Below are 111,192 nucleotides of genomic sequence, written 5' to 3'. Positions count from 1 at the left end.
CAGGGATTGAAAATTGCGTGCCCGGAAGAAATTGCTTGGCGGCAGGGGTTTATTTCCGACGAAGATCTTGAGCGCATTGCCGAGCCGCTGCGCAAATCCGGCTATGGAGAGTATCTGCTCAATTTACTCGATAGGCCTGTGTTTTGACGCCTCCCTCCATCAAAAGGGGCGAGGCTTCATGAAGGTAGTGGACACTGCCATACCCGGGCCGAAGATCCTCGAGCCCCGCGTTTTCGGCGATGATCGCGGCTTTTTCATGGAGACATGGAATGAAGCCACCTTTGCCGAGGCAGGCCTCAATCTATCGTGGGTGCAGGACAACCATAGCCACTCGCAAAAAGGGGTGCTGCGCGGCCTTCACTTTCAGAACCCCGGGCCCCAGGGCAAGCTGGTTCGAGTTGCCAGCGGGGCGGTGTTTGACGTGGCTGTCGATTTGCGACAGTCCTCCCCACACTTTGGCCAGTGGATCGGTGTCGAGCTCTCAGCAAAGAACAAGAAGATGCTGTGGGTGCCCGAAGGGTTCGCGCATGGATTTCTGACGCTGACCGACGATACGGATTTCTTGTACAAGTGCACCGCTCCCTACGCGCCGGAATGCGAACACACCTTGGCATGGGATGATCCAAGCGTGGCCGTGGAATGGCCGATCGTTGGGCTGGACCCCATCATTTCGGATAAAGACGCCGTCGGGCTGGCGCTCGCCGATGTTCCAGCCTTCGACTAAGAGATTGGGTGGGTCCATGAAGGTTCTTATCACCGGGGCGAACGGCCAATTGGGCGGGGCGCTTCAGCGCACGATCCCCGAGGGTCTGGATTTCAACGCCATCGATGTCGAGGATGTCGACTTTACCGAACCCGCGATGCTCGCTGCGCGATTGGTGGTTGAAGCGCCGGATACCTTGATCAACACCGCCGCCTACACCGCGGTCGACAAGGCCGAAGACAACGAAGAAACCGCGCATGAAATCAACGCGGAGGCGGTGGCAGTCATGGCTGAAGCGATGCGCGATCAAGGCGGCAAACTCGTGCAAATATCGACCGACTTTGTCTTCGATGGGACGTCGCCGCGCGCGTATCGGCCGGATGACCCACGCGCGCCTCTGTCCGCCTATGGCCGCACAAAGGCTGCGGGCGAGGATTATGTGGGAGCGTCCGACCTCCTGGTGCGGACCGCCTGGGTTTACGAAGCTGGTGGCGCCAATTTCGTGCGGACGATGATCCGGTTGATGAAAGAGCGGGACGAAGTCAGCGTGGTCGCCGATCAGATTGGTTCACCGACATGGGCGACGGGGCTGGCTCGCGCGATTTGGGGCCTGATTGAGAAGGGCGCCGTGGGGACGTACCATCACAGCGACGCAGGGGTGGCCAGCTGGTACGATTTCGCGGTGGCGATCGCTGAGGAAGCGCACGCTGTCGGCTTGTTACAACGCCTCCCGAACGTAAGGCCGATTACCACCGCCGAATATCCGACGCGGGCGCCTCGGCCGGCTTTCTCCCTGCTCGATTCCCGGGCAACTCGCGAGGTTCTGGGTTCACGTGCGGTCCACTGGCGGGATAATTTGCGCCTGATGCTGAAGGAGGAGGCCCTTGGCTAACCTGCTCGTAACGGGTGGTGCCGGCTTCATCGGCGGCAATTTCGTCCACTACTGGAATGCGCAACATCCCGATGACCACGTCGTCGTCCTTGATGCTCTGACTTACGCTGGAAACCGTTCGACACTGGCCGGAGCCAATCGAACCGAACTGATCGAAGGGGACATTCGCGATCAGAATCTGGTCGAGGATCTGCTGCGCGACCACGAGATATCGACGATTGTACACTTTGCAGCCGAAAGCCATGTCGATCGATCGATCACCGGCCCGGATGCGTTTATCGAGACCAACATTCTCGGTACGAACGCGCTGTTGAAGGCGGCGCGCGCGGTTTGGTTATCGGGTGACGGTGTGGATCACCGGTTTCACCACATCTCGACCGATGAGGTATTCGGCTCGCTTGGCGAGGAGGATCCCGCTTTCAGCGAGACCACACCATACGCGCCCAATTCTCCTTACTCGGCGTCAAAGGCGGCCTCGGACCATCTGGTGCGCGCGTATCATCACACCTATGGTCTGGACGTCACGACTTCCAATTGCTCGAACAATTACGGCCCCTACCAGTATCCGGAGAAGCTGATTCCGCTGTTTCTGCTCAACGCTTTGTCGGGGAAGGGCTTGCCGATCTACGGCGACGGCATGAATGTGCGCGACTGGCTGCACGTCGAGGACCATTGCCGAGGTATCGAGGCCTGCCTTGCCAAAGGAAAGCCCGGCGAAACCTATAACATTGGCGGGGGGGCTGAGCTCGCGAACATGACCGTGATCGATACGATCTGCGCGGAAGTCGACCGCGCGTTCGAGGAGGTTGAGGATCTCGCTGATCGCTATGCCGATGCGCCCGCAGCGCAGGGACGCAGAAGCGCGACACTCAAGACGTTTGTTGCGGATCGCGCGGGCCATGATCGCCGATACGCGATCGATGAGAGCAAGGCCCGAACGCAGATAGGCTACGCGCCGCAGCGCGGCTTCGATGAAGGGCTGCGCCAGACTTTGCGCTGGTACCTTGATCGCGAAGATTGGTGGCGCCCATTGCTGCGTGGGTGATATTCGGCGCCAGATTGGGATTGGGCGAAGGCATCTCGCGCAAAGCAAGAAATGGCGACGCTGCCTTACTGGCTAAGCTCGGATCGACCGTGCGACGAGCCTAACCCTTTGGGGCCCCGTGGGTTGCCAGCCGATCAGCAAGCTTTCGCGCAATCCATTCGCCAAGGCATCGATGGCCGTCGGCGTTCATATGCAGCGCATCCAACACCAGAACGGGTTGGCCCGCCTCGCATCGGTCAAAGGCGTCGACCGGATCGATTACCGGGACATTGTGGATTTTGCCGAGCGAAGCGACCGCCCGGCGGTAAGGGGCGAGTCGGCGGGCAGTCGCCGCGCTTCCACCCGGAGGCGGCGCAAGCAGAAGGACCTGGCTTCCAGACCGCTGCCATCCCTCGATATGCCGGGTTAGAGAGGCTTTGAATTGAGCAATTTCCAAGGGTTTTCGCGCGCGCAGCCAGCCGCGCGGCGCCGCATCGTTTGTTCCGTAGGCCAAGATCACGATGTCGGCGCGGCGCTCGATATCCGCCCATCGGTCTTCGCCCATTGGGGCCGTGTCGCCGCCCCGAGCGTAGAGCTTCACTGTCGTTTGGTTCCCGAGCGCCTCGTCCAGAACCCGGCCAAAGGGAAGCGAGCCTTTTTCGCTGAGCGACCCGGAAACGTGGCTGTCGCCGAGAACGGAAACGAGTGTCGCGGCTTCCGGATCGAGAGCGATCTGCCCATCATACGAGACTGATCGAGTCTTGACGCTGTTGGTTCCGCCCGACGTCCATGCTGGTACCTCTGGCCAAAGCGCCGCCATCGCCGCAAGGGCGAGCACGAAGCAAACTGTGATCCATTTGCGACGTTTCATCGGGTCATTGCGCTCGATTCGGTGAATGGCGTGGCGATGCTGCGCAGATGAATCTAATGGCGAGGCAAGACAATGCGCAATCCGGTTTAAGGTCGCCTTCATGGCATTCACGCTCAACAGGCTATCGTCCCTGCGCCGGGTGCTCACGGCATCACGCCTCTGGGTGTTCCGCTCGGTAATGGGAATGGACATCCATCCCAGTGTCGAGATGTCGCTCACCGCCAAGTCCGACTTGACCTTTCCGCGCGGAGTTCATGTCGGAGAGCACACTTATATCGCAATTGGCGCGTGGATTTTGACGCATGGCCGGACGCGTGGCCTCTATTCTCACACCCATGTCGGGCGAAACTGCTTCATTGGCGGAGAGAGCCTCATTCTTCCCGGTGCAAAGGTGGGGGACAATTGCGTCGTCGGGGCCGGCAGCGTGGTGACGAAGGATGTCCCCGCGCACTGTATCGTGGGCGGGAACCCCGCCAGGATTATTCGCAAGTATATCAAGTTCGGTACCTACGGTCGCTTCATCGACGCCGACGAGACGGAACGACGCATTCGCAGCGCCCATCCCGATGCAGCCGATCTGCCTAATCGCATGAAGAGCTAGCTTTCAATCGTGGCTGGCTTCAGCGATTGAAGAAAGGCGTTCCCATGCAATGTCTGGTCTACCTACCCTATTCGTATACAGGCCGCGGTCCGGCCGAGAGTTGCATGCGGATAATCGACAGCTTCCCCTCGCAAGGTATTGAGACACATGTATTTGTGCACAGGACGCGAGCGTCAGTTCCTGACGAAGTCTCGGTCCATGAAGCGGCAATCGCTCCGATGCGCCACATGCCCTTCAGGCTTATCGCGCGGACCTCTCAAGTCCTGCTCGACCGAGCTTTTCGTCGCGCGATTAGAACGGCGCCACCGGGATCAATAGCGTATTTCTGGCCAAACGCGTCGCCAGAGCTCGTTCGCGAAGCCAGCGCTGCGGGGCTTTGTTGTGTGCGTGAGATGATCAACAGCCCGCTTGCGAAGGCCAAGCCGATCCTCGATGCCGCCTACCAACAGGTCCGTTTGCCTCCGGCCCATGGCATCGGACACGAACGCGTAAAAGCCGAGAACGCCGAACTTGGCCTGTACGACTACATTTTTTCCTCGAACGATGAGGTTGATGCCGCGCTTCTAGATCTCGGCATTCCTGAATGTCGTATCTTGAAGACCAGCTTTGGCTGGACACGGTCTCGATTTGCCAGCGCGCCGGTCGAGCGCGCGCCCGGCGATGGTCTGCGGTTCGTGTTCGTCGGTTCGATAGACGTCCGCAAAGGGGCCCCGAACTTGGTTGAAGCCTGGACGAAAGCGGCTGTTGACGGGCAGTTGCTCTTTGCGGGGTCCGTTGAGGCCGGCTTGCGGCCCATTATGGAAAGCGCTTTTGCAAAAAGCGATATCACTCACCTCGGACATGTCGCCGACGTAGCGGAGCTGTACCGGGCCTGTGACGTATTCGTCTTTCCGACGCATGAAGAAGGCGGGCCGCAGGTGACTTACGAGGCTGCGGCGTGCGGTCTGCCCGTCATCACGACGCCGATGGGGGCGGCGCGACTGATAGAGGATGGTGTGACAGGGCTGATTGCGCCAGCTGGCGACGTCGACGCCCTCGCGATCTCAATGCAATGTCTCGCAAGTGAGCCCGACCTGCGAGCAAGGCTTGCCGCTAATGCTCACAGCGCTGTCGATAGGTTCGAATACGAGAATGTCGGCCATAACAGGGCGGCTCTTCTTGCTCGCGTCGTGTCCCGCTACGCCGCAGCATCATCACGCAACGACTGATCCCTTTTTGCCAGTGACCGACCTTGAGAACAGTTCATAGCGCTGCTAGCGCGCCGGGCATGAACTGGCTGCTTTCGTGGCCGCGTGGTGACATCTGTGTCGTCAAACTTGAATTCGGAGTCCCGCAGACAGTGGCGGATGGGCGCGACAAGACAGCAAGCCACAATAAGAGTGTTCTGCCAATTCACGTCGGCTTGCTTTGGCATTCAATTGACAATCCTAATCTAGGTGTCGGCGCGCTTTCGATTGCCAACGCCGGGCTTATAACCGGAGCTGCGGAGAAACTCGGTCTTCCCGTGACCCTGCATGTCATCGGACCAGCGGGCACTTTCGACTATGGTCATGAAATTCCCGGCGATTGGGACAACGCGGAATTGAGTCGAACGCGATTGGCAAATCCGTTTTCGTCCTTTCACCAACGTTTGCGCCAATGCGATGTCGTTTTTGATATCGGTGCAGGGGACAGCTTCTCGGACATTTATGCCGGAAAACGTTTTCCGCTGATGATCCTCTCGAAGTTTGCGGCGAAACTGGCCGGTGCGCGCCTCGTGCTTAGCCCCCAGACGATTGGCCCGTTCTTTGGCTGGCAGGCCAAGATCGCCGCAAGAGCAGCGTTGAGTGTGTGTGACCACACATTCGCACGCGACCAATTGTCTCGAGATTACCTCAGTGAGCTTGGCTTTGACGCGAAATCTTCGCTGACCACCGACGTGGCCTTTGCCTTGCCATACACGGTGCAGGAAACCGCAAATCGTGCCCTGCCGGGGGAGCCCGAGCCCGTTCGTGTGGGGTTGAATGTTTCGGGTCTGTTGTATCGTGCGCATCGCTCGCCGCATGCGAATGTGCGTCTGCGCGCAGATTATCCCAAGCTCATTTATCGGATCGTGGAGCGGCTGAGTGCAGACGAGGCTTACGAGGTCCATCTGATCGCGCATGTCATCAATTCTGAGGACGCGCCGATCCCGGAGGAGGGACACTTTGAAGACGATTATTCGACAGCTCAAGAAATACAGGCTCGTTTCCCAGGATGTGTGGTGGCGCCGAAGTTCGAAACCCCGATCGAGGCTAAATCCTATATAGCCGGAATGGACGTGTTCGCGGGAAGTCGCATGCACTCGACGATCGCCGCGATTTCCTCGGATACGGCCGTGATCCCCTTAGGATACAGTCGCAAGTTCAACGGACTGTTCGATTCCATCGGCTATAACTGGAACATCGATTTGACCCAGATTGGTGAGGATGACGCGTTAGTGTCTTTCTTCGAGGCAATGGGCAGGATCGACGCGCTAAAGCGTGATGCTATCGCTGCAAACGCGCAGGCGCGTGAGCGGTTGCGCGGCTATGTTGCGTTCATCGAAAGCGCGCTTCTAGAGGCCGCTGCGCGCCGTGCTTGATATCGAGACGATCAAGTCGAACGGTCTTTGCTCCGGCTGCGGTCTGTGTGCCGGAATTCGAGGCCACCATAAGTCAGCCATTTGCATGGAAGTATCGGATAAGGGGTTTCATCGCCCGGTGGCGACTGACCGTATTTGTGAGACCGATTTGCGTCTGATCAACCAGGTTTGTCCGGGGCTGAACATTGAGCACGACAGCCCTCGGCAGGCCGAGGACTATGACCCCATCTGGGGGCCGCTTCTCAAGGCCCGGCTAGGTTGGAGCACAGATCAAGCTTTGCGGCGCAACGCGTCCTCTGGTGGAGCCCTATCCGCGATCCTGCTTCATCTTCTGGAGAGTGGAGAGATCGATTACGTCTTGCAAACGGCCGCGTCGTCGCAATTGCCGCTGCGCAACGCTCTCGTCACGAGCACCGGGCGAGAGGATGTGTATGAGGCTGCCGGCTCGCGCTACGCGCCATCATCTCCCCTGGAAGACATTGAAGCATGCCTCAGCGCGCCGGGGCGGTTCGCCTTCGTCGGCAAACCTTGCGATGTTGCGGGACTGCGTCGGCTGTCGAAATTTGTCCCCTCGGTCGACCAGAAAATTCCGATCATGATCGCTTTCATGTGCGCTGGAGTGCCGAGCTATCGGGGTACCTCTGCGGTGCTTAAGCAGATGGGGGTAGCCGACGAAAGCGATGTGGTTTCCTTTCGCTTTCGCGGAGACGGCTGGCCCGGATTTGCAACAGCGGTGCTTTCCGACGGTTCGGAGCGTCGATTGGATTACAACAGCAGTTGGGGTGCCATCCTGAATCGCCATCTCCAGTTTCGCTGCAAGATATGCCCCGACGGCACCGGCGAATTCGCCGACATCACCTGCGCGGATGGCTGGTATCTGGATGAGGCGGGAAGGCCCGTCTTCGATGAGAGGGAGGGGCGAAGTGTCATCTTGACCCGGACGGAGAAAGGGGAAGCATGCGTGCTTCGCGCAATCTCGTCCGGGCATGTACAAGCTGAACAAGTTGATCTTGCGACGCTCAAGGCCATGCAACCCTTCCAGGCGCGACGCAAAGGCCATGTGTTGCCGCGGTTGGCAGCGATGGCTCTCGTGGGCAGGAAGCTTCCAAGGTTTCGAGGACTGGCGTTGCGGTACAGTCTGAAAGGCCTGAGAGCGAAGGAGATCGTGCGAAGCTTTGGCGGGACTCTTCGCAGGCTCCTTACAAATAGAAGTGAGCAGGTCTGAGACCGAGCCCGCTGTTCGCCAATCTGCTCAATCCGCCCCGGTGAAATCGCCACCATTATGCCACGCATCGGCGTTCGCCACGCTGGCGTCGTTGCTGATGGTTTTGCTACGAAGCAGATTGCCATCTACGTCGAACAGTTGCAGACTCATATCGGCGATGAGCGTTCCTGTCGCCACCGGTGCCTGGCCATCGGTTGCGCGGGCGAGGAAAGAGAATTTCTCGAACGTCGAGAACGCACCGCTGCTGGCCGCGTCGAAGGGGACATCCTGGGACACCCCATCGACAGTGCGAGTGATCCGATTATTCGCGTGGTCGATTTCCGTTCGAAGTGTCTGCCACTGATCCGGAACCATAGTGCCGTTCGGGGCGACAACCCCTCGGTTGAGCAGTTTGGCGCCTGTGTCGTCTTCAACGGTCGCGGCAAGACTTCCCGCAGGGAACATCTCAATATCGCTGCCCGTGCTGCGCGAGGAGAACAGGCGAGTAGCACCACCGGGAATGGCTCCGGGGAAGAAGATCTTCATCTCCTGGACCAGGCGAACCGTTCCCGGATCGATGAAGTCCGGATCGGCAAACCACCCGGTCGTCGCGCCCTGAACAAGCCACTGCGTCGGAATAGACGAACTGGTCAATCGCACGCTTTGCGCCATAAGGTTAAGAGACAAGTCCAAAGTCACGTTAGCTCCTGACGCACCGGTAGTGCCTCTGATTTGAATGAACTGTCCCGGCTCGATTGTGCCATCGGCGCTTGTCCACGCCTGCACCTCTGTAACGCCGTCCACATCCACGCTGCGCCATTCCACGCCCGCCCCAACGCTCACGGGCTGCGAGGGACGTTGGTTAAGCACCTTCTGCAAGGGAAGCTCGGTGAGTGTGTCGGGGGTCAGGTTCGAACGATCCCGCCACTCTACCCCGCTCGGCACGTTCTCCCACACGATCACCGCTTCGGGATCATCGGTCGTCCAGTCGATAGCATCGCGAGTTGCCGCCATCCCTAAGCCCGCGCCTTCAGCGGAAGAAAACATCGCCAATTCGATCTTGCTCCGCGTCAAGGCTGCGGGAAGCTGTTGGATGAGCGGGAACACCGCCGCCGCGCTTGCCACTTTGCTGCTGAGTTCCAGCGTGTCGCTGCCGCGACCCGGGTTGCCACCTCCCAAGAAGATGCGCGGTGCGATGCTGCTTCCGATGTAGCAGCTTTCGCCGTCATCGGTGGCAATCGCGATCCATGGCGACGCGTTGTCTACGTCGCTCCAATCGACCACACTCGCTCCGTAGATCAGCAGGTTGCGCGCTGGTCCAACGGTTTCCTCGCCAATGGCGATCTGCGCGGTTGAGCCGCCCACAAGCATCTCGGACACAAGAACAAAGTCCTCATAACCCGGTACAAAGTCGTTGTCGGAAATGAAGTAGCCCTGCGACGTCGCGCCCGCACGCAAATTCCCGATACGTTGACGGTTGCCGCCTGCCCACACATTGCGCATCGTGTGCGTTCCCGGACCGAACATCTGCACGGTGTCACCATGCGGATCGCCCGCATCGCCATTGAGGTTTTCAGCAATGCCCGAACGCGAGAAGGGCAGCGTGTACAGGTTGCGGAAGACGCGCGCCTTGCCACCATCGCCCAACGCAAACGCGGCGATATCCTGATAGACGCGGTCGAAGTCGTTATCCATGACAACAAGGCTCTGCGTGGAGCCGGGTATGCCCTTCACCGCGTTGCTGAGATCGCGGAACAGGCAGTTGCGGACTTCAAGCGTGCCCATATTCGCCGCGCCGGAAGACTGGAACGCGTTGGCAAGGTAGTAACCCAGACCGATCTCGGCGCGCGCATTCACCTCACTGGTGCCGCTGGCGGCGATTACAGCAAAGTGCGTGTCGATCGTGGGATCGAGGCCAAGGCGTTGCCGCTTTCCGGGCAACACCTCCCTGTCCGCCGCGCTGGCCGTGACGCCCGCACCGCCGGTCGCCACATAGACGGTCTCGGTCCCGCGATTGAAGAACTCGATAATCCCGCCGGTGGCCGCCGCGTCCAACCAGCTCAGCGGATAGGCGGCGCTGGTCGTGGTCGCGGTCTGCACATGATCGACCCGGGTGTACTCCGGAAGCTGCGCGGCGGTGTCGATATCCGCAAGGCTCGCTTCATAACCATGGCGGAAAGTGGTGCCATCGAGGAAACGGATTTGATCGTAGACGCCGGTGTCGAAGAACAGGCACGCATCGTGTGTCTTCGGCCAGTCCGTCATCTGGAAATTGAAGCCCGCGAAGTCGATCCCCGTCACCGTGCCGCGCAGGCGCAGGCGAGGGATGTGAGCGTTCGCGTCCTCGCATCGCAGCGTGAGCGGCGCGGCCTCAGCCGCAATGTCGAGCCCGGTGATTTGGCGTGCGGTGAAGCCGCTGCCTTGCACCTCCACGATCTTGCCGGACAGCGTGGCCGCATCGTTGGCAAACACCGCATCCCATTCCGCGTCGTTGGTCACGATGAAATCGGCGGGAATCGCAGGAGGTCCATAGGTCAGGTTGACCTGCGAACTGAAGATCATACGGTTCAGCATCAGGCACACGCAACAATTGCTGACGCGGTTGTACCAGTTGCGCGAACATGACTGGCCCTCACGAACAGGTGGGCACCCGCAGGCACATTCTTGAAGATCACGTCGACCTCGGAGTTCATTGAGCGCAAAACCACATCGCCCGCGCCTCCGACGTAAAGAAACTTTGGAACGACAGGCAGCGTCTCAGTATCGTTCGGTACGATAGCAAAGGCTTCTTCGCTTGGTGTCACGGTTGAACTTGCGAATCGTTCGTACTTGTCCAGCATTGCGTTCCCTTCCATTCATTTCGCGACGGAACATAGACAGAACAAAGCGCTGTAGGAAAGAGGTCGACTGAGCGTTTTTTATGACGGTGCTAGAATGTGAACACTTGAATGGATCATCTCTCAGACGGAACTGCGGGACCAATATCTGAGGTTCGCGCGTCGATCACTGCCTGCACCGGGCGCCACAATTGCCTGCGGATACTCGAACGTGCCGGGAGCCTTGCGATCTCCATGAATAAGAGACCTTAGGTAAGTGCCTGTCAAACAGTATCCGGAAGATGCCGCTCAAGACGCAAGCTTGGCAAGATCGGAAAACTTACTTCTCAATTCCTAAGCCGAAATATTTACGGAGCCAGTCTGTGACTTCCCCGTCCAGATGTTTATTCCTATTATTCTTATAACGAGAAAATAGGCGACGATATTTCGCATTATCACTATTGCCGAAAATCCGGCGGCCGCACCCACTATTCCCCAGTGACTAGCCATAACCGGTATCGCCGCAAGGAGCGATAGTGTTCCTCCGATTGAAATGAACAGATTCATGCGCTCATTTCCGGACATGGCCAACACGGTACCGCTCGCCCCCGTGAACGCGAAGACGAACTGCCCGATTACCAGAATCAACAAGACGGGAAAAGCACTCACAAATTCTGGGCCAACTAGCGCCAAGATGGGTTGCCCTGCGGCGACAAGTACGATCACCAAAGGAGCGGTCAGTATCAGGGTGATGAGAACCGAAGTGCGAGCCAGACGCGCGACACCGTCGAGGTCATGGTCATGAAAGGCACTGCTTATTCGGGGTGTATAAACCGAGCTGATTGTGCTGGACACAACCATCGGAATGCTCGCGAACTGCATGGCGACGCGATATATTCCCACCTCCTGCGAGCCCAGCGTGCGTCCGATCACAGCCAGAACGTACCAATCAGCGAGAATGAGACTGAAGCTTGCCCCCCATAGTGGAAGGGACGACCCAATTAGAGTGCGCATGGTAACGCCTATAGCGTCTGGCTTGGCCGATACGTTTGGAGCCAAAAGCGCAAGGCCGACTATCAGGGCAAGAGTCGCTCCAAGCAGGGCGGCGATCAAGGCGGAGTAGACTGAAGCCGCCAAGCCCGTCGCGATTGCGATTGCAACGAAACCGGGAATAAGGACGATGGAAATAGTGATGCCGAGCATGTAGCGGTGTTGACATCGCAGGAACGCGGATACGACCTGCACAATGGCTCTCAAAATCAGCAGAACGCAGAATGGCGCTGCAAGTCCGACGCCGATGTCATCGCCGAAAAGTGCAGTCCAGAGGCTCGTTCCTCCCACCCAAAGCACGAGCGCTAGCGTCGTAATAGATGCCGCGACGATCGCGAATACCCTAGTCGCGAGCGCTCTTGATATCGTGGTCATCGAGGACTGGCTTCTCGAAAGGTGCCTCACAAGGCTTAGATCCAGCCCGAATAACCCCAAGGCAGCCAAGAAGACCGACGTCTGCATTAAGAGAGCGTATTGTCCGGTGACCGACGCTCCGTAGAAGCGCCCAAGCATGAACGTGACCGCTAGGCCTGCCATGATACCGGTCGCTCGTAGCACTAGAACTCGAAGCACTGTGCCGCGCAAAAGCTGACGGAGGAGAAATGCACACTGAGCCAAGATCGCTTGCTGTGAGCTGCTCTGATGGTCTTCACGCTCGGGCATCGTCGCGGACATATGGCGTTACGGTGGCATTGAGTAGCCAAAATCTTGCTTCGCTTCGATTTCGACTAAGGCTGTGCACTGGGCTGTGCACTGGGCTGTGCACTGGGCTGTGCGTTGCCCGCAAATGGAGTCGCACTTGGAAATCAAAGAGCCGGTGATTTGCGTCTCATTGGCTGCAAGCTGTTCCCTGTCGCTTGTGTCTGGGATATGCAGGCTCGAACCAATGCGTTTTCTTAGGATATCTCGGGATTCAAGGGCGACATGAGATTAGCAAGCAAGCCAGCGAAGTCGACCGATATGGCTTCTATTGCCGGATCGTTCGCCAGCGGAATAAGTCGCCCTATATTTGCTTTGGCCTTCTTGTTCTACCTTCTTTTTATACCTGAACAATTCAACACCACGATATTCGGAATGTATATTTCTCCATATCGTATATTTCTGATCGGATCATCGGTTTTTGTTATCAGGCATGCTTTGCAGAGCCGGATTGTTTGGGCATGGCCTGATCTGCTCATAGTCGTAGGAGTATTCTGGATTTGGCTGAGTTCCTACTTCATCAGTGGCGAAGTGTCGGTGATGTTCGCCCGGGGGGGCGCGCACTTCATTGATATTGCCCTTGGATACTTCCTTGTCCGCGCTTCGATCTCGACGTCGCGAGACTTTCGCCACTTTCTCGTGCTGATCGCTCCAGCGGTTGCGACGATTGGTCTGATCGTCGCGATAGAATCAGTCTCGCATAGGCTGTTCGTAAGTGAGATCGCCTCGGCAATAACCGGAGTTTCTGCCAAGGTCCGATATGATGTGAGAATGGGGCTTGCGCGCGGTGTTGGGCCATTCCCACATCCCATCCTGTGCGGGATATTCCTTGCGAGTTTCTTGCCGATCTACCTCATTTCGGGCCTGCGAGGCTGGCCGAAGGTGGCTGGGGCGCTCGGATCCGTCGGGGCAGTGTTCACAATGAGCACTGCGGCGGCCCTTGGCCTCAACCTTGGTGTCTTGCTGTTGGGCTATGACTGGTTCACCGAGCGGTTTCGAAACGTGACGTGGTCGCTCTTTGTTAGTTTCGGTGGCATGCTCTATCTCGCAGTCGAGATAGCCAGCAATAGCGGCGCCTACGGCCTGATGGTCCGTTATGTCGCGCTCAATGCCGGGTCAGCGTACAACAGAGTCCTGATCTGGCGTTTTGGCACCGAAAGCATCCTCCAAAATCCATGGCTAGGGATAGGATATGATGACTGGGATCGCCCGATGTGGATGCACTCGGGCTCTTTCGATCACTTTTGGCTTATTCTGGCCCTACGATTTGGGATTCCGGCCTTGGTCTGCTTTCTTTTGGCCTCTTTGCTTGCGCTCGCGATGATCATGCGTCGCTCGACCAAGTCAACGCAAGTGGACGCTCGCCTGATGCGCGGTGTGGCCATTTCGCTAGCCATCTTTGTGATTGGCGTGTGTTCGGTCTCCCTCTGGCTCGCGCCCCTTGTATGGTTTTTCATGCTTGTTGGTGTCGGGGTGAGCCTTGCCGTCTCGCCTGAGGCAAGGACAGCTTTGGCTCCGCCTCAGCCTCCAGCTATCCATCTCAACCGCCGCCCCCGGCGGTCTAGATCATCGCCGGCGCGGGCCTAGAAAGACTAGCTCGCCTCACCTCCCTCTAGTCTGGCCATCAGTCCTTTCTTCGGGTCGTAGCCGTGGCGCCATAAGCCTGGGCGCGTGACAAGAATTCGGTGGCTCTCTCCGACAACCTTTAAACGCGGACTGGTTCTTCCCAGAAGGATGCCGACGATGAAACGAATGGCGGCGCCTAGCCAGATCAGAACGAACGCAAGACATCGCCTCGGCATACTCCAGTGGATCCGCGCAAACTGCATGGTCCCCGCTGCTCGATACAGCATTCTGGAAGGGGAGAACGCCCGGCCGTGACCGATGTCATGGTAGCCGCGCGCTTGCGCAATCCGCCAGAAACTGTGACCGGCGCGCCCAAGACGATAAAACAGGTCGACCTCTTCACAGTATAGGAAATATCGCTCGTCAAGGCCGCCTGCCTCCTCCCAGGCTGCGCGGCTGAACATCGCAAAACTTCCACTGAGGACGTCGACTCTCGAATCTTTATCAAAGACAGCCGGGTCACGCGCTTGCGCTTTCGAATTGCCAAACGTTCGCGAGAGCATCTCGGACAAGGAAGGAATATGGACGGTGTTGCCCATGTCGGGTTTTCCGTCGCGGCCTAGTGTCACTCCGCCCCAACCCGAGGCCTCGGGGTATTCAGTGGTAGCTTTGATCAAGCTGTCGAGCGCATGGGGCCTAAGCTCAAAATCGGGGTTGAGCAGCAAGAGATAGCGTCCACGGGCATTCGCTGCGATTAGATTGTTGCCGCTCGCGAAGCCGACGTTCCCCTTGCTTGGAACGACTTTGACCGACGGGTAAAATCCCTTGACGAGGTTTGCTGTGGAGCCGTCGCCATTATCGATCAGCAAAACCTCGTAGGCGTGATTCTGGCACGCTGGTCCGATAGAGCCAATGCAGCGTTCGATAAAGCCCGCCGAGTTGTATGCGACAATCATGACGCTTACGATTGGAGACGACGACGCATCGTCCGATTGATGATCACCGATCGAGAGCGCTGCGCGAGCCATACGGTTCAGGTCTCCCTCGCCCTGGTGTCACGTTCCCATACAATCGTCTTACCGCTCAGGTCGGCCAGCGACGCCCTCACACCCGCCGCTGCCTTGACGGCCAGGTAGATTGCGATGTCCGCAAGTGTTGCTCCTGCTTTGAGAGCGTCTCTCAGATCACCGGGTCTGTTTGAGCCAGCGTAATTCAAACCCGGAAACGCCGAGCGCAGCTGCTCATTTCCCCGACGTCGACGGGTTTCCACCCGGATCTGATCGACCACTCGTCTGGGAGGTGAAACGACGAATTTCACAGGTCGGCCTGCAAGATCCTGGCAAACGCTTCGACGCTCAGCCCTTTCGAATTGCGAATGAACCCAGATATCGTCGCCGATGATATCGGGGAAATCGCCGATCCGGCGATATGCGGCTTCCGAAAGGCCGAAACATCCGGAACCGACGATCGCGTCAGTTGCGTAGGGTTGCGAGAGCCAAACCCGGTAATAGGACTTCACCAGCGAGTTCGACCGGGAAAGGTCCATCTTGAGCGCCGGTGCCGCAACGAGGACGCCGGGTTCCCGCAGGGCTTGTGCGACCGCGGCCAGGGAGATGAAGTCGCACTGAATATCGGCATCAAGGAAGATAAGAGGATAATGCAGAGCCTTGCGATGGGCCGCGTTCATGGCGCGCGTTTTAGAGCCTTCCGGTAGATCTAGCACAAGGGCTTGTGGAGCGGTCGCACGGGCGATTTCCACGGTGCGATCTGAGCAGCCGTTCGCGGCGACAATTATCTGAAACTCGAAACCTTCACGGGCGTTTGAGAGTATTGTTGTAAGGCAACGCCCTATCACCGCTTCCTCGTTGTGCGCGGGGATAATGACGGTGAACGGAGCGGGGTCAGCCATGGCTTGGACTTAAGCGAACAAGACGCATTCGAAGCTCTCTCTCAACTCAACATGAGTGGAGTTGCGTCGATTAATCCGCGTACTGATAATACCCATATTGATAGTCGTAACCTTCACCCGCCTCGAGCGCGCGGTACTTGGTCACGACCACGCCAGCGACGCGTCCGCCAGCTCTTGCGAGACGGCGAAGCGCTTTGCGCGCATGGCCGACGGGTACCTTGTTCGCTTCAACAACGAAAAGCGTGGCGTCGACAAGCTGTGCAAGAAGCGGCGCGTCTGCCAGGCCAAGGACAGGGCTGGAGTCAAAGATGACCAGATCGTATTCTTCACTCACGCGCTCAACGAAGTTCCGGAACTGCTCCGAAGATAGGAAGTCGGCGGGGTTGGGTGGGACTTCGGCGATCGGCAATACGTCGAGATTCTCGTGACCATCCTTTATGACGGCCTCAGACAGAGACACATGCCCTAAAACCGTTTCTACGAGCCCCACCTTGGGCTTTTCGCAATCAAGCACCTTTGCAATTGTTGGTCGCCGCAAGTCAGTGTCGATCAGTAGCGTGCGACGACCAATTTTCGCAAATAACTCTGCGATGATAACAGCGGTGGTCGACTTTCCTTCAGCCGCCTGAGAGCTGGTAAACTGGATAAGGTTCTGGCTTCGGGGGAAGGCAAAATCGATAGACGTGCGTACCGAATTATAAGCCTCAAGCAGCGCGTTGTACCGATAGTCGTTTATGTCTTCCATGTCGCTTTGATCGACAAAAGGCGTGTGGCCGAACAGCGGGAGGCCTAGCTTCTCTTCAATATGGTCGATGGATCGAATGCGATCGTCGATCGTCTCGCGCAGGACCGCGAGCGCGCCGGCCAGCGCTAGGCCGAACACCAAGGCCAGACTCATATTCTTCGTGAGGCTGGGCGCATAAGGGGAGCTCGGAACAAGCGCCGGATCGACCTTGATCACGCGCCCGCGATTGACCGTCGCGGCGCTCGCCAATTCATTATAGCGAACGAGCAGTTTGCCCAACTGATCGCGAAGCGCTGCCGCTTGCCCGAGAAACTCCTGGTACTCGACTTCCTTGTCCTGCTCCACCAGTTTCTCGCCCGTCACGCTTGAAAGCTCGCGTTCCAAAGCGGTCTCTTGCCTTTGGGCAACGAGGTATTCGTTGCGCAGGGCCGCCTTAATCTCGTTTCCAGTGCGCTCGATTTGCTCATTCAGGACCGCTAGTTCGGCCTGGAGGCTTTGGATGCGCGGAAACTCATCGTTGTAGCGTTGCTGCAGTTCGACCAGTTCGCCGAGTTTGGTAGTTCTCTCGGCGATCAGCGACTGGAGGACGGGGTTACTCTGCGCCTCGGGAAGCTGGCCTGCGGGCGTATCTTTCACTGCAAGCCAGTGTTGCTCCGCCTCAATCCGAGCCACGCGGGCTGATGCTACACGAGAATTGATGCCCGAGAGGTTAGCCGCCGTCAGGGTCGTGGGTACAAGGCCGTCATCGCCCCCGCGGATTCCCGTTATCAGACCATTGGCGCTGGCGTATTCATTCGCGGCGAGTTCGGCTTGCTGCAGATCGACGCGCATTTCCTCAATCTGCTCTCGTATGTAGTTTCGCGCGTACTGGTTTCGCTCGATGATGTCCTGGACGTCGGAATCGACGAAAGCGTCTGCGTACGCGTTGGACAGCTCGGCTGCGAGAACAGGGTCTGCTGAACTGACACTGATAGGAATGATCCAATGTCTACGCTGAACTGCGGCCGAGACCATGTCCTGAATGATCCCCGCCGCCCGGGCCGTCTTCTGCTCCAGCCATTCCTCGTCCGATAGGTTCGGGGGACGGCTGGCGTCGATGTCTTCCCCAACCAGGCTGTATCGCTCACCCAGGTTTAGTGACTCGGCCACCTTCATCGCCATCCGGCGGCTGCCAATGATCTCGACCTTGGTTGCAAGATAATCGGATATCTGGTTGCCGCTGACGCCCTGATCGACGTCTTGACCGCTCACGATGTACGAACCTTGGGGAACAACCTCGACGCGCGATGTGGCCGAGAACATCGGTGTCTCAAGAGCCGTTGCCACCAATCCGCAGGTGAGCGCCAACAAAAGAACCGCTGCGATCAGCCAGCGTTGCCGGAACAAGATGCCTCTGATCATCGCCAGATTGATGAACTGGGCACGCGGCTGGACCTGGTCCATATGCGGATCGGGCATGTAAGCGTCGATCATGCCACCTGTAGCGGGCGCGACCGGAGCGGGTATGGGGGTACGATCATTCATCGCGTTTACTCGTCAATGCGCGCAGCGTTCAGCGCAAACACGCCGAGTACGGGCACGGTTTGAAGGAAGTCCTGCCAGAACACAGCCAGGCCATCGGTTCCCACAAACACCCTGTCGCCGGGTTGGAGGACGGGATCGAGCATCGTGCCCTGACTGATCTGCCCATAGTCAAACTTGGCGACCATGGTTCCTTCCGGGCTCTCCCGGAAAACCGCGATCTCATCCCCTTTTGCGGTGCGCGCGGGCCCGTCTGCCAACGCAATAGCGGCTGAAAGGCGCGCGCCGGGTTGAAAATTGTAGACGCCGGGATCGTTTACGGCCCCGTCAACCGTGACCTGATGTGATGCGTACTCCCCAATGTTTACATTCACCATTGGCGATTTGAGGCCCATCGCCAAAAGTCGCCCCTCTACATCTTTTTCAAATTGAGCGGCGGTCATGCCAGCGGCCGGGATCGAGCCCAGCATGGGCAAGGACACATTGCCCTCAACGCCGATGCGGACATCTGGGATGGAGAAATCAGGTTCGCGAAACACGTTGACCGATATTCTGTCGGACGGACGCAAAAGATAAATCGGGGACCGCGCGTTCGAGTAGATTTCCTGGCCCAGGTCAGCTCGTGGTTGGGTCACAGCCGGGCCGATCACGGGTTCGGGCGTTGATGCGCATCCTGACAGGGCAATCGCGGTCGCCGCAAGCAGACTGAATTTGAAACGCTTGCGAAAAGTTCTTACGTCCACATGAGCCTCCACAAAACTTGCTTTGCGCTTATACATTCGAGTTCCGCAACGCAACACGGTTGGGCTGCGCTGCCTGTTTTGCGCGATGCGATCTTATCGCTTGCGCCGAGATCGCGAGTGAGGCTCGTCAGAACGACTTGGCACCACGAGTGTGAGTGGCCTCGCCGGTCGCGAAAGTTATCGGTCAATGGGGTCTGTACATCCCCGGATGAAAGCGCGATTGGGCGCGTCTGAACGCGATTGATGGAAAGCATTTAACCGCCAGTGCCCTCAGGAGTATCGAGCTTAACTCTCGCAGCTTGCGGCCTTTACGGGCTTGTCGCGATCGCGTGCACTTTTGCGGCCACGGTCTCGGGCCGCGCGCGGCAGGCGCCTTGGCAAACCCGCACTTGGTCAGCTCTCGCGGTGCTTTTCGCGGTCCTGATTGCGCTACGGCTGTTTGACGTCGAGGACACGGTCCGTTCCTCACTTCGAGAGTTCATGCGTGCCGAGAGTTTGTATGCTGGCCGACGCGAATACCAGCGTCCGCTCGCAGCTGTCGGGGCTGGCCTGCTAGCGCTTGGCGGCCTCGCGTGTGTTTTCCTGATCAGTAAGCGAGTTCGTGGTCGACGCGACATCGCGACATTTCTTGCAGCGGGAGCCGCTTGCGCCATGATCGGGCTGATTATCGTCCGGCTTGTTTCATGGCATTTTATCGACGGATTTCTGTATGGCGCCTTCAAGCTCAATTGGGTGATTGATCTGGGGACCAGCTGGATAGTGCTCGCGAGCGCTCTATATTACATCAAGGTCGTCCTCACATTGGGTGCGCGCGCGCGATGATGTCGAGAATGCGCCGACTGGCTCGGCCATCGCCATAGGGGTTATGCGCCTTAGCCATCGAATCATACGCTTCCTTATCGTCCAGGAGGCGCGCCACGTGCTTCACGATTGTCTCCGCTTTTGTACCGACCAATCTGGCTGTTCCAGCGGCCACGCCTTCGGGGCGTTCGGTTGTGTCGCGCATGACAAGAACCGGCTTGCCAAGGCTGGGAGCTTCTTCCTGGACTCCTCCAGAATCCGTGAGGACGATGTCGCTCGCCTCCAGCAGGGCGACAAAGCTGAGATAGTCTAGCGGGTCGAGCAACGCGATGTTGTCGAAGCGTGCGAGCGCTGAGCGCATGGGCTCTGCCACGTTTGGATTGGGGTGCAGAGAATAAAGGATCGAGAGATCGTCTCGCTTGGCCAACTGGCCCAAAGCGTGCGCGATCTGAGACATTCCTTCGCCGAGATTTTCACGGCGATGTGCTGTCACGACGAGCATCCGCTTGCTTTCGAAACGGCGCTTCAGCTCCGCTATGGTTGGCACGAGCTCGGGCATTGCCTTGATCTTGTTGCGCGCGGCGAAGAGAGCATCGATCACGGTGTTGCCGGTCACATGGATTGATGCTGGCCAGACATTCTCGGCGAGCAATGCGTCGGCGGCGGCCCGTGTCGGAGCGAAATGGAGGTCGGCGACGGCTCCCGTCACCTTACGGTTTATTTCTTCGGGCCAGGGCGCGTAGATGTTGCCGCTGCGAAGCCCCGCTTCGACATGACCGACCGGAATGCGGCGAAAGTAGCAGGCGAGCGTTGCCATCATTGTCGTGAGGGTATCGCCATGGACAAGAACCCGGTCAGGCTTCTCAGCGTCGAGGACCTCCCCGAAGCGGGTGATTATCCTGGCAGCCAGGCTGTCGAGGCTCTGTCCGGGCTCCATGAGGTTGAGGTCGATATCCGGCTCAATCTCGGCGATCTGGAGCACTTGATCGAGCATTTCGCGGTGCTGCGCCGTCACTACGAGCCGCACGTCAAACCGGTCGGCCTCGCGCAACGCGCTGACGACCGGGAACATCTTGATGGCTTCGGGCCTCGTCCCGAACGTGACTAGAATTCGGGGGCGCGAGCGAGGGGCTGTCATCTCTTCATCATGCCGCGCGTATCGAAGACGAGCTTTCCTTTAAGCGCTTCGGGCGTGAGATGTTTGAAGGCGGTGTGGTCGACAAGCACGACCACAATCTCAGCTTGTTCAAGGCCTTCGTCAAGACTAGCCAGACGGGCGCCCGTGCCTGCAAAGCCGTCCGGTAACTTTTTGGCGAAGGGTTCGACCAGGATAAGACGCTGCCCACGCGTGCGCGCAAGCTTCAGAGCGATTTCGAGCGCAGGGCTCTCCCGAAAATCGTCTATGTCGGGCTTGAAGGCCAGACCGAGTAACGCGACCTTTCCTCCGGGCGCAGCGTCGAGCAACGCTCGAATGCGACGTTCGGTGTAAGTCGCCTTGAAATCGTTGACTTCGCGCGCTGTGCGTATGAGCCGGGCGACGTCGGGTGAACTCGAGATCAGGAACCAGGGATCGACCGCTATGCAATGCCCTCCCACGCCCGGACCAGGCTGAAGTATATTCACACGTGGATGCCGATTGGCGAGTTTGATCACGTCCCAAACGTCCACTCCGAGATCGTCGGCGATTACGCTCAACTCATTCGCGAAGGCGATATTCACATCGCGAAAGCTGTTTTCGACCAGCTTGACCGCCTCGGCAGCGCGAGCGGTCGTCGTTAGGCAGTCTCCCTCGACGAAGCTCGTGTAAAGCCCCTTGGCGCGCGCCGCGCATTCGGGCGTAATTCCGCCGATCACCCGGTCGTTCTTGACCAGCTCATGCACGATTTTGCCTGGCAGGACTCGCTCAGGGCAATATGCCAGCCCGATATCCCCACCGCTCTGCTCGCCAAGGACAGGCACGGTGAGGTCGGGGCGCTGCTCGGCGATGATGTGGCCCACTCTTTCCGTGGTCCCGACGGGAGACGTGCTCTCCAAGATGACGCAGGCGCCCTTCGAGACGGCCGGAGCAATCGCGCGCGCGGCGCTCTCGACCAGGCTTATGTCCGGTCGGTTGTCGTGTGTGAGTGGGGTGGGGACGGCAATGATATAGAATTGCGCGGTCGGCACCGAGGTCGACGCTTTCAGCCGACCGCTTTCGATCGCATCGCTGACGAGGCGGTCAAGGTCGCGTTCCTTAATGTGAACGCCGCCAGCGTTGACCGTTTCGACGACGCTTTCGGACACATCCACACCGCACACCTCCCACCCATAGGAGGCCAGAACGGCCGCTGTCGGAAGGCCGATATAGCCAAGCCCGATCACGGCGACCTGAACCGGGTGATCGGCGTCACGCGCGCCAGCCAGCTTGGCAGCGGAGGAAGTGTCAAAAGGCGCGTTCATGGACCTCAAACCCTGAATTTTCGGGGCCTGGCCATGGCACGGCGACACTTAAGATCGCGTTAGGGTTACCCTTTTTCCATCGTCCATGGAGCGAGGAACAGCAACTGCTTTCATGACACAGATCCAGTGTCGATAAATTTCGCAACCGCCTTGTGAAGCGTGGCTGCCTGAGCAGCACCGGTGTGGGCAACCGTTCCCAGTTGCAGTCCTTGCGCAACGATGCGGGGGAGGTCGCTCACCTCGGTCGCGACCAGAATTCCCGGTCGTCCCTTCAGGTTCTCCGCTGTCGCCAGTTGATGGTCGTTACGGTGTTCGTTGAGATCGGCGCGTCGCGCTAACAAGGCGATCGGCTTGGACCACCGGGCGGCTGTCAGGATCGTGCCAATCCCTGCGTGGCTGACAATGAGCCTCGCCTGCTGCACATGACTATCGAATTCGGCGGGCGTCATGCTTTCCTGTGCGCGCATATGGAGCGGCGCGTAGCGCCCCTTGCCCGTCTGCGCGACTACCGGCTCGGACAGTGATGGCGCTAACTCGTCCATCGCCTTGATCAACCGGTCAAACCCGAGTTGCATGCCAACGGTTACAAGGATCACAAGACCGATCCGCGATATTTGGGCTGCGGGTCGGCAGCCAGGTTTTCCCACTGTGTCAGGCACTCATGGGCGAAGGTCTTTGAAAGCTTGCCGCACATCGACAGGTCTTCGCCATTGGCCACGCTGTCGATCCACAGCGTCTTCGCTCCCAGCAGGCGGCCCCAGAAAATGCAAAAGAATCCGGGCGCTGCGCCGGTCGAGAGCACGGTGTCCGGTCGGATTTTCAGAACGATCCACAAAGCGACCAGAGCGCACCACAAGGAGCGTACAGGCCGGTTCTGATTGCAGTCAGGCAGGGTTTCCGCAGCATTCACGCCGTGGTGCGCCGTCACACCATCATCGGTGCTCGCGTATCGCACCTTGTAGCGATCGAGCGTCGTGCGCAGAAGCATCAATTGCTCCCAATGCCCGCCTCCCGATGCCACCGCGAGCACCGTCTTTTCGGAGCGTTTCAACGCGCGTTACTCCAGCCAGTTTTCAGCGCGGCGGGTATCGGTGGCCTTGCCCGCTTGTCAAGCGCGCCCGGGGTGTTCAAGAGACGCCCAGGGAGAGCGTGCGATGAATTCTCAAAACGGCCCGCTGACGGGTCTCAAGGTTGTCGAATTTGCCGGGATCGGTCCAGGGCCGCATGTCGCGATGCTGCTGGCGGATCTGGGGGCTGAGGTGGTGACGATCGCGCGCCCGGGGAGCGGGGTCTCCAACCCCGTGGTCGAACGCGCGCGGCACCGCGCCGAAGTCAATATGAAGACCGAAGAGGGCCTGGCCTTCGCGAAGGACGCCTGCGCCAAGGCCGATGTCGTGCTGGAAGGGTTTCGACCCGGCGTGATGGAACGCCTTGGCCTTGGTCCCGATGAGCTGCTCGAGACCAATCCAAGACTTGTCTACGCGCGAATGACCGGTTGGGGGCAGGATGGCCCGCTCGCGCACGCAGCCGGACACGATATCAACTACATCGCCATCACCGGCGCCTTGTCCGCCATCGGGAAAGCGGGCGAGCCAGCGGTTCCTCCGCAAAACCTGATCGGTGATTTTGGCGGAGGCTCGATGTATTGCGCTTTCGGCATTCTCGCGGCTCTTTACGAACGCGAGCGCTCTGGACACGGACAGGTCGTTGACGCGGCGATTGTCGATGGCGCGACCAGCTTGATGAGCTTCTTCTTCGGCGTGCGCGAGCGACCGTTCATCACCACCGAGCGCGGGAAGGGTATGCTGGGCGGTGGGGCGCATTTCTACCGCTGCTTCGCATGCGCGGATGGTCGCGAAATCTCGGTCGGCGCGATCGAACCGCAGTTTTACGCTGAACTGATTGAGAAAACCGGCGCCCAGGATCTGGCAGAAGGCCAGATGAACCCGGCGAACTGGGAGGATTACGCGGACAAGCTCGCGGCGCTTTTCAAGACAAAGACTCAAGCGCAATGGGTAGAGCTGCTTGAAGGAACCGATGCCTGTTTTGCGCCTGTCCTGGACCTCGAAGAAGCGCGCGACCACCCGCATATGAAAGCCCGTGAAACCTATGTGCAGCACGAGGGGGAGTGGCACACAGCCCCCGCCCCGCGCTTTAGCCGAACCCCGGGCGCGGTCCGCTCGAGCGCCGATGACGGCGCCGAGATCGTGGCCCGTTGGCAGAGTGCGAGCTGATGTCTGGCAAGCGCTTCGATGAATGGCGCCTTGGCGAGCGCATCGCTCACGATATCCGCCGCACCGTAACCGAGACCGACAATCTGCTGTTTTCGACCATGACACATAACCCACAGCCGCTGCACCTCGACATCGAGGCGGCAAAAGAAAGCGGGTTCGGTCAAATTCTGGTGAACTCAACCTTCACTTTTGCCCTGCTGGTGGGGCTATCGGTCGGGGACACGACGCTGGGCACACTGGTCGCCAATCTTGGTTTCAACAACGTCGTAACGCCTAAGCCCGTCTTCATCGGGGACACGCTGCGCGCTGAGACCGAGGTCAAGGAATTGCGGGAAAGCAAGTCGCGGCCCGAGGCCGGTATCGTGACCTTCACCCACGAACTGTTCAATCAGCGCGATGAGGTGGTGTGCCGTTGCGAGCGCACAGCTCTGGTCCAGCGTTCAGCCTGACGTCTCCGCCGGTTGCGTTGGCTCGCCTCCCAGAGCCTGCCATAGCAGAATTCTCGCGCGGTTTGCCCGTCCGACGCTGGCGGCGGCGCGTTCACCGCTCTCATCCGCCGCCCGGCGCGCCTCCAGCACCTCGCTGAAGTTGACAAGGCCAGCGCGATAACGCGTGTCGGCCAGACGAGCGGCGCGCTCAAGCTCACGATTCTCTTTGAGGGCGAGCTCGGCCTCACTGTCGCTAGCGGCGATCAAGCCATAGGCCTCTTCGGCCTCTCCCAAGGCTTGAAAGACTGCGCCGCGATAAGCCTCAAAGGCTGCGCGCTTGTTCGCGGCGGCGGTGTCGATTTCCGCTTCGATCCGCCCGAAGTCGAGCAAGGGGCCGGCCACTCCCGCCGTTAACGTGCCGACGATCGAATCGTTGTTAAAGATGTCTCCCGGGTCAAAGGCGAGCAGGCCGATGACGCCGGAGAGCGTGAAGCGTGGGAACCGCGCGCGCGACGCAGCGGCGAGGTCGGCGTCTGTCGCCGCGAGCTCGGCGGCGGCGGCGAGCACATCGGGCCGGTTGGTGAGCAACTCTGAAGGGAGCGCGACGGGCGCGGCCCCGCGTGTCAGTGAGGCGCCCGACCCGGACAGCGCCTCACTGACTTCCTTTGCTCCGAGCCCGGTCAGAGCGACCAGTCGCCCGATAATACCGACCCGTTCGCTTTCGAGCGCTGCAAGGCGCGAGCGCGACGCGCTGGCCTGCGCTTCGGCGCGCACCCGATCAAAGCCCGGAGCGATCCCGGCGTCCTCTCGCGTCTGCGCAAGGGCGGCCAGCCGCTGTGCTGCGGCGACATCGCTTTCAAGGGCGGCTGTTCGAGCGGCCAGGGTGCGCCAATCGATAACGCTCCCAGCGATCTCGGCCAGCAGAGCGTTTCGCACGGCCACAGCCGAAGCGCTTGCGGAATCAAGACGGGCAAGGGCGGCGCGCTCCTGCGCGCGCAATTGACCGAAGATATCAGGGTCCCAGCTTGCCGTCAGATTGGCACCATAAGAGGTCTGGTTGCGCGGGATCAGGCCTCCCTCTCCAGCCTCGCCAAACTGGGCCGGGTTGATGCGGTTCTCAACGACGCTCGCGTCTGCGCCGATGTTCGGCAGGCGTTCGGCTCCGGCGCGCGCCGCTCCTCCGCGCGCCGCTTCGACCCGGGCAAGAGCCTCGGCAAGGCCGGGAGCGGTTTCCAGCGCCTTGTCTGCCAGTGTCGCGAACGCGTCGTCCTCGCGTGGAAGAAGGGCATCTACCCCGGCGCTCGTCTCGCGACCTGGCGTAAAGAAGAAGCTCGGGGCCAAATCGGGTGGCGGTGTGGCGACTTGCGGCGTGGGTTTCAGTCCGCACGCGCCGAGCGCAGCCGTGAACGAAAGCGCAAGAACGAGGCGAGATGCACGTTTCATCGAGATCACTCTTCGTCTGACTGGGCGGGAATAAAGGCATCGACCTGCTGGCCGACCCGGAACAGATCGCTTTCCGGAAGCGCGTAGATGAGCTGCAGAACGCGCACATCAACCCGCTCGGCCGCGCTGTTGGTGAGCTGGCGCTTCGGAACGACCTGGGGTTCGGCGCGAACGAAGGTCGCCTTGACCTGGCGGTCGGACGCACCGCGCGGGCTGACTATGGCCGGTGCTCCTTCCTTTACCCTTGGCGCTTCGTTTTCGTCGACATCGATGCGCACATGCAGTGGGTTGGTCTCTCCCATCTGGATAAAGGGAGCGGAGTTATTGCCGCCCTGGGTGAAGACGTACTCACCCGGGCGAATGTTTACAGCGAGGATTTCCCCTGCGATTGGCGCGCGCACGGTCAGCCGTCCCAGTTCTGTGCGCGCCGAAGTGGCTCGCGCGCGAGCGGCAGCGAGGCTCGCCTTGGCGACGGACAGGCGGCTCTTAGCGGCGTCGTAGTCGCCTTGGGCGCGAATGACTTCCGATCGGCTGACTGCGGCGGGGTCGTCGAGGCTATCGTAAAGATCAAGCTGCTGCTTGGCGGTCGCCTGCGCGGTCTGAGCTTCGCTGATCGCTGCGCGGGCCTCACCGATCGCGGCGGTCGCTTCGGTGAGTTGCGCGCGCGCCGAGCGGTCATCGACCAGAAACAGGACCTCGGCTTTCTTCACCCTGTCTCCCGGTGCAACCCGAAGGTCTGTGATGAGCCCGGGAAGAGCGGTTCCGATATCTATGATCTCGCTGGCGGGTTCGACCAGGCCTGCGCCGGCTACGCGGGGAGCGTTGGCGAGTTCACCGGTCGCTTTGGGAGGCTGTTTCTTGGGATCGGTAACTTCGCGATCGGGAAGCTCGCTGATCACATACCAAGTGCCAGCGGCAAGCCCGATCAAAGCGAGGATCGGCAGGACCTGACGCGAGAAACTGAGAGTGCTTGGGAGAAGAGCCATGGTGTGCCTTTAGGGAATGGGTCTTTGGAGAGGGATGGCCACGATCAATGACCGTCGGGCATTTCAACGCCGTCATGAGTGACCCGGCCATCCTCGAGCACGAGGATACGGTCGGCGAGGTCAAAGATGCGATTGTCGTGGGTAACGATGATGCACGCGCGGTCTTCGGCAACCGCGACGTCTCGCAGCAGGTCCATGACGCGCCGACCTGACCGCGCATCAAGCGCGGCTGTTGGCTCGTCGCAGACCACGAGGCGCGGCTCATGCACCAGCGCGCGGGCGATGGCGACGCGCTGCTGTTGGCCACCGGAAAGCTGGTTTGGAAGTTTTTCCGCCTGATCGCCAATGTTGAGCGCGTCCAGCAGTTCCATCGCCTTGCGGCGCGCGCTCTCGATCGCCATGCCCTGGGCGATCAATGGTACGGCGGCGTTGGCGGCGGCGTCGATCGAGGGGATGAGGTTGTACTGCTGGAAAATGAAACCGATGTTTTCCAGCCTGAAGTTGACAAGCTCTGTGTCCGAGAGCGCGTAGATGTCGGTGCCAAACACCTTCACCTCGCCGTCTGTGGGCCAGAGAATGCCGCACATGATCGAGATCAGCGTTGTCTTGCCCGAGCCGCTTTCTCCCACGACATAGGTCATTTCGCCTGATCGGATATCGGAATCGATGCCGTGCAGCACGCGGATCGTCGACTGCCCTGCCTGAAAGTCGCGAACAATGCCGCGCGCGCAAATCGCTGTCTCGCCATCGAGGCGCGCATCGATGTTTTCGGGAGTGTCCATCTTCTTGGCCATGGCCTTTTCCACGCTCACCGGAACACCGCCGCTGGCTCGGTGCGCATAACACTGCGCAGGGAAATCCAGCCAGTGAGAGCGAGGATGGCGATCACCGCGACAAGGCTGACGAACGGGATCTGCCAGGGGATGTAGAAGCCCTTGAAGGTCGGATTGCCCGAAAAGCCCCAGATGAACAGAACGGTTCCGATGACACCCAGAGCGTAACCAACAGAGCCCACAAGCGTCGCTTGCGCGACCACCATCTGCCCGATCTTGAAGTTGGTAACGCCAATCGCCTTGAGCGCGCCGAACTGTTTAATATTGTCGCGGATGAAGAGGCTGAAGGTCAGCCCCACGATCGCAACGCCGACGATAAAGCCGAGGGCGACGGTGATGCCGAAGTTGAGCGGAATGCCGGTGTTCTCGACAATGAAGTCGATCCCGGACTGGGCCAGTTCTTCGCGTGGCAGCGCCTTGAGGCCGGTTTCTTCCGTGATGCGCTGGGCAACCGCTTCGACCGTTTCGCCGTCTCTGACGCCGGCAAGCACGAATGTCAGCCGGTTGCGGGTGCCGGGCACATAGTTCAGCGCCTGGCTGTACTTCGTGTAAAGCGTGACCTGGCTGGTAAAACTGGGGATGGCGTCGGCGATGCCGCGGATCACCGCACGCTGATCATTGAGTTCGAGCCGTTCGCCGATCGGGTTTTCCCCGGGGGCAAACATCTTGGTCAAGCCGACATCGTCGATCAGTACGCTGTCGGGTTGGAGCAGGATCGATTTGTCTCCTTCAACCATGCGTTCAGGAAGTCCGATCAGCGTCGCGTCGTCGACGCCGACGATCGTGACGCCCTCCAGGTCGCCTTCGCTGTTGCGGACCGAGGCGACGGCTCGCAGGTGCGGCACCGCCCATTCGACCCCTTGCACAGAGCGCACTTCATCCAGCGCGGTCGGCGGCATGGCGTAATTGACCTCGGTGGTGCGCGTCACGGGGTCCATGACCCAGATTTCCGCCTCCGGTGCGCTGTAAACTCCGCTCGCGCCGCGCTCGATAAGGTTGACGAAAATGGTCAGTTGCTGCGTGATCAGCAGAGTGGAAAACGCAATGCCGAACAGCAGGCCGTAGAACTTCTGCTTGTCGCCCGTGAGCATGCGGATCGCGATCCAGAGCATGTTGGTTTGGAACCTTTGATGAGAGCTGGGGTTGCTTTTGAGAGGGCTGCGCCGCATTATTGAACGACACCGTTTAATTGAACGCAAGCGTTCAGTTAGTCAAGCGTCGTTTCGAGTTCAGGTTCCCAGGAATTGAAAAAAAAGCCCGGCCGCCCATCCGATCAGGTCAAACGCAACGCGATTGTCGAAGCCGCTTCGCGGCGTTTCTTCGACGAAGGCTTTGCGGCGACTTCGATCGAGCAGGTGGCCGCCGACGCCGGGGTCTCCAAGGTCACGATCTACAATCACTTCGGCGATAAACGCGGGCTCTTCACAGCCGCGGTCGAGCTCGAATGCGAAAAGATGCGCGGCTATTTCAGCATCGACGATACGCCGGAAGGCACGATCCGCGAGCGGCTGGAGACGATTGGCGAGGGCATGATCGCGTTTCTCTCAAGGCCGGAAATGATCCAGTTCGAACGCCGCATCGCAGCGGAAACGGAACTGGAACCGGCGATCGGTCACGCCTTCCTGGTCGCAGGGCCTTGGAGGATGAAACAGGCGTTTTCCGAATTTCTGTCGCACGCGAACGATGTTGGCGAACTTGCGGTGGACGATCCGATGCTCGCGGCGGAGCAGTTCGTCGCTCTGTGCAAGGGAATGGGGGATCTCAACCAGCGCTTCGGTCGAAACGTTACCAGCAAAGAAAGGGCGCTTCGCATAAACGGGGCGCTCGATGTGTTCCTGGCGGCCTACAGGGCGAAATAGACGCCCTTGCGCGATTGAGATTTTGCATGACTGAGTTCGAAAGTTAGCGTTCTACGCGGCATGCCGCATTATCTTGCCATTCATGCACGCATTCCTACATTGCTTTGCGAACAGGAAGGAATCAGCCGATGAGCGACCAGAACGATCCCAACCAGCCGCCGCCTGAGGGGCAGAACCCGTGGGTCAAGCAACTCATGATCTGGGGTGGGATCTTTCTTGCGCTTCTCTTGGTGGTTTCGCTTTTCAGCAATGCGGGCCAGCCTCAAGGCACCGAGATCCGGTATTCCGACTTCCGCGAACAAGTGCAGGAAGGCAAAATTGAATCGGTCCAGCTGGGCGAAGATATCATCACCGGGACTTACAAGAATGGGAAGGCCTTCACGGCTATTCCCGTAGGCTCGGACACCGAAATCACGGGCCTGCTCGAAGATAACGATGTGAAGTTCACGGGCAAGCCGCGCGAGCAGCCCAACATGCTGCTTTACATCCTTCTCAACTCGCTTCCGTTTCTGCTGATTCTTGGCATCGCCTTCTTCGCTCTTCGTCAGGTTCAAAAAGGCGGCGGCGGCGGCGCAATGGGCTTTGGCAAGTCCAAGGCGAAATTGCTCACCGAGCGGCAGGGCCGCGTTACGTTTGAAGACGTGGCGGGTATCGACGAGGCGCGCGAAGAGCTTCAGGAAATCGTCGAATTTCTGAAAGATCCGCAACGCTTCTCCAAGCTGGGTGGGCAGATTCCCAAAGGCGCTCTGCTGGTTGGTTCGCCTGGGACCGGCAAGACCTTGCTCGCCCGTGCGATCGCGGGCGAGGCGGGGGTGCCGTTCTTCACGATTTCCGGTTCGGACTTCGTTGAAATGTTCGTCGGCGTGGGTGCGAGCCGCGTGCGCGACATGTTCGAGCAGGCGAAGAAGAACTCTCCTTGCATTGTCTTTATCGATGAAATCGACGCGGTCGGGCGTTCGCGCGGACACGGCCTGGGCAACTCGAACGATGAGCGTGAGCAGACGCTCAACCAATTGCTGGTCGAGATGGATGGGTTTGAGGCCAATGAGGGCATCATCATCATCGCTGCGACCAACCGACCCGATGTGCTCGATCCGGCGCTCCTTCGCCCTGGCCGGTTTGACCGTCAGGTCGTCGTACCGGTGCCCGACATCGATGGGCGTGAAAAGATCCTCGGTGTGCACATGAAGAAAGTGCCGCTTGCTCCAGACGTGAACCCGCGCACGATTGCGCGCGGGACGCCGGGCTTTTCGGGCGCGGACCTCGCTAACCTCGTCAACGAAGCCGCTTTGCTGGCTGCGCGCCGCAACAAGCGGCTGGTGGCGATGCAGGAATTCGAGGACGCCAAGGACAAGGTCATGATGGGCGCGGAACGTCGCTCCATGGTGATGACCGAAGACGAGAAGAAGATGACCGCCTATCACGAGGCCGGCCACGCGCTCGTTTCGCTCAATGAGCCGGCGTCCGATCCGATCCACAAGGCGACGATTATTCCGCGCGGCCGCGCGCTCGGTATGGTGATGCGCCTGCCTGAGCGGGACAGTTATTCCTACCATCGTGACAAGATGCACGCCAACCTTGCCGTCGCGATGGGCGGACGGGTGGCTGAAGACATCATCTTTGGCCACGACAAGGTGTCCTCGGGCGCGAGCGGCGATATTCAGTACGCAACCGATCTCGCCAAGAACATGGTCACCAAGTGGGGCATGTCCGAAAAGCTCGGGCCGCTCCAGTATGAACAACAACAAGAAGGCTATCTCGGGATGGGCCAGTCGGCTCGCACCATGGCCGGCGCGGAGACCAACAAGCTGATCGATTCAGAGATCAAGCGTTTGGTGGAAGAGGGCCTGAAGCGGGCGACCGACATTCTCACTGAACAGGAGGACAAGCTCCACCTGCTTGCTCAAGCGCTGCTCGAGTATGAGACGCTGACCGGTGATGAGATCAACACGCTGATGGAAGGCGGTTCGATCGACCGGCCCGACACGCCCAGCGGACCGACAGCCGCACGTCCTACGCACGGATCGGCCATTCCCAAAGCTGGCAAGCGTTTTGGTCCCAAGGGTGGCGAAGCTCCGCAGGGCGCCTGATCCACTTGACTTGAGATATGAAAGGCGTCGGAGCGATCCGGCGCCTTTCTTCGTTCGGGGTGCTTCCCTTGATCAGAACGCGCCGAGCAGCACCAGCGCCTGGAGGAACAAGACCAGCACAATCACGATGAAGATGAGCAGCGCAAAGAAACGCCAGATCGTCGAGAAGCGCGAAAGACCGTAGGCGCCGCGCAAGTGCTTGTAGAGATGCAGTGGCGCCAGGGCGGCGAAGCCCGCCACGATCCAGCCCAAACTCAATCCGCCAGCGTTTGCTAATGAAAGCGTGATGAAAAGCAACGACATGAAGCCGAGCGAGTACGTTACAAAGATGGCATGATCATAAGCTTTGAACCTGCGCCGCCACACGAACAGAAGCCACACGAAGGGTATCGACAGCGGTATGAGCAGCCAGCTGAACTTGTAGGCGTTTGCTTGCAGCTTGTAGAGCATAAGCCCGGGGTTATCGCGCCATTTCTTCGCTAGTCCCTTGTCAAGTAAATCAACGCCGGTCTCGGCGAACGTCATCTGGGCGTTGCCGCTATTGCCGATCGGAACGACGGTTTCTCCGTCTTCGTTGACCTCAAGGCTTGCATCGCTCGCGTTTATGAAAGGCAGATCTGCGACCTGCTCCAATTCCATCAGATCGGCCTCGAGCTCGGACTTCCGCCGTGCAAGATCGCTTCGGGTGCTCGGAGCGAGATTGTTGTCGGCGAGCTGACCATTCACATCGGCCAGTTCGGCTTGCGTCTTCGCCCTGGCATCAACCAGCCGCGCTTCGATGGCGTCGATACCGTTCTCCATCTCGAAGGACGTCGGTGTGCTAATCCCCAGGAGCTGGAATACAGCGAACATGGCAAAGACGCTGAAAAGAAACATCGCCATGGGGCTGACAAAGCGGGCGCGTTCGCCCTCGATATAACGCCGCGTCAGTTGGCCCGGCTTGAACACGAGAAGCGGAAGAGTGTGCGCAAGTTTGCCATCCAGATGCAGCACGCCGTGCATCAGGTCGTGGCCTATCGCCGTCAGCGTCCGGTGAACGTGCGCCTTCTGGCCGCACTGGTTGCAATAGGGGCCGGTGAGCGGCGCTCCGCAATTGGCGCATTCGGTTTCGGCGTGGTCTTGAGCGATGCTTTCACCAGAACGCGGTTCCACAGCTCTCGCCGCGAGCGTGCCCTCAACCGCAGCTCCCAGCCCTTCGGCGATGTCAGACATACACGAACGCCCCTTTCCCGGATCGCCATTCTAGTGCTGGCGTCGCGAAAGGAAACTGTTTGAGCGGCCCGTTGTCGGAGATTCGGCCCCAGGACAAACCCAAGGTCTTATTTTTCAGCGAGTTTTCGTTCGATCGCGGTCCATAATTGCGCAAAGGCGCGGGTGGCTGGCGCGCGCGGGGCGAAGGCTCCGACCGGCTTGCGCTGCACAGCGCACTGCTCAATAGCGCTGGCGAGCGGGACGACCGGCCATGTGGGATTGGTCTCGCGCGCGTCGCGGTGAAGGGTTCGCCGCATATCGACCATCGAAAGGACGGGGAGGATGGGCGGGTGGTGTTTGCCCGATCCGCGCACGGCCGTGACAACTGTGTCGAAAGCGCGGGCGGAAAGCGGTGACGGTGGCAGCGGAACAATGATGACATCGGCGGCGCGCATTACCTGCGCGCTGATTTCGTTGAGGACCGGAGGGCAATCGAACACGATCCGGTCGAAATTCTTCGCGAGCGCAGCCGAAAGCTTGGCCAGCCTCTTTTTCTTGCCAAGCCTGTCAAACTGTCGATCAAGTCCGCGAATGCTCTCATCCGCGGGCAGAATGTCGAGATTGTCGTAGTCGGTTGAGCGTATCAGCTTGGAAGGATCCAGCGCGTTCGCAAAGACGCTGTCCGCTGTGCGTTTCTTCTTGGGGCCAACCCCCAAGAGGAAGCCGGACCCGTTGGCGGGATCAAGATCCCATAGGAGCGTTTTGCGCCTCGAAATCTGCGCCGAACACCAGGCTAGATTGACTGAGAACGTTGTCTTTCCGACGCCACCTTTGACGCTGTAGACCGCAATCGAAGCCATTGTGTCGTTTCTCCCGTTCTTCCCAAGGCCCCCGGTCCGCATGGATGTTACAATTTTGTGACGTTCATTGTTTTCGCATGTTGCAGATGCGAAAACAAGTCAAGCGCGTGCAGGGCGCCTGACCAGTGTCGATCTTGTGCGGACTTCGTGCACAAAAAAGGCTGCCATAAAGGCAGCCTTGGTTTCAGGGCCGGAATTTTGACCTCCGGTCCCAAATGAAACACTTGTCACCCTTCGTAATCGGCCCCGATCGAAGTGGAGCGGGTCGGAGCGGAAGCGGTGATCCGCAGCGCTTCGGCCGATTGGCTGAGCGAACCGATCTCGTCGGCGTCATCCTCATCGTCGGGAAGGATTTTCTGAAGACCGGTCACGAGCGCTTCGCTCAGATCGCGCGGCTTGATCGTCTGTTCGGCGATTTCGCGCAGAGCAACGACCGGGTTCTTGTCGCGATCGCGGTCAATAGTAAGCTCGCTGCCGCCCGAGATTTCACGCGCGCGCTGCGCGGCGAGCAGGACAAGATCGAAACGGTTGGGAACCTTGTCGACGCAATCTTCAACGGTAACGCGTGCCATCTGCGGGCCTCTTTCTCGGAACTGGTAATGTAAGAAGGGGAGGAGCGCCAGTTAGGGTCGGCGGGTTCTTGAGTCAAGAATGCGCCCGAATTCGCGCCCTCCGCTTAACGAAACTCGTTCTCGTCATACTTCCAGTTTGGCGACGAGAATTTCGTGATCTCGCTCTGGAAGTGCAGCGGTACGTTTCCGGTCGAACCGTGTCGCTGTTTCGCGACGATCAGCGTGGCCCGGTTGCGCAGTTCTTCGTACTTCTCTTCCCAGGCGCGGTATTTTTCGACCACTTCAGCGGAACTGGTCCCATCCATTTTCGGATCATCGGGTTTGATCGCGAGATGGTAGTAGTCCGCTCGGTAAATGAACCAGACCATGTCCGCGTCCTGCTCGATCGAACCGGACTCCCTGAGATCGGACAGCATCGGGCGCTTATCATCGCGCTGCTCAACGGCGCGGCTCAATTGCGACAGCGCGATCACCGGCACGCTGAGCTCCTTCGCGAGGGTCTTGAGCCCACGGCTGATTTCGGAGATTTCGTTGACGCGGTTGTCGTTCGCCCGGCCCGAACCCTGCAGCAGTTGAAGATAGTCAACGACGATCAGGCCGATGTCATGACGTCGCTTCAAGCGGCGGGCGCGGTTGCGAAGCGCCGCAATAGTAAGAGCGGGCGTGTCATCGATGTAAAGCGGCAATTCGGCGAGCCTCTGGCTGGCAAAACTCAGCTTCTGAAAATCATCGCGGCTGAGCGTTCCCGACCTGAGGCTTTCCGAGCTGATCTCGGCCTGCTCGGCGAGAACACGCGTCGCCAGCTGGTCCGCGCTCATTTCCAAGCTGAAGAAGGCGGCGGGCGCGCCGTAATTATGCTCCCCGCCATCCTTCTGCCAGCGCAAGTGCTCCGCAGCGCAATTGTACGCGATGTTCATGGCGAGCGAGCTTTTCCCCATGCCCGGACGTCCGGCAAGGATGACGAGGTCGGAATTGTGCAGGCCAGAGGTCTTTGCATCGATGACAGAGATGCCGGTGGTCTTGCCCGAAAGGCCTCCGCCCGAATTCATCGCAGCCTCGGCCATCTTGATGGCCATTAGCGAGGCGTCTCGGAAAGTTGACGCCTCGTTGCCCGTCTCCGCACCTTCCGCGACCTTAAACAGATCCGCTTCCGCTTCCGCAATGCGGTCCATGGGCTGCACGCTGTCAGAGGTGTCCAGCGCGCCTTCGACGAGGCCGCGGCCAACGCTGACCAGCTCGCGCAACAACGCAAGGTCGTATATTTGCTGCGCCAGTTCATGGGGTGCCAACAGTCCCGAACCGTTGGCCGTAAGCTTGGCAAGGTAGGCCGGACCGCCCAATTCCTGCAAAGCCGGATCGCCTTCAAACTGCGGCTTCAGCGTCACCGGGGACGCGGTGCGGTTGGCGTCAACGGCCTTAATAATCTTCTCGTAGATCCTTTCATGCAAGGGCTCGAAGAAGTGATGCGGCCTGATAGGCGTGCGCAGTTCTTCGATCACGCGGTTGTCAATCAGCACAGCCCCCAGGAACGCGGCTTCGGCCTCAAGGTTCGACGGAAGCTTGCGTCCAGCGCCATCGGCGTTGAGCGCGTCATCGCTTGGGAATAGCAGGGTGTCTGTATCTTCCATTCCGGTGTAGTGCGCTCACATGGCCGGTGTTCGCAAGGCCAAAAGACATCAATAAATTTCGGACAATCGGGCTTGCGCTGTGGATAGCGGGGAAGGTCATCGACCAGTGCGCGAGTCGAAACGCTTGAAGTCGCCCCCACCGATCTGCGAAGGCGGTCGAGCAATGGATGGCCGTTCGCCCGATTCACCCGTGACCTCGCAGAGGATTGCGCATATCTCGCTCGATGAAGCGACCATTTTGTGGCGCAACGCGGATGTTGAGCAAGAGCGCCGGGTCGCGATCTATGACCTGATCGAGGAGAACACGTTCAAGCCCGTCAAGAGCGCGGAGAAGGGCGCAAAGGGACCGTATCACCTTTTCCTTGGCGTACGCGATGGGCGTCTTGCGATGGATGTAAGCGATCAGGACGAGAATCTGCTGGAGACGCTGCTGATCGGGTTGGCCCGTTTCCGTCGCCCCATTCGCGAATATTTTGCCGTTTGCGACAGTTACTATCAGGCGATCCGCAAGGCGACGCCAGCCGAGATCGAAACGATCGACATGGCGCGGCGGGCGATCCACAACGATGCCGCTGAGCTTCTACTCGAGCGGCTTGAGGGCAAGGTGGAAACGGATTTTGCGACAGCGCGCCGCTTGTTTACTCTCATCTGCGTGCTGCATATCAAGGGTTGAGTGCTTTGCTCAGCGCTTCTTCGAGACGTGACGCCATGGCCAGTTCCACACGCAAGAGAAAGAGCAGGCAATCTGGCCACGGCCTCGCTCGCAGACTGGCGCAACTCGCCGCCCTTGCAGGTCTGGTTGCGCTCGTCTTTGCGGGTTGGTTTTGGTTCGAGATGCGCACATGGCGGCCCGACCCGGAACTGTACCCGGAGCAAGGCGCGGTTGTCGATAGCGGCGTTTCGGGCGTCCGGTTCGAGACCCTGAAGGCAACCGGAGCGGCCTTTGTATATCTTGAGCTGGGCTCGGCACGCATGCCCCCGGACCCAGGTTTTCGGGCGCGTTTGCGCGCTGCAAGGGATTCCGGCCTCAAAGTCGGCATTCTTCAGGTCTTCGATCCGTGCCAAAGAGCCGATCCGCAATCGGCGCTGTTCACCCGCATGGTTGCGCGTGATCTTGACTTGCTCCCGCCAGCGGTGGCGCTGGAACGATTGCCGAAGGACTGCACGCCGCGCGTTAGTCAAGCGGCCGCCAAGAGCGAAGTGCTGACGCTCGTCAATCAGATCGAGATGCATTCTGGTCAGCCCGTCATCCTGAAGCTGGGAGAGGCGTTCGAGAAGCGCTTTCAGATCGCAGGCGCCTTGGATCGCGACTTGTGGCTCGCACGCGATCGCTTGCGCCCGCGCTACGCCCAGCGCCCATGGCTGCTTTGGAGCGCGAACCGCCAGATGGTAAGCCAGGCTTTGGCCGAGCCGATCGAGTGGGTAGTAGTGCAAAGATGAGGATACCGGACGAACAGAAGGAAGCGCTAATCGCCTCGGCCCGTGCGGCCGGTGAAAAGGCCTATGCGCCGTATTCTGACTATCAGGTGGGGGCCGCTCTACTGTTTGACGATGGCGCGGTTATCACCGGAAGCAACGTCGAAAACGCAAGCTATGGCTTGTCGCTATGCGCGGAGACAAACGCGGTTGCCAAAGCCATGAACGAGGGACGCCGGGGCGGATTGGTGGCCGTCGCGGTCACGGGGCCGCTAAATAAGGGCGACGGAGCGCCGATCACCCCGTGCGGACGTTGCCGGCAGATGCTCAACGAAATCGCTCAGTTGGGAAATACGGACCCGATCATATTCTGCGTGGGCAAGAACGAAGTGCGGTCGGTGCCGCTGTCAGAACTGCTGCCCCATGCATTTGGCCCCGCGCATCTCAATCCAAGTTGATTGACGTATCAGCGTTTTTAATTGCCAAAGATATCGCCCAGGGCTCCCTTGACGCCGCCCAGGGGATTCTTTCGAAACGCCCGTTCCTCTTTGCCGACATAAGTGAAGATGCCGTCGAGACCCTGGTCGGTGACCGTCTTGTTTATAGTCTCGCGATTGAGTCCGGCCTGACTGATAAGGCTGTTTGATCTCGACAGGCTTTCGACGGTTTTGTAAACGCCCAGCTCGCCAAGTGCGTCGTCGACCAGCGGCGTGAGCTTTTCATGCAGCGCATCGTTGGAAGAGCGGCGCAGATATTGCGTGCCCCCGTCGCTTTCCTGGATGATATCGGGCGCGTCGCTGAAGGACAGGCCGTCGATTGCATCGCGGAAGATCGGCTTGGCTTCCCCTGCCGCCATTCCGGCGGCATCGTTGATCTGGCGCACGACATCGTCAAGCAGCCCCGTCTTTGCGCCCAGATCCATCACCGATCCGAGCAATCCGCTCCTGCTTTTTCCGCCAATGGGAAGCCCGATGCGCACCTCTTCATCATTGTAGAATGCGCCTGGCTCAGCAAGCTGGTCAAGCGCGCTGTCGGTTGCCTTTCCGAGTATGGAGGAGAGATTCAAGCCGGTGCCACCAAACTGCGCGCGCGCGGTGCTCGGCACACAGACGAGGCCCGAGAAAACGGTCAGCCCAGCAAGCACGCCCCGTCTGTGAATGGTGCTCATTTCATGTCCCCTCTGCGTTTGACGCGCCAGTGTTCGACTCTGCCTTTTTGCTTACCATGATGACCGCCTTGCGTCATGCGACCGTGTCAGCCGTCTGATGTTTCAATCCATTCAAGCAGCGCGGCGAGGCAATCGCGCGCGAGCAGTTTGCAGCGTTCGGGCGACCAGCCTTGTTCGGGCTCTGGGAACGCGGCCAAATCCTTGAACGGCATCTCCAAGGTCATTGCACAAGCACCATAGCGCTCTGCCACCTGATTGGTGCTGATGCCCAGGTTCGCGCGACCGGCGGATGTCTTGGGGTAGCCGAGTTCGATCTGGAAATCGGGTGAACGTCGATCAAGGATGCGTTGGTAGCGATAGAACTGGTCGCCCAGCGCGTCGGTCCAGCTTGGTATGCCTTCAAATCCCGCGAGGAAGTTTGCCGGGATGGCCTCATCACCATGCACATCCATCGCAAAATCGACGCCGGTTTCATCCATCCTGTTTCGGATCGCGAGGACTTCCGGCGAGGTCTCCGCGCTCGGTTGAGTCCATTCCCGATTGAGATTGGTGCCGACCGCGTTCGTCCGCAAGTGCCCCCTCGCCGAGCCATCCGGATTGCAATTGGGCACAATGTGCAAACGGCAGTGATGACGGAGGCTCCGTGCGACCGGATCGATAGGATCGGAGAGGCATTCGAGGGCGCCCTCCATCCACCATTCGGCCATGCTCTCGCCGGGATGTTGGCGCGCGTAGAGCCAGGCCTTCAGCGGTCCTTCGCCCATTTCGAGGGAATCAAGCGGACGTCCGTCAAGCGTCTGTGTGAGGCGTACGAGGTCAACGCCTTCGCTTGCCGCCGCTTCGGCAATCAGATCGTGATGGCGCTCGATCGAATAGGGCGCGAAATACGCAAAGTAGCAGATCTGGCTGGCGGGCGTGTAGCGGATTGTGAGCGTTCCGTTCTCCTCACCCTTGTCAAACGCGCTCGCAGCGCGGGTCCAGTACTCCCGATCCTCCGATACACAGGCGTCATAGCCCGGCCACCCGCCAGGATAGGCGCTGGCGTTTAGCCCCGTGATCTTGAGCTCGACTTCGCGTCCAGCCGCGCCCGAGACGCGGAAGTGAAACCATTGGGCGAAGTCCGAATTGTGGTCCTTGCGAATGGCGAGGCGCGCTTTGTCGCCGGCGATCTCGAGCACCTCGATATTGCCGCTGTCGAAAGCGGCGTCGATGCAAAGGCTCATGGCTGCTCCACTAATTCATCCACATCGATGCTGACTGTGTCACCGCTGCCTGCAGGAAAATCCTTGAAGACCGCCGCTGCGAGCGTGCGCGCGTTGACGGCAACGGGGGCGTAGGGCGAATTCACGCTGGTCGGGAACTGGGCGCGCGCTTCCCAGAGGTTCTGGCGGTTTGTGTCGTTCGTGTTGGAAGCGATGGCGACGCTCAGCTCCGAGATGACGCGGGGCGAGCGATCGCGGTTGCCGCCCAGATTGATTCCGACGCCAACGCCAACCCCGCTTCCGAAACTGCCGGTTGAGCCGCCAACGCCGACATTGACCGGGTCGCTGCCCTCGGCAGCCGGAATGGAGGTGCGGCTGGTGCTGATCGTGGCTATTTGATCGGCAATTTCTTCGTTGGCGATGACGGTGTAGCCCAGCAATGAGAGCTCATCGCTAATGGCACCGCGGAAGGCATCGAGCGCGGCTTCGTTCTCCAGCTCTTCGGAGAAACGCAGGGCGATAGTGCCTTGGCCAAGCCCTGCCGGCTGCGAACCGATGAACCGCGTCACTTCGACTGGCCCCGTGTAGGTGTTGGCAGCGCATGCGGAAAGGCCGAAGACCGCTAGCGCCGAAAGCGCAAATCGTAATGGTGCAATGTGCGACATGAGGAGCTCCTAGTTCGAGCTGCGCAATAGGCGCAATTGCGCTCGTGCAAAACCCCGTCGCTAAACGCGGTGGCTTTACGCTTTTGCAGCAGAAAGCTGGTAAAGGCCGCATTCATGACAGACACGAGCAAACCAAGCGTTCTTGTAACGGGCGGCGCAGGCTACATCGGAAGCCATGCGGTCCTGGCGTTGGCCGATGCGGGCTGGGATGTCGCGGTGGTGGACAACCTTTCGACGGGCTTTCGCTTCACGATCCCCGAGAATGTCGCCTTTTACGAAGGCGATATCGAAGATGTGGAGCTTTTGAACCGGATCTTCGACGAGCAGGGAATCGGCGCGATCATGCACTTCGCGGGCTCGATCCTCGTGCCCGAAAGCGTCGAGAACCCGCTCAAGTACTATCATAACAACACCGCAAAGAGCCGGGTGCTTATCGAGGCGGCGGTTGCCGCGGGCGTGGCGCATTTTATCTTCTCGAGCACCGCGGCGACTTACGGGGTTCCCGAAATCTCTCCGGTGGCCGAGGATTCCCTGAAGAAGCCGATAAACCCCTATGGCTGGTCCAAGCTCATGACCGAGCAAATGCTGTCGGACACAACATCGGCGCATCCCATGAATTATTGCGCGCTGCGTTACTTCAACGTTGCTGGCGCCGATCCGCAAGTGCGTTCGGGTCAGTCCACAGCGGGAGCGACGCATCTCATCAAGGTCGCAGTCGAAGCCGTGTTGGGCAAGCGCAGCCATGTCAGCGTCTTTGGTACCGATTACGACACTCCAGACGGAACCGGAGTGCGCGATTACATTCATGTTAGCGACCTGGCAGCGGCTCACGTGCTGGCGCTCGAAGCGCTGATCGCCCAGCCCAGGCGTTCGCTCACCATGAATTGCGGTTACGGGCGGGGCTATTCGGTCCTCGAAGTGCTCGACGCGGTGGATCGAGTGACGAACAGGAAGATTGATCGCCGGATCGAAGGGCGCAGAGCGGGCGATCCCGATCAGCTGATCTCGGATCCGGGCCGAATTCGCAAGGAACTGCCCTGGGTTCCGCAATACGAGAAGCTCGATACGATCATCGCGCACGCATTGGCATGGGAGCGTAAGCTTTCCGAGATCCGGCGTTGAGCATTGACGAAATCCACGCACCAAGGTAACGGCGCCTACGAAATTTCGCGCGTCGGCCGATTCCGACGCGTTTTGCTTTTGAGAGACCGACAATGAAAATCCGCAACAGCCTTAAGTCGCTGAAGAACCGTCACCGCGATTGCCGCGTCATCCGCCGTCGTGGACGCACCTATGTCATCAACAAGACCAACCGCCGCTTCAAGGCTCGCCAAGGCTGAGTGATGCGCTGATCGCCGGTTGCGGCGATGGTTTGGTTGTGCAGCGGCCCGCCTCCGATCAGGAGCGCGGGCCGCGCGCTTTTGGAGAACGTGTTCTGTGGCTAAAGCGGAAAAAGCCGTGGTGTTCGATGTCGGGCGTGTACTTTTCCAGTGGCAACTGCGCGCGCTGTTTGAAAAGCTGATCGATGACGCTGAGGAGCTGGATTGGTTTCTGGCCAATGTGGTTACCGAGGAATGGCACTTTGAGCATGATCGTGGGCGCCCCTTGGCGGAAATGGTGCCCGAGCGTGTGGCTCTCTTTCCGGCCTATCAGGCGCATATCAAAGCGTACGCGACCCGTTTCAATGAGACCGTGCCCGGCCCGGTTCAAGGAACCCATGACCTGGTTAGGCAATTGCACGCCAGGAATGTGCCGCTCTATTGCCTGACCAACTTTGGCGATGAATTCTGGGCAATGTTTCGTCCGACAGAACCGATCTTCGATCTGTTCGACGACATCATCGTATCGGGCACCGAGAAGGTCGCAAAGCCGGACCCGCGCATTTACCGGATCGTTGAGGAACGCAGCGATCGTTCGCGCGGTTCCCTGTTCTTCACCGATGACAACCCGGCGAATATCGAAGCGGCCCGAGCGCGGGGCTGGGATGCGCACCTGTTCATCGATGCGCCCGCGCTGGAAGCGCAATTGCACGAAGCCGGGCTTCTCTGATTGCAAGGAAAGTCCCCCGGTCGCAGCTGTTGGGGACACGCTGCGCCGGGGGTCTTGAGGTGCCGCTCGTTTGGAGAGTTACGAGCGGATGGGGAAGTGTAAAGGCTGTGCTGCTTGGCTTACTTGCCGTTGCATTTGGCCAGCTTGTCAGCGTCCAGTTCTTTACCCTTGGCTGTGAAGCTGGTGATCTCACCGAACTCACGCGCGAGGCCACGGCAAATGCGCATCGGGCGACTGGTGCCCTTGGCCGCTACGCACGTGCTGTCTTTGCAAGCCCACGCGACACCGCCGGCAACCGCGCGATCGTCGTCGGCCGGAGCGGCGAGGGTCGCCGTGTAATAAGGTGCAGCGGCTTGGCTCGCGATCGGGGCAACGGTGGTGCCCAGCGCCAGAGCGGCGGTGGCGACGAGAGAGAGGCGGCTTGCGGCGTTGAGGGAGAGGGTCATCGCTTTGGTCCTTTTGTTCGTGGTGCAATTATCATTGTGCGGTGCAACGTTTCGAATTAAAACCGGTTGCTGATTGCTACCTATGTGATTCGGTTTTCAGTTGCAACCTAAAACTGAAAATTTTTTGGAGCGGATTTTGTTCCCGTACAGATTTGCGCTAACAAGGTTGCACTGAGAGGACTGAATTATGGGCGAAGTTAGAGAGTCACTGCGCGAACTTATCGATTGCGGTCTGCCGCAAGCGCTGGAAGTCATGGGCGAACGTTGGTCCTTCATGATTCTGCGGGCGAGCTTTAACGGCCTGAAGCATTTTGAAGAGTTTCTCTCTGAGCTCGGGATCGCGCGTAATATTCTTTCTAATCGCTTGGCGAAGCTTGTTGAGCACGGCATCCTGAAACGGGAGCCGTGTGAGGACGATCGACGCAAAATCGAGTATCGCCTGACCGAGAAAGGCTTCGACCTTCTTCCGGCAATGATCGCTTTGCGCCAGTGGGGTCAGAAATATGGCAGCGAATTCGTGGCCGAAGATCCCGTTCTCGTCGATGAGCGTGATCGTCTGCCAATTGGCCCCGTCTCAGTGCTCTCGCATGATGGGCGCATCCTCAATCACACAGGGCTCAACCTGATCAAACGAGCCGATGTAGGCCGCCGCGTCGACGGAACGGTCGCTGAACCCTCGCAGCCTTTGATGGCGGGCGACATCATCGATATTGACGAGGCACGCAAGATCGCCTCGAACTGAGCGGCCCAGCAGCCCTCCGTCCTGCTCCCAAGAAATCGCTGGAAACTGGCGGGGCTTTGCCTTGACCCAGATGTGCGTCGGTGGCCTTGATGACCGCTGAAATGCTCGAAGCGCCCGCTCCAGACCCCGAACTCCAAGATTCCAGTGAGCCCGCCTCTGTCGGACGCGCAGCTGAAGAGATCTTGCGCAGCACTTTTGGCTATTCCGGATTTCGCGGCACGCAGGAAAAGGTGATCGCACGCGTTCTTCGGGGCGAACACACGCTGGCGCTTATGCCGACCGGAGCGGGCAAGTCCTTATGCTACCAACTCCCGGCGCTGGCTCGATCCGGCACGGCGATCGTGGTCTCGCCCTTGATCGCCTTGATGCACGATCAGATACGTTCGGCGCGCGCCGTTGGCATTCGCGCCGCTTCGATGACCAGCGCCGATACCGATAACGCGGCAACGGCTGAAGCGCTGCTGAGCGGAGAGCTCGATCTTCTCTATATCGCGCCCGAGCGGGCCAACACGCAAGGTTTCCGCAGGCTTTTGAGCCAAGCGCGTCTTTCGCTGTTCGCGATTGACGAGGCGCACTGTGTCTCCGAATGGGGCCATGATTTTCGCCCCGACTATCGCGCCTTGCGCCCGCTCCTTGACGCATTCGGCCATGTTCCCCGGCTTGCGCTGACTGCGACGGCAGACAGGGCGACGCGCGCCGACATCCTTGTGCAGCTGGGCTTGCCCGACGACGGGCTGATCGTTGCCGGTTTCGACCGCGCCAATATCCGTTACACGATCAGCGCCAGGGAGGGCGGGGCACGCCAAATCGCCGACTACGTCAGCCGCAGGCCCGGTGCGGGCATTGTTTACGCGTCCAGCCGCAAAGGCTGCGAACAGTTGGCCGCGAGACTCCAAGCCACAGGGCGACGCGTTGGCGTCTATCACGCGGGACTTGCGCCGGACCAGCGCGCCGCGGTGCAAGCGGGGTTTGTGGCGAGCGAAGACATGGTGATGGTCGCGACCATCGCCTTTGGCATGGGTATCGACAAGCCGGATGTGCGTTTTGTCGTGCACGCCTCGCTGCCCAAGTCGATCGAGGCCTATTATCAGGAGACCGGGCGGGCGGGCCGCGATGGCGATCCGGCCGAAGCGCGCCTGTTCTGGAGCGCTTCGGACTTTGCAAAAGCGCGCCAATGGCTTGGCGATGTCGACGACGAACGCCGGGCAAGCGAGCGCGCGCGGCTGAACGCCCTCGCCGGTCTGGTCGAAGCGTCAACCTGCCGCCGGGCGATCCTGTTGCGGCATTTCGGTGAGACCCCGCCCGAGGCCTGCGGCAATTGCGATATCTGTCTTGATCCTCCGACCGTTCTCGACGCGACTCAGATCGCCAAGAAGCTGCTTTCAGCGGTGTACCGCACCGGACAAAGCTTTGGCATCGGACATGTCGAGAAGGTGTTGCTCGGACAGCCGGATGAGCGCGTTCGCCAGCGCGGGCACGACGCGCTGTCGGTTTTCGGGATCCTTACACCTGAAGAGGCGCCCCTGTTGCGCGCTGTGATGCGCGCCGCCTTGGCTCGTGAGTTGCTCATCTCCACCGACCACGCGGGCCTGGCGCTTGGTCCGGACGCCCGCGCTTTTTTGAAGGGAGATCGATCCTTCTCCATCGCCAAGCCCCGTCCCAAGGCGCCTCGGCGCCGGGCGAGCAGAAGCGCCAATCCATCAGGCGACCCGTTGTTCGAAGCCCTCCGCGCCAAGCGCGCCGAACTCGCCCGCGCTAACGGGATTCCAGCTTACATCATCTTTCACGACAGCGTGCTGCGAGAGATCGCCTCGATCAGGCCGACCGGTCTTGAGGCCATGGCCAAGGTTTCGGGAATCGGCGTCAAGAAGCTTGAAACCTATGGCGAGGACTTTTGCGCGGTCGTGCGCGGCTTCGCCTGACGGCTCAGCGCTGGACGGTGCGTGTGTAGTCAATCCGGATGCGCACCCATGAGCCGACCTGCGATTGCCCGCGGATAATTGCGGGGCGCACACGAAACTGCCAGGCGGCGGCCAGCACGGCGCGTCCGATCTTTGAGCCGCGCGGTGACTCTCCAAGCAACTGGCAGTCTTCGACACGAAAGTCGGATACGGTTCGGCACACAATCAAAGCGCTCGCCGGCGCTATCGCAGTGGAAAGGTATCCGGCAAGCTCTTGGCGGGTCGGTTCACGATACCAGCGCGCGGCGTACATCGGCTCACCGTTGGGAGCGGTGCCGACGCGGCGGCTGTCCGAGCGTCGGCTGGACGATCCGGAATCCGGCGGGCCGTAGACCCTCGCCGGCGGTCCCTGGGGCTTGGCTTCGGGAGGCTTTGGACGGGGCGGCGGTGGCGGCGGCGGCGGCGGAAGTGGGGGAGCGTTCGGCAGGATAAGCGGCGGCGTCTCCGTCGGGGTTGGGAGTGGCGGTTCGGGCGTTTCGATTTCCTGCGGCTCTGGCGGTCGAGGCTCCGGTTCGGCCCGCGGCTCGGGTTCGACTTGCTGGGGTTGCTCTTCCGCCGCGGGCGGCGAATCGTCCGAGGCGTTGCGCGCTTCCAGTCTTGTCACAACAGGCGCCTCGGGTTCCTCTTGGGAAAGATTCCAACCGAGCGTCAGCAAAAGGGCGATGATGAGAAGCTCAACAACGATGGTCGCAGCAAGCCCGGCGAAACGGAGCTTAAGCGACCCCTCGCCCCCGCGACCGATATAGCTCGACGCGGGCTCCACGGCATGGGTTAGAGTGTCGTCGCTCAAGAGGGCTTGCGCTTCTAGATTTTCGTTCGGGGAGCGGGTTGATAGACGCATGCGACCTTGCACTGCAATGAACAGCGCCAGCCCCGCGACGCCATGTTACAAACCGCGACGCGATGCGGCCCCGGTTACCGCATTCCCACAAATGCCCGATAGCTTAGCGCTTCGGCGATGTGGCTGCGGCCAACCTCGCCATCACCGGCCAGATCCGCGATGGTGCGAGCGACGCGAAGAACGCGTGTGTAGCCGCGCGCGGACAGCCGCAGCTTCTCGGCAGCCCTGGCAAGCAGAGCGCGGCCTTCCTCGTCCGGAGCGGCGTGCACCTCCAGCGCGTCGCCCTGCAACTCGGCGTTCGCGCGAACGCCGCGCTCTGTGCACCGTTGGCGGGCGGCCGCGACCCGTTCGGCAACATCCGCGCTGCCCTCGCTGGCAGGCGGAAGCGACAGATCCATCGCGCTCACGGCGGGCACTTCAACGTGCAGATCGATGCGATCCAGGAGAGGCCCGGAAAGCCGCCCCTGATATTCTCCGACGCAGCGCGGGTGGCGCGCGCAGATATTGTCCGCTTCGCCCGCATGGCCGCAGCGGCAAGGGTTCATCGCGGCCACCAGCTGAACGTTGGCGGGAAAGGTTACATGCGCGTTGGCGCGCGCGACATCGACACAGCCCGTCTCGAGAGGTTGGCGCAGCGAGTCGAGAACCTGGCGCTGAAACTCGGGCAGCTCGTCCAGAAACAGCACGCCAAGGTGGGCAAGGCTGACTTCGCCGGGGCGCACTTTGAGACCGCCGCCCGTGAGCGCCGCCATGCTTGCAGAATGGTGGGGCGCGCGAAACGGTCGTGCCCGGCTGATCCGGCCCGCTTCAAGTGTTCCGGCCACCGACTGGACCATGGAAACTTCCAACGCTTCGCTCGGTGTCAGTTCGGGTAGAATGCCCGGCAGGCAGGAGGCCAGCAGGCTCTTGCCAGAGCCGGGCGGTCCAACCATCAAAAGGTTATGTCCCCCGGCCGCCGCGATTTCGAGGGCGCGTTTGGCCGTTTCCTGTCCTTTGACTTGCCGTAGATCGGTTACCTGGGTGCTTTCGGCGACTTCGCCGCGAACCGGATCAGCGAGAACGCTTGTGCCCTTCAGATGCGAAAGAAGATCGCTCAGCGTGCGCGGTGCCAGAACCGGTACGCCGCTCGCCCATTTGGCTTCCGACCCCTGATCGACCGGGCAGATCAGCCCGCATTGCGCTTCGCTGGCGTGCAGCGCGGCTATCAACACGCCGGGTGAGGCGACCACCCGCCCATCGAGCGAAAGTTCGCCCACTACGATCCAGTCGCCCAGTTGTTCGGCATCGGTGACACCCATGGCGGCCAGTAAAGCAAGCGCGATCGGCAGGTCAAAATGCGATCCGTCCTTGGGTAGATCGGCGGGCGAGAGGTTGATCGTGATCCGTTTTGGGGGGAGCGCCAGCCCCATAGCGGCCAGCGCGGCCTGAACCCTTTCGCGGCTTTCGCTCACCGCCTTGTCGGGCAGGCCTACGATCGAAAAGCGCGGAAGGCCACTGGCGACCTGACACTGCACCTCGACAGGCTTCGCCTCCAGACCAAGATACGCCACCGTGCGAACAAGTGCGACCATTCGCGCGACCCCCTTTAGCGCCAAGGATCCAGCCTCAGCTATTCTTCCCCCGGAGACGGTTTTTGCAGCGTTAATCGAAGATTGTCGAGCGTTTCCGTACGAATACGAAAGGCTTCCGCAAGTATAATGCTTTGCGAAATACTCAGCAAAGCGGGGCCATTCAGCGGTTTATGCGCTGGATCCTGGCCTTCGGACTGCTTTTACAAGCGCTCGCCCTTTCGGCTCCTGCGCACGCGCAGCATTCGGCGGGTCATCGCAGCTTTGTAGCCGAAAGCTGGGTCGAGGAGTGGGATCCAAGCCAGCGCCGCTGGGTGCGCCTTGACGAAGCGCGCCTTGACAACGCTGGTCTCGCCAAGGGCGACCCGATCGGGCCGTCGTCGACCACACAATCCACACCGCGCTTTGCGCCCCCGGAACACGCCTCTGGATCGTCCGATATTGCGCGGCGCTATGGCCCTTTCCTTGTCTTGAGCGATTCCCGGGCGGCTCTGATCGGTTCGACAGACAGCGCAAGCCCGAGGCAGTTCGAAGCGCTAATGCGGGATTATCCCGGGCTTCAGGTGCTGGAAATGATCGAGGCGCCGGGCACCTATGACGACATCGCCAATCTGGCGCTCGGACGCCGCCTGCGAGCCGCCGGGATTACGACTTATGTTCCGCGAGGCGGTTCGGTGCGGTCAGGGGCTGTTGAGCTGTTTCTGGCCGGAGCCAGCCGCCGGATTGAGAACGGAGCTCGGTTTGCGGTGCATTCCTGGCTCGACAGCTATGGACGCGAGCCGAGCGATTTCGCAGCGGACGCGCCAGCCAATCGGCTCTACATCGACTACTATATTGAGATGGGGATGAGCGAAAAGCGCGCCCGTGCCTTTTACGCCATGACCAATTCCGTGCCGCATCACAGCGCCAAATGGCTTGGCGCGAAAGCGATGCGGCGCTGGCTTGAGCCTGAGAAGGCTCTTGCGGCGTTCGATCCTGGCAAAGCCGAAGGGACGCTGGCGATGAGCGCTTCCCAAGCGCCGGAAACCCGATACGGCGATGGCTCACAGCCGGGAGCGTCGGCGCAGGCCGCGCGCCCTCGAAAAGGCGCGACCGCGACCCACGCTTTTCTTGACTCGTAATGCGCATTCTCATAATGGCGCGTGTCTGATTGCCCCTCGATCACACCTTTGCGTGGCCGAGTGCGCGTTTTCCCGGTCGTTAGGCGGAGCCGCAGTGCGGATCGCCTGCTGGCTCGGACCAGACTATTCGAGGACGAAATGAAGCGGACTTTCCAGCCCAGCAATCTTGTGCGCAAGCGTCGCCACGGCTTTTTCGCACGCAAGGCCACCGTGGGTGGTCGCAAGCTCCTTCGCGCGCGACGTCGCCGCGGTCGTAAGAAGCTCACCGCCTGAACTGCTGGCGCTCCCAGTGTGGGCGCCAACTGTTGTGTTTGACACGCTAACGGGCTCCTATCTGGGGCCCGTTTGTCGTATCTAGCCTGATCATGATTATCACGCTCACCAAGCGAGCTGACTTTGTCGCGGCCAATAACGGCCTGCGAAACGCGAAGCCTGGCTTCGTCCTGCTCACCCGGCCGAATGACGGGCAGGGGACACGTTTCGGTGTGACGGTGACCAAAAAGATCGGCAACGCCGTGGTACGCAACCGGATGAAACGGCGCTTTCGCGAATTGCTCCGCACGGCGCTGGCGAATCAAGGCCTAACTCACCACGATCACGTGCTGATCGGTCGGGCGGGCGGGGTTGAGCGTGATTTTCACACCATGGCCGATGAGTTGGAGCAGGCGCTGGCGCGCGCGCGCCAGGGGGTTGGTGATCCGGCGCGGGGTCGGCGCCCACGCCGCGGTCGGCGGTCTCCCACAAAGGGCGCATCATGAAACACCTTTTCATTCTCCTTGTACGCGGATGGCAACTTGGTCCCTCACTCATCCTTCCGCCGACATGCCGTTACACCCCCTCATGCAGCGAGTACGCGATAGAAGCGCTTCGGAAATATGGCGCGCTCAAGGGTGGATGGCTCGCGATAAAGCGGCTAGGGCGCTGCCATCCGTGGGGAGGGCATGGGCACGATCCGGTGCCCTAAGCCTGGACCTGCGGGCTGGGAAAACCCGGCCACGATGCTTAACTAGCCTCAAACCACAGCCATATTGACGTCAGGGATCGTTAGACTTGAACAATTCGCGCAACTTGTTGCTCGCCTTCGTGCTTTCGGGCCTGCTGATCCTGGGCTGGGACGTGGGCATGAGGTATTTCTACCCTCAGCCAGAGACGCAGGCAGCGCAGAGGAAGACACCGCCGGGCGGTGTTGTTGCTTCCGGGGAAGAACCGGGCGCGGTGGAAGGCACCAGTGTCGTCGCCGGCGATCTGACAAATGGCACCCCGGCGACCGGGCCTGTGGACCTGAGCGCCGCCTTGGCCGATCCGCAGCGCGTGGTGATCGAGGCTCCACGTATCGCGGGGTCGATCAATCTGGTCGGCGCGCGGATCGATGATATCGTACTCAAGGACCATCGCGAGACGACCGATAAGGACTCAGGCCCGGTGCGTCTGTTCGCGCCCGAACGTACTTTCGATGAGTATTTCGCAGAGTTTGGCTTTCTCGTGAACGCCAAGCGCAGTTCATCGCAGGCTGTTTGGAGCGCCGATGGCGACAAGCTGACCCCGGACAGACCAGTCACGCTGACCCGGCGCGAGAATGATCTCACCTACTCGATCAAACTAACGGTCGATGAAGACTACATGATCACCGCAGAGCAAAGCGTGACCAACGCCGCCGAAGAGGCCGCCGCGGTCGTTCAGCCGTTTGCTCTGATCAAGCGCAGCGCGATCCCCGGAGCAAACGCGGATGCCGATCCCCGATATAACGCTTCCCCCGATGAGTTTCTAAGCCACGCTGGCCCGGTCGGAGTGTTCGACGATGTGCTCAACGATCCGCACGCCTATCATGAGCTTGCCGAACTGAAGACCTGGTCTCCGACTGGTTCACCCGATTGGCTCGGCTTCTCGGACCGCTACTGGTTGGGCGCTCTTGTTCCGGGAGAAAGCGCAGAAAGCGCAACCTTTCGCTCGCTCAAGAGCGATCTGTTCCGCGCCGATGTGCTTTACACCGCGCAGACGCTCGCCCCTGGCGCGACTCTCACTCAGTCCACGCGCCTCTACGCAGGCGCGAAGGATAGCGTCATCCTAGACCGGTATGAGGACGGCGGCATCTCGCAATTCGGCAAGGCCATCTCCTGGGGCTGGTTCGAGATCATCGAAAAGCCGCTTCTGTGGCTGCTGCGCACCCTCAACGGCCTGATCGGCAACTTCGGTGTCGCGATCATCGGCATGACGCTGGTCATTCGCGGCCTGCTTTTCCCGATTGCGCAAAAGCAGTTTTCCTCGATGGCGCAGATGAAAGCGGTCCAGCCGAAGATGAAGGCGATCCAGGAGCGCTACAAGGACGACAAGCAGACCCAGCAACAAAAGATCATGGAGCTGTACAAGGAGGAGAAGGTCAATCCGCTGGCCGGGTGCCTGCCGCTTGTCATTCAGATCCCGATCTTCTTTGCGCTTTACAAGGTGCTCATCCTTGCGATCGAGATGCGGCACGAGCCATTCCTCTACATCCGCGATCTTACCGCGCCGGACCCCGCGACGATCCTCAACCTGTTTGGGGTGCTACCCTATGAGGTGCCCGGCTTCCTTGGTATCGGCGTTCTGGCCGTTCTGCTGGGTGTTACCATGTGGCTGACCTTCAAGCTCAATCCGTCCACGATGGACCCGATGCAGCAGCAGATCTTCAATCTGATGCCGTGGTTCCTGATGTTCGTGATGGCGCCGTTTGCCGCAGGGCTTCTGCTGTACTGGGTGACATCGAACATCCTGACGCTGGCGCAGCAGAAGTATCTCTATTCGCGCCACCCGCAGTTGAAGGCGGCGGCTGAAAAGGAAAAGGCTGAAATGGCCCAGAAGGCGGAACGCGAGAAGGCGGAAAAGAGCAAGGCTTGAGCTTGGGGCTGACACCCGAAGAGGAACGCGCGCAGCAGCGGCGCGAGGAAGCGGCTTCTCGGTTGTTTTCCGGGCGAGTGGAGTTTCTGCTGTCCGCGCCGCAGCTGAAGTTTCTGCCCGAACCCACCGTGCCCGAGATCGCCTTTGCGGGCCGATCCAACGTCGGCAAATCGAGCCTGCTCAACGCGCTGACCGGTCGCAAGGCCATTGCCCGCGCTTCAGTGACACCGGGCCGCACGCAGGAATTGAATTTCTTCGAAGTCGGCGAGCCGACGCAATTCCGGCTGGTCGACATGCCCGGATACGGCTTCGCCAAAGCGCCGGTAAAGGTTGTCGAGCGCTGGAAAACCCTTGTGAAGAGCTATCTGCGCGGGCGGCAGGTGCTGGCGCGCAATCTGGTGCTGGTCGACAGTCGCCATGGGCTCAAAGACGTTGACCGCGAGATGATGAAGATGCTCGACGAGGCGGCGGTCGGCTATCGCATCGTGCTCACCAAGGCCGACAAGGTGAAAGCGAGCAAGCTTGAGCGTGTGGCGAGCAAGGTCGCCGACGAAGCGCGCAAGCACCCGGCGGCCTTTCCCGAACTGCACTTAACCAGCGCGGAAAAAGGCATGGGCATCGCGGCGTTACGAGCGGCGGTGGTCGCTGATGCGCTTGGAGAGAGTTACTTCGCAAACAGCTGATCCCGATCCGCAAACGCCTTGAATTCCAGCGCGTTGCCGGCGGGGTCGCGCAGGAACATCGTTGCCTGTTCGCCCGGCTTGCCTGCGAACCGCACGGTGGGCTCGATCACGAAATGGGTGTCTGCCTTCGTGAGCTTCTCGGCCAGGGCGCGCCAGTCTTCCATCTCCAGCACGAGGCCAAAATGGGGCACCGGCACGTCGTGGCCGTCCACCGCATTGCTCGCCCGATCGCCAGCGTGTGCGGACAGATGCGCGACGATCTGGTGCCCGTGGAAATCGAAGTCGATCCATTCGTTGCTGCTGCGCCCTTCCGCGCATCCCAGAAGCTCGCCGTAGAAAGCGCGCGCAGCGGACAGATCATCGACGGGAAAAGCCAGGTGAAACGGCGGCAGGTTCATTGCGAGCGTCCTGTGATACAAACGGGTGCATTCTGCGAGCCCGTTCAGCCTCGACAGCCTAAGGCTGAATACCTACGCAAGAGGCTATAGCAAAGCGCAAAGGTGGAGGGCGCCCCCATGAAACTCATCCTTGGCAACAAGAACTATTCCAGCTGGTCGCTTCGAGGCTGGCTGGCGGCGAAGCAATCGGGGCTTGCATTTGAGGAGCTGACGGTTCCGATCAACGGCGCCGAGTGGGACGAGACCAAGCGGCAAATGGGCGAGATACAGCCTTCCAGCGGAAAGGTCCCTATTCTGTGGGATGGCGATGCGGTGATCTGGGATAGCCTTGCGATCCTTGAGTATCTCGCGGACAAGGTCGGGCGCGATCGCTTCTGGCCCAAGGATGAAACGGCCCGAGGCATGGCCCGCTCCATGGTGGCGGAGATGCATTCCTCCTATGCAAGCCTGCGCAGCGAGATGCCGATGAACATTCGTCGCCGAACGCCGCTTCAGAACGTGAGTGAAGAGACCAAGGGCGATATTGTGCGCATCCTGCAATTGTGGGCCGAAGCGCGCGCCCGGCACGGTTCGGCGGGGCCCTTCCTGTTCGGAACATTTGGCGCGGCGGACGTCTTTTACGCGCCTGTTGTCTCTCGCTTCCTCACCTACGGCATCGGGGTTCCGGGCTTTGCACAAAGCTATATGCAAGCGATCTGGGAGCACGACTGGATGCACGAATGGATCGGCGCGGCTCAAGCCGAAGAATGGGTGATCGAGCAGTATGAAGCGGTTGCGTGAAGCAAAGCCTGTCAGGGCAGTCGTGTGACCGGATAGCGCGTGCCGTCCTTGCGAGCGTATCCCTCCGCGTCGAACACCATATCAATGTCCGAGTACTCACCGCTGTCCGCGTCATAGTCGCCCGCGCTGGCGACGACGTACACGCACGGTTTGTCGCTGCGGTTTTGCAGGTGGTGCCCGTTCTTCGCTCCAGCGGCCCAGGCCACGACGTCACCTGCAAGCACAAGCGTTTCGCCATCGTCTTCAACCAGCACCGCCTCGCCCGAGATCATCACCAGCATCTCATCCAGATCGCGATGCCAGTGGCGCTGCGATGACCACGCACCCGGTTCCAGTACGACATGACTGGCGCGCAGCTGAGCCAGGCTCGCCGCCGGGGCAAGGCGGCGGTAATGGCGTCCCTCGACCTGCGTATCGAACGGCGCGGGATAGCCCGTCGCGTTGGTCTGGGGAATGGCGTCGAGATCAAGCTTGGGCATTCGCGGCAACTCCTGCTAGCCAAGGCACTCTAAAAGCGCTTCTTGGCGCCGCCAAGACGACGCGCAACTCTTCGTGAAGGCCCATACATGAAATCTTGGTTTGCAATTCCGCTGTGGCAGCGGGTTATCGGCGCGCTCATCCTCGGAGTTCTCGTTGGCTCTGTATGGGGGCCGGGCGCTGCGAGCATCAAGATCATCGGCGATATCTTCATTGCCTTCATCAAGATGCTGGTCGTGCCGCTCATCTTCTTCAGCCTTGTGGCCGGGGTGGCCAGTATCGGCGATCTCAAGAAGCTGGGGAGCGTGGGCTGGCGCGCGCTGCTTCTGTTCGTCGTCACCGGGCAGATGGCAGTGTGGCTGGGCCTTGCCATCGGGACATTCGTCCAGCCCGGAGCGGGGCTGGATGCGAGCGGAATGGACCTCGATGCCGCCGCGCTCGAACGCGCTCAGGCGCGTCAGGAAACGGGCGTCACGATCGAGCAGATGGTGCTCGAAATGGTGCCGTCGAGCCCGGTGCAGGTGATGGCGGATGTCAATGTGCTGCCGCTGATCGTCTTCTCGCTGCTGATCGGGATCGGCATCCTGATGGCCAAGGAAGACGGCGAGCCGGTTCTCAAGATCTTCGAGTCGGGCAGCGTCGTCATGCAGAAGGTGACGATGATCGTCATGGAACTGACCCCGTTCGGCGTGTTCGCGCTGATGGCGTGGGTTGCAGGGACGCTGGGTCTGGAGGCGCTACAGGCGCTCGGTATCGTCGTGATCCTCAACTATCTCGGCTGCTTCCTCATCATCGCGCTGATTTATGGGGGCATGATCAAGTTCCTGGCGCGGCTGCCGGTCATCGACTTCTTTCGCGGCATTATCGACGCGATTGCGGTGAGCTATTCGACCGCGAGTTCCAACGCGACGCTTCCGGTGACGCTGCGCTGCGCGCGCCGGAACCTGGGCGTCTCGAACTCGGTTGCGAGCTTCGTCATCAGCCTGGGTGCGACGATCAACATGAACGGGACCGCGATGTATCTTGGGCTCGCGACGCTTTTCGGCGCGCAGGTTTTCGGGATCGATCTGACCTGGGGCGACTATTTCCTGATCTCGATCCTCGGCACGCTGGGCGCGATCGGCGCGGCGGGCATTCCGGGCGCAGGCCTGATCATGATGGTGCTGGTGTTCGGTGCGGTCGGCGTGCCGCTGGAGACCATCGCGCTGGTGGCTGGGATCGACCGGATCATGGACATGATGCGCACCACCACCAATGTGAGCGGAGACGCGGCGGTTGCGACGACGGTGGCTGCATTGACGGGCGAGATTGACGAGGCTGAGTTGGTTAGCGCGGATGATGTTTAGTTTTGAGCCTCAAACACATTGGCAGAATCCTGTTATTAGGTGGGCACTGGCAGCGCTAGGTGCGACTGTGCTGCCTCCTGCAGTCCTCAGCGTGTATCTGCTGTTTACACGACTAATCCTCGACCGCGTGATGGAATTTGACGTGATCGCCTTAGCGCTCAGCGCCGTATTAGGCGCAGCGAGCTTGCTGATCGCACCCATAAGAAGGCCGTGGCGAACCGCGCTCGCAATTGTGTACGTTCCGCTCGCTGTAATAGCCTGCTTTTGGTTCGTTCTTGGTTTCGTCTGCGCGACCTTCGGAGATTGCTTGTGAGCATCTAACGCCCCCTAGGCTTCTCCAGCACCTTCTTCCTGAAGCTGCACAAATCCACCACTTTGCAGCGCCAGCACTCGGGGGTCCGCGCCTTGCACACATAACGCCCGTGCAGAATCAGCCAGTGATGCGCGCCTAGCCGAAACGGTTCGGGTACGCGCTTTTCCAGCTTTTCCTCGACCTTTTCGGGCGTTTTACCTTTGGCCAGTCCGGTGCGGTTGCCGACGCGCAGGATGTGGGTGTCGACCGCGAAGGTTTCCTGCCCGAACCAGCAATTGAGCACGACATTGGCCGTCTTGCGCCCCACGCCGGGCAGACGCACGAGGTCTTCGCGCGTGTCCGGTACTTCGCCGCCATATTCGTCGATCAGCAGCTGCGAGAGCGCGATCACGTTCTTCGCCTTGGAGTTGAACAGACCGATCGTCTTGATGTGCTCGATCAGGCCTTGAAGCCCCAGATCGAGCATCGCGCGCGGATTATCGACCTTCGCAAACAGCGCCCGCGTGGCCTTGTTGACGCCGACATCGGTCGCCTGCGCCGACAGCGCGACCGCGACGACGAGCTGGTAAGCGTTGCCGTACTCCAGCTCGGTCTCAGGGTTCGGATTGTCTTCGGCCAAACGCCGGAAGAACTCGAAGATCTGGTCTTTGGTCATGCTTTGATGTTTCGCGCGCCCGTTCCCCCAGCGCTACAGGCCCAACACATCGTTCATCGTATAGCGTCCGGCAGGCTGGCCGATCAGCCACGCGGCGCCTTTGACCGCTCCGCGCGCGAAGATCATCCGGTCCTCAGCGCTGTGTGACAGGGTGATGCGCTCCTCATCGCCTGCGAAAATCACGCTGTGATCGCCCGCCACGGTCCCGCCGCGCAGGCTCGCAAAGCCGATCGCGCCTTGAGCCCGCGCCCCGGTTGCGCTGTCGCGGCCCGCTTCGCTGTGCGCGGCGAGCTCGATCCCGCGTCCCTCAGCCGCCGCTTCGCCCAAGAGCTTGGCGGTGCCCGAGGGCGCATCGACCTTGCTGCGGTGGTGCATTTCGAGGATCTCAATGTCCCAGTCTGCCGCCAGCTTCGCCGCCGCCTCGCGCACCAGCGCCGCCAGCAGCGTGACGCCCAGCGAGGTGTTGCCTGTCTGGAGCACCGGGATCGCCGCCGCCGCCTCCTCAATCGCTGCGAAATGCGCATCCTCCAGCCCCGTCGTCCCGATCAGGATCGGGATGCCCGCCGTCTGCGCCGCGCCGAGATTGGCCGCCAGCGCGCTCGGCGCGGAAAAGTCCACCGCCACCTCGCACTGCCCGATGATCGGCGCCGGATCGCCGCCCCGATCGACGCCGACGCAAAATTCGTGACCCGCCTCCTCGATCGCGACGCCCAGCGCGCGCCCCATCCGGCCCTTGTGTCCCAGCACCGCAAACCTTGCCATGGCGCGTTTCTCCCGTTGATGCGCGCACCGCTCTAAAAGTATGGACGGTCCCAAGACAAGGCTGCGATGGACAGAGTCCCGTGTCCAAGCCGAACGGAGGGTGATGTGAGCGCTGGTATTGAGAGCATCGTGGTCCTGACCGGAGCCGGCATCAGCGCGGAAAGCGGTATCGACACGTTTCGCGACGCAGGCGGCCTATGGGAGCAGCATTCGATCTACGATGTGGCGACGCCCGAGGGCTTTGCGCGCGATCCCGATCTGGTGCTGCGCTTTTACGATGAGCGGCGCGCGGGGTTGGCGAGGGTTGAGCCAAACGCGGCTCACATCGCGCTCGCCAGGCTGGAAGCGGAATTTGCAGGCGAATTGTTGCTCGTCACCCAGAACGTGGATGATCTGCACGAACGCGGCGGTTCAAGGAATGTTTGCCACATGCACGGCGAGCTCAAGAGCGCGCTGTGCACGTCTTGTGGCACGCGCTCACGCTGGGAGACAACGATGATCGATCGGCCTGCGTGCCCCGTGTGCCGAGCGCCGACCCTGCGCCCGGACGTCGTGTGGTTCGGAGAGATGCCGTATCAGATGCAAAGGATCGAAGAGGCGCTTGCCCGGTGCGATCTGTTCGTCAGCGTTGGCACAAGCGGTGCGGTGTACCCCGCCGCCGGCTTTGTCGCGCAGGCCAAGGCCATGGGAGCGCAGACCCTGGAACTCAATCTGGAACCAAGCGAAGGCACGGCGATCTTTCACGAAGCGCGCCACGGGCCAGCGAGCCAACTGGTGCCAGAGTGGACCCGCGCGCTGCTCAACGTCTCGTGACGAGCGCAGAAAGGCCCGACAGCGCGCCCGCTCGCTCAGTTTCTGGTCGGACCCAACCGGATTGAGCGGGGCGTTACCTTCAGGCGCTTCGGCTCCGTTTCGATCTGGTCATGACGGTAGTTGCGTGGCGCGCCGACACGCATCTGTCGGCCTGCCAACTCGTTCCACGCCTGCTCCGACAGGCTGCGATTGAAGCGGATGCCGATCCGTGATCCCGCGCGCCATACGATCCGGCCCTTGCGGGAATCGCCCATTAGGGTGAGCTTTACATCGACGTCGCACAAGGTCCGCTCGCGCACCTCGATGAGCGCCCCGCGCTTCGACAGATCGCGCACCCGAACATCGATCTGCCCCACTGGGGTTTCAAGCGAGCCCTCGATCAGCAGCCGGATTCGCCGTGGTTTCCGCTTCGGGGTCGTGACAAGCATACACAATCCTCAAATCCACCGACCCGAGAACAGCTTGGCACCGAAGGATTAAGGATAGCTTACGCGTTTTCCGAGACTGATCCGCAACCCTTGCAGGCCGGGTCCTTTGCGATGGTGAGCGAGCGCATTTCCGGTTGCAGCCCGTCAAGCACGAACAGCCGACCCCACAGGGGATCGTCTCCGAACGCGGCGACGCCGCCCAACAGCGCGCGCACCGCCTGCATTGCAGCGAAGCTGCCGGTCCAGCCCGCCATCGCGCCGAGCATGCCGTCCTCCGCGCAGGTGTCACAATCCTCCGCATCGAACGCGTCGCCGACAAAGCACCGATAGCACGGCTGGTTTACAAGGTGGCCAGCGAACGCTCCGACTTGCCCTTGAAAGCGACCGACGGCGGCCGACAGCAGCGGTACGCGCTCGGCCACGCAAGCGTCCGAGACCGCAAGTCGGGTTGCAAAGTTGTCCGTTCCATCGAGCACCAGGTCAACGCCCGCTATGCGGTCGGCGGCGTTCTCGGGCGTGATGCGGCTGTCGGAGATTTCGACGCTGAGTGTCTCGTCGAAGTTCGCCATCCAGCGCCGTGCGGAGGTTGCCTTGCCATGGCCGACATCGCGAGCGGTGAAGATCGTCTGGCGCTGCAGGTTGGAGACATCGACGGCGTCGTCATCGATGAGCGTGAATGTCCCGATACCGCTCGCCGCAAGATATTGCAGCGCGGGTGAGGCGATGCCTCCAAGCCCGATTACCGCGACGTGTTTGGACGCCAGGGCGACCTGCCCGGCCCCGCCAATCTCAGGGATGACGATGTGGCGTTGAAACCGCTCAAGCCGCGCCGGGCTGAGCGCCGGGGCGGGCGAGCCGGTGGAGGGGCCTGTGGACGGGCCAGTGGATGGATCTGTGGGTGAGCCTATGAACAACCTGTCGACCATGACGGTCCTGTTGGCAGGCTGGGGACCACTTGTGAACAGGTTGTGGGTAGCCGGTGGGCGAGTCTGTGCGCGGTTATGTGCACAACCCGGTGCATACCGTGTAGTCTGCGTGGGGGATGAATGTGGGCCCCGTGTTCACATCCCGACGGATGGAACTGGGGGCCCACACACGTTCAATCAGCTCTCCAGCTGTCTCAAAAGACTGCGCACATCGCCGTCCATGTCGGCGTCGCGCTCGCGCAGGTCCTCGATCAGGCGCACCGCATGGATGACCGTCGAGTGGTCGCGCCCGCCAAACTTGCGCCCGATCTCAGGGTAGGAACGCGGCGTGAGCACCTTGGAGAGATACATGGCCACCTGGCGGGGGCGGACCACCGCGCGGGCGCGGCGCTTCGAGCTCATTTCGGACCGATCGATCCGGTAGAACTGGCAGACGGTCCGCTGGATTTCGTCAATCGTGATCCGGCGGCGATTGGCGCTGAGAATATCGGTGAGCTGTTCCTCCGCGAGTTGCAGGGAAACGTCCTGCCCCGTCAGCTGCGCGTAAGCGATCAGTTTGTTGAGACCGCCGACCAGCTCGCGGACGTTTCGTGTGATCGTCCGGGCGAGGAAATCGACGACATCATCCGGCACGCTCAACGGCGCAAAACGAGAGAGTTTGGACTCCAGGATCGACTTGCGAAGCTCAATGTCGGCGGCCGCGATATCGGCGACGAGGCCCATCGACAGGCGGCTCAAGAGGCGCGGTTCGACACCGTCCAGGGCCTGCGGCGCGCGGTCGGCGGCAAAGACGAGGCGCTTGCCCTCGGCCAGCAGCGCATCAATCGTGTAAAGCAGCTCTTCCTGCGCCGACGCCTTGCCGATGATGAACTGAATATCGTCGACCAGCAACAGATCGAAACTGCGCAGGCGCGCCTTGAATTCGATCATCTGGTTGGCTTTGAGCGCCTGAACGAACTCCACCATGAAACGCTCTGCGGAGCAGTAGAAGATGCGGGCGCGCGGATGGGCCTGAAGGAAGCCGTGCCCGATCCCGTGCAGCAGGTGCGTCTTGCCCTGGCCGGTCGCAGCCTTGAGATAAAGCGGCGAAAACTGCGGCTGCTCGGTCGCCGCCATGCGCTGCGCCGCGTTGAAGGCGAGGACGTTGGCTTCGCCGGTTACAAAAGCTGCAAAAGTCAGCGAGGGGTCAAGACCCACGCTTGAGGTGAAGCCCGCGTCGCCGATCGTGCCCGCGGCGACCGCTATCGCGCTTGCCCCGTCATTGGCTGGACGACGCCCATCATCGAGGCGCAATTCGGGCAGCTGGCGACGACCGGGATGAACTTGGATGTTGACCTGGCGCACTTCAGGCCGCGCGATCGTCCAGGCCAGCTGCAAACGATCTTCGAAGCGATCCTTGACCCAGTTGGCGGAAAACTCCGTGGGAAGGAAAAGATTGAGGACCCCTGTCTCTTTGTCGAGATCACCCAACTGGATCGGCTTGATCCACTGGCTGTGGAGTTGGTGTCCGAGATCTTTGCGAAGCCCCGTACTGATATCCGCCCAGTCTGCTGCGAGGTTCACGGCTTCTGCATCTTCCATCAAGTCTTCGTCAGCGTTGCGGCGCGTGATCCGCGCCTTGTCTGTTCCTTGCACCTTGCTATTCCCCAATACTCTCCCGCTTTCGGAAGCGACGTCCGAAACGGTCAACCAACACTGCGTAAGGCAGAGCTTGCCCCCTCTCGGAATCGCGAGAACTCCAAAAGAAATCTGCCGTTTTGCTTTGCAACGACCGGACTGTCCCGTCCCGGTTGAAGCAGTAATAAACGCCTGTTCGGCTGCTTTCGCAACGGAGAAATTTTCATTTTTCTGAAATATATTCGTTGACAGCGTGAACACCGCACAACTGCGTTCAAGTGCCTTATTTTTCTGCCTTTTCGAAAAAAGGGCCATGCGAATCGCCGAAAATCCTACGGTTAGGGACGATCACGCTCGGTATTATTACCATAAACCAAGAAAGGCCGCACCCAATGGATGCGACCTCAAGCTGTGTTCGGGCTCGAACTGGGCGCGCTGAAGAGGCGAATCGATCCGCCTCGCGTTCCTCAAATGCTCAAAGAGCGGCGACTCGCTTGGTGAGTCGGGACATCTTCCGCGCGACCGTGTTCTTGTGCATCACGCCACGCGCGGCGCCGCGGGCCATTTCCGGCTGGGCAGCCTTGAGAGCGGCGGAGGCGGCGTCCTTGTCCCCCGCTTCGCAGGCCACTTCGACCCGCTTGATGAAGCTGCGGATACGGCTCATGCGAGCGGTGTTGATCTCCGCGCGGCGGTTGTTGCGACGGATGCGCTTACGGGCTTGCGGCGTGTTGGCCATAGGTCTGTCTGTCTCGCGTTTGTGTGTGGCCGGATGAAAGCGGCGCGTTCAAATCGTATGTCATGCTCGAAAAAGCAGCGACCGGACTCGCGGTCGGATCGCCGGAAAGCGCGCCACATAGGCCGGACGCACCCAATCGTCAAGAAAGGGGTTGCCCTCGCGTGGTTTCGAACGGCGTTCTCTCAAGAGGGCGCGCACACGTTTAACGCTGGCACACCGGGCAATACCAGGTGCTGCGACCGCCCTGCGTGATGCGGCGGATTGCGCCCCCGTCGCCGCGATGGCACACCTCTCCGGTCCTTCCATAGACATCAAAACGCGTGGCGAAATAGCCCAGCTCGCCGTCGGGCCGGGCGTAATCGCGCAGCGATGACCCACCGTCGCGGATCGACGTTTCGAGTACGTCGCGGATTGCGGGCACAAGCCGCGCCAGTTGCGTCCTTGTTACCTTGCCTGCCTTCTTCATCGGGTGAATGCGCGCGCGCCAGAGCGCTTCGCACACATAGATATTGCCAAGTCCCGCAACGATCCGCTGGTCTAGCAGGCACAGCTTTATGCTCTGCGTCTTGCCTTTGAGCGCCGCCTTGAGGTGCTGAGGCGTCAGATCGGGGCCGAGGGGTTCGGGGCCCATCGCGGCAAATTGGGGCCAGGCGTCCAGCGCACCCGTGTCCACCATATCCACCGACCCGAACCGCCGCGGATCGCACAGGGCGAAGCGGTTGGAGGCGGTCTCGATGATCATGTGATCGTGCGTGTCGGGCGCTTCGGGATCGATCCGCCAACGGCCGCTCATGCCCAGATGGAAGATCACCGATTGCGCCCGGTCGAGATGGATAAGGCCGTATTTCGCGCGCCGCGATAGGCCCGTTACCCGCGCGCCGGTCATCACCTGCACAAGGTCGGGCGGGAATGGGCGGCGCAGATCCGGACGGTTCAGCACCACGCGCTCTATCCGTGCGCCGTCGAGATACCGCGCAAGGCCTCGGACCGTGGTTTCGACTTCGGGAAGTTCGGGCATTCTTGTTCTTGGCTTGCTTTTGGCTTGTTTGTGGCTCGTTTTCGCTCGCGGGCCTCGTCGGCCTTCTCCCTGCGCCCTTCCATCCGGAGACCAGACCGTCAAGCTACCGGGTCGAAGAGCGAAAGGAGAGGGCCCGCAAGGCGGCAAACGCGGCTCGCAAGCGCGGTGCGGATTATGCGCTAAACTCCACCCTTTGCGCTGACGACAATTCCCTCTAGTGCGAAGGCCATGAGCGAAAGCACGAATGAAACCGTATCCTTCGGCTATGAACAGGTTGCGCCTGAAGAAAAGACCCGCCGCGTGGGCGAGGTTTTCACCAGCGTTGCCCGCAAATACGATGTCATGAACGACGCCATGTCGCTGGGCATGCATCGCGGATGGAAGGACCGCTTCGTCAAGCGGGTCAAGCCGCAGCCGGGCGAGGCAATCCTCGATATGGCGGGCGGTACGGGGGACATTGCGTTTCGCATGGCGGATCGCGGCGCGAATGTGACGGTCGCCGATATCAATCAGGATATGCTCGATGTTGGGGCGGAGCGTGCGCTGGACCGGCGCGAGACCGAGGAAACTGGCAGTCTCGTCTTCACCTGTCAGAATGCCGAAGAGGTCAGCTTCGCATCCAACGCATTCGACGCCTACACGATTGTCTTCGGCATTCGCAACGTGACCTACAAGGACAAGGCTTTGGCGGAGGCCTATCGTGTCCTTCGCCCCGGCGGGCGGTTTTTCTGCATGGAGTTTTCGACCAGCGAATGGTCGGGCTTCAAACAGGTCTACGATGTGTATTCCGACGCCTTGCTGCCGCGCATGGGGCAGGTGATCGCGGGCGATGCGGACAGCTATCGCTACCTGGTCGAATCGATCCGCAAATTTCCCAAGATGGACGAATTCGAGAGCATGATCCGAGCCGCGGGCTTCGTGAACACTAAGTACGAGACTATCCTCGGCGGCGCGGTCGCGATCCATTCGGGGTGGAAAGTCTGAGCCGGAACCGATTGAGCGCGTGTTCGCACTGATCCCATGACCTCTCCTGTTATCCATCTTTCCCGCCTTGCGCGATGGGGGATCACTCTGGCGCGCCGCCGCGCGTTGGTGGGGATCGAGAACGACGTGAACGCGCCCAGCCCGGTGCGTCGCCTCGCCCAGCTCGCGCGCCTGGCCAGCCTGACGGGTAAGAAGGGCACACCCGATTACGCGGGGGCCTTTCGCGCTATCGGTCCCGCGGCGATCAAGCTTGGCCAATCGCTCGCCACACGTCCCGATCTCGTCGGTGAGGAAGCGGCAACCAATCTGCTCACCCTTCAGGATTCGTTGCCCCCGGTCCCCTTCGACAAGATCAAGGCGGCGATCGAGCAGAGCTTCGATCAACCGGTCGAGGCGCTCTTTTCCGAGATCGACCCCGAGCCGGTCGGCGCGGCGAGCATCGCGCAGGTGCATCGCGGTGTGACCACGGACGGGCGCAAGGTGGCGGTCAAGGTTCTGCGGCCCGGCATCCGCGAAAAGTTTGCGCGCGACATTCAGACCTATGAATGGGCCGCCGCCCATGTCGAGGCAATGGGCGGAGAGTTTGCGCGCCTACGCCCCCGCCTGACTATCGCCAATTTCAAGCGCTGGACCAATTCCGAGCTCGACTTGAGGCGCGAGGCGGCCTCGGCCAGCGAACTCGCCGAGGAAATGCGCGGGATCGGCGGCTATCGCATTCCCGATATCGACTGGGACCGGACCAATGGCCGGGTGATGACCATCGAGTGGATCGACGGCGTCAAGATCAGCAATCAGGACGAACTCGTCGCGCGCGGTCACGATCTCAACCGGCTGGCCGAAAAGCTGGTCATCAGCTTCCTCACCCAGGCGATCAGCGCCGGTTTCTTCCACGCCGACATGCACCAGGGGAACCTGTTCGTCGAAGACGACGGGACCATTGTCGCGATTGATTTCGGCATAATGGGCCGGATAGACCGACGCGCGCGGCAATGGCTCGCGGAAATTCTCTACGGCCTCACTACCGGGAATTACAAGCGCGTCGCCGAGATTCACTTCGAAGCGCAGTACGTGCCCAGCTACCACTCGGTGGGCGAGTTTGCGACCGCGCTTCGCGCGGTGGGCGAACCGATGCGCGGCAAACCGGTGTCGGAGTTGAGCGTTGGCCAGATGCTCGACGGGCTGTTCGCGATCACCCGAGACTTCGACATGCAAACCCAGCCGCATTTGCTGCTGCTGCAAAAGACGATGGTGATGGTTGAGGGGATCGCGACGCAGCTCAATCCGCAAATCAATATGTGGGACACCGCCGCGCCCTACGTACGCAGCTGGATCCGCGACGAGCTTGGGCCGGAAGCCGCGGTTGCGGAGCGGATCAAGGAAGACGCCGACACCCTCATGCGCTTGCCGGGGCTGATCCGGCGGATTGAAGAGCGATTCCCGCCCAAAGGCGGCGCGCCCGAGCCAGCGCCGCTGCCGGAAATCAAGTTGATGACCGATCGCCATCAGGGATCGAGCGGGGGTTGGCTGGGCTATTTCATCGCCGGGCTGGCCGGCGCCGGCGCCACCTGGGCAGCGGCGTTCTTTGGCCTGATCGGATAATAGGTCAGGGCCGACTCGGCAGCGCCCGTGCGCCGAACAAGCACAGCACGACGGTGAACGCTTCGACGGCCATGGGTGGTTGCCAGCCTTCATAGGTGCCGTCGAGGACAAGGCTGAGACAGCGCGCACCGAAAACGATGCCCATCAAGGCTGCCGTGACATAGAACAGCTCTCCGCGCTGTTTCCACACGCCCAGCAGCAAGGCGCCGCCGGACACCCAGAAGAATGCCGTCATATCCCCACGTATCGTTGAAAGGCCGCCTGCTCCCTTGGCTTGAAGCCCGAAATCGCCGCCCATCGTGACCGGATCGATCAGGAACTGCGATCCGATGAAAAGGAACATTGCCCCCATAAGGCCCAGCGCAATCCGAATGGCGATGATCATTGGCGTTTCCCCTCTAGATAGAGGCGCAGAACTGGCGCGGTCGCCTGACGATGGCAAGTCGAACCCGCGCACGAGCTATGGCGAGAGAGCGGTCTAAGGCGAATTTTAACCATCCTCTTGCACAGAGTTCTGCGAGTTTTCGGAAACCGCGGGTTGCGCGCAAACCGGTTGGCCTTGAGGCTCGACATCGCTAGACCGGGCGAACACAGTGCAACGCCGTTTTGCCGGAACCTTGTCCGGTGATCCGAGGGAGTGAATTGACACCTATGCCGCGCCCGTCATCCCATCATGGGGGCCAAGTCTTGTGAGCACCGCACCGGTCGAAGTTGTGGCCCCCCGCGTTCTGCTTGTCGTCGGCGGCGGGATCGCCGCCTACAAGGCGTGCGAACTGGTGCGGCTTATCCGCAAGGGCGGGGGCGATGTGACCTGCGTTGTCACCAAGGGTGGGCAGCAATTCGTCACGCCCATGTCGCTCGCTGCGCTGAGCGAGAATCAGGTCTACACCACGCTGTGGGACCTCAAGAACGAGGCCGAGATGGGCCATATCCAGCTCAGCCGCGAAGCCGATCTGATCGTTGTCTGCCCCGCCACAGCGGACCTGATGGCGAAGATGGCGGCGGGCATTGCCGACGACCTTGCGACGACCTTGATCCTGGCGACGGACAAGCCGGTAATGGCGATTCCGGCGATGAACGTGCGGATGTGGGAACACGAATCCACGCAGCGCAATATCGAGGCGCTCAAGACGGCGGGCGTGGAAGTGCTGCACCCGGACGAAGGCCCGATGGCGTGCGGTGAGTTTGGCTATGGACGCCTTCCCGAACCCGGCGCGATCTGGCGTGCGATCGCCGGACATTTCGGTCTTGAGGTGGCGGAGGAAACCCCCGCGCCAGCGGCCGCCAACGATTCGGCCGCGACCGTGGCCCCGGTGGAGGCGGTCGAGCCGGTCGAGGCGCTGGAGCCCGACGATAACGACTCAGCGCTTAGCGGAGGGCTGGGTGGTCTTCTCTCCAGGATCATCCCCCGCTCGACGGCCAAACGCAGCCATGAAGAGATCGAAACCGAGTACGAGGAGCTCGAGATACCGGAGGGCTTTGATCCGGACGAACCGCTGCCCGAACTGCCCGGCGACGAAATCCCCGAGTTCGATCCTGAAGGCGCAGGGCCCTTGCTCGCAAAGAAAGGGTCCGCCGCGTCCGCGCCGCCGATCGATCCCGAGGCGCTGAACCACGAGGTCAACGATCGCCAGTCGCCGCCCGAGGATATCTCGGAGCCTGAGCCGGAACCTGTGGACGAGACCGCTGAAGCGCCGGATGCGGATGCCGAAGCGCCTGCGGAGCCCAAGAAAGGCAAGAAGGCAAAAGCGGCGCCGGTCGAGCTCGAGCCTGTCGAGGACGCGGCGAGCGATGCGTTGGGCGGCGAGGCGTTCGAGGTCGATGCCGACTACACGCCTCTTAGCGGCAAGCATGTCGTGGTGACGGCGGGGCCGACCTGGGAGGCGATCGATCCGGTGCGCTACATCGCCAACCGCTCCAGCGGGAAGCAGGGCTTTGCGATTGCGGCGGCGGCGGCAGCCCTTGGCGCGCAGGTCACGTTGATCGCCGGACCCGTCGCGCTCAAGACCCCCAAGGGCGTGGACCGCATCGATGTCGAGAGCGCGGCCGAGATGAACCAGGCGGTGCGCCAGGCCCTGCCAGCCGACGCGGCGGTGATGGTCGCCGCAGTCGCGGATTGGCGACCGCGCCAATATGTCGGCGAGAAGATCAAGAAGCGCGGGTCAGCGCCGCCCGCCCTGATGCTCACCGAAAACCCCGATATCCTCACCAATCTGGCGGCGAGCGAAAAGCGGCCCGAATTGGTGATCGGCTTTGCGGCGGAGACCGAGGACGTGATCGGCAACGCCAAGTCCAAGCGCAAGCGCAAGGCGGCGGACTGGATCATTGCCAACGATGTGTCGGGCGACGTCATGGGCGGAGACGACAACGAGGTCCACATCGTCAGCACCGATGGCGTGGAAAGCCTCGACAAGATGCCCAAGCACGAAGTGGCGATGGCGCTGGCCCGCCGCATCGCGGAGACGCTGACGGCGGAGGCCGCTGAGTGAACCGCGCTCATCTAGCCGAAGGCGGTAGCGCAGAAAAAATGCCGGTGAAGGTCGAGGTCAAGCGCCTCGGACATGGCACCGACCTCCCGCTTCCCGCCTACGCCACTGACGGCGCTGCGGGGATGGATGTGGTCAGCGTCGAAGATGTGACGCTGGAACCGGGGGCGCGGCACGCTGTTGCAACTGGCCTTTCGATGGCTATCCCCCGCGGATACGAAATCCAGGTCCGCCCGCGTTCTGGTCTGGCGTTCAAACATGGAATCACGGTGCCCAACACCCCCGGCACGATCGACAGCGATTATCGCGGCGAGCTTAAAGTCCTCCTGATCAATCACGGGCGCGAGCCGTTTGTCATCGCGCGCGGAGACCGCATCGCGCAACTCGTGCTGGCGCCGGTGGTGCAGGCGGCTTGGGACGAAGTCGAAGAGCTTGACGCCACAGCGCGCGGCGCGGGCGGGTTCGGTTCGACGGGCGGGGCTGCAGGCCTTTAGCTCGGCCTCAGTCTGGCCCCGCGTCCGCTGGGGCGTTTGGCAGGGTGCCGTGGCGTCCCGTCCATGTCACGGCTGAGGCGTACCGTCCCTTGATCGGCTGGCCCTTGCCGTTGGTGGCCGGCTTGAAGCGTGCGCCGCGCAGCAGCAGGGCGCAGGTTTCGACATCCAGCGCTCGGTCTCCGCTGGTTCGCGTGACGGCGCAATCGGTCGCGCGCCCTTCGGCGTTGACGAGCAAGGTGTACCCCACAAAGCCGACAAAGCAGCGCTCGCCCCGGCATGCGCGGGCCTCGATCACCGATGGGGCGATCCAGTTTTTCTGATCAATGGGTTCGGGTTTCCCGTTGATGCGCTCCTCTTGCGGCGGCGGGTCGGGAGCGGCAGCATGCGTCGCGGCGGTCTCTTGCGACACGGGAACAAAGGCAGTGTGAGCCATCAAGAGCAAACGGAGCATCTCTCAACTCCTCAAGCAAAAAGGCGGCGCTGATCCCTTGCGCCGCCTCTCCGTCCCATCCAAGGGTGTGTTTGCTGATGCGAGTGTATACTATCAGTCCTCGCGGCGCACCTTCTTTTCATCGTTCTTGATCGTGATGCGCAGGGTCTCTCCGGAGTTTCCGGGGAAATCGGTGAACAGCGCGTCGACCAGATTGGGCACGATGGTCTGCAGGCGGTTGGAGCGTGAAACGCTTTCCGCGCGGCCTTCAAACAAGCGATCACCCGTCGCAGCGTTGTCGATCTTCACGTCGATGTCGCCGGTGTAGATCGTATAGCTGCGCACATTGGGTCCAGCGAGCCACGGGTCGTAGAACCCGAAAGCCCAGGGGTTGCGAAAGGCGGCGCCACCAAATCCGCCAAAGCGACCGAATCCGGCCCCGCCAAAGCCGCCGCCGGTCGTGCGCACGCGCTCGCGTCCGTTATCCACGCCATAGTCGAAGCGCACCAGCAAGTCCGCGGTGTCGGGCGAGGCGGCGCGGACGTAGCCGATCTCGGTCAATTCGGCAGCGACCGTGTCGGCGTAAGCGGCAAATTCGAGACCACCGGCCAGTTTCGGATCCTCCGGTACCACGGCAAAGGATTGACCTTGCGGTGCGGGAAGCTGAGCGGCGAAACGCGACACATCGGCCTTAAATGGCGTGGCGCATGCAGAAAGGCCCAACGCAGCGGCGGCGATCAGCGCGGTTGAGAAAACGCGGCCCTTGCGAGAGCGGTTATCGGATAGCTCGGTGTGAAGACGGTTCATCAGTAAGTCCCTTTGCAATACCCATATCATGTGGACCCGAACCGGGTCTGTCCAGTGACGATTGCGCCGCCTCCTACGCTGTGGGTTGCAATTGCTCGGCTCAAAGCGTGTTTGGAGCCGGGTTATTATAAAACGCCCACCACTCGGACAAACTGTCACCAATACGCAAAGTGATTAGCAAACAGGGCTGAACGGAGTTTGAACGCTCGGCAAGAACGGCCCGTCGACACCTTTGCCCGGCGAGCGGCGGCGCGCCTCAACCTCGGACCAGGCCGAGCGCTTCATAGGCCGCCGCGAGCGTTGGCGTGCCGCGCTCGCGCGCCTTCGCTGCGCCGCGGGCGAGAATGGCGTCGAGCGTTTCGCGGTCCTCCTTCAGCGCGCGGAAACGCTCCGAAATGGGCGCCAGGGTCTCGACCAGCGCTTCGCCAAGCTTGGGCTTGAACGCGCCGAAACCCTGACCCCCATTTTCGCTGAGCACGCGCTCAACGCTTTGACCGGTCAACGCGCCATAGATGCTGACCAGGTTCAGGGCCTCGGGCCTGGCGTTCAGCCCGGCTTCTTCGCTCGGCAGAGGCTCGGGATCGGTCTTGGCCTTCTTGATCTTCTTCATGATCGCGTCCGCATCGTCCTGAAGGTTGATCCGGCTCATGTCGCTCGGGTCCGACTTGCTCATCTTGGCCGAGCCATCGCGCAGGGACATGATCCGCGCAGCTTCCGGCGGGATGATCGGCTCGGGCAGGGTGAAGAGCGGTGCGTCTTCGGGGCAGAAATCGTTGTTGAACTTCTGCGCGATGTCGCGCGCGAGTTCGAGGTGCTGCTTCTGGTCCTCGCCCACCGGCACATGGGTTGCCTGGTAAAGCAGAACATCGGCGGCCTGGAGCACGGGATAGGTGAAGAGCGCGATCGACTGCCCTTCGCGGTTCTTGCCCGCCTTGTCCTTCCACTGCGTCATGCGATTGAGCCAGCCCATGCGCGCGGTGCCGCTGAGCAGCCATTGCATTTCGGGATGCGCGGGAACCTGTGCCTGGTTGAACAGGATTGCCTTGTTCGGATCGAGCCCGCACGCAACCAGCGTGGCGACCAATTCGAGCGTCGAGGCGTGGAGTTCAGCCGGATCGTGCGGCAGCGAAAGGGCGTGCAGATCGGCGATGAAGATAAGGCATTCGCCGCCCGCCGCCTGCGCGTCATCCTGAAGCTTCACGTAATTGCGGATGGCGCCCAGGTAATTGCCGAGATGCGGCTTGCCCGTGGGCTGGATTCCGGAGACGACGCGCATGGTTGTTAGCTTGCTTTCCTTGTAAGAGTGGCGATCCGCTGCCGGTCGATGGCGCCGGTCGCGAAGGCGAGGCCGAAATAGACGCTAGCCGCCGCCGCGACCAGCGCAAGCAACGCAGCGAGCCGTGCGAACGGCCCGGCTGAATACCACCCGGTTAACAGGTCGCTCGTGTAGAACAAGGCCGCGCCCATCGCGGCGGCGGCAACGCCTTGACGCGCGATGCGCAGCAACAGGACGCCGGGGATGAGGTAGTGACCGCGTGTCGCCAGCACGACAAGCAGAAAGCCGACATTGATCCACGCCCCGATCACGCTTGCAAAAGCGACGCCCACCACGCCGTGGCGTTCGAGGAAGGCGATGTTGAAGGTGATAAAGACCGCCAGGGAAATGAAGGCTGCGACCACCGGTGTCTTGGTATCCGCGCGCGCGTAGAAATTGGGGACCAGAACTTTCACCAGGACGTAAGCGGGCAAGCCGAGGACGAGCGCCGCCAGCACCGATCCGGTCGCGCCCGCATCGGCCATATCGAAGCGGCCACCCTGAAAGATCATGATGACAAAAGGCTCCGCGCAGATCGCCAGCGCGACCGCTGCGGGAATGGTGAGCAACATGGCAAGCTCGATCGCATCCGACTGAATCCGGTCGGCGCCCTGCTTATCCTTGCCGCCCACGAACCTGGAAAGCGTGGGCAGGATGGCGGTGGAAAGCGCGATGCCGATGATCCCGAGCGGCAACTGGTTCAGGCGGTCGGCGTAATTCATGTAGCTGACCGAACCGTCCTCGAGCTGGTTGAGAAAGTAGAGCTGGACCAATGTGTTGATCTGGTATGCGCCCCCGCCAATGGCTGCGGGAAGCGCGATGATCGAGAGGCGCTTGACCTCCGGCGTGATGCGCGGCCACAGCAATCTGGGACGAAAGCCCTCGACGCGCGTCCAGTAATACAGCCAGGCGAACTGCATCACCCCAGCACCGGTTACGGCCCAGGCGATGCCGTAGGCTACCTGTTCCACGCTCGCCCCGGTGTTCGCGGCGAACCATTCTCCCGTCAGCAGCGCGGCAATGAGCACGAGGTTGAGAATGATCGGAAAGCTGGCTCCCGGCGCAAAGCGCGAGACGCTGTTCAGCATCCCGGTGAACAAGGTCACCAGGCTGACGAGGATGATGTAGGGAAACATGATCCGCGCGAAATCGACCGCGAGCGGGTAGGTGTCCGGGTCGACCGGCTTTTCCGAGAGCACCCAGATGACGCCGGGCATGGCGATCTCGAACACCGCAACAAGCGCAATAAGGACCGGCAGGAAGACGCTCAGCACATCGGCGCTAAAGCTCTTGGCATCCTCCAGCCCCTTGTCCGGATCGTCCTCGTGCCCGTGCAATCGCTTGGAGAACATCGGCACGAACGCCGCCGAAAACGCCCCTTCGGCAAACAGGCGGCGAAAGACGTTGGGGATGATGAACGCCTGAAACCAGGCGTCGGTCACTGCGTTGGCGCCCAGAACGCGCGAGAAGATCATCTCGCGCGCCATTCCAGCTATCCGGCTGACGAGCGTCAGCGACCCGATGGTTCCGACATTCTTGAGGAGGCTCATCGCGTCACCGCTTCGCGCGCCGAAAGGGGCGCTGCGTTTCCCTCGGCCAAGCCCTCAATTCTGCGGCTTGGGCATCTCGCCTTCGCCAAGACCCTGTTCCGCGCGGCGCTGCGAAAGCTGCTGCGCGTAGAGGCGATTGAAGTCGATCGGATCGACCAGAAGCGGCGGGAAGCCCGCGTCGCGCACAGCGTCGGCGATGACCCGGCGCGCAAAGGGAAAGAGAATGCGCGGCGCTTCGGCGTAGAGAAAGGCGTGCGCCTGATCCTCGGGGATATTGCGGATCCCGACGAGCCCGCAATAGTCGAGCTCGACCATGTAATACGGCCCCTTCTCTCCCGTCGCGGCGATCTTGATCTTGAGCGTGACTTCATGGACTTCCTCGCCCACCGGATCGGCCCCGATGTTGAACTGCACGTCCACCTTGGGTTGATCGGTCCACTGGAAAACATCCGGTGAATTCGGGTTCTCGACCGAGAGATCCTTTACGTATTGCGTGATGATCGCGGCGGCGGGCTGGGTGTCGGCGCCGTTCGCGCCTGCGCCGGGGTTGTCGAGATTGGTGAGAACGTCGCCTTCGTCGGCCATGGTGATCACTTCTTTTTGCCAGTATCGGGGTGTCGTCGGTTGAAAAGCGCGCATGGGTCATGCGTCTTTGAACAACGTGCGCCGCGCCTAGCAGGCGATGGTGGGCCGGGCAACACGCTAGCCGCCTTGGCTGGGCGACCGCCCGGCGCAAAGTTGTGACTCAAATACCGCCACGACCTAGAGAAAGCGACGGATAGTTTGTTGTCGAATTGTATTTGAACCCTATGTTAGGCATGTAACGAGCATGATGGCGTAGGGAGCGGCGCCGTGCTGAACCAATGACCGGGTAATTGATGTGATCACAGAAATTGTAATCCTTGCCATGATCGCCGCTTTTCTGGGCCTTCGTCTGTATTCCGTGCTGGGTCGCCGGGCCGAGCACGAAGAAGAATCGGTGCCGCAGCGCTTCGAAGGGCCCGATGATCAATCCGTCCCCGCGCCGGGCCAGCCGCAGTCGACCGCACCCGCCGTCGCCGCGCGGCCTGCGCAGCTTGAAGGCGTGATGCCCGCGGTCGAACGCGGCGTGCGCGAAATTGCCTCGGCTGATAACCGCTTTGACCTGACCGCCTTCCTGGAAGGCGCGCGCGGCGCTTACGAGATGGTGCTCGAAGCGTTCTGGAACGGGGATCGCGACACCTTGCGCGAGCTGTGCGACGACGATGTGTACGAAGGCTTTGTCGCGGCGATTGAGGCGCGCGAAGAAGCTGGCGAGACCTTGGACAACACGCTCATCCGGGTCGAGGATACGCGGGTGCACTCCGCCTCGCTCGACGATCGCACCGCGCGCATTTCGGTGCTTTTCGTTGCCGATATTGCCGCGGTCACGCGCGACAAAGAGGGCAATGTGATCGCCGGATCGCTCGACGATGCGATCGAAAGCCGCGATGTGTGGACCTTCTCGCGCAACATCGCCTCGAAGGATCCCAACTGGGTTCTCGACGAGACCGACGAGGGCTGACCCCATACAGACGTGTGCGGGCTACGCCTGACGCGCGATATCGGATCAAAGGAGCATTCAGGCATGCGCGAGCGGCGGGCCCCTGGTAAGCGGTGGCCCGTCGGCGCCGCCCCGCTTGCGACGGTAACGCTCGTGGCCGCCTGCGTGGGGCCCGGCGATCGTCCCCCCGCTTCTGTTTCCGCTCCCGACGTGCCCTCTGCCGGGCTCGCCGGGCCCGCCATCCTCGCGGGCGTGACAAGCGGGTCGAACCTGTCCGATTTGCCGCTCAGCCGTTCGCGCGACGCGCTGGCGGCGTTTTCGGCCTCGTGCCCGCAATTGCTCGCCCGCACGGATCAGAGCGGCCTGACCGCCCCGGCCGATTGGCGCCCGGCCTGCCGCGCCGCCGACAGCTGGCCGGGGGCCCAGGCGCAGCGTTTTTTCGAGACCTATTTCGAACCCGTCACGATCGGCGATGGCAAGGCTTTCGCCACCGGGTATTTCGTACCCGAGATCGAGGGATCGCGTGAGCCGCGCGAAGGATACGTCCCGGTTTACGGGCTTCCCGAGGATCTTGAACGCGGCTGGCCAGAGGATGTACCCGCCTCGGAGCGAACGGGCCGAGCCCCGCTTGCCCGCCGACTTTCCGATGGCTCCTACGTTCCCTATTTCGACCGCGCCGCCATTGAGCAGGGCGCGCTGGATGGGCGCGCGCCGGTGCTGGCCTGGGTGGCGGACCCGGTCGAATTCTTCTTCCTTCAGATCCAGGGCTCCGGGCGCATTCGCACGCCCGAAGGCGAGGTCATCAATATCGGCTATGCGGGCCAGAACGGGCGCGGCTACACCAGCGTTGGCAAGCTCATGCGCGAGCGCGGGCTTCTGGGCGATGGGCCGGGGCAGTATCCCGGCTCGATGCAGGGCATCATGGCCTATATGCGAGAGAACCCCGAGCAAGGCCGGGCGCTGATGCGCGAGAACGAGAGCTGGATCTTCTTCCGCGAACTGGATGGCGGGGCGGTTGGCGCGATGGGCGTTCCGGTGACGGGCGTCACCTCCCTGGCAGTCGATCCGCTTTATGTGCCGCTCGGCGCGCCGGTCTGGCTCGATCTGGATCGCGACGAGGCGGACGGGCTGTGGATCGCGCAGGACACTGGCGGCGCGATCAAGGGGGTCAACCGGTTCGATACCTTCTGGGGCGCGGGCCGGGAAGCGCGGGCGATTGCCGGTGGGATGAGCGGACGCGGGACAGCCCAGGTGCTGCTTCCAAAAGAAGCCGCCGGGCGGCTTACAACCGCAAAGTGATGAGCGTTCCGCGCGGTCTGAGCGCCGAGGAGCGGGCGGCCTGGGCGCGCCTCGCTGAAAGCGTCACGCCCCTCGCCGGACGGACACGGCCCGTGGCCACGCCCAAGCCGCACGATACCCAGCCCGCAAAACCCAAACCGGTCGGCACTGCGCGCCCGCAGCGCGTGAAGCCCGCGCCGCCCGCCCGCGTGGCGGCGCCCTCGCGCCCCACCTCGCCCAAGCGCCTGAACGAAGCGCAGGCGGGTCTCGATTCGCATTGGGAAAGACGGTTCAAGGGCGGCCGGGTCGAGCCCGACCTGACGCTCGATCTGCACGGCCACACGCTCGGCGCGGCCTACACGCGTATCTCCGCCGGGCTCGATCAGGCGCGAGCGATGGGCGCGCGCGTGGTTCTGGTGATCGCCGGGCGCGAGCGACCCGTCGATCCCGCCGACCGCGCCAGCGCGCGCGGAGCGATCCGCGCCAAACTGCTCGATTGGCTCGCCGCCGGTCCGCACGCCGACGCGATTGCCGCCGTACGCAAAGCGCACCGCAGCCACGGCGGCGACGGCGCGCTCTATCTCATCCTCAAGCGGAAACGCTAAGCCCAACGCTGGCCGGAAGGGTTGGGGCCACCGGTAAGCCGCGCGCCGATCAGCGAATTGAATGAGGCTGGCTGGACCGAGCGCCGCAGGTCTACGTGCGCGCGGCGCGATACATCGGCGTCATGACCGGCGAGCTGCCATGCTGGATTTCGCCCATCGCCTCAAAGCCGTGGCGTTCATAGAGCGAGATGTTTCGCGGGTTCGACGATTCCAGATAGGCGGGCATGCCGGCTTGATCGACGACGCCGAGCGCGTGCTTCATCAGCGCCGCCCCAAGACCCATGCCCGTGGCGAAGGGATCGGCCGCGATCATCGGGAGATACCAGCATGGCTCTACGGGATGGAAATCGTCCATCTGCGCCATGAACGCGCCGATCTCTTCCATGCGTTCGGGCGCAACGCTTTGCGCGGCGAGGAGCGTCATGCGCTCGGCCTCGGGCTCGACACCGGGCGGCAACCACATTGCAGCGGCGCGCTGGCAACCGGTTTCGTAGACGCTGCCATGCGCAAAGCCGTTGCCACCAAAGGCGTCGACGAATTGCGGCTGGATCTCGAAATAGGTCGCCGGATCGGGCCAGACCCAGCGCGCGACCGGATCGCTCGCAAACCCGAGCGTGATCGTTCGCGCGATCGCTTCGCGTCGGCTTTCGCTGGCCGGTCCAACCATTACGGTTTGCATGCGATTCTCCCGACCCAGCCGATGATCCGGTGGCGATAGCGCCGCGAGTGGGGAACGGCCAGCGCATACCACCACGATCGAAAAGACCCCCGGTTCGCTCTTTCCAGGGGGAGAGCGCGCCGGGGGCCAATTGCGACCCTGACCTTGAGGGGGAACCGGTCAGGGCGGGGGGTGCTTGGTGTTACGTGTGATACTTCGAATAGGTTACATCGAAGCGATCCGCGTTCATCACCTTGTCCCACGCGCTGATGAAGTCGTAGACGAATTTGCCCTCATTGCCCGCCTCGGCGTAGACCTCGGCCTGAGCGCGCAGCTGTGAGTTGCTGCCGAAGATCAGGTCCGCGCGCGTCGCGCGATACTTCTCTGCGCCGGTTTCCCGGTCGGTGCCGACATATTCTTCATCGCCCGAGCCATCGACCGGGGTCCATTTGGTGGACATGTCGAGGAGGTTGACGAAGAAGTCCGGGGTGAGCGTTCCCACGCGATCGGTGAAGACGCCGTGCGCGGTGTTTCCGGAATTGGCTCCGAGCGCACGCATCCCGCCTACCAGGACAGTGAGTTCGGGGATCGACAGGCCCAGAAGGTGTGCCTTGTCGACCAGCATTTCCTCTGTGCGAACGTTCGCCTTGGTCTTGAGGTAGTTGCGGAAACCATCGGCAAACGGCTCGAGCGGTTCGAAGCTTTCAGAGTCGGTGTGCTCGTCGGTGCAATCACCCCGGCCGCCTAGGAAAGGAACCTCGACGTCGTGGCCAGCGTCGCGCGCCGCTTTCTCGACCGCCGCCGTCCCGGCAAGCACAATCGCATCGGCCATCGACAGGTCGCCGCGGTGCTGCTCGATCACGCCGAGCACTTTCGAAAGCTCCTCAGGGTCGTTCGCCGCCCAGTCCTTCTGCGGGGCCTGCGTGACCCGCGCCCCGTTCGCGCCGCCGCGATGATCCGAGTTGCGATAGGTCGAGGCCGAAGCCCAGGCCGCCTTGACGAGTTCGCTGACGCTAAGGCCGCTGCCCAGGATCGCGTCCTTGAACCGGGCGACTTCCGCTTCCGAAGGCGCGCTTCCCGCGGGAACCGGATCCTGCCAGATAAGGTCCTCTTCGGGAACTTCCGGGCCGAGATAGCGCACCTTGGAACCCATGTCGCGATGGCACAGCTTGAACCAGGCGCGGGCGAACGCGTCGTCGAGCTGTTCGGGATGCTCCAGGAAGCGCTCGGAGATCTTGCGGTAGTCCGGGTCCATCTTGAGCGCCATGTCGGCGGTCGTCATGATGGTCGGCACCTTGACGTTCGGATCGCGCGCGTCGGGCGCCAGGTCTTCGGGATCGGGATTGATCGGGGTCCATTGGAGCGCGCCCGCCGGGCTCTTCACCAGCTCGTATTCGTACTTGAACAGCAGACGAAAATAGTCGTGGCTCCATGAGATCGGATTGTTCGACCATGACCCTTCGATCCCTGAGGTCGTGATGTGCCCCTTGGCGATCTCGTCTTCATCGATCAGCCAGCCAAATCCCTGCTGGTGCAGGTCTTCGCTTTCCGGAGCGCCGGCGAACGTATCGGCGGGCTGCGCGCCGTGCGCCTTGCCGAAAGCGTGGCCACCGGCGGTGAGCGCGACGGTCTCCTCATCGTTCATCGCCATGCGGGCGAAGGTTTCGCGCATGTCGCGCGCGCTTTCGAGCGGATCGGGATTGCCGCCAGGGCCTTCCGGATTGACGTATATGAGGCCCATCTGGATCGCCGCGAGAGGGTTTTCGAGGCTGGCGCCGTCATCGGGGCGAATGCGGGTGGCCGAACCTTCGTTCACCCATTCCTCTTCGGTGCCCCAATAGACCGATTCAGGCTCATAGACGTCGGCGCGGCCCCCGCCGAAGCCGAACACCGGCCCGCCCATGCTTTCGATCGCCACATTTCCGGCAAGGATGAACAGGTCGGCCCAGCTGATGGCCTTGCCGTATTTCTGCTTGATCGGCCACAACAGGCGGCGCGCCTTGTCGAGGTTGCCGTTATCGGGCCACGAGTTGAGCGGGGCGAAACGCTGCTGGCCCGAACCCGCGCCGCCGCGGCCATCGCCGGTGCGATAGGTGCCTGCGGCGTGCCAGGCCATGCGGATGAAGAACGGGCCGTAATGGCCGTAATCCGCCGGCCACCAGCTCTTGCTGTCGGTCATCAGCGCGGTGAGATCGGCCTTTAGCGCGGTGTAATCGATCGTGTTGAAGGCCTCGGCGTAATCGAAGTCCTCGCCATAGGGGTTGGCGCTCCTGCCTTCCTGGGTGAGGATATCGAGCTGGGTCGCCTCGGGCCACCAGTCGCGGTTGGTGCGGCCCAGAAGGCTGCGCATTCCGCCATCGGCGTGGAAGGGGCAGCCGCTCATATCTCCGGTCTTCACGTCCATTGTTCACTCTCCCATGATTGCGCGCGGGGCCTGCGGGGACTCGGCCACGTACGGTGCTGATGGAGAGAGGATGATGGAAGGCCGCTGAATCGTCCAAGTGAATAAAGCGCGCTGTTTGATCGAGAAATCCGATTGAAACACGTCTGACTTATTGATGCAGTGCAGCATAAAGCCTGCTTTCGTCATGCTGAACTCGTTTGGCCTTTGGCCAGCTTCGCTTCCAGCATCCTTCGCCCGCGCTGGCTCCGCCTCCCAAGGATGCAGCGCAAGTACCGGTGATGGACCCTGAAACAAGTTCAGGGTGACGAGTTTTTCAAAAGTTCGAAACGGGCCAAAGGCCCGCAGGGCCGACTGGCCGCCCGCAGGCTCCCCGCAGCGAAGCGGAGGGAACAGCGCCGAGGACACTCGCCCGGACGGGCAAGCGAAAAGCGGATCACGCCGCCTGCGCGATGTCCTCGACCGGCTCGTTGCGGATGAGGTAGTCGAAGGCGCCGAGGCCGGCCTTGGCGCCTTCGCCCATGGCGACCACGATCTGTTTGTGCGGGACCACGGTGGCGTCGCCTGCGGCGTAGATGCCGGGCAGGTTGGTTGCGCCGTGATCATCGACCACGATTTCGCCGAATTTCGACAGTTCGAGGCCGGTGTCGGCGAGCCATTCGGTGTTGGGCACCAGACCGATCTGTACGAACACGCCCTCCAATTCGATCGCCCGCTCTGCGCCGCTCTCGCGGTCTTGCAGGCGCAGGCCATTGCAGCGCTTGCCATCGCCGGTGATTTCGGTCGTCTGACCGTTCAAGACGATATCGACATTGGGCAGCGAGCGCAGCTTGCGTTGCAGCACTTCGTCGGCGCGCAAGCTCTTGTCGAATTCGATCAGCGTGACGTGGCCGACAATCTTGGCGAGGTCGATCGCCGCCTCGACGCCCGAATTGCCCCCGCCGATCACCGCAATGCGCTTGCCCTTGAACAGCGGGCCATCGCAGTGCGGACAGTAGGCGACGCCCTTGTTGCGGTATTCCGCTTCGCCGGGCACGCCGAGAGCGCGCCAGCGCGCGCCGGTCGAGAGGATCAGCGAGCGGGCCTTGAGAACCGCGCCATTCGCCATCACCACTTCGTGCATGCCGCCCACCTGCTGCGCGGGGCGCAGCTCGGTCGCGCGGGCAAGATCCATCAGGTCGATCGCGTTGTCATCGACCTGACCTTTGAGATTGTCGGTCAGCTTGGGCCCCTCGGTGTAGGCCGTGCCGGGCAGATTCTCGATCCCCAGCGTGTCCATCAGCTGTCCGCCAAAGCGCTCTGCCGCGATGCCTGTGCGAAAGCCTTTGCGCGCGGTGTAGACGCCCGCAGCAACGCCAGCCGGGCCACCGCCAATGATGAGCACTTCGAACGGGTCCTTGGCGTTGAGTTTCTCCGCTGCCTTTTCGTCGGCGCCGCTATCCAGCTTGGAGAGGATCTCGGCGAGCTCCATCTTGCCGTTGTAAAAGCTTGTCCCGTTAAGGAAGGTCGCCGGCACTGCGAGAATGTCACGGCGCTCGACTTCCTCCTGGAACATGCCGCCCTCAATCAGGGTCGCGGTTACGCGCGGGTTTTCGAGCGCCATCAGGGTGAGCGCCTGCACCACGTCCGGGCAATTGTGGCACGAGAGCGAGAAGAACATCTCGAACTCGAAATCGCCTTCCAGCGCCCGCGCCTGTTCGATCAGGTCCGCGTCAACCTTGGGCGGGTGTCCGCCGGCCCATAGCAGCGCGAGCACCAGAGAGGTGAATTCGTGACCCATTGGAAGTCCGGCGAAGCGCACCCAGCGTTGCGGATCGTTGGCGCGGCGGATGATGAAGCTCGGCTTGCGCTCGTTATCGCCGGAAAAACTGGCGCTCACATCGTCGTGAAGCTCGGCAATCTCGCTCAGCAATTCGCGCGTCTGCGCGCTTTTTTCGCTGTCATCGAGCGAGGCCACCAGCTCGATCGGCTCGCGCAGGTTGGCGAGGTACTGCTTGAGCTGGCCTTGCATGTTTGCGTCGAGCATGAGTGGTTCCTCCGGTGTTATTCAAGGACTTCAAGATGAGAACGCCGCCCGCCTCGCTGGAGGGGGCGGCGCCTCGTTTGTGCGGGGTTAGGGGTGGTGGTTAAATCTTGCCGACGAGGTCGAGCGACGGCGCCAGCGTCTCGCTGCCTTCTTCCCACGCCGCCGGGCAGACCTGGCCGGGGTTGGCGCGCACATATTGCGCGGCCTTGATCTTGCGGGTGAGTTCGTTCGCGTTGCGGCCCACGCCCTCGCAGGTGATTTCCATGATCTGGATCACGCCATCGGGATCGACCACGAAGGTCGCGCGGTCGGCGAGGCCCACGCCCTCGCGCAGCACGCCGAAATTGTTCGACAGGACGTGGTTCTGGTCACCCAGGAACGGGAACTGGAGTTTGCCGATCTTGTCCGAGGTATCGTGCCAGGCCTTGTGACTGAAATGGGTGTCGGTCGAAACCGCGTAGACTTCGACATCCATGTCCTGAAGCATGGCGTACTTCTCGCCCAGATCTTCAAGCTCGGTCGGGCACACGAAAGTGAAATCGGCGGGGTAGAAGAAGAACACCGCCCACTTGCCCTCGATGTCCTTCTCGGTGACGTCGTAGAAGTCTTCGCCCGCCTTGAACGCGGTGGCGGTGAAAGGTTTGATGCTCGAACCGATAATACCCATGGATGCAATGTCCTTTGTGTTTGTGTGTTGATGCGGAGAGGGTTAATTTCTGTTGCACCGCACATAGTGTTTGTTGCGATGCAAAAAAGTGGAATTAAGCGATTGAGATGATCGCTTTTTTCAATGGCTAGAACGGGAACCGGGCGCGAGTGTTCCCAAGGTGGCCGAGAGACGCGTCAGGACGGGTCAATGCAGCTTGAGCTTGGGCCGCACGATGCGGTTCACCCGCCCGATGGCCATGAGCGACAGACCTTTCAGCCAGCCATGAATGGCCAGAAGGTGCATCGAATAGAGCGAGGTGTAGATCAGCCGCGCCAGACGCCCTTCGACCGCCATGCTGCCGCCGACCAGGTTGCCCATCAGGCTGCCCACGGTCGAAAACCGGCTAAGCGAAACGAGCGATCCGTTGTCATGGTAGATAAAGGGCTTCAGCGCCTTGAGCGGCTTGCCGTTGCGGGCGCGTTTCTCGTTCGCCATGGCGCGCTTGAGATTGGTAAACACCGTATCGGCCATCTGGTGCGCGGCTTGCGCGCGCGGCGGGATCGGGCGCTCGGCGCCCTGGGGTGTGTAAGAGCAGCAATCGCCCAGCGCGAAGACGCGATCATCGTCGAGCGTCTGCATCGTCTCGCGCACCAGGATCTGATTGTTGCGGTTGGTCTCAAGGCCAAGCGTGGTGAGAAATTCCGCGCCTTTCACACCCGCCGCCCACACGATCAGGTTGGCGCGGATCGCGTCGTCATCGCGGGTCAGGAGCAAGCCCTTGCGCGCCTTTATCACCTGGGTTTGCACGCGGACTTCGACGCCAAGCCGCTCCAACTCCTCGTGCGCGGCCTGCGAGAGGCGTTCCGGCAGCGCGGGAAGGATCCGTTCCCCCGCCTCCAGCAGCGTCACCTTCAGGCGGCTTTCGTCGAACACTTCAAGCCCGTAATGCTTCAGCGCCCCGGCGGCGTTGTAGAGTTCCGCAGCCAGTTCGACCCCGGTTGCGCCGCCTCCGACGATCGCGACCTTGACCGTCGCGTCGGCGCCGGGATCGACGCTCATCGTGCGGCTGACGCGCAGGCAATGGTTCAAGAGCTTGGTGCGAAACTTGTCGGCCTGTTCGCGGCTGTCGAGGTAGATCGCGTGATCCTTGACCCCGTTCACGCCGAAATCGTTCGAAATCGAGCCCACCGCCAGAACCAGGTAATCGTAGCGGATCGTGTGGCTTGAGATCAGCTCGCTGCCATCATCGTCAAGCACGGGCGCGAGGTGGATCACGCGCTGTTCGCGGTCGATCCCGGACAGCGCGCCCTTGAAGAAGCGGTAGCCCCATTTGTGGCAGTGTCCGCGATACCCGACCTCGTCGAGATTGGCGTCGAGCGAACCGGCGGCGACTTCGTGGAGCAGGGGTTTCCAGATGTGGCTGGGATTCTTGTCGACAAGGATGATGTCGTGGCTCTTGCGCCCGAATTTCGCGCCCAGGCGTCGCACCAGCTCAAGCCCGCCAGCCCCGCCGCCCACCACAACAATCTGTGTCTTGCGGTTTTCGCCGCCGCGCGGGGTAAGCGCGCCGCCAGGGTTTGTATCCATCGCGCTGACGGAGGACTGCATGTTCATACCGGGTACGCCCCCCTTTGGTCGGCGGTGAATGACTGCGCGTTTTCAAAGATGTTGGATCTGCGTCCAAGCTCTTCAATCTGACCCCGCGCACTCAACGATGCTGCACCCGCGAAGTTCCCGGCGCCCCGCTGGCGGGGTCGCAAATGTCACTCCGGAAGGTTCAGCGCCCTTTGCCGTCCGACCTCGAACAGCTTTTGCATATACGCCTGGTCGAACATCTCGGCCTCGGGGTCTTCGGCCTCGGCGCCGACATTGTGGATCGACAGGATGAGGCCGTTGGTCTCGGCGTAGTTTTCAAGGCTGGCAAGGGTGCGCTGATCGGCGGTCTTCAACGATGTGGTGAGGGCCCGGGTCAGGATCGAAAACGTGGTCGGCTTCGTAGTCCGGTACACCGGTTCCAGCGCCCCGTTATACAGGACAGTGATGCGTCCGGGCCGGTCTTCCACGCCCGCTTTTCCGTTGATCAGAACGGCGGGCGGAATGGCGAGGACGCTCGATGTCGTGCCGCCGTCGACATGCAGTTCGGCAAAGGCAAACCCTTCGCTGTCGACGTCGATCATCACCGGCGGAAACAGGCCGGGGATGCTGGCCGAGGCGAGCAGGATCTGGCGAAACAGGCGATAGCGCGCCGGGTTCTCGCTCGCCGCGATCGCGCCCAGATCCCAGACCACGCCGCGCTCAGCGTCAAGGTTGGTCGTCTGAACCAGCAGGCGGCGCCCCATTGCGTGCTCGCCCGCCACCGCGTCGATCATCTCCTTCGTGGCGTATCCCTCTATCAGCTCGACCAGCGGCTCGGTGCTGGCGAGCGAAGGGCCGCCCAAAAGCCCTTTCAGCGCCGTCGAGCGATAGATCATTTTCGCCGAGATCGTGGTGTAAAGCTCGCGCAATTGCGGATCGTAGTCCTGGCCCAGAAAGGCGAACGGCGCGATCAGCGCGCCGGTGCTGACCCCGGAGACGATGTCGAACCGGGGCCGCGTGCCCGCCTCGCTCCAGCCGTTGAGAAAGCCGGCGGAAAAGGCGCCTTTGTCCGAGCCGCTCGAAATCGAGAGCATCTCGAACTGACCGGGGGCCCCGGCCTGAACGCGCTGGGCGAACATGGCTTCGCGCCATGCGGTCCATTCCGGCAGCTCGGCGTCCTTCCACAGGCGCACCGCACCATACCCGTTGACCCGCGCGGCCGCCTGATCATCGGCGGTGATCTCAGGGCGCTCAAGTGTCGAGACGCACGCCGACAGGGCAACGGTCAGCAGGACGGCAAGAAAGGCGCGGGAGAGGCGAATCATCTTCGCGTCAACGTTAGCCGAATTGCGCGGGATTAATCATGTCCTATCGTGTCGCAATCTGCGCGCGGTGCAGCATCTTGTGATCGGCCAGCACCAGCGCCATCATCGCCTCGACAACCGGAGTGCCGCGAATACCCACGCACGGATCGTGGCGGCCTCTGGTGCGCACTTCGGTCGCCTCCCCGTTCGAGGTGATGGAGGGCACCGGCGTCAGGATCGAACTGGTCGGCTTGAACGCGACCCGGCACACAACCGGTTGACCGGTCGAGATACCGCCCGCCGTTCCCCCGGCGTGGTTGCTCGCGAAGACCGGCGGATCGCCCTCTTTCTCCCCCGGGCTCATCGCGTCGGCGTTGTCCTCGCCCGTCAGGCGCGCGGCCTCGAACCCGTCGCCGATCTCGACCCCCTTGACCGCGTTGATGCTCATCATCGCGCTTGCGAGGTCGCTGTCGAGCTTGGCGTAGACCGGCGCGCCCCAGCCCGCCGGAACACCCGTCGCGACGCATTCGACCACCGCGCCGAGCGAGGAGCCGTCCTTGCGCGCCTTTTCGACCTTTTCGGCCCAGCGCACCGCCGCCCAGCTGTCCGGGCAGAAGAACGGATTGCGCGCGATTTCCTCGTAATTGATCGCGTCGCGTTCGATCGCGTCGCCGCCCAGCTCGCAGACATAGGCGGTGATCGAGACCTCCGGGATGATCCGCCGCGCCACCGCGCCCGCCGCCACGCGCGCGGCTGTCTCGCGCGCCGAGGAGCGCCCGCCACCGCGATAATCGCGGATGCCGTATTTCGCGTCGTAAGCGTAATCGGCGTGGCCGGGGCGATAGCTGGCTGCGATCTCGGAATAATCCTTGGAGCGCTGATCGGTGTTCTCGATCATCAGGTGGATCGGCGTGCCCGTTGTGACCTGTTGGCCGGACGCGTCCTCGAACACGCCGGAGAGGATTTGCACCGCGTCCGCTTCCTTGCGCTGCGTTGTGAACTTGCTCTGGCCCGGTTTGCGCGCGTCCATGAAGGGTTGGATATCCTTCGCGCTCAGCGGCAGTCCCGGCGGGCAACCATCCAGCACCGCGCCCAATCCCGGCCCGTGACTCTCGCCCCATGTCGTAAAGCGCAAGACGCGCCCAAACGTGTTCCAACTCATTCATGTTGCAATAGCGAAAAGCGATTGCGTGTCGAGAAGCGCTTCGGTTTTCCTACTGTCGGCTGCGACGGTAAGAGCGCGGGCCATGACGAACCGCATCGCCTTACCCTTTGATCGCCTGTTTCGATCAAAAGGCGCGCGTATAATCGGTTCGATTTTAGCTCCAGGACAGTGTTCCATGTGTTCCAGGCGTTCTGCACGCGCGACGAACCGAGTGAGTCGCTGTACCCCCCACCATGCCCCTGGCGCGGCTCGCAATGACGATAAGTGCACGTTCCGCTCTGGAAATCGCGGAGCGCATCGGCGACAAGCATCCAATGATCGCAAAGCTCAACGGCAGGCTCGATGAAACCGGTGAGGACTGGGCCATCGTCGACGTGCAGGGGGTGGGTTACCTCGTGCACTGCTCGGCGCGCACGCTGGCGGCGCTCGGCAATGTCGGAGAGGCGTGCACGGTGCACACCGATCTTCAGGTGAGCGAGAACGACATGCGCTTGCTTGGCTTTGCGATGAGCGCCGAGCGCGACTGGTTCCGCCTGCTGACGCAGGTTCAGGGCGTGGGCAGCAAAGTGGGCCTTGCGATCCTCTCCGCGCTCTCGACCGGAGAACTGCGCGATGCGTGCGCGGCGGGCGATGCGGCCAGCGTGGCGCGCGCCAACGGCGTGGGTCCGAAGCTGGCGGGGCGGATCGTCAATGAACTCAAGGACAAGGCTGGCGCGCTTCCGGGCGGCACAGCCTCAAGCGGGGGCGTGGCGTCGGCTCCAAAGGGCGGCGCCAGCGCCGACGCGGTGAGCGCATTGGAGAACCTCGGCTTCAAGCCAGCGGTGGCGGCGCAAGCGGTCGCGCGCGCAGTCGAAGAGTTGGGCGAAGCCGCAGGTGAAGGCGACCTGATCCGCGTGGCGCTCAAGAAGGCGGCGGGGTGATGGCGGCCTCTCTCCACTGTCATCCTGAACTTCCAACCCGTCATCCTGAACTCGTTTCAGGATCCATCAGCGTTTCAACACAGACCAATCGGCGGCAAGCCAAGCCCAACCGCCAGGTCCTGCCAATCCGGGTTCTCGCTCTCAATCAAATTGATCTTCCACTGGCAGTGCCAGTTCTTGAGCCGCTTCTCGCGCTTGATCGCGCTTTCCATGTCGCCAAACGCTTCGTAGCGAACCAGGCGATGCACCTTGTATCGCTTGGTAAAGCCCTCGATTTCGCCGTTTCGGTGTTGCCAAAGGCGTCCCACAAGGTCGCTGGTGACCCCGATGTAGAGCGTCCCATACGGCTTGCTCGCGATGATGTAGACGCACGGGACGCGCTCAATGCTCATGGGAGCGAGCGTGCCCGGGAATGGACCCTGAAACAAGTTCAGGGTGACGAAGGACAATGACCGACCCCGTCCCTCTCCACACACCCGACCGGCAGCCCGGCGATCCGGACACTGCGCTGCGGCCCAAGTCGCTTGCCGAGTTCATCGGGCAGGAGGCCGCGCGCGACAATCTGCGGGTGTTCATCGAAAGCGCCAAGGCGCGCGGGGAGGCGATGGACCATACACTGTTCTTCGGGCCTCCGGGGCTGGGCAAGACGACGCTCGCCCAGATCGTCGCGGCGGAGCTGGGTGTGGGCTTTCGCGCCACGTCCGGCCCGGTGATCGCAAAGGCGGGGGACCTCGCCGCGCTGCTTACCAATCTTGAACCGCACGACGTGCTCTTCATTGACGAGATCCACCGGATGAGCGCGGTCGTCGAAGAGGTGCTCTACCCCGCGATGGAGGACCGCGCGCTCGACATCATCATCGGCGAGGGGCCCTCGGCGCGCAGCGTCAGGATCGATCTGCCGCCCTTCACGCTGATCGGCGCGACGACGCGGCAGGGGCTCCTAACAACGCCCCTGCGCGACCGCTTCGGCATTCCGGTGCGCTTGCAGTTCTACACCCATGACGAGCTTGATCAGGTGGTGACGCGCGGCGCGCGGTTGCTCGGGCTGGCGATCGAGGCGGATGGCGCGCGCGAGATCGCGCGCCGTTCGCGCGGGACGCCGCGTGTGGCGGGGCGGCTGCTGCGCCGGGTGCGCGACTTTGCACACGTTGCCGGGCAGGACACGGTCACAAGGGCTATCGCGGACGATGCGCTCACTCGTTTGGAGATCGACCGCCTCGGGCTCGATGCCATGGATCGCCGCTACCTCACCATGATCGCCGAGACCTACAAGGGCGGTCCGGTCGGCGTTGAAACGCTGGCGGCGGGTCTGGCCGAGCCGCGCGATACGGTCGAGGAAGTGGTCGAGCCTTACCTCATTCAGCTGGGTCTGCTGGCGCGCACCGCGCGCGGCCGGGTGCTCAACGAGGCCGGGTGGGAGCATTTGGGGCTCGATGCGCCGCGCGCACCGGATCGCCAGTCGCGTCTGTTCGATGACGACGCGCCCGGCTGAGTAAGGCGCATCGGCTTTACCGACTAACGGCAGCGCCGGTCACCGCGGCGGTTTCGGTGCCAGATCGGGACATTGCGTGGGAATTTCGGCTGGATTTACAGGGATTCGGAGTTCGTGAGCCGCTCAACATGGTTAACCGCGTTGTAAGATCGATCGGGCGCGGGCCATGACAGGGTCGGAAGGGGTGGATGCGCGGTTGCCCCGCGCCTGAAGCCGATACGAGCAACAAGGTTTTGCTACTATGTCGATCAAACTGGCCGCCGCAAAGCTCTCCGCCGCCACAGCGGGCGTGGCGTTGATGACGGGCGGAGCTGTCCACGTGGCTCAGCAGGGCGGCGCGGTTCGCGTCGCGGAGCCGATGGTGACCGATGATCCGGTCTACAGCTCCGATGTGGACGGCGAGACGCCGGTTGCCGACAGCAAGTACATCAAGCTTGGCCCGCCCGAGCTGGCGCCGCTTCCCGAGCCGCGCCGCCGTCGCATTGTCGAACGCACCATTGAGTGTGAGCCGATCCCGCCCGCCTACGGCACGGTCGCGCAGTCCGCTCCGCTGCCGCAAGACGCCATCGCAGCCTACACGGACGTCGAGGAATGCCCGCCGATCACGCAGGTCGCGTACGCGCCGGCCCCCTTGCCTCCGCTCCCGCCGGTGCGCGGCGGTTCGGGCGCGGGTCCGGCGGTCATAGGTGGAGGCGTTGGCGGTTTTGGCGGAGGCCTTGGCGGCGGGTTCTTTGGAGGCTTCGTGGGTGGTGGCGGTTCCTCATCGGGCGACGTCTCGGTTGTGACCACGACGACGACGGGGGGCGATCCGGCTACCTCAACATCCGGTTCCACGTCGACTTCGGGCGGCAGCACCAGCACCAGCACAGGCGGTTCGTCGACTTCGACAAGCTCGTCAGGCGGTACGAGCGGCACGACCAGCGGGGGAACGACCACGACGACTACGACAACCACTACCAGCGGCAACGTGTCGAGTACCACCAGCACCTCTGGGGCCGTATCGAGCACCACCAGCACGTCTGGCGCGGTGTCGAGCACAAGCTCAACGAGCGGCAATGTGTCGAGCACATCGACGACTAGCGGCAACGTCACGAGCACGACGACTTCGTCTTCGAGTTCCTCGTCCAGTTCGTCGAGCAGCTCTTCAAGCTCGGGCGGGACCACAAGTGGGGGCGGTACGTCCGGCGACATGACGAGCAGCACAAGCTCCTCCTCCTCCTCCTCAACGACGACATCAGGAAGCAGCTCGACCTCGTCGAGTACGTCGAGCAGCACCAGCACATCGACAAGCGGGGGGACGCACGTTCCCGCACCGCCGATGATGGTCCTGTTCGGGCTTGCGGCGGCGGCGATCCTGGGCCGGCGTCGCTTTGGAAAGAGGGGCCAGCGCGAGACCGCTGAAGTCTAGGCGCTTCGGCAGCAGGCGGTCAGGGCGTTACAACCGAATAGCCAGCTTGCTCCCACGCCAGAATGCCTCCTTCCAGATGGCGGATTTCGATCCTGTGCGTGGACGCGTATTTGTAGGCCGCCTGCCATGAGCGACGACCGCTGCGGCAATAGAGGATGACTTCGCGCCCGCCGCTATCGGGCAGATAAAGGGGATCAAACCCGTCGAGCGGGACATTCACCGCTCCTGACATGTGGCCTTCGGCGAACTCCTCGGGCGTTCTAACATCGATCAGAAACACTTCCTCCTGCTTAACCAGCGTGCCAAGCGCTTTTGCATCCAGCGGCTTTATCAACCCTGCTAAGTTGAACTGACCTGCGCCCGGATCACGCATTCGCGGGATCTCGTGCGGGATGGTTTGAGCCGCAGCCAATTCGAAGCCCGGCAAGGGGGAGAGCGAAGGCGAGTCGGACTCGCCGTCCTCAGGCACACATCCCGCAAGGCCGAGCAGAACCCCGCTCGAACCTGCGAGAAGTGCCGCGCGCATCCGGCGGTTACGCCGCCAACTTGCGCAGGACGTAGTGGAGGATACCGCCATTGCGGTAATACTCCATCTCGTTCGCAGTATCGATGCGGCACAGCGCGTTGAAGCTGAAAGTGGTGCCATCGCCGCGCGTCGTTTCGATCTCGACCGTTTGGCCCGGCGTCAGATCGGCCAGCCCCTTGATACTGAAAGTGCAATCCGCGTCCAGCGCCAGCGTTTCGCGCGTCGTGCCGTCTTCGAACTGGAGCGGGAGCACGCCCATGCCGACCAGGTTTGAGCGGTGGATACGCTCAAAGCTCTCAACGATCACGGCGCGCACACCCAGCAGGATTGTGCCCTTCGCCGCCCAGTCGCGACTACTGCCAGTCCCGTATTCCTTGCCGCCGACGACGATCAGCGGGGTGCCGTCTTCCTTGTGCTTCATCGCCGCATCGTAAATCGGCATTTGCTCACCGCCATAGGTGGTGAAGCCGCCTTCGACGCCGGGCACCATCTCGTTCTTGATGCGGATATTGGCAAAGGTGCCGCGCATCATCACGTCGTGGTTGCCGCGCCGCGAGCCGTAGGAGTTGAAGTCCTTCTTCGCGACCTGATTGCCCTTCAGATAGACACCGGCAGGACTGTCCTCCTTGATCGCGCCCGCAGGCGAGATGTGATCAGTGGTCACGGAATCGCCGAGGATCGCCAGCGGCTTCGCATCGACAATGTCGGTGACGGGTGTCGGGGTCATCTCCATCCCGTCAAAATAAGGCGGGTTGGCGACGTAGGTGGAGCCGGCGCGCCACTGATAGGTATCTGACGGCTCAACCGTGATTGCCTGCCAATGCTCATCGCCATCATAGACATTGGCATAGCGGCTTTCGAACATCGAACGGTCGATGTTGGCCGCGCGGTGCTCCGCGATCTCGGCGTTGCTCGGCCACAGGTCGGCAAGCATCACATCCTTGCCGTCCTGGTCCTGCCCGATCGGGGTGGTGGTGATGTCCTCGGTCACCGTACCCTTCAAAGCGTAGGCGACCACAAGCGGCGGCGAAGCGAGGAAGTTGGCGCGCACGTCCTGACTGACGCGGCCTTCGAAGTTGCGGTTGCCCGACAGCACGCTGGCCGCGACGATATCGTTGCCGTTGATCGCCTGGCTGATCGGCGGAGCGAGCGGGCCACTATTGCCGATGCAGGTGGTGCAGCCATAGCCCACAAGGTCGAAGCCGATGGCGTCGAGATCGTCCTGAAGACCCGACTTGACGAGATAGTCGGTAACCACTTGCGACCCCGGTGCGAGCGAGGTCTTGACCCACGGCTTGGGCTTCAAACCTTTCTCGACCGCCTTCTTGGCGACTAGGCCAGCGGCGATCAGCACGTCCGGGTTCGAGGTGTTGGTGCAACTCGTAATCGCTGCGATCACGACATCGCCATCGCCGATATCGTGGTCCTTGCCTTCCACGCCGACCCGCGCCGGGGCGGTCTTCTTGTAGGTCTTGGCAAGGTCACCGTTGAACAGTTCGTCCACCTCGGGAAGGATTACGCGGTCCTGCGGGCGCTTGGGTCCGGCAAGGCTGGGGACAACGCTGGTCATGTCGAGTTCGAGCGTGTTCGAGAACACAGGCTCGGCCGCCGGATCGAACCACATGCCCTGCTCCTTGGCGTAGGCTTCGACCAGAGCGAGGTTTTCTTCCGAGCGGCCCGTTAGGCGCATATATTCGATCGTCTTGTCATCGATGCCGAAGAAGCCGCAGGTCGCGCCGTATTCGGGCGCCATGTTGGCGATGGTTGCGCGATCGGCGAGGGTGAGGTTCGCCACGCCCGGTCCGTAAAACTCGACAAAGCGGCCCACCACGCCCACTTCGCGCAGCATTTGAACGCAGGTCAGCACGAGGTCTGTCGCGGTCACGCCCTCGGCCATCTGGCCGGTCAGCTTGAAGCCGACGACTTCGGGGATCAGCATCGAGATCGGCTGGCCCAGCATCGCCGCTTCGGCTTCGATCCCGCCGACGCCCCAGCCGAGCACGCCCAGACCGTTGATCATGGTGGTGTGGCTGTCGGTCCCGACACAAGTGTCGGGATAGGCAACCATCGCGCCGGTTTCGTCTTCGCTCGACCAGATGCCTTGCGCGATGTGTTCAAGGTTCACCTGATGGCAGATACCCGTGCCGGGAGGCACGGCGGAGAAATTCTCGAAGCTCTTCGATCCCCACTTCAAAAAGTCATAGCGCTCCGCGTTGCGCTCGTATTCGAGCGCCATATTGGCTTCCATTGCCTTGGGATGGCCGAATTCATCGACCATGACCGAGTGATCGATCACGAGATTGACGGGCACTTGCGGGTTGATCTTCTGCGTGTCGCCGCCCAGCTCCCTGATCGCATCGCGCATGGCGGCCAGATCGACAACGCAGGGCACGCCGGTGAAATCCTGTAACAGCACGCGAGCCGGGCGATACTGGATTTCGCTGCCGGTGACGGGGTTTTTCTGCCAGTCGACGATTGCCTGAATATGTTCGCGCCCGACGGTGAAACCCTCATCCTCGAAGCGCAGCAGGTTTTCGAGCAGCACTTTCATCGAATTGGGCAGCTTCGACACATCACCCAATTGCTCAGCCGCCTTGGCGAGCGAGTAATAGGCGTATTCCTTGCCATCCACATTGAGGGTTGAGCGGGTTGCGAGCGTGTCCTTGCCGATCTGCGTCATCGGGGTGTCCCATCCTATTTGGCTGACTCCCGCGCGCTGTGTGATCAATCGCGAGGGAGGGATCCGGGTGATCCAGGTCCGGGAGAGTATTCTCGCAGTGGCAACTGCTTGAGTGCGGGGCCAAGGTCAAGAGCGCAGCGCGCCGATACGAGGAAATTGCGACTATCGTCTCGGTCTAGGGCCCACACCATTTGCGCATGCGCGCGCGTTCTTATGCGGCTTTGCGTGTCGCGATCCAGCAGCCGGTGACAATCAGCGCGGCTCCGATAAGCGTCGGGATCGTGACTTCCTCGCGGAAGAACAGCCATCCGAAAAGGCTCGCCCACAGGAAACCGGAATACTCGATAGGGACCAGAGCCTGCGTTTCGGCCCGCGCATAGGCCCATGCGATCGCCATCGCGCCCGCGACGGTGAGGACACCGGCGGCGGCCACCGATTGCAAGGCTGCGGTGTCGGGCGTGTCCCAGAAGAATGGCGCAAAAAGCAACAGGACCAGCCCGCCCACACCGCTGTGAAACGTCGCGATTTCAACCGGGCCAGCGACCTGGCTTTGCTTGCGGATCACGATGAAATTGTAGGCGTAGAGCAGAGCAGAAAAGCCCATCGCGGCGAGGCCCCAGAGATAGTCATCGGATACCTCATTGGCGGCCTGTTGACCGATACCGAATTTGCCCCCGATGATGATCAAGGTTCCTACGAAGCCCAGCGCGCTTGCCCAGTAAGCCGAGGGTCGGATCACTTCGCCCAAAAGGGCGCGCGCCAGGAACAGCGCGACGATTGGCGCGATGAAACTGATCGCGATCGCCTCGGCGAGCGGCATGGTGGTGATCGCGTAGAAGAAGCTGAGCGCCATGAACGCGGAGATTATGCCGCGCTCTATGTGCAGCTTCATGGTGGCGCGCTCTGGCCATTTTTCTCGGCGGGCGAGCCAGAAGGGTGCAATGATCGCCGCACCGATAAGAGAGCGCAGGACCGTAACGCTGTACGCGCCAGCGGCCAGCGCCGCCTCTTTCATGAACGCGTCCATGAGCGAAAGGAAACCCACTCCGACCGCGGCCGCAGCGAAGGGAGCGAGGCGCGATATCGGTGGGCTGATCGCTGTCATGGGCCGCTCGGCATAGGCTTGCAGGGGCCGTGCGTCACGGTTTAGCAACGTTTCATCGGCGATTTATCTCTTTGCATGTGTGCGATTCACGCCTGAGAAAGCGATCCTGGTTGATAGGCGAGGCGATCGAAGGGTATACTGGCGAGAGCATTGGAAAGACTGCGCGAATGCAGCGAACGTGAGTGTTGAGGCGATTATGATCAAGAGAGGCGCAACCCGTTTGATGGCGAGCTTTGCCCTGTCTCTGTTGTGCGGCGGCGCGGTGTCGGGTGTGGCGCTCGCTCAAGAGGCTGTTCCGAGCGAGCCAGACGGTTCACCCGTCGGTCAACCCGCGCCCGAAACGCAGGCGGACGCGCCGGTCGAAGGCAAAGTCGGCTCTGAAGACTTCGAGGACGCTTTCCCGGTCATGGTTTCCAACCCGGTGGACCAGGCGAGCCTCGAACCAGCAGGACCTCCGCTCGAGACTTGGACAATGGACGCTGCGCAAGCGCTGATCGCGTACATCCAGAGCGTGGGTGAAGAAGGCCTCGATCCGACGGATTACGAGCTTGCGGCGCTCATGGACACCGCGCAAATGGGCCAGAGCTCACAGCTTGACGAACTTGCGTCGCGAAGCTTTGTCTGGCTGGTCGAAGACATTCGCGATGGCCGCACGCCGATGGAGGCGCGCGAGCAGTGGTTCGTGATCGATCCCGACCGTGATCGCTACCGCACCCGCGAGCTTCTGGCCGAAGCGACGAGCGCCGGCAACGTCGCTGAGGTTCTCGATAGGCTGCACCCCGCTCACGCCGACTACGCCGCCTTGAAGGCCGAGCTGGCTGTGACCCCTGTCGAGGAGGACGCGCGGCGCAAGCTGATCCGGGCCAATATGGATCGCTGGCGCTGGCTGGGGCGCGATCTGGGCACGATCCACTTGATTACCAATATACCGGAATACAAGCTGCGCCTGCGTGCGGGCGCCAAGACGTTCACCTATAAGACCATCGTTGGCAAACCAGGCCGCACAGCGACGCCGCAATTGGCCGAAAGCGTCTCTGGCGTGGTGTTTAACCCCACCTGGACTGTGCCGCAATCCATCGTCAAAGGCGAAGGGCTGGGGCGACGTGTGCTCGACAATCCGGCTTGGGCCAAGCAACAGGGCTATCGGGCAACCGAAGGCCAAAATGGCTGGATCAGCGTGGTTCAGCAGCCTGGTCCGACCAATTCGCTGGGGCGGATGAAGCTTGAGATGCCAAACCCGCACGCGATCTTCTTCCACGACACGCCCACGCGCTGGATGTTTGACAAGGATTCCCGCGCGCTCAGCCATGGATGCATCCGCACCGAACGCGCGCTTGAACTGGCGATGACCGTGGCGATCCTCGGCAAAGGCGCCTCCAAGGAGGAGGCGGTCGAGATCGCGACCTCGGGCAAATACACCAAGGTAATGCTGCCTGAGGAAAAGCAGATTCCCGCCTACATCACCTATTTCACGATGGGCACGAACACCGAGGGCGAGCTGACAACCTTCGAAGATATCTACAAGCGCGACGCGCCCGTCCTCGCCAGCCTCGACCAGCCCCGTCAGCAAAACCGTTCTGGCGTGAGCGATGACGAAGTGATTGTGATCGAAAATAACCCGCTGGCGGGGGGCTAATCGACCTCCAGTTCGGCACGCAGTGCCATGATCCATCGGCGATAGAGCCACGCTGCGGGAAGCGCATAAAACGCGATCGCCGCCATTGTGGTAGGATCGGGGGCGACGATTGCACCGTCGCGAAAAATGCCTGCGACCCAGTGGTACGCAATAACTAAAGCGATGGCGCAGGACGCCATGCACGCCGCGATACCCGCTGGGCGTTCGATCCGTCGGCCGATGATGAGCGCTACGGGCAATCCGAAAATGACCAAGTGCCAAAGCACGAGAAATGCGCCAGCGAAAGCACCGAAAGCTATACCCACACCGACCAAAAGAAGCGCGTTGAACAGATCGCTGATCGAACCCATCGCGATACCGTTACCCGGAGCCTCAAGAAGAACGGTCGCGAAAACAAATATCACGGTGCCGATCAAGCCAGCGCCAACACTGGCCGGGAAGAGCGCTGCAAAGGGTGGGGAAAGGCTGCCTGCGTACGGTCCGATCAATGAGAAGCTTGGCCTGTAGCCCAAAGTCAGAACGCGCCCGGAATGGCCCTTTGCGCTGCCGTGGGACGTTCGGGCCTCAGGGGCTCAAGATCGCCGCGCATGGCGATACTGCCATCTTCTTGCAGACCGATGCTGTCCGCGAAGAGCAGGCGCCCGCCGGAAAGCTTTAGCAGCGCGAACTTGAAATCCTCATTGCCCATCGCAAAGCATCCGTTCGAGCGGCCCATGCGTCCCCACCGCGCCAGATGCTCGGGTTCGGCGTATTTGGCGCGGTGCATGACGATGTAGCGGCGCAAGGCGGCTTCGTTGGTCGGGTCCAGGCCACCCAGGCGCACCGAGGTGCCATAACGCCCTTGATACCACTCCCACGTCACATAGGCCCCGCGCGAACTCGCGTTGGAGCCCTCGACATTGGAATAGTGGTTCAGCCAACCATCATGCTCCGGATCGGATCCGGCGCCGTGGCTGACGTGGAAGCTCTTCACTTCGGAAAGGCCCAGATTGACGAAGTGGAAGCGCTTCTGCGCGGAATGCACGCCGTAATCGGCGATGCCGACAATGTCGCGTTTCCAAATGGCATCCCCTGCGCGCTCAAGCTCGTCGCGCGCGATCTTGAACAGCGCACGATCGCGAGCGGACCCCTTCGCAGGCTGCGCCGCCAGACGGGCCGGCAAAGCAAGCGCTGCCCCGGCGGCCACAGTGCTTTTCAATAGATCGCGTCTGTTCATGGTTTCCCTTCTACACCTGAAGAAGTAGCGATCAAGTGAACGGTCTGGTTCCCAATCCGCCGCAGCTTCCTTCGAGAATCCTGATCAGGCTGCTTTCCAGCCCGGCTGCGAATTCTCGTGGATCTCCTTGGCCGCCATGCCAAGCCTGATCACGCCGGGCATGTTGGCCTTGATAGTGTCCCCAATCGTCGCGAGCTTTGCAAGCCGCGGATCGCCTTCCTTTATCATGCGTGCAACCGCTGGACCAGTGGGATGCAGGCGGCTCTTCGCGTTCCAGGCGTTCACCTTCTCGTTGCCCGACAAGATAGCTGTGCTCATCAGGTTGGCCATGACCGCGTACGGATAGGTCGCGGTGCTGTCCGTCAGAGGCGCGGGCGGGCACAGAGCGTTCTTTTCCGCATCGGTCTCAAAGTTTGCCTCAAGAAACGCGGCAAGCGCGGCGCTGTAGGGAACAAAGGGCACTTGGGCGAGCTGGAGGGTGATCGTGTCGCCGTTGAAGAACGGCCCCGTGTTCTCGCGCACACTGAACGGAACGGCGGTCGCGGTGCAGTTTATGAAAAGGGTGTTCTCAGGCAGATCGACCGTCTCCGAAGCAAAGTGCATCTTGCCGGGTTCAATCTTCGTCACATGCCCCTGACGATAGACGCTCTTGATCCGCTTCAACAGGTCGACTTCGCCTTCCGAAATGACCGCAAAATGGAACATCTTCGGCGTCACGTTTTCATCGAGCCGCAGCATTGTGCCGCGCCGCCCCAACTCTTCAAACATCTCCTCGCCGGTTTCCGAAGCGGTGGCTGCTTCCACCAGATCCACTTGAAACTTCACCAGATCTTCGATCGCGTGGTAGGCGGGCTGAAGCAGTTTGCGGTTGAACATCCAGCTGTCGCGCGGACGGACCCATCCGATCTTGTCGGCGGGCACGCCCGCCTCGAGCAGCCAGACCGCGGTGTCCATGGCCGTCTTTCCGCCGCCGATGACTACGTAGTGGTCGGGCAGGTTCGCGGTGTCCTTCCAGAGCGCGGGAAGTTCGCCCGGAATGGCAAAGCGTGTTCCCTCTGCAATCTCGAACGCAGGCTTGTGCGTTGCCGGGACCGATGTTTGGAACCAGGTGCCATCGACCAGTTTGCGCCGGACTGTGCAGGTCTGTTCCTCGCCTGAGAGAATGCCCTTGATGCGGTGGGTCTCCCCATCGCGCCCCAGATATTCGGTGAGTGGATAGTAGTCTACGCGGCCGCTCGGCAGCAGGCGTTCGCTCATCAGCTTGCCATAGTAGGCCAGGATCTCGGCGTGGGGTGCAAGCGGAAAGAGGCCCGCGTTGTGCCCGCGTGTGTCGCGCCGATCAGGGCACAGCTCCATGGAATTGACGCCATAGGTCGCGCTTGGCTGGTGAAGGGCCACAAACGGATACGCGTCGTTCCAGTGGCCACCCGGCTTTGCGTGCTTGTCAACAATGGTGACGTGACAGTCAGGATCTTCATCCAGCAGCGTATCGACAAAAGCGAGGCCGACAGCGCCGGCGCCGATAACAAGGTAGTCGGTCTGGATTTGGGTCATCTTCGCTTAGCTCTTTGCCGAATGGTCAAACTCAAGGGCCAATAGCTGTGATCAGCGCTATTTGTAATGCCGGATTTCGGACATGCGAGGGATTGGCTGCCGTTTCGTGTGTCCGCCCGCTCACACTGGCGCGCCAATCATGGGTTTGGGCGATCGCAAGTTCATCCCGTGCCGCGCTCAAGACGCGCGCGATGCGGTTGCGGTGGGTGCGCTCGATATCCGGAGCCCTGGGCGATCCTCAGTTCGCGCTCAGTTGCATCCTGTCGTCGCTGATCTCGACGCGGGAGAGGCGGCTCAGATAGGACTGGCCGAGCAGCGAAACGCCGAGGCCTTCGGGCACGATGATCGCTTCGACATTGCGTTCGCGCATTCCCGCAATCTCGACCTCGCGCAGGCGCGTACGCACACCGTAGACGGCGCCGCTAGCCCCTTGCGCTACGGGGGAAACCTCGTGCTGGTCCCAGAGTATGCCGGCGGCCATCGCATCATCACCGGTCAGCGCAATCACGCTTGCGCCGGTATCGACCAGCATCCGCACCGATGCGCCGTTGACCGATGCCGAGGCGTAAAAGTGCCCGTCACCTTGGCGCGAAAGAGTGTGGTCTGCGCCATACCAGTTGGCATGCGATCCGGCCGTGTCGGCTGCTCCCGAAACCTCGGAGGAATCCGCCTTGAATGCCGAGGCGTTGACGCTCCCGGCTTCGACCGCGTCCGAAATATCGGCGCGCGGAACGGCGAAGACCGCAAACGCGCAGATGGCGATCGCAAAGAAGGCGTAACGTCCGAGCACGGCTTCAGATTAGCGGGCACAGGTTAAATCGGACTGAAGCCCTCAAGCACAGGCAAAGCGCACGTTCTCAGCGGCCATGGTCAGCATGGATCGCGCGTGGCGAGCCGCCACTTCGCGCTGGTCATCACCATAGCCACCACCCAGAGCCGAGGCGATGGGAAGGCCGCGCATTCGCGCTTGCCCGACGACATAGCGGTCACGCCGGGCGAGGCCATCATCGCTCAGGGCAAGGCGCCCAAGCTTGTCATTGATATGGGGATCGACACCCGCCTGATAGAACACGAAATCGGGTCGAAACCGATCGAAGGTCTCCGGCAGTGTCTTTGCGAGGACGTTAAGGTAGGCCTCGTCATCGGTGTGGTCCTCAAGCCCGATATCGATGCTTGAGCGCGCCTTTCGCACCGGGAAATTCTTCTCCGCGTGGAGTGAAAGCGTAATGATATCCTCGCGCGTGGCGGTCAGGCTGGCGGTGCCATCGCCCTGATGGACGTCCAGATCGATGATCAAGATCCGACTGGCATCGCTTTCAGCGATCAAGCGATTGGAGGCGACCGCCAGATCGTTGAACACGCAATAGCCGGCCCCTGTGTTCGCGAGCGCGTGGTGGCTGCCCGCCGCGCTGTTGGCGGCGTAGCCGTGCTCCATCGCCAGCTGCGCCGCGAGCCAGGTGCCGCCATTCGTGTGGCGTACTCGATCACGGATGCGGGTGGTCACCGGAAAACCAATGCGGCGTTCCTTGTCGCGCGGGACCTCGGCGCGGAAGACCTCGTCCACATAGGCCGGATCGTGCACCGCCTCGAGCCATTTGCGCGGCATGGGTTGCGGCGCGTGCTCGGTCATTGGTGCTGCGCTTGCCCGCAATTCCTCCATCACGAGGTAGTACTTGTCGAACTTGAACGTCCCGCGTTCGGGCCGCGGAGCCATGTAATCGGCGTGGTGGACGACGTGGAGCATCGGCAGCGAAACCTTGCCGCTTTAAACGGGCTGTTTGGAGAGCCGTTCCAGTTCGGCGTAGATCGAATCCTCGTCGCGGCTGGCTGCGTTGCGCCATGACGTCGCGGTGTCTGCGTTTACGCTCCGACCCTGCGCGGTCAGGACCAGAAGGTTGGGGGTTCCAGGCAACTTTGACAGCCCAAAGCGCTGCGCGATGGCGATGTTATGCCCATCGCCCGATTGCGGCATTCCGACATTGACGAAGACGAGTTCGTACCGCTCTGAAATCAGCGCGGCGAACCGCTCGGTCCCGAGCCATCCGGCGAGCGCGCGGCTGTCGTGACACCAATTGGCCCCGATGACGAGCATCACGCGTTTGCCGTTTTCTGCGGCGCGCGCGAGCGCGGCGTCAACCTCAGCGTCAGCGTCCTCGGACACGGTGTAGGATCGCGCTTCGGGATAGTCATGGGGGTGACCGCTAGCCGTTTTGACCAGGGCCGCGCAGCCGGTCAGCACCAAGGCTGCGAGCATTCCGGCAATGATCGGCTTGATCATCGGGACGCGTTGCCTTCCTCGATCTCGATACGGCCAATGGTCAGTCGATCGATGCGGGCCTTGCGAATGCGGACCCGACCAATGGCCAGCGTTCCAATGGCCAAGGCGCCGATCGCAAGGGCACCGAGCGCCAGTGCCCCAATGGCCATTGCTCCCGCGCTCGCTGCCCCGGTTGAAACCACCCCGGCGGAGGCCTGCTTGACCATGGCCTTTTGTGTGGCCGTTGGCTCGGAGGGCGCTTTCTGCGACATGCTACTCCGCCGCTTCAGCTTCGGCCGTGTGCGGATCGAAGGCCACCGCTTCGCCGGCCTCGATCTTCGCGGCTTTCTCTTCGACCAGTTTCACGATGTGATCGAGCATATCCTCGTCATCGATCGTGTGCGCTTTCATACCCGTGAGGTAGACCATATGCTTGCCAGAGCCGCCGCCGGTGAGGCCGATATCGGTCTCTCGCGCTTCGCCGGGGCCGTTAACGACGCAGCCCAGGACGCTGAGGCTCATGGGCGTCTTGATATGTTCAAGGCGCTTTTCGAGGGTTTCGACTGTGCGGATCACGTCAAAGCCCTGGCGCGAGCAGCTCGGGCACGAAACGACGCGAACGCCGCGTGTGCGCAGGCCCAGCGCCTTGAGCATTTCGTAGCCGACCTTTACCTCTTCTTCCGGCTCCGCCGAGAGCGAGACACGGATCGTATCACCAATGCCAGCCCATAGCAGCGAGCCCATTCCGATACTCGATTTGACAGTCCCGCCGATCAAGCCGCCTGCTTCGGTGATACCAAGATGCAAAGGGCAGTCCACCGCGTCCGCCAGACCGTGATAGGCGGCCACAGCCAGGAAGACGTCCGAGGCCTTGACCGCGACCTTGAACTCATGAAAATCGTGATCCTGCAGTAATTTAATGTGGTCAAGCGCGCTTTCGATCAGCGCTTCCGGGCACGGCTCTCCGTACTTTTCCAGAAGATGCCGCTCCAGCGAGCCGGCGTTGACGCCGATGCGGATCGCGCAGCCATTCGCCTTCGCCGCCCGAACGACCTCGGCCACGCGGTCATTGCCGCCGATATTGCCCGGATTGATCCGCAGACACGCCGCGCCGCCATCGGCGGCTTCCAGCCCGCGTTTGTAGTGGAAGTGAATGTCGGCAACGACCGGAATATTGGCCGCGCGCGTTATAAGGGGGAAGGCCGCGGTGGCCTCTTCGGTCGGGCACGACACCCTGATGATGTCGCAGCCCACCTCCTCGCAACGCCGGATCTGGTCAATCGTTGCCGCTGCGTCCTCGGTTGGCGTGTTTGTCATCGTCTGCACGGTGATCGGGGCGTTCCCTCCCACCGGTACATCGCCAACCAATATCTGGCGGCACTCACGCCGCTCAATGTCGCGCCAGGGTCTTACAGAAGCCATGAGGCGGATATAGTCGCGCCAATGTGACGGGGCAATGTCATATAGGCAACAGAGGGCCAGTGACCGCTTGCAAGGGCTAAACGGTCTGCCGAAGCTTCAGGCACCTGGGCCGCCCCAGTGCAAAGCCTTGCGCAAATCGGATACCTTGATCCCTGAGCGCGGCCAGATCGTCCTGCGTCTCTACGCCTTCGGCGATCAAGGTGGATCGGGTCTCCAGGGCAAATTGCGACAAGGCGAATGTGAGCGCACGCCTCGCGGGATCGGTCGAAACCGAAGCAATCAGGTCGCGATCAATCTTGATAATGTCCGGATCGAGTTCGACCAGATGCCTCAAACCGGCAAACCCCGCGCCCACATCGTCAATCGCGACTTTGGCCTTGTTTTGTATTCGCCCCACGGCACGCTTCACGGCGCAGTAATCCCTGATCGCGTGATTCTCCGTGATCTCGATAACGAGCCGTTCCTTAAAACCGTCCGGTATCATCGAAGCAAAGGCGTCGGTTATGATGGTCGAGGGCGACACGTTGATAGAGATGAACTGGTTTTCTTTCGCCCGCTCCAAAGTTGCAAGCGCGTGCGAGGCTGCGTGCATCTCCAGTTCGAAAGTCTGCCCCGCTTCTCGCGCCCGCTCGAACAGCGCCGTCGGCGAAGACCCGGAGTTGCCTTCCAGGCGCAGCAGACACTCATAGCCGACCGGTCTTGCCGTGTTGATCTCGACAATGGGTTGGTGCGCGACAGAAAGCGCGCCGCTTCTAATGGATGTCTCGACTTCATCCAGTGCAGCCTTTTTCTGCTCTTCAAGCTCGATGCGTCCCTCGATCTGATCGCTGACGAGCGCTGCGGCAGAGCGAAGCAAGCGCATATCGCGTTCGGTAATTTCATGTCGCGGGCGATGGCTGTAGCAACACAAACTGCCATGGACTTGGCCGTTTTTGCGCTTCATCGGGACGCTGAAATGCGAGCGGATATCCAGATCCTCGACCACGGGTAAGGAGCGGGCAAATTCGAACTGGCTCGTATCGCACATTTTCTCAGGCAGGCGGCCTTCGATCACAAGCCAGCATAGGCTGTTGTCGTTCTCGTTCATTGCGCCCGCGCACAACGGTTCTTCGCGCGCGGCTGCGACGTGGGTAAACACGCGGTGCGTCTTGCCGATCTGACGCGAAATGAACGCAACATCCATGTCGAGGTGCGCCCGCACGGTCTCAAGCATATCGTTGATCGCATCAAGCGCGGTATCTGCGCGGCCCTCTGTGCCAACCTCTTGCATTGAGGGGCGGGTAATGGGTTCCAGCAGTGCGTGGGCTACGGTGGTCATTGACCCGTGTTGGCGAATGGCCAGCAAAGACGCTCTTCAGCCCAAACTCCGTGCGGTCCGCTAAAGCCCGGTCAAGAATGGCTTTACCAACGGATCAGAGGCGGAACGACCAAGCGCCCAAGAACAGCCCAGACCAGCACCGGGATGGTGTGCCAGATCCCGACATGGGCCACCGTGTCGAGCGGGCACGTGATATTGTAGGCCAGAGCGCCCAGAGAGCCCGCAGCCAGACCGGTGAGCCAGCCGGAACGCTCCAGTGAAACAGGCGCGCCGCGCCGCAGATAGAGGACACTGGCCAAGGCTATAACACCACCGGCGATCGTCCCGTAAAGGCCGCACTCCCAATACCAGGTCGCCGGATCGGCGAGCACGCTCGGCACGGCGCTCGAATGATCGTGATTGGCTTCGAGCGAAACGACGGTGATGATCGCGGCAATCGGCACCACGGCCAGCATGGCGGCGCTCCAATAGGGCGCGTTGCCACGCGAGCCCACGCGCGGCAGCGCGCTTGCCACCACTCCGGACGTACTCGCCGCGCCAAGCAGCAGCAGCAGGCCGTTGGTTATCCAGTAGAAGGCCGAAGCTTCTCCCGTCACCATTCCTGTCCAGAATTCGAAGATCGCAATGCACGCCACGCCTGCCACCAGGGTGGCGAACGCGATAAGTCCGGCTCCTTGCGCGGGCTTCACCCGTTCGACCGGGGTCATATCTTGCGCAAGGGCCGCGATCAGGTCTTCGCGTGTGGACTGCTTTTCCATAGCTATTCAACTTTCTCCACCATCGCCGCCAGCTTCTTTAGCCCACGATGGATGTTCACTTTGACCAGGCTTTCGCTTTGCCCGGTCTTTTGAGCGGCCTCCCGGATCGACAATCCGGTGATCTTCACCATTTCAATCACGCGCGCCTGCTTGTCAGGCAATTGTTTCATGAGCCGATCAAGGCTGACCCGCGCCATGACAACCTCTTCGTCGCTGTCCTCTACGGCGTCGTCTTCCATCAGTTCCTTGCCGTCATGCTTGTACACCTTGCGCAGGTGATCCACCCAGCGATAGCGCGCAATGGCGGCAAGCCACGGCAGGAACGGACGGGTCGGGTCCCATGTGGCCCGCTTTGTGTAGAACGCGATGAGCACCTCCTGAACCAGATCGTCGATCTGATGGGGAGGCACCCGGCGGCGGAAATACCGCTCAAGCCAGACGCCCACCTCGGTCAACAGCACATTACCGGCGGCCTTGTCGCCGTCCTGTGCCGCGACCATGAGGCGAGCGAAAGTGGGCTCGTCGGCAACCATTTAGGCGGCTTTCAGTTCGCCCATGGGAGCCGGATTGACATTCGTGAAGCGGCTCAAAAGAGCGTCCAGCGAAAACACGCCCGGTCCTCGGCTGATAATGAACGCGGCCATCGCGATGACGGTGATCGCCCAGCCGAGGAAGTGATCCATCGTCGGGAAGACGAACAGCTGGATAACGAGCGCCATTCCCATGAGGGCGGCGGCCGAAACCCGCGAGGCCAACCCGGCGACCAGCAGGATCGGGAATGCGAATTCAGCGTAGGTGGCCAGCGGAACCGCGATGTCGGGCGACAGGGGGAGGCCGGCAAACTCGTTCTCGAATATGAAATACTGGACATCGCTGATCGTAAGCCATGTGCCGTCTTCCACTTTGGTTTGGTACGAGCGCCAGAAGATTCCGGCCAGTGCCACTCGGGTGAAGAGCAGCGCGACGCTTTCGAAAAAGGTCCCGGAAAGAATGTCGGTGCCCCGCTGATAGAGGGATGCGATTGCGTTCATTGTATCCTCCTGTTGGGCTGCTGTCGCGCAGTGGCGTTTTGCCTGCACCGCTGCGCGAGGCCCAAGTGTGGGTCTATCGCTTGATGGGCTTGAGCGAGCCGTTGCCTTTGGGCGTCTTGATCTTCACGCAAGAGCCCTTGTCGACATACTTCCAGGCGTTGCCCTGATAGTCGCGGGTAGAGGTCCCGGCGCAGCTGGTTCCCGGCCCGGCGGCGCAATCGTTTTTGCCCGCGAGGCTGACGCCGTAGCATTTTTCCTTGGCGCCAGCGGCGGCAACCGGAGAAGCGGCGAGCCCAGCGGCAACGCTGGCGGTAAGAGCGAGGCCGGCGAGGCTGGCGATTGAAGTCTTGTTCATGGCGTATCTCCAAAAATCTGTAATCCAAAGACGTCGAGCTGAGTTGTCTGCTCGGTCTGACAGGCCATTCGCCCGCGGTCGGCTATCGGTTACAGAAATTTTCAGGCCATGCGTTTTGACGCCGCCGATTTTGCATCCACACTTCCCCTCGTCGCGCGGTCCCTGACACGCATCCCATCCCTTGTAACGCATCGAGCAAATAACACGAAGCTGCTCGTGAAAGGCGCGCTGCGACATAGGCTGCCCTTCGGATGGATTTCACGATAAGGTAGGGACAGTATGCCCCAAGAGCTCTCTTCGATCCCCCCGTTCGGTGGTTTTGGCCTCGGCTTGCGCCGCCCGCACTATGACGATTTCCTGGGTCCGGACACGGTGCCCGTCGACTTTGTAGAGGTGATCAGCGAAAACTACATGATCGAAGGTGGAAGGCAGCTTCGGATCCTTGAAGAAGTCCGGGAGCGGCACAGCGTTATTCTTCACGGTGTTTCGATGTCCATCGGGTCCGCGCACGGCCTTGAACCTGACTATCTCAAGCGCCTGAAAGCGCTGGCCAAGCGTGTTGAGCCCCTGTGGATTTCCGATCACCTTTGCTGGACCCGGACCAGTGCGCACAACAGCCACGACCTGTTGCCTCTCCCACTGACGGACGAAGCGCTTGAGGTTGTGTGCGACAATATCGATCAGGCACAAGCAGCGCTTGGCCGCGCAATGCTCTTCGAAAACCCTTCCAGCTATCTCACTTTCCCGGAAGATGAGATGCGCGAATGGGAGTTTCTGAGCGAGATGGCACGCCGAACAGGCTGCTATCTGCTGCTGGATGTCAACAACATCTATGTCGCGAGCCAGAATCACGGTTTCTCAGGGCAGGAGTATCTTGCTGGCCTGCCGCTTGACCGGGTGCGCCAGATCCACCTGGCCGGACACGACCCGTCAACCGCTGAGCGACCCGTAATCGTTGACACGCACGATCGCGAAGTCAGCGATCCGGTCTGGGCGCTGTACAGCGATGCCATGGCGTTGATTGAGCAGCCGGTCGCCACGATGATCGAGCGCGATGAGAACATCCCTCCGCTTGCCGATTTGCTCTACGAACTCGACCGCGCGCGCAGCGCCTCCGGCGTGCTGGAACCTGCATGACGGACCGCAAGACGCTGGCTGCAAAACAGGCTGCGTTCATGCGCGCGATCCTCGATCAGGGAGCCCCGCTTCCAAAGGGCTGGGGCGATAGCCACGCGCTTGGATTGTCGGTCTATCGTGGCAATTACCGCAGCGCGTTGATGAGCGCGCTGGAAGAGACGTACGAGCGCACCGCCCGTTACATCGGAGAGGAAGGCTTTCGCACCGCCTGCATCAACCATGCGATCGCCAATCCTCCGTCCCACTGGACAATCGATGCAGCGGGCGAGGGATTTGACCGAACCTGCGCGGATCTCTTCCCCAACAATCGGGAGGTGTCCGAACTCGCGTGGCTGGAATGGACGATGCTCGAACTGGCCGATGCGCCGAATTCGGAGGCGGTGACACCGCAAGACTTTGCACAGGCAAGCGCGAGCTTTGGCGATGCGGAGTGGATGGGCCTGGAACTGACCTTTCAGCCACGAGCGGCGGCGCGCCTCGTCACCCATGATATGACCGCGCTGTGGAAGTCGCTGGATGAGCCGGGTGAAGACAGGGATTTGCGGGGTTACGAGACGCCTCAAGGGTGCCTTGTCTGGCGTGAAGGCGAAAGGCCGACATTCATCATGACCAGCGCCGACACAGCACAGGCCTTCATCGCTGTGCAAACGGGCGCGCGGTATGGCGATCTCATCGGTCTTGTGGCCGGCGATGACGCGGATGAGGCCGCCATTACCGAGGCCGCTCAGAAAGCTGGCGCGATGTTGGGGCAATGGCTTGGCGAAGGTATCGTCACCGGCTTCCGCGCTTGACTTGCGCTGAGCGCGCGGCACTCTTTCAGGTCAAGGAGTAGAGCCAAGACCATGCTGACCGACACCTCCATCGAATTGCGCAGCGCGAAGCCAAGCCTCGCGATGCGTGCCGTCACCTGGCTCATGAACAAGCGCCGCCCGGTTTTCCCGCACGCACCCGCCGACTTTGAAGCAATGATGGCGACCCGCACGAAACCGACTGATGCAAAAATGCCCGGGAGTTTTGAGCGGCGCTTCGACGTTGAGAAACGAAGCGTAGATGGGTGCGAGGTCGTTACTCTGCATCCCAAGACAGGGCCGGGCGCATGGCACATGCTTTACTTCCACGGCGGGGGTTTCGTCCTGCCCATGTTCAAGGAGCACTGGCCGCTGGCTCAGGCGCTGGTCGAGCGGGTGGGCGTCAGCGTAACTGTGCCGATGTACGATGTAGTCCCCGAGGCGTCGGCGTCGGATCAGGATGCGCTTGCCGACGCCGTGTTCGCCGATCTCGCGCAGGCTCACGATCCGGCGCGGATCGTTTTGTGCGGCGATAGCGCTGGCGGTCACATGGCTCTGAGCCTGGCGGTCCGCTTGGCCGCTTCGGGTGGTCCGCAAGCCGGGCGCCTGGCGCTTTTTGCCCCGTGGCTTGATGTCACTTTGGCCGATCCCGCCATCGCGGCGGTCGAGCCTCACGATATCATGCTCAAGATCGGCACGCTGCGCTCATGCGGCAGGATGTTCGCCGGTTCGCGCGATCCCGCGTCGCCTGAATGCAGCCCGCTCTATTTGCCTGCGGACGCGCTCAAGACGCTTCCTCCGACGCGCATTTGGACGGGGCGACATGATCTTTTCATCGTGGATTCGCGGAGCTTTACCGGGCGCCTCCGCGAAGCGGGCGTGGACGCCAAATTGTACGAATACGAAGCGTGTCCGCATGTCTTCATGGCCATCACGCGAACACGCGAGGCGAAGGACGTGTTCCGCTTGCTCAAGCAGTTTCTTAAGCGCGGCTAGGCGCCAAAGCTTTCGCCCGTCAATTCTTCGCTAAGGGTCCACAAGGCGTCTGCGCGTGCCGGGTCGAGGGCATAGGATCGCACGCCTTTGGCCCGGCTTTCGTCATCCACTTCGGCCACGCGGCAATCCTCGCAGTATATCCCGCCGCGGCCTTCAAGTTCGGTAGCGGTTGCGGCCCAAACCTGCGTTGCAGCCCCTTGTGGGATGGTTTTCCATTCGTAGTCAGGGTCCGACGTGGTCACGCGATCGATCAGCGCCTGTTCTTGTTCCTCGGAAAGGTGCCGCCCGAGATTGGTCTGTATCCCGCCCGGATGCACGGCGATCGCATGGACGCCGCGATCCGCAAACCGCCTCTCCAATCCTACGGAAAACAGCGCGTTGGCCGTCTTCGCCTGGCCATAGCTGATCCATTCGTTGTAGTCGCGCCGTTCGAAATTCGGATCGTCGAGGTCGACATCCGACATGAAGTGGCCGCGGCTCGACAGATTGACGATCCGGCCGCTACCCGGCGAGCCCACGCCTTCCAGCACGAGCGGCATCAGGCCATTGGTGAGCGCGAAGTGGCCGAGATGGTTTGTGCCGAACTGCATCTCAAACCCGTCTGCTGTGTGGTTCAAGGGGCAGGCCATCACCGCGGCGTTGTTTACAAGCACGTCAATCTTCTCGAGCCGCTCTTGCGCTTGCGCGGCGCAGGTGCGCACCGATTCCAGCGAGGCCAGATCGACGAGAATTGTCTCAAGACGCGCCTTGGGTATCAGCGAGGTAATGCCGCTGAACGCCGCGTCGAGCTTCTCCGGATCGCGCCCCGCCATGATCACGCGCGCGCCCTTGGCGGCCATGGCGCGAGCGCTTTCCAGCCCCAGCCCCGAATTGGCGCCGGTGATGAACACCGTTTTGCCGGAGAGATCGACGCCCTGCAGGACATCGTCCGTTGTCGAATGCTTCCCCAAGGCGCTCATACTTTTCTCCCGTTCATTTTCCCATTCTCGCGCTGGCGTGTCGGTGATGGATAGGATAGCTCTTTCGCCCATGAAGACACGATCCTTTTTCGCGGTTCTTGCCGCGACGCTCGCGCTTATCGCCAATCCCGCTTCGGCAGAAACGGACGATCACGACGCGCCCCGCTGGTCGATCGCAATCCACGGCGGGGCGGGGACCATTGCGCGCGATCAGATGACGCCGGAAAAGGAGGCGGAGTACGAGGCCGCACTGCAAGCCGCGCTTGATGCGGGCAAGAAGGTGCTGGCCGAGGGTGGCAGCGCAATGGACGCCGTCAAGGCCGCGGTCATTCCGATGGAGGATTCTCCGCTGTTCAACGCCGGGCGCGGCGCGGTGTTTACCTGGGAGGGGCGCAACGAGCTCGACGCCTCGATCATGGATGGGCGCGATCGCAGCGCGGGCGCGGTGACTGGCGTCACTACGATCAAGAACCCGATCCTTCTCGCCGACAAGGTTCGCACAGACAGCCCGCACGTCTTCCTGATGGGCGAGGGCGCCGAGGAATTTGCGAGCGGGCAGGGCCTTGAGACGGCGGGGCCGGAGTGGTTCGAGACGGAGAGCCGCAAGAGATCGCTGGAGCGGATGAAAGCCGAAGAGCTCTCCGCGCTCGACGTCGATCTGAAGTTCGGCACGGTGGGCGCGGTGGCGCTCGATCAGGACGGGAACCTTGCAGCGGGCACCTCGACGGGAGGCATGACCGGAAAGCGTTGGGGGCGCATCGGCGACGCGCCCGTGATTGGCGCGGGTACCTACGCCGACAATCGCAGCTGCGCGGTCTCGGCGACCGGCTGGGGCGAGTATTTTATTCGCGTGGGCGTAGCGCAGGAGATTTGTACGCGGCTCCGATTTGGAAGAATGATCGACTTTGAGGCGCTCATAAATACACTGAGTGAAGTCGTATCTGATGAGGCGCTAGCCGAAGATTATGATCCATCAGACTTACCGGCTTATTTCGCGTCGGAGAAGGTTGCGCAAAACGCAGCAGATAATGTCATGGCCGAAGTCAAAGAGCTCGGCGGCGACGGCGGTATCATTCTTGTTACGCCCAACGGCCACACGGTTTTCAGCTTCAACACAAGCGGGATGTATCGCGGGCGAGCGAACAGCGAGGGGCTCAACGAAGTGGCGGTCTTTGGCGGGGCGGAAACGGGCGAGCCGTCCGCAACGCCCGATCATTGAGCGTCTTGGCCCTATAGCCCCTTCCCTCAAGGGAAGGGGTTGGGGAAGGGTGGTCTTTGATCGATGGCTTGGTCCGCCCACCCCCGGCCCCTCCCCATGGGGAAGGGAGAAGATGTCAAAGCTCCTCTACCCGCGCCCCTCTTGCCTCCAAGATCGGCCGCAGCTCCCAATAGGCTGCGGGCGTCCGATGCCGCGCTTTGCCGCGCGACGCGTCGCGGCGATCAGTATCCAGGCCGTGCCGGTTCGCCCGGTGGG

General features: G+C 61.5%; 111 protein-coding genes (1 of these 111 running past the window's edge). 44 read left to right on the top strand and 67 right to left on the bottom strand.

From position 1 onward, the window contains the following. The 4 genes in view from rfbA to rfbB are tightly spaced (at most 31 nt apart) and all read left to right on the top strand, a layout consistent with a single transcriptional unit that may run on beyond the window. Nucleotides 1-147, top strand: partial view of a glucose-1-phosphate thymidylyltransferase RfbA gene (gene rfbA, locus QNI87_RS12735; RefSeq protein ID WP_300597069.1) — the end only. 741 nt of this gene lie to the left of the window's left edge; only the last 147 of its 888 coding nucleotides appear in the window; its start codon lies beyond the left edge, outside the window; it ends in the stop codon at nucleotides 145-147. A gap of 31 nt (nucleotides 148-178) precedes the next feature. Then, nucleotides 179-724, top strand: a complete 546-nt coding sequence (gene rfbC, locus QNI87_RS12730; protein ID WP_300597067.1) for a dTDP-4-dehydrorhamnose 3,5-epimerase — start codon at nucleotides 179-181, stop codon at nucleotides 722-724. 16 nt (nucleotides 725-740) lie between these two features. After that, on the top strand, nucleotides 741-1,595 hold the full coding sequence (rfbD, locus tag QNI87_RS12725) for a dTDP-4-dehydrorhamnose reductase (protein ID WP_300597065.1): 855 nt from the start codon (nucleotides 741-743) through the stop codon (nucleotides 1,593-1,595). Continuing rightward, nucleotides 1,588-2,640, top strand: coding sequence for a dTDP-glucose 4,6-dehydratase (gene rfbB, locus QNI87_RS12720; protein WP_300597063.1), 1,053 nt, complete (start codon nucleotides 1,588-1,590; stop codon nucleotides 2,638-2,640). Before rfbD ends, rfbB begins: the two co-directional genes overlap by 8 nt. A gap of 100 nt (nucleotides 2,641-2,740) precedes the next feature. On the opposite strand, the gene QNI87_RS12715 is transcribed toward rfbB, so the two are convergent. Continuing rightward, nucleotides 2,741-3,490, bottom strand: a complete 750-nt coding sequence (locus QNI87_RS12715; protein ID WP_300597061.1) for an SGNH/GDSL hydrolase family protein — start codon at nucleotides 3,488-3,490, stop codon at nucleotides 2,741-2,743. A 100-nt stretch (nucleotides 3,491-3,590) separates the two neighbouring features. Between QNI87_RS12715 and QNI87_RS12710 the strand changes: the two genes are divergently transcribed. The 4 genes from QNI87_RS12710 (at nucleotide 3,591) to QNI87_RS12695 (ending at nucleotide 7,918) form a co-directional block, all read left to right on the top strand. Continuing rightward, the gene (locus QNI87_RS12710) at nucleotides 3,591-4,091 is read left to right on the top strand and encodes an acyltransferase (RefSeq protein ID WP_300597059.1); all 501 of its coding nucleotides are present in this window, start codon (nucleotides 3,591-3,593) and stop codon (nucleotides 4,089-4,091) included. Between the two features lie 392 nt (nucleotides 4,092-4,483). Further along, nucleotides 4,484-5,299 carry a glycosyltransferase gene (locus QNI87_RS12705; protein ID WP_300597530.1) on the top strand — a complete coding sequence of 272 codons (816 nt, stop codon included), beginning with the start codon at nucleotides 4,484-4,486 and terminating at the stop codon, nucleotides 5,297-5,299. Between the two features lie 59 nt (nucleotides 5,300-5,358). Then, on the top strand, nucleotides 5,359-6,693 hold the full coding sequence (locus tag QNI87_RS12700) for a polysaccharide pyruvyl transferase family protein (protein WP_300597057.1): 1,335 nt from the start codon (nucleotides 5,359-5,361) through the stop codon (nucleotides 6,691-6,693). Then, nucleotides 6,686-7,918 carry a Coenzyme F420 hydrogenase/dehydrogenase, beta subunit C-terminal domain gene (locus tag QNI87_RS12695; RefSeq protein ID WP_300597055.1) on the top strand — a complete coding sequence of 411 codons (1,233 nt, stop codon included), beginning with the start codon at nucleotides 6,686-6,688 and terminating at the stop codon, nucleotides 7,916-7,918. The genes QNI87_RS12700 and QNI87_RS12695 overlap by 8 nt, the downstream gene beginning before the upstream one ends. Nucleotides 7,919-7,945: 27 nt before the next feature. On the opposite strand, the gene QNI87_RS12690 is transcribed toward QNI87_RS12695, so the two are convergent. The 3 genes from QNI87_RS12690 to QNI87_RS12680 form a co-directional block, all read right to left on the bottom strand. Beyond that, a complete protein-coding gene (locus QNI87_RS12690; protein ID WP_300597053.1) occupies nucleotides 7,946-10,471 on the bottom strand; it encodes a hypothetical protein in 2,526 nt (841 codons plus the stop codon). After that, nucleotides 10,471-10,737, bottom strand: a complete 267-nt coding sequence (locus QNI87_RS12685) for a hypothetical protein (protein ID WP_300597051.1) — start codon at nucleotides 10,735-10,737, stop codon at nucleotides 10,471-10,473. Before QNI87_RS12685 ends, QNI87_RS12690 begins: the two co-directional genes overlap by 1 nt. 330 nt (nucleotides 10,738-11,067) lie before the next feature. Further along, nucleotides 11,068-12,300 carry an oligosaccharide flippase family protein gene (locus QNI87_RS12680; protein WP_300597049.1) on the bottom strand — a complete coding sequence of 411 codons (1,233 nt, stop codon included), beginning with the start codon at nucleotides 12,298-12,300 and terminating at the stop codon, nucleotides 11,068-11,070. Nucleotides 12,301-12,723: 423 nt separating this feature from the next. Between QNI87_RS12680 and QNI87_RS12675 the strand changes: the two genes are divergently transcribed. Then, nucleotides 12,724-14,049 carry an O-antigen ligase family protein gene (locus QNI87_RS12675; RefSeq protein ID WP_300597047.1) on the top strand — a complete coding sequence of 442 codons (1,326 nt, stop codon included), beginning with the start codon at nucleotides 12,724-12,726 and terminating at the stop codon, nucleotides 14,047-14,049. 5 nt (nucleotides 14,050-14,054) lie between these two features. Here the strand turns inward: QNI87_RS12675 and QNI87_RS12670 are convergent, their stop codons facing one another. The 8 genes from QNI87_RS12670 to QNI87_RS12635 all read right to left on the bottom strand — a co-directional run bounded on the left by QNI87_RS12670 (nucleotide 14,055) and on the right by QNI87_RS12635 (nucleotide 23,237). Next, a complete protein-coding gene (locus tag QNI87_RS12670) occupies nucleotides 14,055-15,056 on the bottom strand; it encodes a glycosyltransferase family 2 protein (protein WP_300597045.1) in 1,002 nt (333 codons plus the stop codon). Nucleotides 15,057-15,061: 5 nt separating this feature from the next. Beyond that, nucleotides 15,062-15,937, bottom strand: a complete 876-nt coding sequence (locus QNI87_RS12665) for a glycosyltransferase (RefSeq protein WP_300597043.1) — start codon at nucleotides 15,935-15,937, stop codon at nucleotides 15,062-15,064. Between the two features lie 70 nt (nucleotides 15,938-16,007). Next, on the bottom strand, nucleotides 16,008-18,206 hold the full coding sequence (locus QNI87_RS12660) for a polysaccharide biosynthesis tyrosine autokinase (RefSeq protein WP_300597041.1): 2,199 nt from the start codon (nucleotides 18,204-18,206) through the stop codon (nucleotides 16,008-16,010). 5 nt (nucleotides 18,207-18,211) lie between these two features. Next, the gene (locus QNI87_RS12655) at nucleotides 18,212-18,946 is read right to left on the bottom strand and encodes a polysaccharide biosynthesis/export family protein (RefSeq protein ID WP_300597039.1); all 735 of its coding nucleotides are present in this window, start codon (nucleotides 18,944-18,946) and stop codon (nucleotides 18,212-18,214) included. Between the two features lie 796 nt (nucleotides 18,947-19,742). After that, a complete protein-coding gene (wecB, locus tag QNI87_RS12650) occupies nucleotides 19,743-20,885 on the bottom strand; it encodes a UDP-N-acetylglucosamine 2-epimerase (non-hydrolyzing) (protein WP_300597037.1) in 1,143 nt (380 codons plus the stop codon). Next, the gene (wecC, locus tag QNI87_RS12645; RefSeq protein ID WP_300597035.1) at nucleotides 20,882-22,186 is read right to left on the bottom strand and encodes a UDP-N-acetyl-D-mannosamine dehydrogenase; all 1,305 of its coding nucleotides are present in this window, start codon (nucleotides 22,184-22,186) and stop codon (nucleotides 20,882-20,884) included. The genes wecB and wecC overlap by 4 nt, the downstream gene beginning before the upstream one ends. 110 nt (nucleotides 22,187-22,296) lie before the next feature. Further along, the gene (locus QNI87_RS12640; protein ID WP_300597033.1) at nucleotides 22,297-22,782 is read right to left on the bottom strand and encodes a glycosyltransferase; all 486 of its coding nucleotides are present in this window, start codon (nucleotides 22,780-22,782) and stop codon (nucleotides 22,297-22,299) included. Then, a complete protein-coding gene (locus QNI87_RS12635; protein WP_300597031.1) occupies nucleotides 22,779-23,237 on the bottom strand; it encodes a glucuronosyltransferase in 459 nt (152 codons plus the stop codon). Before QNI87_RS12635 ends, QNI87_RS12640 begins: the two co-directional genes overlap by 4 nt. A 103-nt stretch (nucleotides 23,238-23,340) precedes the next feature. Here QNI87_RS12635 and QNI87_RS12630 point away from each other — a divergent pair, with 103 nt between their 5' ends. After that, nucleotides 23,341-24,420: a CaiB/BaiF CoA-transferase family protein gene (locus tag QNI87_RS12630; RefSeq protein WP_300597029.1), complete on the top strand. Its 1,080-nt coding sequence runs from the start codon at nucleotides 23,341-23,343 to the stop codon at nucleotides 24,418-24,420. Next, the gene (locus QNI87_RS12625; RefSeq protein ID WP_300597027.1) at nucleotides 24,420-24,869 is read left to right on the top strand and encodes a MaoC family dehydratase; all 450 of its coding nucleotides are present in this window, start codon (nucleotides 24,420-24,422) and stop codon (nucleotides 24,867-24,869) included. Before QNI87_RS12630 ends, QNI87_RS12625 begins: the two co-directional genes overlap by 1 nt. Here the strand turns inward: QNI87_RS12625 and QNI87_RS12620 are convergent. From QNI87_RS12620 to QNI87_RS12605, 4 genes are read right to left on the bottom strand one after another with little or no spacing between them, the layout of a single operon-like run. After that, a complete protein-coding gene (locus QNI87_RS12620) occupies nucleotides 24,861-26,291 on the bottom strand; it encodes an efflux transporter outer membrane subunit (RefSeq protein WP_300597025.1) in 1,431 nt (476 codons plus the stop codon). The genes QNI87_RS12625 and QNI87_RS12620 overlap by 9 nt on opposite strands. A 5-nt stretch (nucleotides 26,292-26,296) precedes the next feature. Continuing rightward, entirely contained in the window at nucleotides 26,297-27,277 is a 981-nt protein-coding gene (locus tag QNI87_RS12615) for an efflux RND transporter periplasmic adaptor subunit (RefSeq protein WP_300597023.1), read from the bottom strand. 44 nt (nucleotides 27,278-27,321) lie between these two features. Continuing rightward, nucleotides 27,322-28,071: an ABC transporter ATP-binding protein gene (locus QNI87_RS12610; RefSeq protein WP_300597021.1), complete on the bottom strand. Its 750-nt coding sequence runs from the start codon at nucleotides 28,069-28,071 to the stop codon at nucleotides 27,322-27,324. A gap of 14 nt (nucleotides 28,072-28,085) precedes the next feature. Next, a complete protein-coding gene (locus QNI87_RS12605; RefSeq protein ID WP_300597019.1) occupies nucleotides 28,086-29,222 on the bottom strand; it encodes an ABC transporter permease in 1,137 nt (378 codons plus the stop codon). A 132-nt stretch (nucleotides 29,223-29,354) separates the two neighbouring features. On the opposite strand from QNI87_RS12605, the gene QNI87_RS12600 reads away from it, so the two are divergent. Then, a complete protein-coding gene (locus tag QNI87_RS12600; RefSeq protein ID WP_300597017.1) occupies nucleotides 29,355-29,969 on the top strand; it encodes a TetR/AcrR family transcriptional regulator in 615 nt (204 codons plus the stop codon). 128 nt (nucleotides 29,970-30,097) lie between these two features. Further along, nucleotides 30,098-32,059, top strand: coding sequence for an ATP-dependent zinc metalloprotease FtsH (gene ftsH, locus QNI87_RS12595; protein WP_300597015.1), 1,962 nt, complete (start codon nucleotides 30,098-30,100; stop codon nucleotides 32,057-32,059). Between the two features lie 72 nt (nucleotides 32,060-32,131). On the opposite strand, the gene QNI87_RS12590 is transcribed toward ftsH, so the two are convergent. From QNI87_RS12590 to QNI87_RS12575, 4 genes are all read right to left on the bottom strand, one after another. Next, complete coding sequence (locus QNI87_RS12590) at nucleotides 32,132-33,061, bottom strand: DUF3667 domain-containing protein (protein WP_366146187.1); 930 nt, start codon at nucleotides 33,059-33,061, stop codon at nucleotides 32,132-32,134. Between the two features lie 317 nt (nucleotides 33,062-33,378). After that, nucleotides 33,379-34,110: a ParA family protein gene (locus QNI87_RS12585; RefSeq protein ID WP_300597011.1), complete on the bottom strand. Its 732-nt coding sequence runs from the start codon at nucleotides 34,108-34,110 to the stop codon at nucleotides 33,379-33,381. A gap of 227 nt (nucleotides 34,111-34,337) precedes the next feature. Beyond that, nucleotides 34,338-34,682: a DNA-directed RNA polymerase subunit omega gene (gene rpoZ / locus QNI87_RS12580; protein WP_300597009.1), complete on the bottom strand. Its 345-nt coding sequence runs from the start codon at nucleotides 34,680-34,682 to the stop codon at nucleotides 34,338-34,340. 104 nt (nucleotides 34,683-34,786) lie between these two features. After that, nucleotides 34,787-36,310 (bottom strand): replicative DNA helicase, encoded by a 1,524-nt coding sequence (locus tag QNI87_RS12575; protein WP_300597007.1) that lies wholly within the window; start codon nucleotides 36,308-36,310, stop codon nucleotides 34,787-34,789. 190 nt (nucleotides 36,311-36,500) lie between these two features. Here QNI87_RS12575 and QNI87_RS12570 point away from each other — a divergent pair, with 190 nt between their 5' ends. The 3 genes from QNI87_RS12570 to QNI87_RS12560 are packed head-to-tail and all read left to right on the top strand — an operon-like array spanning nucleotide 36,501 to nucleotide 38,184. Then, the gene (locus QNI87_RS12570) at nucleotides 36,501-36,983 is read left to right on the top strand and encodes a UPF0262 family protein (protein ID WP_300597528.1); all 483 of its coding nucleotides are present in this window, start codon (nucleotides 36,501-36,503) and stop codon (nucleotides 36,981-36,983) included. Nucleotides 36,984-37,018: 35 nt separating this feature from the next. After that, nucleotides 37,019-37,750 (top strand): glycoside hydrolase family 25 protein, encoded by a 732-nt coding sequence (locus QNI87_RS12565; RefSeq protein WP_300597005.1) that lies wholly within the window; start codon nucleotides 37,019-37,021, stop codon nucleotides 37,748-37,750. After that, a complete protein-coding gene (locus tag QNI87_RS12560; protein ID WP_300597003.1) occupies nucleotides 37,747-38,184 on the top strand; it encodes a cytidine deaminase in 438 nt (145 codons plus the stop codon). The genes QNI87_RS12565 and QNI87_RS12560 overlap by 4 nt, the downstream gene beginning before the upstream one ends. A 17-nt stretch (nucleotides 38,185-38,201) precedes the next feature. Here the strand turns inward: QNI87_RS12560 and QNI87_RS12555 are convergent, their stop codons facing one another. The 3 genes from QNI87_RS12555 to QNI87_RS12545 all read right to left on the bottom strand — a co-directional run bounded on the left by QNI87_RS12555 (nucleotide 38,202) and on the right by QNI87_RS12545 (nucleotide 40,761). After that, the gene (locus tag QNI87_RS12555; protein WP_300597001.1) at nucleotides 38,202-38,894 is read right to left on the bottom strand and encodes a DUF4197 domain-containing protein; all 693 of its coding nucleotides are present in this window, start codon (nucleotides 38,892-38,894) and stop codon (nucleotides 38,202-38,204) included. 86 nt (nucleotides 38,895-38,980) lie between these two features. Then, nucleotides 38,981-40,117 (bottom strand): M14-type cytosolic carboxypeptidase, encoded by a 1,137-nt coding sequence (locus QNI87_RS12550; protein WP_300596999.1) that lies wholly within the window; start codon nucleotides 40,115-40,117, stop codon nucleotides 38,981-38,983. Next, nucleotides 40,114-40,761, bottom strand: coding sequence for a hypothetical protein (locus QNI87_RS12545; RefSeq protein WP_300596997.1), 648 nt, complete (start codon nucleotides 40,759-40,761; stop codon nucleotides 40,114-40,116). Before QNI87_RS12545 ends, QNI87_RS12550 begins: the two co-directional genes overlap by 4 nt. Before the next feature lie 114 nt (nucleotides 40,762-40,875). Here QNI87_RS12545 and galE point away from each other — a divergent pair, with 114 nt between their 5' ends. From galE to QNI87_RS12530, 3 genes are all read left to right on the top strand, one after another. Then, nucleotides 40,876-41,883, top strand: coding sequence for a UDP-glucose 4-epimerase GalE (gene galE, locus QNI87_RS12540; RefSeq protein WP_300596995.1), 1,008 nt, complete (start codon nucleotides 40,876-40,878; stop codon nucleotides 41,881-41,883). A 92-nt stretch (nucleotides 41,884-41,975) separates the two neighbouring features. Beyond that, nucleotides 41,976-42,101, top strand: a complete 126-nt coding sequence (gene ykgO / locus QNI87_RS12535; protein ID WP_007165381.1) for a type B 50S ribosomal protein L36 — start codon at nucleotides 41,976-41,978, stop codon at nucleotides 42,099-42,101. 97 nt (nucleotides 42,102-42,198) lie between these two features. Continuing rightward, nucleotides 42,199-42,810: an HAD-IA family hydrolase gene (locus QNI87_RS12530; RefSeq protein ID WP_300596992.1), complete on the top strand. Its 612-nt coding sequence runs from the start codon at nucleotides 42,199-42,201 to the stop codon at nucleotides 42,808-42,810. Between the two features lie 119 nt (nucleotides 42,811-42,929). On the opposite strand, the gene QNI87_RS12525 is transcribed toward QNI87_RS12530, so the two are convergent. Beyond that, nucleotides 42,930-43,256, bottom strand: a complete 327-nt coding sequence (locus QNI87_RS12525; protein WP_300596990.1) for a hypothetical protein — start codon at nucleotides 43,254-43,256, stop codon at nucleotides 42,930-42,932. A 187-nt stretch (nucleotides 43,257-43,443) separates the two neighbouring features. Between QNI87_RS12525 and QNI87_RS12520 the strand changes: the two genes are divergently transcribed. Together QNI87_RS12520 and recQ are read left to right on the top strand one after the other, a co-directional pair. After that, complete coding sequence (locus QNI87_RS12520) at nucleotides 43,444-43,998, top strand: helix-turn-helix domain-containing protein (protein WP_300596988.1); 555 nt, start codon at nucleotides 43,444-43,446, stop codon at nucleotides 43,996-43,998. Between the two features lie 89 nt (nucleotides 43,999-44,087). After that, entirely contained in the window at nucleotides 44,088-45,920 is a 1,833-nt protein-coding gene (gene recQ / locus QNI87_RS12515) for a DNA helicase RecQ (RefSeq protein WP_300596986.1), read from the top strand. A gap of 4 nt (nucleotides 45,921-45,924) precedes the next feature. Here recQ and QNI87_RS12510 read toward each other — a convergent pair whose 3' ends face one another. Then, the gene (locus tag QNI87_RS12510) at nucleotides 45,925-46,749 is read right to left on the bottom strand and encodes a hypothetical protein (RefSeq protein ID WP_300596984.1); all 825 of its coding nucleotides are present in this window, start codon (nucleotides 46,747-46,749) and stop codon (nucleotides 45,925-45,927) included. Between the two features lie 125 nt (nucleotides 46,750-46,874). Then, on the bottom strand, nucleotides 46,875-48,371 hold the full coding sequence (locus tag QNI87_RS12505; protein ID WP_300596982.1) for a YifB family Mg chelatase-like AAA ATPase: 1,497 nt from the start codon (nucleotides 48,369-48,371) through the stop codon (nucleotides 46,875-46,877). A gap of 170 nt (nucleotides 48,372-48,541) precedes the next feature. Between QNI87_RS12505 and QNI87_RS12500 the strand changes: the two genes are divergently transcribed. The 6 genes from QNI87_RS12500 to yihA all read left to right on the top strand — a co-directional run bounded on the left by QNI87_RS12500 (nucleotide 48,542) and on the right by yihA (nucleotide 53,043). After that, nucleotides 48,542-49,489, top strand: coding sequence for an alpha/beta hydrolase (locus tag QNI87_RS12500; protein ID WP_300596980.1), 948 nt, complete (start codon nucleotides 48,542-48,544; stop codon nucleotides 49,487-49,489). Between the two features lie 138 nt (nucleotides 49,490-49,627). Further along, nucleotides 49,628-49,762, top strand: coding sequence for a 50S ribosomal protein L34 (gene rpmH / locus QNI87_RS12495; protein ID WP_082701027.1), 135 nt, complete (start codon nucleotides 49,628-49,630; stop codon nucleotides 49,760-49,762). Between the two features lie 92 nt (nucleotides 49,763-49,854). Beyond that, nucleotides 49,855-50,247 (top strand): ribonuclease P protein component, encoded by a 393-nt coding sequence (gene rnpA / locus QNI87_RS12490; RefSeq protein ID WP_300596977.1) that lies wholly within the window; start codon nucleotides 49,855-49,857, stop codon nucleotides 50,245-50,247. Further along, nucleotides 50,241-50,453, top strand: coding sequence for a membrane protein insertion efficiency factor YidD (gene yidD / locus QNI87_RS12485; RefSeq protein ID WP_300597526.1), 213 nt, complete (start codon nucleotides 50,241-50,243; stop codon nucleotides 50,451-50,453). The genes rnpA and yidD overlap by 7 nt, the downstream gene beginning before the upstream one ends. An 86-nt stretch (nucleotides 50,454-50,539) precedes the next feature. Next, complete coding sequence (yidC, locus tag QNI87_RS12480) at nucleotides 50,540-52,360, top strand: membrane protein insertase YidC (RefSeq protein ID WP_300596975.1); 1,821 nt, start codon at nucleotides 50,540-50,542, stop codon at nucleotides 52,358-52,360. 8 nt (nucleotides 52,361-52,368) lie between these two features. Further along, complete coding sequence (yihA, locus tag QNI87_RS12475) at nucleotides 52,369-53,043, top strand: ribosome biogenesis GTP-binding protein YihA/YsxC (RefSeq protein ID WP_300597524.1); 675 nt, start codon at nucleotides 52,369-52,371, stop codon at nucleotides 53,041-53,043. On the opposite strand, the gene QNI87_RS12470 is transcribed toward yihA, so the two are convergent. Beyond that, nucleotides 53,025-53,441 carry a VOC family protein gene (locus tag QNI87_RS12470; protein WP_300596973.1) on the bottom strand — a complete coding sequence of 139 codons (417 nt, stop codon included), beginning with the start codon at nucleotides 53,439-53,441 and terminating at the stop codon, nucleotides 53,025-53,027. The two genes, yihA and QNI87_RS12470, sit on opposite strands and share 19 nt — an antisense overlap. Before the next feature lie 117 nt (nucleotides 53,442-53,558). On the opposite strand from QNI87_RS12470, the gene QNI87_RS12465 reads away from it, so the two are divergent. Further along, a complete protein-coding gene (locus QNI87_RS12465) occupies nucleotides 53,559-54,221 on the top strand; it encodes a glutathione S-transferase family protein (protein WP_300596971.1) in 663 nt (220 codons plus the stop codon). An 11-nt stretch (nucleotides 54,222-54,232) separates the two neighbouring features. Here QNI87_RS12465 and QNI87_RS12460 read toward each other — a convergent pair whose 3' ends face one another. Continuing rightward, nucleotides 54,233-54,700, bottom strand: a complete 468-nt coding sequence (locus tag QNI87_RS12460) for a cupin domain-containing protein (RefSeq protein ID WP_300596969.1) — start codon at nucleotides 54,698-54,700, stop codon at nucleotides 54,233-54,235. 87 nt (nucleotides 54,701-54,787) lie between these two features. On the opposite strand from QNI87_RS12460, the gene QNI87_RS12455 reads away from it, so the two are divergent. After that, nucleotides 54,788-56,044 (top strand): dicarboxylate/amino acid:cation symporter, encoded by a 1,257-nt coding sequence (locus QNI87_RS12455; RefSeq protein WP_300596967.1) that lies wholly within the window; start codon nucleotides 54,788-54,790, stop codon nucleotides 56,042-56,044. Nucleotides 56,045-56,361: 317 nt separating this feature from the next. Here QNI87_RS12455 and nth read toward each other — a convergent pair whose 3' ends face one another. Continuing rightward, nucleotides 56,362-57,012, bottom strand: coding sequence for an endonuclease III (gene nth / locus QNI87_RS12450; protein WP_300596964.1), 651 nt, complete (start codon nucleotides 57,010-57,012; stop codon nucleotides 56,362-56,364). Nucleotides 57,013-57,045: 33 nt separating this feature from the next. After that, complete coding sequence (gene dapB, locus QNI87_RS12445) at nucleotides 57,046-57,774, bottom strand: 4-hydroxy-tetrahydrodipicolinate reductase (RefSeq protein WP_300596962.1); 729 nt, start codon at nucleotides 57,772-57,774, stop codon at nucleotides 57,046-57,048. Between the two features lie 105 nt (nucleotides 57,775-57,879). Here dapB and QNI87_RS12440 point away from each other — a divergent pair, with 105 nt between their 5' ends. Beyond that, a complete protein-coding gene (locus QNI87_RS12440; RefSeq protein WP_300596960.1) occupies nucleotides 57,880-58,587 on the top strand; it encodes an NAD-dependent deacylase in 708 nt (235 codons plus the stop codon). 35 nt (nucleotides 58,588-58,622) lie between these two features. Here QNI87_RS12440 and QNI87_RS12435 read toward each other — a convergent pair whose 3' ends face one another. The 5 genes from QNI87_RS12435 to mutM form a co-directional block, all read right to left on the bottom strand. Next, entirely contained in the window at nucleotides 58,623-59,015 is a 393-nt protein-coding gene (locus tag QNI87_RS12435) for a PilZ domain-containing protein (protein ID WP_300596958.1), read from the bottom strand. Between the two features lie 59 nt (nucleotides 59,016-59,074). Then, the gene (locus QNI87_RS12430; protein ID WP_300596956.1) at nucleotides 59,075-59,941 is read right to left on the bottom strand and encodes a HesA/MoeB/ThiF family protein; all 867 of its coding nucleotides are present in this window, start codon (nucleotides 59,939-59,941) and stop codon (nucleotides 59,075-59,077) included. A 177-nt stretch (nucleotides 59,942-60,118) separates the two neighbouring features. Next, the gene (gene dnaA / locus QNI87_RS12425; RefSeq protein ID WP_300597522.1) at nucleotides 60,119-61,522 is read right to left on the bottom strand and encodes a chromosomal replication initiator protein DnaA; all 1,404 of its coding nucleotides are present in this window, start codon (nucleotides 61,520-61,522) and stop codon (nucleotides 60,119-60,121) included. A 511-nt stretch (nucleotides 61,523-62,033) separates the two neighbouring features. After that, on the bottom strand, nucleotides 62,034-62,294 hold the full coding sequence (gene rpsT, locus QNI87_RS12420; protein ID WP_300596954.1) for a 30S ribosomal protein S20: 261 nt from the start codon (nucleotides 62,292-62,294) through the stop codon (nucleotides 62,034-62,036). A gap of 202 nt (nucleotides 62,295-62,496) precedes the next feature. Continuing rightward, on the bottom strand, nucleotides 62,497-63,312 hold the full coding sequence (mutM, locus tag QNI87_RS12415; RefSeq protein WP_300596952.1) for a bifunctional DNA-formamidopyrimidine glycosylase/DNA-(apurinic or apyrimidinic site) lyase: 816 nt from the start codon (nucleotides 63,310-63,312) through the stop codon (nucleotides 62,497-62,499). Between the two features lie 228 nt (nucleotides 63,313-63,540). Between mutM and QNI87_RS12410 the strand changes: the two genes are divergently transcribed. Both QNI87_RS12410 and ubiB read left to right on the top strand, forming a co-directional pair. Further along, nucleotides 63,541-64,296, top strand: coding sequence for a class I SAM-dependent methyltransferase (locus QNI87_RS12410; protein WP_300596950.1), 756 nt, complete (start codon nucleotides 63,541-63,543; stop codon nucleotides 64,294-64,296). Nucleotides 64,297-64,332: 36 nt separating this feature from the next. Continuing rightward, nucleotides 64,333-65,895: a 2-polyprenylphenol 6-hydroxylase gene (ubiB, locus tag QNI87_RS12405; protein WP_300596948.1), complete on the top strand. Its 1,563-nt coding sequence runs from the start codon at nucleotides 64,333-64,335 to the stop codon at nucleotides 65,893-65,895. A gap of 4 nt (nucleotides 65,896-65,899) precedes the next feature. On the opposite strand, the gene QNI87_RS12400 is transcribed toward ubiB, so the two are convergent. Beyond that, nucleotides 65,900-66,280 (bottom strand): DUF4345 family protein, encoded by a 381-nt coding sequence (locus QNI87_RS12400; protein ID WP_300596946.1) that lies wholly within the window; start codon nucleotides 66,278-66,280, stop codon nucleotides 65,900-65,902. A gap of 304 nt (nucleotides 66,281-66,584) precedes the next feature. Here QNI87_RS12400 and QNI87_RS12395 point away from each other — a divergent pair, with 304 nt between their 5' ends. Next, nucleotides 66,585-68,384, top strand: a complete 1,800-nt coding sequence (locus QNI87_RS12395) for a bifunctional phosphopantothenoylcysteine decarboxylase/phosphopantothenate synthase (RefSeq protein WP_300596944.1) — start codon at nucleotides 66,585-66,587, stop codon at nucleotides 68,382-68,384. 38 nt (nucleotides 68,385-68,422) lie between these two features. Then, nucleotides 68,423-68,875 carry a dUTP diphosphatase gene (dut, locus tag QNI87_RS12390; RefSeq protein ID WP_300596942.1) on the top strand — a complete coding sequence of 151 codons (453 nt, stop codon included), beginning with the start codon at nucleotides 68,423-68,425 and terminating at the stop codon, nucleotides 68,873-68,875. Nucleotides 68,876-68,882: 7 nt separating this feature from the next. Here dut and QNI87_RS12385 read toward each other — a convergent pair whose 3' ends face one another. The 5 genes from QNI87_RS12385 to secB all read right to left on the bottom strand — a co-directional run bounded on the left by QNI87_RS12385 (nucleotide 68,883) and on the right by secB (nucleotide 73,562). Further along, nucleotides 68,883-69,326, bottom strand: coding sequence for an energy transducer TonB (locus QNI87_RS12385; RefSeq protein ID WP_300596940.1), 444 nt, complete (start codon nucleotides 69,324-69,326; stop codon nucleotides 68,883-68,885). A 93-nt stretch (nucleotides 69,327-69,419) separates the two neighbouring features. Further along, entirely contained in the window at nucleotides 69,420-70,112 is a 693-nt protein-coding gene (locus QNI87_RS12380) for a DUF4136 domain-containing protein (RefSeq protein WP_300596938.1), read from the bottom strand. Nucleotides 70,113-70,368: 256 nt separating this feature from the next. Next, nucleotides 70,369-71,388 carry a tryptophan--tRNA ligase gene (trpS, locus tag QNI87_RS12375; RefSeq protein ID WP_300596936.1) on the bottom strand — a complete coding sequence of 340 codons (1,020 nt, stop codon included), beginning with the start codon at nucleotides 71,386-71,388 and terminating at the stop codon, nucleotides 70,369-70,371. 5 nt (nucleotides 71,389-71,393) lie between these two features. Then, entirely contained in the window at nucleotides 71,394-72,977 is a 1,584-nt protein-coding gene (gene murJ, locus QNI87_RS12370; RefSeq protein ID WP_300596933.1) for a murein biosynthesis integral membrane protein MurJ, read from the bottom strand. 54 nt (nucleotides 72,978-73,031) lie between these two features. After that, entirely contained in the window at nucleotides 73,032-73,562 is a 531-nt protein-coding gene (secB, locus tag QNI87_RS12365; RefSeq protein WP_300597520.1) for a protein-export chaperone SecB, read from the bottom strand. Between the two features lie 295 nt (nucleotides 73,563-73,857). On the opposite strand from secB, the gene QNI87_RS12360 reads away from it, so the two are divergent. From QNI87_RS12360 to QNI87_RS12350, 3 genes are all read left to right on the top strand, one after another. After that, the gene (locus QNI87_RS12360) at nucleotides 73,858-74,520 is read left to right on the top strand and encodes a Tim44/TimA family putative adaptor protein (protein ID WP_300596930.1); all 663 of its coding nucleotides are present in this window, start codon (nucleotides 73,858-73,860) and stop codon (nucleotides 74,518-74,520) included. Nucleotides 74,521-74,583: 63 nt separating this feature from the next. Beyond that, on the top strand, nucleotides 74,584-75,798 hold the full coding sequence (locus QNI87_RS12355) for a murein transglycosylase A (protein WP_300596928.1): 1,215 nt from the start codon (nucleotides 74,584-74,586) through the stop codon (nucleotides 75,796-75,798). Further along, entirely contained in the window at nucleotides 75,798-76,382 is a 585-nt protein-coding gene (locus QNI87_RS12350; protein ID WP_300596926.1) for a Smr/MutS family protein, read from the top strand. The genes QNI87_RS12355 and QNI87_RS12350 overlap by 1 nt, the downstream gene beginning before the upstream one ends. A gap of 91 nt (nucleotides 76,383-76,473) precedes the next feature. Here QNI87_RS12350 and QNI87_RS12345 read toward each other — a convergent pair whose 3' ends face one another. The 7 genes from QNI87_RS12345 to aroC all read right to left on the bottom strand — a co-directional run bounded on the left by QNI87_RS12345 (nucleotide 76,474) and on the right by aroC (nucleotide 86,157). Further along, entirely contained in the window at nucleotides 76,474-77,061 is a 588-nt protein-coding gene (locus QNI87_RS12345; RefSeq protein WP_300596924.1) for a GNAT family N-acetyltransferase, read from the bottom strand. A 181-nt stretch (nucleotides 77,062-77,242) separates the two neighbouring features. Then, nucleotides 77,243-79,444 (bottom strand): catalase/peroxidase HPI, encoded by a 2,202-nt coding sequence (gene katG / locus QNI87_RS12340; protein WP_300596922.1) that lies wholly within the window; start codon nucleotides 79,442-79,444, stop codon nucleotides 77,243-77,245. Nucleotides 79,445-79,877: 433 nt separating this feature from the next. Beyond that, nucleotides 79,878-81,467 (bottom strand): alkyl hydroperoxide reductase subunit F, encoded by a 1,590-nt coding sequence (gene ahpF, locus QNI87_RS12335; protein WP_300596920.1) that lies wholly within the window; start codon nucleotides 81,465-81,467, stop codon nucleotides 79,878-79,880. 100 nt (nucleotides 81,468-81,567) lie between these two features. Next, nucleotides 81,568-82,134, bottom strand: coding sequence for an alkyl hydroperoxide reductase subunit C (gene ahpC, locus QNI87_RS12330; RefSeq protein ID WP_300596918.1), 567 nt, complete (start codon nucleotides 82,132-82,134; stop codon nucleotides 81,568-81,570). 186 nt (nucleotides 82,135-82,320) lie between these two features. After that, the gene (locus tag QNI87_RS12325; protein WP_300597518.1) at nucleotides 82,321-83,703 is read right to left on the bottom strand and encodes an NAD(P)/FAD-dependent oxidoreductase; all 1,383 of its coding nucleotides are present in this window, start codon (nucleotides 83,701-83,703) and stop codon (nucleotides 82,321-82,323) included. Nucleotides 83,704-83,879: 176 nt separating this feature from the next. Next, nucleotides 83,880-85,016, bottom strand: a complete 1,137-nt coding sequence (locus QNI87_RS12320) for a patatin-like phospholipase family protein (RefSeq protein ID WP_300596916.1) — start codon at nucleotides 85,014-85,016, stop codon at nucleotides 83,880-83,882. 43 nt (nucleotides 85,017-85,059) lie between these two features. Then, nucleotides 85,060-86,157, bottom strand: a complete 1,098-nt coding sequence (gene aroC, locus QNI87_RS12315) for a chorismate synthase (RefSeq protein ID WP_300596914.1) — start codon at nucleotides 86,155-86,157, stop codon at nucleotides 85,060-85,062. 317 nt (nucleotides 86,158-86,474) lie between these two features. On the opposite strand from aroC, the gene ruvA reads away from it, so the two are divergent. Continuing rightward, nucleotides 86,475-87,080, top strand: a complete 606-nt coding sequence (gene ruvA, locus QNI87_RS12310; RefSeq protein WP_300597516.1) for a Holliday junction branch migration protein RuvA — start codon at nucleotides 86,475-86,477, stop codon at nucleotides 87,078-87,080. A gap of 74 nt (nucleotides 87,081-87,154) precedes the next feature. Here the strand turns inward: ruvA and QNI87_RS12305 are convergent, their stop codons facing one another. Beyond that, entirely contained in the window at nucleotides 87,155-87,472 is a 318-nt protein-coding gene (locus QNI87_RS12305) for a GIY-YIG nuclease family protein (RefSeq protein ID WP_300596911.1), read from the bottom strand. Nucleotides 87,473-87,528: 56 nt separating this feature from the next. On the opposite strand from QNI87_RS12305, the gene ruvB reads away from it, so the two are divergent. Then, the gene (ruvB, locus tag QNI87_RS12300; RefSeq protein ID WP_300596909.1) at nucleotides 87,529-88,572 is read left to right on the top strand and encodes a Holliday junction branch migration DNA helicase RuvB; all 1,044 of its coding nucleotides are present in this window, start codon (nucleotides 87,529-87,531) and stop codon (nucleotides 88,570-88,572) included. 573 nt (nucleotides 88,573-89,145) lie between these two features. On the opposite strand, the gene QNI87_RS12295 is transcribed toward ruvB, so the two are convergent. The 4 genes from QNI87_RS12295 to QNI87_RS12280 all read right to left on the bottom strand — a co-directional run bounded on the left by QNI87_RS12295 (nucleotide 89,146) and on the right by QNI87_RS12280 (nucleotide 94,291). Continuing rightward, nucleotides 89,146-89,847, bottom strand: a complete 702-nt coding sequence (locus QNI87_RS12295; RefSeq protein WP_300596907.1) for a hypothetical protein — start codon at nucleotides 89,845-89,847, stop codon at nucleotides 89,146-89,148. Between the two features lie 152 nt (nucleotides 89,848-89,999). Next, entirely contained in the window at nucleotides 90,000-90,506 is a 507-nt protein-coding gene (locus QNI87_RS12290) for a rhodanese-like domain-containing protein (protein WP_300596905.1), read from the bottom strand. 7 nt (nucleotides 90,507-90,513) lie between these two features. Further along, nucleotides 90,514-93,186, bottom strand: a complete 2,673-nt coding sequence (acnA, locus tag QNI87_RS12285) for an aconitate hydratase AcnA (RefSeq protein ID WP_300596903.1) — start codon at nucleotides 93,184-93,186, stop codon at nucleotides 90,514-90,516. 211 nt (nucleotides 93,187-93,397) lie between these two features. Further along, nucleotides 93,398-94,291 (bottom strand): DMT family transporter, encoded by an 894-nt coding sequence (locus tag QNI87_RS12280; RefSeq protein ID WP_300596901.1) that lies wholly within the window; start codon nucleotides 94,289-94,291, stop codon nucleotides 93,398-93,400. 196 nt (nucleotides 94,292-94,487) lie between these two features. Here QNI87_RS12280 and QNI87_RS12275 point away from each other — a divergent pair, with 196 nt between their 5' ends. Then, entirely contained in the window at nucleotides 94,488-95,927 is a 1,440-nt protein-coding gene (locus QNI87_RS12275; protein WP_300596899.1) for a L,D-transpeptidase family protein, read from the top strand. On the opposite strand, the gene QNI87_RS12270 is transcribed toward QNI87_RS12275, so the two are convergent. The 13 genes from QNI87_RS12270 to QNI87_RS12210 form a co-directional block, all read right to left on the bottom strand. Then, nucleotides 95,924-96,415, bottom strand: a complete 492-nt coding sequence (locus QNI87_RS12270; protein ID WP_300596897.1) for a hypothetical protein — start codon at nucleotides 96,413-96,415, stop codon at nucleotides 95,924-95,926. The genes QNI87_RS12275 and QNI87_RS12270 overlap by 4 nt on opposite strands. Before the next feature lie 26 nt (nucleotides 96,416-96,441). Beyond that, complete coding sequence (locus QNI87_RS12265; protein WP_300596895.1) at nucleotides 96,442-97,143, bottom strand: murein L,D-transpeptidase catalytic domain-containing protein; 702 nt, start codon at nucleotides 97,141-97,143, stop codon at nucleotides 96,442-96,444. Nucleotides 97,144-97,227: 84 nt separating this feature from the next. Next, nucleotides 97,228-98,697 (bottom strand): NAD(P)-binding protein, encoded by a 1,470-nt coding sequence (locus QNI87_RS12260; RefSeq protein ID WP_300596893.1) that lies wholly within the window; start codon nucleotides 98,695-98,697, stop codon nucleotides 97,228-97,230. 238 nt (nucleotides 98,698-98,935) lie between these two features. Next, nucleotides 98,936-99,487 (bottom strand): TIGR02281 family clan AA aspartic protease, encoded by a 552-nt coding sequence (locus QNI87_RS12255; RefSeq protein ID WP_300596891.1) that lies wholly within the window; start codon nucleotides 99,485-99,487, stop codon nucleotides 98,936-98,938. A 42-nt stretch (nucleotides 99,488-99,529) separates the two neighbouring features. Then, nucleotides 99,530-100,441 (bottom strand): histone deacetylase, encoded by a 912-nt coding sequence (locus QNI87_RS12250; RefSeq protein WP_300596889.1) that lies wholly within the window; start codon nucleotides 100,439-100,441, stop codon nucleotides 99,530-99,532. A 21-nt stretch (nucleotides 100,442-100,462) separates the two neighbouring features. Then, nucleotides 100,463-100,975, bottom strand: a complete 513-nt coding sequence (locus tag QNI87_RS12245; RefSeq protein ID WP_300596887.1) for a thioredoxin family protein — start codon at nucleotides 100,973-100,975, stop codon at nucleotides 100,463-100,465. Continuing rightward, complete coding sequence (locus QNI87_RS12240; RefSeq protein WP_300596885.1) at nucleotides 100,972-101,226, bottom strand: hypothetical protein; 255 nt, start codon at nucleotides 101,224-101,226, stop codon at nucleotides 100,972-100,974. Before QNI87_RS12240 ends, QNI87_RS12245 begins: the two co-directional genes overlap by 4 nt. Nucleotide 101,227: 1 nt before the next feature. Further along, on the bottom strand, nucleotides 101,228-102,376 hold the full coding sequence (gene ispG / locus QNI87_RS12235) for a flavodoxin-dependent (E)-4-hydroxy-3-methylbut-2-enyl-diphosphate synthase (RefSeq protein WP_300596884.1): 1,149 nt from the start codon (nucleotides 102,374-102,376) through the stop codon (nucleotides 101,228-101,230). Nucleotides 102,377-102,452: 76 nt separating this feature from the next. Next, nucleotides 102,453-103,694: an EAL domain-containing protein gene (locus QNI87_RS12230; protein WP_300596883.1), complete on the bottom strand. Its 1,242-nt coding sequence runs from the start codon at nucleotides 103,692-103,694 to the stop codon at nucleotides 102,453-102,455. 83 nt (nucleotides 103,695-103,777) lie between these two features. Further along, on the bottom strand, nucleotides 103,778-104,452 hold the full coding sequence (locus QNI87_RS12225; protein ID WP_300596881.1) for a DUF1109 domain-containing protein: 675 nt from the start codon (nucleotides 104,450-104,452) through the stop codon (nucleotides 103,778-103,780). A gap of 2 nt (nucleotides 104,453-104,454) precedes the next feature. Further along, nucleotides 104,455-104,985 (bottom strand): sigma-70 family RNA polymerase sigma factor, encoded by a 531-nt coding sequence (locus QNI87_RS12220; protein ID WP_300596879.1) that lies wholly within the window; start codon nucleotides 104,983-104,985, stop codon nucleotides 104,455-104,457. Beyond that, complete coding sequence (locus QNI87_RS12215) at nucleotides 104,986-105,483, bottom strand: DoxX family protein (RefSeq protein ID WP_300596877.1); 498 nt, start codon at nucleotides 105,481-105,483, stop codon at nucleotides 104,986-104,988. A 73-nt stretch (nucleotides 105,484-105,556) separates the two neighbouring features. Then, the gene (locus QNI87_RS12210) at nucleotides 105,557-105,838 is read right to left on the bottom strand and encodes a DUF2282 domain-containing protein (RefSeq protein ID WP_300596875.1); all 282 of its coding nucleotides are present in this window, start codon (nucleotides 105,836-105,838) and stop codon (nucleotides 105,557-105,559) included. Between the two features lie 279 nt (nucleotides 105,839-106,117). Between QNI87_RS12210 and QNI87_RS12205 the strand changes: the two genes are divergently transcribed. The 3 genes from QNI87_RS12205 to QNI87_RS12195 are packed head-to-tail and all read left to right on the top strand — an operon-like array spanning nucleotide 106,118 to nucleotide 108,759. Further along, nucleotides 106,118-106,975, top strand: coding sequence for a DUF692 domain-containing protein (locus tag QNI87_RS12205; RefSeq protein WP_300596873.1), 858 nt, complete (start codon nucleotides 106,118-106,120; stop codon nucleotides 106,973-106,975). After that, a complete protein-coding gene (locus QNI87_RS12200; RefSeq protein ID WP_300596871.1) occupies nucleotides 106,972-107,766 on the top strand; it encodes a DNA-binding domain-containing protein in 795 nt (264 codons plus the stop codon). Before QNI87_RS12205 ends, QNI87_RS12200 begins: the two co-directional genes overlap by 4 nt. A gap of 51 nt (nucleotides 107,767-107,817) precedes the next feature. Continuing rightward, a complete protein-coding gene (locus QNI87_RS12195) occupies nucleotides 107,818-108,759 on the top strand; it encodes an alpha/beta hydrolase (RefSeq protein WP_300596869.1) in 942 nt (313 codons plus the stop codon). Here QNI87_RS12195 and QNI87_RS12190 read toward each other — a convergent pair. After that, nucleotides 108,756-109,718, bottom strand: a complete 963-nt coding sequence (locus QNI87_RS12190) for an SDR family NAD(P)-dependent oxidoreductase (protein WP_300596867.1) — start codon at nucleotides 109,716-109,718, stop codon at nucleotides 108,756-108,758. The genes QNI87_RS12195 and QNI87_RS12190 overlap by 4 nt on opposite strands. A gap of 70 nt (nucleotides 109,719-109,788) precedes the next feature. On the opposite strand from QNI87_RS12190, the gene QNI87_RS12185 reads away from it, so the two are divergent. Next, nucleotides 109,789-110,937: an isoaspartyl peptidase/L-asparaginase family protein gene (locus QNI87_RS12185; protein WP_300596865.1), complete on the top strand. Its 1,149-nt coding sequence runs from the start codon at nucleotides 109,789-109,791 to the stop codon at nucleotides 110,935-110,937. Nucleotides 110,938-111,192 lie beyond the last annotated feature (255 nt).

This window comes from Erythrobacter sp. (assembly GCF_030066995.1).
Taxonomy (GTDB): Bacteria; Pseudomonadota; Alphaproteobacteria; order Sphingomonadales; family Sphingomonadaceae; genus Erythrobacter.
This window is presented reverse-complemented; position numbering and strand designations above follow the sequence as displayed.

What these genes read in the sequence shown, in the direction of transcription:
- rfbC (WP_300597067.1), top strand. Translation starts at nt 179, where the DNA reads ATGAAGGTAGTGGACACTGCCATACCCGGGCCGAAGATCCTCGAGCCC.
- rfbD (WP_300597065.1), top strand. Translation starts at nt 741, where the DNA reads ATGAAGGTTCTTATCACCGGGGCGAACGGCCAATTGGGCGGGGCGCTT.
- QNI87_RS12715 (WP_300597061.1), bottom strand. Translation starts at nt 3,490, where the DNA reads ATGAAACGTCGCAAATGGATCACAGTTTGCTTCGTGCTCGCCCTTGCG.
- QNI87_RS12710 (WP_300597059.1), top strand. Translation starts at nt 3,591, where the DNA reads ATGGCATTCACGCTCAACAGGCTATCGTCCCTGCGCCGGGTGCTCACG.
- QNI87_RS12705 (WP_300597530.1), top strand. Translation starts at nt 4,484, where the DNA reads ATGATCAACAGCCCGCTTGCGAAGGCCAAGCCGATCCTCGATGCCGCC.
- QNI87_RS12700 (WP_300597057.1), top strand. Translation starts at nt 5,359, where the DNA reads ATGAACTGGCTGCTTTCGTGGCCGCGTGGTGACATCTGTGTCGTCAAA.
- QNI87_RS12690 (WP_300597053.1), bottom strand. Translation starts at nt 10,471, where the DNA reads ATGCTGAACCGTATGATCTTCAGTTCGCAGGTCAACCTGACCTATGGA.
- QNI87_RS12685 (WP_300597051.1), bottom strand. Translation starts at nt 10,737, where the DNA reads ATGCTGGACAAGTACGAACGATTCGCAAGTTCAACCGTGACACCAAGC.
- QNI87_RS12680 (WP_300597049.1), bottom strand. Translation starts at nt 12,300, where the DNA reads ATGGCAGGCCTAGCGGTCACGTTCATGCTTGGGCGCTTCTACGGAGCG.
- QNI87_RS12675 (WP_300597047.1), top strand. Translation starts at nt 12,724, where the DNA reads ATGGCTTCTATTGCCGGATCGTTCGCCAGCGGAATAAGTCGCCCTATA.
- QNI87_RS12670 (WP_300597045.1), bottom strand. Translation starts at nt 15,056, where the DNA reads ATGGCTCGCGCAGCGCTCTCGATCGGTGATCATCAATCGGACGATGCG.
- QNI87_RS12665 (WP_300597043.1), bottom strand. Translation starts at nt 15,937, where the DNA reads ATGGCTGACCCCGCTCCGTTCACCGTCATTATCCCCGCGCACAACGAG.
- QNI87_RS12660 (WP_300597041.1), bottom strand. Translation starts at nt 18,206, where the DNA reads ATGAATGATCGTACCCCCATACCCGCTCCGGTCGCGCCCGCTACAGGT.
- wecB (WP_300597037.1), bottom strand. Translation starts at nt 20,885, where the DNA reads ATGACAGCCCCTCGCTCGCGCCCCCGAATTCTAGTCACGTTCGGGACG.
- wecC (WP_300597035.1), bottom strand. Translation starts at nt 22,186, where the DNA reads ATGAACGCGCCTTTTGACACTTCCTCCGCTGCCAAGCTGGCTGGCGCG.
- QNI87_RS12630 (WP_300597029.1), top strand. Translation starts at nt 23,341, where the DNA reads ATGAATTCTCAAAACGGCCCGCTGACGGGTCTCAAGGTTGTCGAATTT.
- QNI87_RS12625 (WP_300597027.1), top strand. Translation starts at nt 24,420, where the DNA reads ATGTCTGGCAAGCGCTTCGATGAATGGCGCCTTGGCGAGCGCATCGCT.
- QNI87_RS12620 (WP_300597025.1), bottom strand. Translation starts at nt 26,291, where the DNA reads ATGAAACGTGCATCTCGCCTCGTTCTTGCGCTTTCGTTCACGGCTGCG.
- QNI87_RS12615 (WP_300597023.1), bottom strand. Translation starts at nt 27,277, where the DNA reads ATGGCTCTTCTCCCAAGCACTCTCAGTTTCTCGCGTCAGGTCCTGCCG.
- QNI87_RS12610 (WP_300597021.1), bottom strand. Translation starts at nt 28,071, where the DNA reads ATGGCCAAGAAGATGGACACTCCCGAAAACATCGATGCGCGCCTCGAT.
- QNI87_RS12605 (WP_300597019.1), bottom strand. Translation starts at nt 29,222, where the DNA reads ATGCTCTGGATCGCGATCCGCATGCTCACGGGCGACAAGCAGAAGTTC.
- ftsH (WP_300597015.1), top strand. Translation starts at nt 30,098, where the DNA reads ATGAGCGACCAGAACGATCCCAACCAGCCGCCGCCTGAGGGGCAGAAC.
- QNI87_RS12590 (WP_366146187.1), bottom strand. Translation starts at nt 33,061, where the DNA reads ATGCACGGCGTGCTGCATCTGGATGGCAAACTTGCGCACACTCTTCCG.
- QNI87_RS12585 (WP_300597011.1), bottom strand. Translation starts at nt 34,110, where the DNA reads ATGGCTTCGATTGCGGTCTACAGCGTCAAAGGTGGCGTCGGAAAGACA.
- rpoZ (WP_300597009.1), bottom strand. Translation starts at nt 34,682, where the DNA reads ATGGCACGCGTTACCGTTGAAGATTGCGTCGACAAGGTTCCCAACCGT.
- QNI87_RS12575 (WP_300597007.1), bottom strand. Translation starts at nt 36,310, where the DNA reads ATGGAAGATACAGACACCCTGCTATTCCCAAGCGATGACGCGCTCAAC.
- QNI87_RS12565 (WP_300597005.1), top strand. Translation starts at nt 37,019, where the DNA reads ATGGCCAGTTCCACACGCAAGAGAAAGAGCAGGCAATCTGGCCACGGC.
- QNI87_RS12560 (WP_300597003.1), top strand. Translation starts at nt 37,747, where the DNA reads ATGAGGATACCGGACGAACAGAAGGAAGCGCTAATCGCCTCGGCCCGT.
- QNI87_RS12555 (WP_300597001.1), bottom strand. Translation starts at nt 38,894, where the DNA reads ATGAGCACCATTCACAGACGGGGCGTGCTTGCTGGGCTGACCGTTTTC.
- QNI87_RS12550 (WP_300596999.1), bottom strand. Translation starts at nt 40,117, where the DNA reads ATGAGCCTTTGCATCGACGCCGCTTTCGACAGCGGCAATATCGAGGTG.
- QNI87_RS12545 (WP_300596997.1), bottom strand. Translation starts at nt 40,761, where the DNA reads ATGTCGCACATTGCACCATTACGATTTGCGCTTTCGGCGCTAGCGGTC.
- galE (WP_300596995.1), top strand. Translation starts at nt 40,876, where the DNA reads ATGACAGACACGAGCAAACCAAGCGTTCTTGTAACGGGCGGCGCAGGC.
- ykgO (WP_007165381.1), top strand. Translation starts at nt 41,976, where the DNA reads ATGAAAATCCGCAACAGCCTTAAGTCGCTGAAGAACCGTCACCGCGAT.
- QNI87_RS12525 (WP_300596990.1), bottom strand. Translation starts at nt 43,256, where the DNA reads ATGACCCTCTCCCTCAACGCCGCAAGCCGCCTCTCTCTCGTCGCCACC.
- QNI87_RS12520 (WP_300596988.1), top strand. Translation starts at nt 43,444, where the DNA reads ATGGGCGAAGTTAGAGAGTCACTGCGCGAACTTATCGATTGCGGTCTG.
- recQ (WP_300596986.1), top strand. Translation starts at nt 44,088, where the DNA reads ATGACCGCTGAAATGCTCGAAGCGCCCGCTCCAGACCCCGAACTCCAA.
- QNI87_RS12505 (WP_300596982.1), bottom strand. Translation starts at nt 48,371, where the DNA reads ATGGTCGCACTTGTTCGCACGGTGGCGTATCTTGGTCTGGAGGCGAAG.
- QNI87_RS12500 (WP_300596980.1), top strand. Translation starts at nt 48,542, where the DNA reads ATGCGCTGGATCCTGGCCTTCGGACTGCTTTTACAAGCGCTCGCCCTT.
- rpmH (WP_082701027.1), top strand. Translation starts at nt 49,628, where the DNA reads ATGAAGCGGACTTTCCAGCCCAGCAATCTTGTGCGCAAGCGTCGCCAC.
- rnpA (WP_300596977.1), top strand. Translation starts at nt 49,855, where the DNA reads ATGATTATCACGCTCACCAAGCGAGCTGACTTTGTCGCGGCCAATAAC.
- QNI87_RS12470 (WP_300596973.1), bottom strand. Translation starts at nt 53,441, where the DNA reads ATGAACCTGCCGCCGTTTCACCTGGCTTTTCCCGTCGATGATCTGTCC.
- QNI87_RS12465 (WP_300596971.1), top strand. Translation starts at nt 53,559, where the DNA reads ATGAAACTCATCCTTGGCAACAAGAACTATTCCAGCTGGTCGCTTCGA.
- QNI87_RS12460 (WP_300596969.1), bottom strand. Translation starts at nt 54,700, where the DNA reads ATGCCCAAGCTTGATCTCGACGCCATTCCCCAGACCAACGCGACGGGC.
- QNI87_RS12455 (WP_300596967.1), top strand. Translation starts at nt 54,788, where the DNA reads ATGAAATCTTGGTTTGCAATTCCGCTGTGGCAGCGGGTTATCGGCGCG.
- nth (WP_300596964.1), bottom strand. Translation starts at nt 57,012, where the DNA reads ATGACCAAAGACCAGATCTTCGAGTTCTTCCGGCGTTTGGCCGAAGAC.
- dapB (WP_300596962.1), bottom strand. Translation starts at nt 57,774, where the DNA reads ATGGCAAGGTTTGCGGTGCTGGGACACAAGGGCCGGATGGGGCGCGCG.
- QNI87_RS12435 (WP_300596958.1), bottom strand. Translation starts at nt 59,015, where the DNA reads ATGCTTGTCACGACCCCGAAGCGGAAACCACGGCGAATCCGGCTGCTG.
- QNI87_RS12430 (WP_300596956.1), bottom strand. Translation starts at nt 59,941, where the DNA reads ATGGTCGACAGGTTGTTCATAGGCTCACCCACAGATCCATCCACTGGC.
- dnaA (WP_300597522.1), bottom strand. Translation starts at nt 61,522, where the DNA reads ATGGAAGATGCAGAAGCCGTGAACCTCGCAGCAGACTGGGCGGATATC.
- rpsT (WP_300596954.1), bottom strand. Translation starts at nt 62,294, where the DNA reads ATGGCCAACACGCCGCAAGCCCGTAAGCGCATCCGTCGCAACAACCGC.
- mutM (WP_300596952.1), bottom strand. Translation starts at nt 63,312, where the DNA reads ATGCCCGAACTTCCCGAAGTCGAAACCACGGTCCGAGGCCTTGCGCGG.
- QNI87_RS12410 (WP_300596950.1), top strand. Translation starts at nt 63,541, where the DNA reads ATGAGCGAAAGCACGAATGAAACCGTATCCTTCGGCTATGAACAGGTT.
- ubiB (WP_300596948.1), top strand. Translation starts at nt 64,333, where the DNA reads ATGACCTCTCCTGTTATCCATCTTTCCCGCCTTGCGCGATGGGGGATC.
- QNI87_RS12400 (WP_300596946.1), bottom strand. Translation starts at nt 66,280, where the DNA reads ATGATCATCGCCATTCGGATTGCGCTGGGCCTTATGGGGGCAATGTTC.
- dut (WP_300596942.1), top strand. Translation starts at nt 68,423, where the DNA reads ATGCCGGTGAAGGTCGAGGTCAAGCGCCTCGGACATGGCACCGACCTC.
- QNI87_RS12385 (WP_300596940.1), bottom strand. Translation starts at nt 69,326, where the DNA reads ATGCTCCGTTTGCTCTTGATGGCTCACACTGCCTTTGTTCCCGTGTCG.
- QNI87_RS12380 (WP_300596938.1), bottom strand. Translation starts at nt 70,112, where the DNA reads ATGAACCGTCTTCACACCGAGCTATCCGATAACCGCTCTCGCAAGGGC.
- trpS (WP_300596936.1), bottom strand. Translation starts at nt 71,388, where the DNA reads ATGCGCGTCGTCTCCGGAATCCAGCCCACGGGCAAGCCGCATCTCGGC.
- murJ (WP_300596933.1), bottom strand. Translation starts at nt 72,977, where the DNA reads ATGAGCCTCCTCAAGAATGTCGGAACCATCGGGTCGCTGACGCTCGTC.
- secB (WP_300597520.1), bottom strand. Translation starts at nt 73,562, where the DNA reads ATGGCCGACGAAGGCGACGTTCTCACCAATCTCGACAACCCCGGCGCA.
- QNI87_RS12355 (WP_300596928.1), top strand. Translation starts at nt 74,584, where the DNA reads ATGCGCGAGCGGCGGGCCCCTGGTAAGCGGTGGCCCGTCGGCGCCGCC.
- QNI87_RS12350 (WP_300596926.1), top strand. Translation starts at nt 75,798, where the DNA reads ATGAGCGTTCCGCGCGGTCTGAGCGCCGAGGAGCGGGCGGCCTGGGCG.
- QNI87_RS12345 (WP_300596924.1), bottom strand. Translation starts at nt 77,061, where the DNA reads ATGCAAACCGTAATGGTTGGACCGGCCAGCGAAAGCCGACGCGAAGCG.
- katG (WP_300596922.1), bottom strand. Translation starts at nt 79,444, where the DNA reads ATGGACGTGAAGACCGGAGATATGAGCGGCTGCCCCTTCCACGCCGAT.
- ahpF (WP_300596920.1), bottom strand. Translation starts at nt 81,467, where the DNA reads ATGCTCGACGCAAACATGCAAGGCCAGCTCAAGCAGTACCTCGCCAAC.
- ahpC (WP_300596918.1), bottom strand. Translation starts at nt 82,134, where the DNA reads ATGGGTATTATCGGTTCGAGCATCAAACCTTTCACCGCCACCGCGTTC.
- QNI87_RS12325 (WP_300597518.1), bottom strand. Translation starts at nt 83,703, where the DNA reads ATGGATACAAACCCTGGCGGCGCGCTTACCCCGCGCGGCGGCGAAAAC.
- QNI87_RS12320 (WP_300596916.1), bottom strand. Translation starts at nt 85,016, where the DNA reads ATGATTCGCCTCTCCCGCGCCTTTCTTGCCGTCCTGCTGACCGTTGCC.
- aroC (WP_300596914.1), bottom strand. Translation starts at nt 86,157, where the DNA reads ATGAGTTGGAACACGTTTGGGCGCGTCTTGCGCTTTACGACATGGGGC.
- ruvA (WP_300597516.1), top strand. Translation starts at nt 86,475, where the DNA reads ATGATCGCAAAGCTCAACGGCAGGCTCGATGAAACCGGTGAGGACTGG.
- QNI87_RS12305 (WP_300596911.1), bottom strand. Translation starts at nt 87,472, where the DNA reads ATGAGCATTGAGCGCGTCCCGTGCGTCTACATCATCGCGAGCAAGCCG.
- ruvB (WP_300596909.1), top strand. Translation starts at nt 87,529, where the DNA reads ATGACCGACCCCGTCCCTCTCCACACACCCGACCGGCAGCCCGGCGAT.
- QNI87_RS12290 (WP_300596905.1), bottom strand. Translation starts at nt 90,506, where the DNA reads ATGCGCGCGGCACTTCTCGCAGGTTCGAGCGGGGTTCTGCTCGGCCTT.
- acnA (WP_300596903.1), bottom strand. Translation starts at nt 93,186, where the DNA reads ATGACGCAGATCGGCAAGGACACGCTCGCAACCCGCTCAACCCTCAAT.
- QNI87_RS12280 (WP_300596901.1), bottom strand. Translation starts at nt 94,291, where the DNA reads ATGACAGCGATCAGCCCACCGATATCGCGCCTCGCTCCCTTCGCTGCG.
- QNI87_RS12275 (WP_300596899.1), top strand. Translation starts at nt 94,488, where the DNA reads ATGATCAAGAGAGGCGCAACCCGTTTGATGGCGAGCTTTGCCCTGTCT.
- QNI87_RS12265 (WP_300596895.1), bottom strand. Translation starts at nt 97,143, where the DNA reads ATGAACAGACGCGATCTATTGAAAAGCACTGTGGCCGCCGGGGCAGCG.
- QNI87_RS12260 (WP_300596893.1), bottom strand. Translation starts at nt 98,697, where the DNA reads ATGACCCAAATCCAGACCGACTACCTTGTTATCGGCGCCGGCGCTGTC.
- QNI87_RS12250 (WP_300596889.1), bottom strand. Translation starts at nt 100,441, where the DNA reads ATGCTCCACGTCGTCCACCACGCCGATTACATGGCTCCGCGGCCCGAA.
- QNI87_RS12245 (WP_300596887.1), bottom strand. Translation starts at nt 100,975, where the DNA reads ATGATCAAGCCGATCATTGCCGGAATGCTCGCAGCCTTGGTGCTGACC.
- QNI87_RS12240 (WP_300596885.1), bottom strand. Translation starts at nt 101,226, where the DNA reads ATGTCGCAGAAAGCGCCCTCCGAGCCAACGGCCACACAAAAGGCCATG.
- ispG (WP_300596884.1), bottom strand. Translation starts at nt 102,376, where the DNA reads ATGGCTTCTGTAAGACCCTGGCGCGACATTGAGCGGCGTGAGTGCCGC.
- QNI87_RS12230 (WP_300596883.1), bottom strand. Translation starts at nt 103,694, where the DNA reads ATGACCACCGTAGCCCACGCACTGCTGGAACCCATTACCCGCCCCTCA.
- QNI87_RS12225 (WP_300596881.1), bottom strand. Translation starts at nt 104,452, where the DNA reads ATGGAAAAGCAGTCCACACGCGAAGACCTGATCGCGGCCCTTGCGCAA.
- QNI87_RS12220 (WP_300596879.1), bottom strand. Translation starts at nt 104,985, where the DNA reads ATGGTTGCCGACGAGCCCACTTTCGCTCGCCTCATGGTCGCGGCACAG.
- QNI87_RS12215 (WP_300596877.1), bottom strand. Translation starts at nt 105,483, where the DNA reads ATGAACGCAATCGCATCCCTCTATCAGCGGGGCACCGACATTCTTTCC.
- QNI87_RS12210 (WP_300596875.1), bottom strand. Translation starts at nt 105,838, where the DNA reads ATGAACAAGACTTCAATCGCCAGCCTCGCCGGCCTCGCTCTTACCGCC.
- QNI87_RS12205 (WP_300596873.1), top strand. Translation starts at nt 106,118, where the DNA reads ATGCCCCAAGAGCTCTCTTCGATCCCCCCGTTCGGTGGTTTTGGCCTC.
- QNI87_RS12200 (WP_300596871.1), top strand. Translation starts at nt 106,972, where the DNA reads ATGACGGACCGCAAGACGCTGGCTGCAAAACAGGCTGCGTTCATGCGC.
- QNI87_RS12195 (WP_300596869.1), top strand. Translation starts at nt 107,818, where the DNA reads ATGCTGACCGACACCTCCATCGAATTGCGCAGCGCGAAGCCAAGCCTC.
- QNI87_RS12190 (WP_300596867.1), bottom strand. Translation starts at nt 109,718, where the DNA reads ATGAGCGCCTTGGGGAAGCATTCGACAACGGACGATGTCCTGCAGGGC.
- QNI87_RS12185 (WP_300596865.1), top strand. Translation starts at nt 109,789, where the DNA reads ATGAAGACACGATCCTTTTTCGCGGTTCTTGCCGCGACGCTCGCGCTT.